We start from the raw sequence: 113,912 nt of genomic DNA, 5'->3' as shown, positions 1-113,912 counted from the left end.
GGGGCCTGGTGGACAGTTTCCGTCACTTGAACCCGGACGTGGCCGATCGTTTCAGCTGGTTCGACTACCGCAGTCGCGGGTTTGAAGACGAGCCAAAACGCGGGCTGCGGATTGACGTGATCATGGCCTCCCACGGCTTGATGCCACGGGTGAAGGACGCCGGGGTGGATTACGATTTGCGTGCGATGGAAAAACCGTCGGATCATGCGCCGATCTGGCTTGAATTGAGCTGATCCGGTTCGACTGATCGTTCCCATGCTCTGCGTGGGAATGCCGCCAGGGACGCTCCGCGTTCCGCTGTTGGATGTGACGCAGAGCGTCACGGGATGCATTCCCACGCGGAGCGTGGGAACGATCGGCGTCATCTTTCTGAAACCTTACTGACTTATTCTCCCGGCACTTTCCATGTCCTCATAAGGTGCCGGCATGACCCTGCGCGTGTTGTTCCTGTCGATGCTCTGCGCAGTGTTGCCATTCACGGCGTTGGCCGTCGATTTGCCGACACCCGACCACGGGACGGTGCTGCGCATCCAGGGCTCCAACACCATTGGCGCGGATCTCGGCCCGGCGCTGGTCGAAGGGTTGATGCGCGAACAAGGCCTGCTCAAGGTCCACAGCGAAACCCCGGACAAAGCCAACGAACAAAGGATCGTCGGGCAAACAGCCGAGGGTCGGCGGGTGGTGATCGAAGTCGCGGCCCACGGTTCCAGCACTGGTTTTACCGCACTGAAAAACGCTTCCGCTGACTTGGCCGCCTCTTCGCGGCCGATCAAGGACAGCGAACTGGCGGACCTCAAATCCCTGGGTGACCTGAAAAGCCCCACTGCCGAGCAAGTCATCGCCATCGATGGCCTGGCAATCATCCTCCATCCGCAAAATCCGCTGAACCAGCTCAATACCGAACAACTGGCGCGGATCTTCAGCGGCGAGGCCAGCACGTGGGAAGAACTCGGCGGGGTCGGTGGGACGATTCATCTGTATGCGCGGGACGATCAGTCGGGCACTTACGATACGTTTAAGGAATTGGTCCTCAGCCGGCGTGGGAAAAGTCTGAGCAGCGCGGCAAAACGTTTCGAATCCAGCGAGCAATTGTCCGATGCGGTCAGCCTCGATCCGCAAGGTATCGGTTTTATCGGCCTGCCCTACGTGCGCCAGGCCAAAGCTGTGGCCATCGTCGACGGGCAATCCCAGGCGATGTTGCCGCTCAACAGTTTGATTGCCACCGAAGACTATCCGCTGTCCCGACGACTGTTCTTTTACCTGCCGCCCAACAGCAAAAATCCCTGGGCCGAGGCGTTGGTGGCATTCGCCCAAAGCAACAAGGGCCAGGCGATTGTCGCGGCCAACGGCTTTATCGCACAGACCGTACAGGCGATGGCCGTCACGCCGAATGCGCTGATGCCCGAGGGTTATCAGGCCCTGAGCCGGCATGCCCAGCGCTTGACCGTGAATTTTCGCTTCGAAGAAGGCAGCGCAAGCCTGGATAACAAGGCCCGGCAGGATCTCTCGCGGGTGCTCGACTATATAAAGCAGCACGACAAGAGCAACCGCGAGGTAACGCTGGTGGGATTTGGCGATGCCAAGAGCGATCCGGCGCGGGCCGACCTGCTGTCGAAACTGCGGGCGATGGCGGTGCGGCGGGAATTGGTGAAAAGCGGCGTGGTGTTTCGCGAGATTCGCGGCTTTGGCGCCGAGATGCCGGTGGCGGCGAATAGTGCGGATGAGGGGCGGATCAAAAATCGGCGGGTTGAGGTTTGGGTGTATTAACCAGGCTCGGACGCACATCTGCGCCCCTGGCTCTCAAAGTCACAAAAATGGCCCACAAAGAATTTAAAACTGTCAATTTTTACAGATGCTGCTTTCCTCGCTGCGACCCGATACTCAGTTTCAATACTGACCTGTCAACTCCGGCCTAAAGCAGGTGAATTCGGTGACGCGGCCACTAGCGTAGGAAAACCACCATGAGCAGCCACATTCCCCTGATAGCAGGCGATATTGACAGAAACTTCGGTTTTCGCGGTTTCGTCGAAGGACCTGAAAATGCGGTCACCCACTCCGTCGTCTCGACCGCAAATGGCATGCTGATTTACGCCATTCACAATGACAGCCACTTTGAAATTTATCGTGTTCACCCAGACGGCTCACCGGACACCTCCTTTGGAGAAGGCGGCGTTTTTAGATGGCAGTTTCAGGAGGGAAGGAATTCCATTCCCCGCAGACTGATACTGAGCGGTAACAATATTCTGGTTATCGGCGACATTACCTTTGCCGATGAGGGAATTCCCGCTGTAACGCTACTGAATGAAAACGGCACACCCAACCTTGCTTTCGGGCGTGTCTCATTACCCCTGCCAGCGTTTTCGAACAACGCCTATCCTTCCGATGGGTGCATTCAACTGGATCGAAAAATACTGATTCTCAGCCAGCGCACGGAAGATGCAGGGATGTCAGCGCGCAACGGTCAATTGACGCGATTAACGACGGCAGGTGCTATAGATAAAGACTTTGGAGAGCAAGGGCACATCAAAATCAGCTACGGCGAAGGCTACAGCAATATGCACAGCGTGGCCGTTCAGCCAAATGGGAAGATAGTCGTCGGCGGTAGCTATTGGTTAGACATTGAACGAATTGTGCTTTCACGCTATGAAACGACTGGGTCTCTCGATACAAGTTTTGGTACTGACGGTTATGTGTATTTTGATTCGCAACCAGGTCGCTATTGGCTTGAACAAATGATTGTCCAGCCCGACGGCAAATTGGTATGTGCAGGCTTCAGCAATGGGAAAGCGTTAATAATGAGGTTCGATATTGACGGCGCACCCGATCTGACTTTCAACAATGGGAGCGAGGTATTGATTGATCTCGGCCATGCAAATGGCTCTTGGAGAACAGTGACGGTGCAGCCGGATGACGGAAAGATAGTTGCCGCTGGCTGGACCCCAGGCTTCCCTTCCCAAATGGCTTGGGGACGACTGAATGCCGATGGCTCTCTTGATTCCGGGTTCGGTAATAATGGCTGGATCAAAGGATTGCTAGCCGGTATTCCATATGACCTGACTCTTCAAGCTAATCGAATCATCATTGTTGGTAACAGGAACAATTCGGGGAATGCAGTGCTATGCGGTGTGCAACGCTAAGGTTCTGAAACAACCTTCCTGGGTCACCGGCAAATGGGCTGTGATGACTACATTGAACGTGTAGAAATCACAGCCTTTGCACGCTTAATGCCCGCTACGCATCATCTCTTTCGGCACATATTTACCAATCTCAAACTTGCCAATCGCCGCGCGGTGCACTTCGTCCGGGCCGTCGGCCAGGCGCAGGGTGCGTTGCATGGCGTACATGTAGGCCAACGGGAAATCATTGGATACCCCGGCCCCGCCATGGATCTGGATCGCCCGATCAATCACGCGCAAGGCCACGTTCGGTGCGACGACTTTGATCTGCGCGATTTCGCTTTTCGCAATCTTGTTGCCCACGGTGTCCATCATGTACGCCGCTTTCAACGTCAGCAGCCGCGCCATGTCGATTTCCATCCGCGAGTCGGCAATCTTGTCGATATTGCCGCCGAGTCGCGCCAACGGTTTGCCGAATGCGGTTCGGCTGACTGCACGCTTGCACATCAATTCCAGCGCACGCTCGGCCATGCCGATCGAGCGCATGCAGTGGTGAATCCGGCCTGGGCCAAGGCGACCTTGAGCGATTTCGAAGCCGCGTCCTTCGCCCAACAGAACGTTTTCGTACGGCACCCGGACATTTTCAAACAACACTTCGGCGTGACCGTGGGGTGCATCGTCATAACCGAACACCGGCAGCGGACGGACGATTTTCACGCCGGGGGTATCCACCGGCACCAGAATCATCGAGTGCTGGGCGTGGCGCGGTGCATCGGGATCGCTCAGGCCCATAAAGATCAGGATCTTGCAGCGTGGGTCGCAAGCGCCTGAGGTCCACCATTTCTTGCCGTTGATCACCCACTCGTTGCCATCACGCACGGCGCGGGCGGCCATGTTGGTGGCGTCGGACGAAGCCACATCCGGCTCGGTCATGGCGAACGCCGAGCGAATCTCGCCGCGCAACAGCGGTTCGAGGTAACGCTGCTTCTGTTCTTCGTTGGCGTAACGCACCAGCACTTCCATGTTGCCGGTGTCCGGCGCCGAGCAGTTGAACGGCTCGGGACCGAGCAGCGAGCGGCCCATGATTTCGGCCAGGGGTGCGTATTCGAGGTTGGTCAGGCCGGCGCCGAGTTCGGACTCGGGCAGAAACAGGTTCCACAAACCTTCGGCCTTGGCCTTGAGTTTGAGCTCTTCCATGATCGCCGTCGGCTGCCAGCGATCGCCTTCGGCGACCTGACGCTCGAACACGGCTTCAGCGGGATAAACGTAGCTGTCCATGAACGCGGTCACGCGCTCACGCAGTTCCTGAACCTTGGGCGAATAAGCGAAATCCATGAGCAATTACCTTCTTGGGCAGAGGTTGTTTAGGTCATGCGATCGATGCTAGAACAGCTACGAAAATTTACCTAGCCTATTCTCAGCGTGTATTAACATTCATCACCGATATATGATCGGCTGATCATCAAGGCCAAAAACGCCCCTACAACAAGAGAGCCGCGTAATGAATCTGAGCAAGGTCGACCTCAACCTTTTCATCGTCTTCGACGCGATCTACACCGAAGCCAACCTGACCCGCGCCGGGCAGATTGTCGGCATTACCCAGCCTGCGGTCTCGAACGCTCTGGCCCGCCTGCGCGAGACCTTCAACGACCCTTTGTTCGTACGCACCGCCCAGGGCATGGTGCCGACGCCGATGGCCCAGAACATCATCGGCCCGGTGCGCAACGCTCTTTCCTTGCTGCGGGTGTCGGTGCAGGAAAGCCGCATCTTCAACCCGTTGCAAGCGGTCAAGACCTACCGCATCAGCATGACCGACCTCACCGAGGCGGTGATCCTGCCGCCGCTGTTCCAGCGCCTGCGCCGCCTCGCGCCGGCGGTGATTATCGAAAGTTTCCTGTCCAAGCGCCGCGAAACCACCAAGGAACTGGCGGCCGGGCGCCTGGATTTTGCCGTGGATGCGCCGCTCAACACCGACCCGCAAGTGCGCCACGTCAAGTTGATGGAAGACCGTTACGTGTGCGCCATGCGCAAGGGCCATCCGCTGGCGGGCAAGGAGAAATTCAGCCTCGATGATTACCTGTCCCTGACCCATATCCATATTTCCAGCCGCCGCAGTGGCCTGGGGCATGTTGACCTCGCGTTGGGGAAAATGGGGATTCAGCGCAAGATCGCCCTGCGTTCCCAGCATTACTTGATGGCGTCCCAGGTGTTGCAGCAGACCGACATGGTCATGACCGTGCCGGAGCGTTTTGCCCGTCGGCATGACCTGCACGCGTTCAACCTGCCGGTCAACGACGTGCCGCCGGTGGAAACCCACCTCTACTGGCACGAAAGCACCGACCAGGACCCGGCCAACCGCTGGATGCGCGAGCAGATGATCGAGTTGTGCCAGCAGGTAACGGCGCATGAGAAGAAGCTCGATAAAGCGTAGGCGCGCTCGCGATGGAATGGACGCGGTGTACCCGGAAGACCGCGTTATCGTTCTTCGCGGGCAAGCCTCGCTCCTACAGGATGTGGGTTGCGCCGAAATTCCGGGTACGACACCAGACCTGTAGGAGCGAGGCTTGCCCGCGAATAGGCCATCAGCCACACCAAAAACCCCTGCCCCTTGACGTAAACGTCAACCTGCCATTAGCTTAGCGCCATGACCTTTTTCGAGCGCGCCCATGAGCAGCCAGACCTACAGCATTTCCGACCTCGCCCGCGAGCTCGACATCACCACCCGGGCCATCCGCTTTTATGAAGAGCAAGGCCTGCTCAGCCCCGAGCGCCGAGGCCAGGAACGCATCTATTCGCCCCGGGACAAGGTCAGCCTGAAACTGATCCTGCGGGGCAAGCGCATCGGTTTTTCCCTGGCCGAATGCCGCGAGCTGATCGAACTCTACGACCCCACCGGCGGTAATCAAAAACAGCTGCAAACCATGCTGACCAAAATCGCCGAACGTCGTGATCAGTTGGAGCAGCAGATGCTCGACATCGAACAGATGAAGCTGGAACTGGACACCGCGCAAGAGCGCTGCACCCAGGCGCTGGAACAGACGATCAAAAGCCAGCAACCGGTTCAATAAAGCCTCACGCAATTGATCGTTCCCACGCTCCGCGTGGGAATGCAGCCCGGGACGCTCCGCGTCCCTACCGAAGCGGACGCAGAGCGTCCATTGAGGCATTCCCACGCAGAGCGTGGGAACGATCTCTAACAGACAGGTGAATTGTTATGTCCCTCCCCACCCACGTACGCTTGATCGAAGTCGGCCCCCGCGACGGTCTGCAAAACGAAGCCCAGCCCATCAGCGTCGCGGACAAGGTGCGGCTGGTCGATGCCTTGAGCGCCGCCGGCCTGGGCTATATAGAAGTCGGCAGTTTCGTCTCGCCCAAGTGGGTGCCGCAAATGGCGGGTTCCGCCGAGGTCTTCGCGCAGATCCAGCGCAAGCCCGGCGTGACTTACGGCGCCCTGGCGCCGAACCTGCGTGGGTTCGAGGACGCGATCGCCGCCGGGGTCAAGGAAGTCGCGGTGTTCGCCGCCGCCTCCGAAGCGTTTTCCCAGCGCAACATCAACTGCTCGATCAGCGAAAGCCTGGCGCGGTTCGTGCCGATCATGGACGCGGCCAAGCAACATGGCGTGAGCGTGCGCGGTTACGTGTCGTGCGTGTTGGGTTGCCCTTACGAAGGTCACGTCGCGCCGGAGCAAGTCGCCCTGGTCGCCCGAGAGTTGTATGCGATGGGCTGCTACGAGGTGTCCCTGGGCGACACCATCGGCACCGGCACTGCTGGCGCGACCCGCACGATGTTTGAAGTGGTTTCAAAAGAGGTGCCGCGAGACAAACTGGCCGGGCATTTCCACGACACCTACGGCCAGGCCATGGCCAATATCTACGCCAGCCTGCTGGAAGGCATCGCGGTGTTCGACAGCTCTATCGCCGGCCTCGGCGGCTGCCCATACGCCAAGGGCGCCAGCGGTAACGTTGCCACCGAAGACGTGGTGTACCTGCTCAATGGCCTGGGTATCCAGACCGGAATCGACCTGGACGCCTTGATTCTCGCGGGCCAACAGATTTGCACGGTACTGGGGCGCCCGACCGGTTCGCGCGTGGCCAAGGCGCGCAGCGCCCAGTAACAGCGTCGATGTGTCCGGGTGTTACCGCTGTGTCTGGAGTGCGGGTACAAAACGAGTAACACGGAAACAAATTGTCGAGTTTGAGCTGAGGGAAAAATACTGCAAAATCTCAAATCATTGATTTTAAAGGTGTTTTTAAAGTTGGCACGGCTCCTGCTATCTCTATGGCATAACAAGAATAAAAAGCAGCAAACCAATAAAAATAAGACGTAACGACTCTGACATAACAAGAACAACACGGCAGAGACGCAGCTAACAGATTTTTTTGGAGAAGGTGTGCTTTTCAGGGTGCTTTTCGGAGTAACCCGCAACCGGGCAGAGAACAATAAAACTACCTTCAGGTAGCTCCCGAACTGGTTGGATCGCTTGGCGAAAAAGTAGATCAGCGCTCAAAAAAATACGTTTGCTCTTGATCCCGGATGGGGATCGACAAAAACAGCGGTAAAGGGCCACGGTTGCCAAAAACAACAATAGACCGCCCCTCAATAATAAAAAAAGAGCACGCGCAACGAAAATTAAAGGGGAGCTTCGGCTCCCCTTTGTGCTTTCTGGCATTCAGCAAAACCGGCTCCTGTCAGAGCGAAGCTTGCCCGCGAAGGGAACGCCCCGATCTAACAGGAAAACCGCGTCATCGTTCTTTGCGGGCCAAGCCTCGCTCCTACGGTATCGCTTTGAGCTCCTCGATACTGATCTCGCGCATCCGAAACTTCTGAATCTTGCCCGTCACCGTCATCGGAAACTCTTCGACGAACTTGAAATACCGCGGTGTCTTGAAGTGCGCGATACGCGACTTGCACCAGGTTTTCAGCTCGTCTTCGGTGGCGCTGTGGCCGGGGTGGAATTTGATCCAGGCGACGATCTCTTCGCCGTAGCGCGAGCACGGAATGCCGATCACCTGCACATCCGCCACCGCCGGGTGGGTAAAGAAGAACTCTTCCAGCTCCCGCGGGTAAACGTTCTCGCCGCCGCGGATGATCATGTCCTTGTTGCGCCCGGCGATGCACACGTAACCCTCTTCATCCATGCTCGCCAGGTCGCCGGTGTGCATCCATCCGGCCTGATCGATCGCCTCGGCCGTGCCTTGCGGGTTGTTCCAGTAGCCGAGCATCACGCTGTAGCCCCGAGTACACAGTTCGCCAATCGTGCCGCGCGGCACCAGGTTGCCGGCCTCGTCGATTATTTTGCTTTCCAGTTGCGGCTGGGTGCGGCCGACGGTGGTCACGCGCAATTCCAGTTCGTCTGACGGACCGGTCTGCAAAGACACCGGACTGGTTTCCGTCATGCCGTAGGCAATCTGCACTTCGCTCATGTGCATTTCATTGATCACCCGGCGCATCACCTCGATCGGGCAGGTCGCGCCCGCCATGATCCCGGTGCGCAGGGTCGACAGATCGAACTGCGCGCGTTGCGGCTGATCGAGCATGGCGATAAACATGGTCGGCACGCCGTAGAGCGCGGTGGCTTTTTCTTCGGCGACGGTGGTCAGGGTCAGCAGCGGATCGAAGGCATCGTTGGGGTAAATCATGGTGCTGCCGTGGGTGATGCAGCCGAGGTTGCCCATGACCATGCCGAAGCAGTGGTACAGCGGCACCGGGATCACCAGCCGATCATCGGCGCCCAGGCCCAGGCTTCCGCCGACCATGTAACCGTTGTTGAGAATGTTGTAGTGACTGAGGGTCGCGCCCTTGGGGAAACCGGTGGTGCCGGAGGTGTACTGGATGTTTACCGGCTGGTCGAAATGCAGGCTGTGCTGGCGTTCGTCCAGCTGTTCGACCGAGACGCTGGCCGCCAGATCGGCCAGTTGCGACCACGGCAGGAAACCCGATGGCGGCTGTGCGTCGAGGCTGATGACGCCACGCAGGTCCGGCAGGCGTTCGCTTTGCAGTTGGCCGATGGATTGTTCGGCCAATTCAGGCGCCAGGCCTTGCAGCATTCCGTGGTAATCGGAGGTTTTGAAGGCCCCGGCGCAGACCAGCCATTGGCAGCCGGACTGCTTCAGTACGTATTCGAGTTCGGAGCTGCGATAGGCCGGGTTGATGTTGACCAGGATCACGCCGATCTTCGCGCTGGCGAACTGGCTGATGCACCACTGCGCGCAGTTCGGTGCCCAGATGCCGAGGCGGTCGCCGGCCTGCAAGCCCAGCGCCAGCAATGCCCGGGCGTGCAGGTCCACGGCGTCGGCCAGTTGCTGCCAGGTGTAGCGCAGCTGTTGATGGCGCACGACCAGCGCTTCTCCGTCCGGGTATTGCGCGACCGTCTGATCGAACTTCTCGCCGATGGTCATCGCCAGTAAGGCTTTGTCCTGGGAACCGCGGGTATAGCTGCGCTGCGGGTTTGCACTGGGTTGATCCATGACGACCCCTATTGTCTTTATTAGTGGGTTGATACAGAAAATGTGGCCCTACTCTCGCTCAAGTTGACGTTAACGTAAAGGGTGATTGACAGCCATTCGTCACAGGCTTACGTTAACGTAAAGGTGAGAGCCGAATCACTGCCCTCCCTACCCTACAAAAAAGCCAAAAGGTGACCCATGAGCTACCCATCCCTGAACTTCGCCCTCGGTGAAACCATCGACATGCTACGCGATCAGGTTCAGTCCTTCGTCGCCAAGGAGATCGCCCCGCGCGCGGCCCAGATCGACATCGACAACCTGTTCCCCGCGGACCTGTGGCGCAAATTCGGTGACATGGGCCTGCTTGGCGTCACCGTGCCGGAAGAGTACGGCGGCGCTGGCCTGGGTTACCTGGCGCACGTAGTGATCATGGAAGAAATCAGCCGTGGCTCGGCCTCGGTGGCGTTGTCCTACGGCGCGCATTCCAACCTTTGCGTCAACCAGATCAACCGCAACGGCAATCACGAACAGAAAAGCAAATACCTGCCGAAACTGATCAGCGGCGAGCACATCGGCGCCTTGGCCATGAGCGAGCCGAATGCCGGTTCCGACGTGGTCTCGATGAAATTGCGCGCCGACAAGCGCGGCGATCACTACGTTCTTAACGGCAGCAAAACCTGGATCACCAACGGCCCCGACGCCAACACCTACGTGATCTACGCCAAGACCGACCTGGAAAAAGGCCCCCACGGCATCACCGCATTTATCGTCGAACGCGACTCCAAAGGCTTCAGCCGCAGCAACAAGTTCGACAAGCTCGGCATGCGCGGTTCCAACACTTGCGAGCTGTTCTTCGATGACGTCGAAGTGCCGGAAGAAAACATCCTCGGCGTGCTCAACGGCGGCGTGAAAGTGCTGATGAGCGGCCTCGATTACGAGCGTGTCGTGCTCTCGGGCGGCCCTACCGGGATCATGCAGTCGTGCATGGACCTGATCGTGCCGTACATCCACGACCGCAAACAGTTCGGCCAAAGCATCGGCGAATTCCAGCTGATCCAGGGCAAAGTCGCTGACATGTACACCCAGCTCAACGCCAGTCGCGCCTATCTCTACGCGGTGGCCCAGGCCTGCGAGCGCGGCGAAACCACGCGCAAGGATGCGGCGGGCGTGATCCTCTACAGCGCCGAACGCGCCACGCAAATGGCCCTCGACGCGATCCAGATTCTCGGCGGCAACGGCTACATCAACGAATTCCCGGCCGGTCGTCTGCTGCGTGACGCCAAGCTGTACGAAATCGGCGCTGGCACCAGTGAGATTCGTCGCATGTTGATCGGTCGCGAACTGTTCAACGAAACCCGCTAAACGGAGCTGTCCATGGCTATCCTGCATACCCAGCTCAACCCCCGTTCGGCGGAGTTCGCCGCCAACAGCGCGGCGATGCTCACCCAGGTCGACGCCCTGCACACCTTGCTCGCCCAAGTGCAGCAAGGTGGCGGTCCGAAGGCGCAAGAACGCCACACGTCGCGGGGCAAACTGTTGCCTCGCGAGCGGATCAATCGTTTGCTCGATCCGGGCTCGCCATTCCTGGAAATCAGCCAACTCGCGGCTTACGCGGTGTACGGCGAAGACGTGCCTGCGGCGGGCGTGATTGCCGGGATCGGCCGCGTGGAAGGCGTCGAATGCATGATCGTCGCCAACGATGCCACAGTGAAAGGTGGCTCGTACTACCCGCTGACCGTGAAAAAACACCTGCGCGCCCAAACTATCGCCCAGCAGAACCGCTTGCCCTGCATCTACCTGGTGGACTCCGGCGGCGCCAACTTGCCGCGTCAGGATGAAGTGTTCCCGGACCGCGAGCACTTCGGGCGGATCTTCTTCAACCAGGCCAACATGAGCGCCATGGGCATTCCGCAGATTGCCGTGGTCATGGGCTCGTGCACCGCTGGCGGCGCTTACGTACCGGCGATGGCCGATGAAGCGATTATGGTGCGCAATCAAGCGACGATTTTCCTCGCCGGCCCACCGCTGGTGAAAGCCGCCACCGGTGAAGTGGTCAGCGCCGAAGACCTTGGCGGGGCCGATGTGCACTGCAAGATTTCCGGAGTCGCCGACCATTACGCCGAGAGCGATGAACACGCCCTGGCCATTGCCCGACGCAGCATCGCCAACCTCAACTGGCGCAAGCTCGGCGAACTGCAACAACGTGCGCCGATTGCGCCGCTGTACGGCAGCGACGAGTTATATGGCGTGGTTTCGGCCGACGCCAAGCAGCCGTTTGATGTGCGCGAAGTGATTGCGCGATTGGTCGACGGTTCGGTGTTCGACGAATTCAAAGCGTTATTCGGGACCACGCTGGTCTGCGGCTTTGCCCACCTGCACGGTTACCCGATCGCGATCCTTGCCAACAACGGCATCCTGTTCGCCGAAGCCGCGCAGAAAGGCGCGCACTTTATCGAACTAGCCTGCCAGCGCGGCATCCCGTTGCTGTTCCTGCAGAACATCACCGGCTTCATGGTCGGCCAGAAATACGAGGCCGGCGGCATCGCCAAGCACGGCGCCAAACTGGTAACCGCCGTGGCGTGCGCCAAGGTGCCAAAATTCACCGTAATCATCGGTGGCAGCTTCGGTGCCGGTAACTATGGGATGTGCGGGCGGGCCTACGATCCGCGTTTCCTGTGGATGTGGCCGAATGCGCGCATCGGCGTGATGGGCGCCGAACAGGCCGCCGGCGTACTGGTGCAGGTCAAGCGCGAACAGGCTGAACGCAGTGGCCAGGCCTTCAGCGCCGAACAGGAAGCCGAGATCAAGCAGCCGATCCTCGATCAATACGAAGAGCAGGGTCACCCCTACTACTCCAGCGCGCGACTGTGGGACGACGGCGTCATCGACCCGGCGCAGACCCGGGATGTCCTGGCCCTGGCTTTGTCCGCGTCGCTGAACGCACCAATCGAACCGAGCCGCTTCGGCGTGTTCCGGATGTGATCGGGAGAAAATGATGAGTGACTTCAACACCCTCGAACTGCTGACCGACCCGCGGGGTTTCGCGACCCTGTGGCTCAGCCGTGAAGCGAAGAACAATGCGTTCAACGCCGAAATGATCCGCGAACTGATCCTCGCTCTGGACAAAGTCTCGGGCGACGCCAGCCTGAGATTCCTGTTGGTGCGCGGACGCGGCAAGCATTTCAGCGCCGGCGCCGACCTGGCCTGGATGCAGCAATCGGCCGAGCTCGATTACCACACCAACCTCGACGACGCCCGGGAACTGGCGGAGCTGATGTACAACCTCGCCAAGCTGAAAATCCCGACCCTGGCCGTGGTGCAAGGCGCGGCGTATGGCGGCGCGTTGGGCCTGATCAGTTGCTGCGACATGGCGATTGGCGCCGATGACGCGCAGTTCTGTATGTCGGAAGTGCGCATCGGCCTGGCGCCAGCGGTGATCAGCCCGTTCGTGGTGCAAGCCATCGGCGAGCGTGCGGCACGGCGCTATGCGCTGACCGCTGAGCGATTTGGCGGACAACGGGCGCGGGAAATCGGTTTGTTGTCGGAGAGTTATCCGATTGCGGAACTGGAGCAGAAGGTCGAGCAGTGGATCGACAACCTGCTGCTCAACAGCCCGGCCGCGATGCGCGCCAGCAAGGACTTGCTGCGTGAAGTCGGCCACGGTGCACTGACCCCGGCGTTGCGGCGCTACACCGAAAACGCTATCGCGCGCATTCGGGTCAGCCCTGAAGGCCAGGAAGGCCTGCGCGCTTTCCTGCAAAAACGTCCGCCGAACTGGCAAGCCGAAACCACCAAGGAGCCGCGTTGATGAGCGCACCTGTTCTCACCACCCTGCTGGTGGCCAACCGCGGCGAGATTGCCTGTCGCGTGATGCGCACCGCCAAAGCCTTGGGCCTGACCACCGTCGCCGTGCACAGCGCCACCGACCGTGACGCCCGGCATAGCCGTGAAGCGGATATCCGCGTGGACCTCGGTGGCAGCAAAGCCGCCGACAGTTACCTGCAAATCGACAAACTGATCGCTGCCGCCCAAGCCAGTGGCGCCCAGGCGATCCATCCGGGTTACGGTTTTCTCTCGGAGAACGCCGGGTTCGCCCGCGCGATTGAAGCCGCCGGCCTGATCTTCCTAGGCCCGCCCGCCTCGGCCATCGACGCCATGGGCAGTAAATCTGCGGCCAAGGCTTTGATGGAAACCGCTGGCGTGCCGCTGGTGCCGGGCTATCACGGCGAAGCCCAGGACCTCGACACCTTCCGCGACGCCTGCGAACGCATCGGGTATCCGGTGCTGCTCAAGGCCACGGCCGGTGGCGGCGGTAAAGGCATGAAAGTGGTCGAGGACGTCAGCCAACTGGCCGAAGCCCTGGCCTCAGCCCAGCGGGAGGCGCAATCCTCGTTCGGCGATTCGCGGATGCTGGTGGAAAAATACCTGCTCAAGCCGCGCCATGTGGAAATCCAGGTGTTCGCCGATCAACACGGCAACTGCCTGTACCTGAATGAACGGGATTGTTCGATCCAGCGCCGACACCAGAAAGTCGTCGAAGAAGCGCCAGCTCCAGGTTTGAGCGCAGAACTGCGGCGGGCCATGGGCGAAGCGGCGGTGCGTTCGGCACAGGCCATTGGTTACGTCGGTGCCGGCACGGTGGAGTTTCTGCTGGATTCGCGCGGCGAGTTCTTCTTTATGGAGATGAATACGCGCCTGCAAGTTGAGCACCCAGTCACCGAAGCCATTACTGGCCTGGACCTGGTGGCCTGGCAGATTCGTGTGGCGCGGGGTGAAGTGCTGCCGATGACACAGGAACAGGTGCCGCTGATGGGTCACGCCATCGAAGTGCGCTTGTACGCCGAAGACCCGGGCAATGATTTCCTGCCGGCTACAGGGCGGCTGGAGTTGTATCGCGAATCGGCGGAAGGGCCGGGGCGCCGGGTGGACAGCGGCGTCGAGGAAGGTGATGAGATTTCGCCGTTCTATGACCCGATGCTCGGTAAGCTGATTGCCTGGGGCGAGGATCGTGAACAGGCGCGTTTGCGGTTGTTGAGCATGCTCGATGAATTTGCCATCGGCGGGCTCAAGACCAATATCAACTTCCTGCGGCGGATCGTCGGTCATCCGGCTTTTGCCGCGGCGGAGCTGGATACCGGGTTCATTCCTCGTTATCAGGAGCAGTTGCTGCCAGCGCCTGCCGAGCTCAGTGATGAGTTCTGGCAAGCGGCGGCACAGGCGTTTGCGCAGGGTCAACCGTCGCAGTCGCGTGCGGATGATCCCAGTTCGCCGTGGGCTATTAACAGTGGTTTCCGCGCCGGATTGCCGAAAGAAATCACCCTGCATTTAAGTTGCGAAGGCCAGGATCGCGCATTGACCTTGGGCGAAGTGACCACCGCGCAACTCAAGGGCGAACAGTTGCTGACCGAGCACAATGGCTTGCGTCGTCAGCATCGGGCTATCCGCCGTGGCGACAGCCTGTACCTGCAATGGGAAGGTGAATTGCGCCGGGTAGAGACTTACGACCCGATTACAGCCGTCGAATCCAGTCACAGCCATCAGGGCGGCCTGACCGCGCCCATGAATGGCAGCATCGTGCGGGTGCTGGTGGAGGCCGGGCAAACGGTCGAAGCCGGGGCGCAACTGGTGGTGCTGGAAGCGATGAAGATGGAGCACAGCATTCGTGCGCCCCATGCAGGGGTGATCAAGGCGCTGTATTGCCAGGAAGGCGAAATGGTCAGCGAAGGCAGTGCGTTGGTGGAGTTGGAAGAAGCGTGAAATGACGATCGGTCCTACGCATTGCGAGGACCGATCTGATTAGAATTTGGCGGTTGCCTGCACCACTACGCCGATAATTCGGCACTCGTCGGTGAACAGAGCCTTCGGATAGGTCGGATTGAGCGGGACCAGGTAACGCTGCCCGCCCTCTTCGATCAGTTTGCGAAAGGTCGCCTCGGCGCTGTCCGGCCATTGGGCGATCACCAGTTTTCCGGGCTCCGGCACAATGGCCGGGTCCACCAGGATCATCATGCCCTCGGCAATGCTGATGCCAGTCGGCGCGGTCATCGCATCGCCCACCACACTCAGCCAGAAAGCCGGGCCCTGGGCGTGGTAGTCGGTCAGCTCGAAGCGTTCCTCCTTGCGATACACCGTCAGCTCACCATCGCGCACCTGCGCCGGCTCCTTCCAGTCACTGACCGGGTAGCGGAAGTACGGGTTGTACTTCAACGCCAGAGGCATCTCCTCCTCTTCGAGAATGAGTGGTTCGCGGATCACCAGCGCCACTTCGAGAAAGTCCATGCCCAGCGCCTTCAACACACGGTTCATGTTGACGACGCCGGGGTCGCGGCGTTTGTTCAGCCAGTGGCCGACGCCGCCCTGGGACATCCCGAGGCGATCTGCGAGTTCGTCTTGAGTGACTTTGAGTTCACTCATTTTGGCCTTGACCAATTCAATCCATTTATCCATGTGCGGCACGATACGTGGGGGACTCCGACCCTCAAAACACAAATTGTAGTATTTAAATTCTCGTCACAAATACAGTACGTACTAGGATGGATTCACGGATCTGAATCTATCACGGAGTTCACCTTCATCATGACCATGCCCAGCCACGACACGCCCGACATGCAGTTCGACACCACCTTCACCTCGCCAAAAGGCACTGCCGCCGCCCAACGGGCACTGGACTATTACTTGAAACCAGCTGTTTCAGAAGTGGCAGTCCCGGCACGTTTTTTCGACGTCAACCGCAACGTCAGCAGTGAAGAGGCGCTGGTTCATGCGTCCGATCTGCTGCGCTGCGCCGCCGCGACCGCACAGGAATCGGCCGACAACCTGCAAGGCGCAAACCGGGCACTGGCGTTTTCGGTGGTGCACATGATTGATATGGCGCAGGCGATGGTCGACCGATCCTTGGATGGCGATCAGAACGACTGAGACGGATTGGTTTTCAAGGAGGACAGGAAAGATTTTCCCCATCGCACAGATAAAATCATTTGACTTGCAAACGAGAATGATTATTATTGCATGCAGCTGGTCGCGAGATCAGTCGATGGACCAGAGGACCTTAGGTCGGTCTCCTGGACTATCTCCTCATCAGGCTAATCACGGTTTTTGACCCGGCTTTTTGCCGGGTCTTTTTTTGCCAGTTATTCTGGCTTTGGCTTCAGGCTAATGAAGACTGTAGGTGCTGCGAATTCGATTGGCCGGCATGATATCAAAAGAATGTCTGTTGGCAAGAGAACCCCGCCAGCATTGGGCCAAACTAATCCAAATTAGCACTTGAGAATCAATCATACAGTCTCTAAGCTGCTTCGGCGTCAAGGAGGACGCCCCCCTTCTTTAGCCTGAAACCCCCTTCTTTCCGGTCTTCACCACACCGCAATATGTGAGTCCGTACGCGGCTCGGTCCCGCCGCATAACACCCCGGTTTCCGGATCGCGCAAGATGATCTGCCCACGTCCATAACTGGTCAAATCGCACACCACTTGTACCTCATGCCCGCGACGCGCGAGGGCGGCAGCCATGTCTCGCGAAGCGTCTTGCTCGATGCCGACCTTCAGCCCGCCCAGCCATTGCCAGCGCGGAGCATCCAGCGCCGCTTGCGGATTGAGTCCGAAATCCACCAGGTTCATGACCATTTGCACATGCCCCTGGGGTTGCATGTAGCCCCCCATCACGCCGAACGGCCCCATTGCCACACCGTCCTTGCTGAGAAATCCCGGGATGATGGTGTGAAAAGTCTTCTTGCCGGGTGCCAGGCAGTTGGCATGCGTCGGATCGAGGCTGAACTCTTCGCCACGATTCTGCAGGGCGATGCCGCTGTCGGGCAGCACCACGCCCGAGCCGAAACCGTGATAGTTGCTCTGGATAAACGAAACCATGTTGCCATCGGCATCGGCAGTGGCCAGGTACACCGTGCCACTGGCGTGAGGCTCGCCCGGTTGCGGCGCCACGGCCTGCTCGCCGATCTGCTCCCGACGGCGGGCGGCGTAAGACTCACTCAACAAATCCGCGACCGCGACCCGCATATGTTCCGGGTCGGTGATGTAATGCAGGCCATCACTGTAGGCCAGCTTCATGGCTTCAAGTTGACGGTGCCAGGTCTGCTGACTGTCGCGGTGGTCAAACTCGAAACCTTCGAGAATCTTCAACGCCATCAACGCGACCAATCCTTGGCCGCTGGGCGGAATCTCCCAGACATCGACGCCGCGATAATTGACCGTGATCGGGTCGACCCATTGCGCGCGGTAATCCTGCAAATCACTGGCGCGCAGGTAGCCGCCCGTGGCCCGGGAATGGGCGTCCAGCCGCTGCGCCAATGCGCCGCGATAGAAGCTCTCGCATTCGGTGGCGGCCAATTCCGTTAACGTTCGTGCTTGCGCCGGGTTGCGAAACAACTCACCGGCGCGCGGCGCCCGGCCGTCAATCAGGAACGTCTTGAACCAGGCATCGAGCACTTCGTCGCGGCTCGGGGTGAAGTCTTCCAGCGCGGCTTGCCATTGCAGGGCAACCACGGGCGATACCGGAAAGCCGTCCCGCGCCAGGCTGATGGCCGGTTGCAGCAAATCGACAAAGGGCAAGCGTCCGAAACGCCGGGACAGTTCCGCCCACGCCGACGGGCAACCCGGCACCGTCACCGGCGTCCAGCCATGCAACGGCATCTGTTCATGACCGGCCGCTTTCACCGCCTCGACGCTCAAAGCCTGAGGGGCGCCGCCGTTGGCGTTCAAACCGTGCAGCTTGTTTTGCGTCCAGACCAGTGCAAAAGCATCGCCGCCGATACCGCAACCGGTGGGCTCGACCACCGTCAGCGCCGCCGCCGTGGCAATTGCTGCATCAATCGCATTGCCGCCCCGGCGCAGGATCTCAATCCCCGCTTCAGCGGCCAACGGTTGGGACGCGGCGACCATGCCGCGTTTGGCAAACACGCTCTGACGCTGGGACGCGTAAGGGTACTCATGGGCAGAAAATTCGAACATGGCAGGACTCACACAAAGAAGGTTTGCGGGCTCACAGGACCCGACTGAGGAAGGCGCGGGTGCGCGCATGACTGGGCTGGCTGAAGATCTGTTCGGGCGGCCCTTGTTCGATCAATTCGCCTTGATCGAGCACCACCACCCGGTCGGCCACTTCGCGAGCAAAACCCATTTCATGGGTGACCACGACCATGGTCATGCCCTCCTCGGCCAACTCCTTCATCACTTGCAACACTTCGCCGACAGTTTCCGGGTCCAGGGCACTGGTGGGTTCGTCGAAGAGCATGGCCTGGGGCTTCATCGCCAGCGCCCGGGCGATCGCCACCCGCTGCTGCTGGCCACCGGACAACATCGACGGGTAGTGATCGGCCTTTTCCGCCAGCCCAACTCGCTTGAGCAGCGCCTGTGCCTGTTCCACTGCGGCTTTGCGCGTCACGCCCAATACGTGGACCGGCGCTTCGATGATGTTTTCCAGCGCGGTCATGTGCGGGAACAGATTGAAACGCTGGAACACCATGCCGATGTCCCGGCGTTGCCGCGCGATATTGCGCTCCGAGTCCTTCACCAGACTGCCGTCGGCCCGAGTGCGGTAACCCATGGGCTGGCCGCTGACGCGGATCTGCCCCGACTGAATGTCTTCGAGCAAATTGATGCAGCGAATAAACGTGGTCTTGCCAGAACCGGACGCGCCGATCAGCACCACCACTTCGCCACGGCGGACTTGCAGGGAAATGCCCTTGAGAATCTCCAGGTCGCCGAAGGACTTGTGAATATCCAGCGCTTCGATGACCAACTCTTCACTCATGTGCGCCATGTTCAACGCCCTCTCAGCAGTTTCAGGGTGCTGCGACCGAACATGCGACTGGCCGCCGGTGCCGGCCGGTCAGACTGCCCGAACCGCGTTTCGAGCCAGCGCTGGAAAAAGCCCCACAGCGTGGTCAGGAACAGGAAATAAATGGCGACCACCAGGTACAACTCGAACACCCGGAAGGTCGCCGAGGTGACCATTTGCGTGCTGAGCAGCAGTTCCTGCACGCCGATGACACTAACCAGCGTGGTGTTTTTCAGCATCACGTTGAACTCGTTGCCCAGCGGCGGCACGATCACCCGGAAAGCCTGGGGCAGGACGATGCGCCGCATCAGTTTGGCAAAGGTCATGCCCAGGGAACGCCCGGCTTCGTACTGGCCCTTGTCCACGGCACCGATGCCGGCGCGGATGATTTCGGCCATGTACGCGCCTTCGTTGAGGCCCAGGGCAATGATCGCCGCCTGGATATTGCCCGGCACAATGAACCAGCCCAGGTCCAGGTCTTCGAAGCGGAAAATCCCCCCGGCCGCCAGCGCCGTGTAGAGGAACACGATCTGCACCAACAGCGGCGTTCCGCGCATCAGCCACACATAAAAGCGCACCGGGTACTGCAACAGCGGATTGCGCGACAGTTTCATCAGCGCCGCCACCAGCCCCAGCACACACCCCAGCAACATCGCCGAGACGCTGATCAGGCACGTCAGCCAGAGCCCCGTCAGGTAGACGTCGCTGGGCTGCAACAGGTACTGCCAAAACACATCCCAATTGAAGTTCATCAGTGGCGCCCTCAGTCCAGTTTGTCACCGTCGACATGCCATTTACCGAGCAGCGCGGCATAGCTGCCGTCGGCGCGCATGCCTTGCAGGACTTCGGTCAGGGCAGCGCTCAACTGCGGGTCACCCTTGCGCACGCCGAACCCGGTGAGAATCCGGTTGAACGCGGGCACGGCAGACTGGAACAGGTCCGGGGCGAGTTGCTGGTAGTGCCCGGCGGATTCAACGGTGGTGCCGAAGGCGTCCACCTGATTGATGCGCAACGCCTGGAAGGCATCGGCGTCGACGTTGTAGATCACCAGTTTCATCGGGGCCTTGCCGGCGGCCACCAACTTGTCGTTCTCAGCCCCAAGCAGAACACGGATCGTCGAACCGTTGCTGACCGCGACCTTGAGCCCGGACAGGTCTTCAAGGGTCTGCACCGATTTCGGGTTGCCCTTGGGCACCACGATCGACTGGCTGGAATACATGAAGTTGACGATGTCGATCACTTCACGGCGCTCGGGCTTGTCGAACAGCTGATCGACAATCATGTCGCACTGCTGCGCCAGCAACGCCGGGATCAGGCCGGCAAACGGCGAGATCCGCCATTCGACTTTCTTGTTCCCCAGGCGCTGGGCAATCGCTTCGCCCATGTCCACCTGCAGGCCGACCGGCTTCTGCTTCACATCAAAAGACACCAGCGGCGGCGAATCCATGCCCGAGCAATAGACGATCTTGTCGCTCTTGCTCAATCGCTCCGGCAAGGCGGGGGCGGCCAACGCCCACTGGGAACACAGACTCAACGTGACAACGGCTACAAACGCGCAACGCTTGTGCATGGCAAGGCTCCAGGTGTCAGGGGCTTTCTTTTTATGGGTGGATTATTTTTGGTGGGCTTCAAGAAACTGGATCAATCGCGGGATGGTGCCTTCTATGTGCTCGCACACCACCGCCGCCGCCTTGTCCGGATCGCCGGAGCGCAACGCGGCCACGATCGAGGCGTGCTCGTCCCGGGCGCTGCGGGGTTTGTCGGCGTGTTGCAACCACAGGCGCATGTGCGGCTCGATCACTGAATACAACGCCGAAATCTGCCGCATCAGGCGCGGGCGTTCGCTCAAGCTGCACAGGTATTCGTGGAAGGCACGATGACGGCTGACCCACTCGGCGCCGTCTTCGCGGTAGTCGTCCATTTCATCGAGCAGACGCTCCAGATGACTGAAATGGCGTTCGGTGATGTTCGCCACCGCGACGCGAATCGCGAGGCCTTCCAGAGCGCTGCGCATTTCGAAGACTTCGCGCATTTCATCGATATTCAAGCCACGCACGATGGCACCGCGGTTGGGCCGCAGGATGACCAGGCCGTCGGCATCGAGCCGGCGAAACGCTTCGCGAACCGGCATCCGGCTCATGCCGATTTCACCGGCAATGTCCTCGGCAATCAGCCGTTCACCAGTGCGATAGCGTCCCTTGCAAATCGCCTCAAGCAGAAAGTTGTAGGCCTCCTCTTCGGCGGTGATCGGCTGACGCTCGGTATAGACAGGAGCAAATTTCATCGCGTGCACCTTTTGTATTTTTGTATCCAATTATCCATAAAGCCAAAAAAGCACATTGCGTGCCAGATCGCGTCCTCGGCGTTCATGTCATTGATTGGAATGCTTTATTGGGAAAACCGAGTCGCAGGGCAACTGTTTGGCAGGCGCGGGGAACGAGTTGAAATGACTCAGCAGGCGCCTGGTCTGGCGCAAAAAGGTGCACGGGGTAACACGCGCTTGCGTGTAAAGTAGCAGCCATAAAATCATAATCAGGAACCGACTATGACCGTGGCTAAATCCTCTTTCGACATCAGCGCCAACTTCGACAGCGGCAACATCGAAGTGCTGGACATCAGTAATCCACTGCAAGCCCTGCTGGCGATCAAGCCGGACACCCGCAGCCAGCATTTCCAGTGGTTCCACTTCAAGGCCAGCGGCCTGCATGTCGGTCAAGAGCATTGGTTTCGCCTGAACAACGCCAGCAAATCCTCGTACCACAAAGCCTGGGACGGTTATCAGGCCGTGGCGTCCTACGACCACGTCAACTGGTTCCGGGTACCGACCATCTTCGAAGGCGACTGCCTGCGTTTCAGCCTCGAAGCCACGGCCACCCACGCCTGGTTTGCCTACTTCGAACCTTATAGCCGCGGTCGCCATGACTGGCTGATCGAGCAGGCGCTGACCAAGGCTGGCACCGAGTTGCTGGCCACCGGCAAAAGCGCCGAAGGTCGCGACATTCAGTTGTTGCGCAAAGGCACGGGCGCCGAAGGCCAGCGCAAGGTCTGGATCATCGCGCAACAGCATCCCGGCGAGCACATGGCCGAGTGGTTCATGGAAGGCGTGATCGAACGCCTGGAAAAACACGACGACCCGGTACTGAACAAACTCCTGGCCAGTGCCGACCTGTATCTGGTGCCGAACATGAACCCGGACGGCGCCTTCCACGGTCACCTGCGCACCAACGCCATGGGCCAGGACCTCAATCGTGCCTGGCAGAGCGCCAGTCAGGACGTCAGCCCGGAAGTGTTTTTCGTACAGCAGCAGATGGAAAAGTACGGCGTCGATCTGTTCCTCGACATCCATGGCGATGAGGAAATCCCCTACGTGTTCACCGCCGGTTGCGAAGGCAACCCTGGTTACACGCCGCGGCTCGAGAAGCTCGAAACGCACTTCCGCGATCATTTGAAGCACCTGACCAAGGACTTCCAGACCAAGCATGGTTACACCCGCGATTTGCCGGGCAAAGCCAACATGACGTTGGCCTGTAACAGCGTTGGCGAGAAGTTTGATTGCCTGTCGCTGACCCTGGAGATGCCGTTCAAGGACAACAACGATGCGCCGAATGCGCTGACGGGTTGGTCGGGCAAGCGTTCCAAGCAGTTGGGTAAAGACGTGCTGACCACCATTGCTGAGATGGTGGGTACGTTGCGCTAAGATCAAAAGATCGCAGCCTTCGGCAGTTCCTGCGAAGGCGCGATCTTTATTCGGCTGCCACCCGCACACAATCCTCCGGCCCCAACAACCGCCCATCCTCGGCACGCAATTCCAACGCTCGCACCGGCCGCCCCTGTTCACGATCAACCACCCGTGAATGCGCTTCCCCCGCCTCAAAGAAAAACGCCTCGCCCCACTGCCGCAAGCCGATGATCAACGGGAACAGGCCTTGGCCCTTCTCCGTCAGCACGTATTCCTGATACGCACTGCCATCCGACGCCGGCACCAGATCGAAAATCCCGTGGGCCACCAACGTGCGCAATCGCGCCGAGAGGATGTTCTTGGCCATGCCCAAATTGCGCTGAAACTCGCCAAACCGGCGAATGCCATCAAACGCATCGCGCACGATCAGCAACGACCACCAATCGCCAATGGCATCCAGTGAACGGGCGACCGGGCATTCGGCGCCTTGCATGCTTGTTCGTTTGACCATGATCGCGCTCGCTGACAACAAATGTGGTTGCAATATAAAACCAGCCTCTCTACCGTACAAGTGGTTTTATTTTGAAACCACATCAGGAGTCTGGCATGAAGCCCAATCAACCCTTGAACAGCGGCGTGGTGCTGCTGTTCGCTGTCGCTTGCGGCCTGGCCGTCGGCAACGTGTATTACGCCCAACCGCTGCTCGATGCCATGGCCGAGGCCTTTGCCATGAACCCGGCGACCATCGGCATCGTCGTCACCCTGACTCAGGTCGGTTATGGCGTGGGGTTGTTGTTGCTGGTGCCGCTCGGCGACCTGCTCAACCGGCGGCGCTTGATCGTCACGCAAACGCTGTTGTCGGCGCTGGCGTTGTTGATGATCGCGTTCGCGCAGAACAGCATTTGGCTGCTGATCGGCATGGCGTTGACCGGGTTGTTGGCGGTGGTGACGCAGGTACTGGTGGCGTACGCGGCGACCCTGGCGATTCCAGCCCAGCGCGGACGTGTGGTGGGCGTGGTCACCAGCGGCATCGTTGTCGGCATTTTGCTTGCGCGCACCGTGGCGGGTGGCATGGCCGATTTGGCCGGTTGGCGTTCGATTTATCTGCTTTCGGCGGGGTTGACCCTGGTGATGGCGCTGCTGTTGTTTCGCGTGCTGCCCAAACAGGAAGCTCCGCAACCTTCCCACACTTACTCAGCACTGATCGGCTCGGTCTTCACCTTGTTCAAGGAAGAACCGGTGCTGCGTCAACGGGCGATCCTCGCCCTGCTGACCTTTGCCAGCGCCATGGTGTTGTGGACGCCCATGGTCTTGCCGCTGAGCGCCCCGCCGCTGTCGTTGTCCCACACGCAAATCGGATTATTCGGACTGGCCGGTGCGGCAGGCGCACTCGCGGCGGCACGCGCCGGGCATCTGGCTGATCGGGGTCTGGGGCAATGGACCAGCGGTCTGTCGCTGTTGTTGATGCTGGGTTCGTGGCTGCCCATCGCCTTCACCCAGTCCTCGTTGTGGGCGTTGTTGCTTGGGGTCATCACGCTGGACTTGGGGTTACAAGCGGTGCACGTCACCAGCCAGAGCATGATCTACAGCGTGCGGCCCGAAGCGCAAAGTCGACTGACCGCCGGATACATGCTGTTTTATTCGATTGGCAGTGCGTTGGGCTCGATTGGCTCGACGGCGATGTTTGCGTGGGGTGGGTGGATGGGTGTGTGCGTATTGGGGGCCGGGATCAACGCCGTGGCGTTGATTTATTGGTGGCGGACCCTGGCCACCAAGACCCAACGCCTCACACAACCTGTGTAGCAGCTGCCGAGCTGCGCGAGGCTGCGTTCGGCGGCGAAGCCGTCGTCAATCCTGCCACCGTGGTACACCTGAAAAACCGCAGTGGCTGATTTGCGACGGCTTCGCCGCCGAACGCTGCCTCGCGGTGCTCGGCAGCTGCTACAGGGAGTCATCGGAGGAGGATCAACCGCGATCCTTACCGCGCAACATGCTATCGAGCACATCATCACGCCGCACCCAGCCATGAAACAACGCCGCCGCCAGATGCAGCAGCACTGTCAGGAACAGCAGATACGCCAGATACCCATGGGCCTTGCGCAACACGGCAAACACCTGCGCATTCGCCGGCACAATCGACGGCAACTGCAGGGAATTGCTGAGCATCACCGGGTCGCCGGCAGCGGAAATCATCGCCCAACCCAGCAGCGGCAAAATCAGCATCAAGGCGTAAAGCAACACATGCGATGCCTTGGCCGCCAGCGCCTGCCAGCCCGGCAGGTCCGCCGGCAGCGGTGGCTGTTCAGTGGAAAAGCGCACGACCAAACGCACAATCACCAGCAGCAGAATCGCAATGCCCAAGGGTTTGTGCAGGTGAATCAGCCACTCATGACGCTCGGACACCGAGGCCACCATGCCCGCGCCGATAAACAGCATCGCAATGACCATCAACGCCATCAGCCAGTGCAGCAGGCGCGCCAGCGGGACGAAATGCTTGGGTTGGGCGCTCATTGTTGAGCCTCCTGTTTGGCGGCGGGCAACTGATTCACTTCGCTGGTGCGACGCAGGTAGGAACTGGCGTAACCGGCGGAACGCGCGGCGAGCAGCGGGTCGTCGGAGCCTTCGATCCCGGCCGGCAGCACCAGCGGGTCGTAGTTGATGTCACGGCACTCGCCATTGAGTTGCGGCTGGGTCGCATCGAGCACCAGGGTCCCGGCGTTAATCACTTTGCGGCCCTCGGGCCAGGTCTTGCTGGCGTCATTCACCGGATCACCAGGGTTGGCCAGGGTGATGTTCAACTTAAAGCGCAGTGGTCCTGCGGCAATTTTCTGCACCAGGTCTTTCTCCAGGAAATCCGCGCCTTCAGGCGCCGTGGCACCCGCCGCGTCCTGCGCCACCGGGATCATGCTCCAACGCACCGCCTGCTTCTGCCCGGACGCATTCACCAGGTAAAACGCATTGATGCTGTTGTAGGTTTCCGTCACGTAACTGGCGGACGGCTTGGCGGTTTTGATCCAGGCCAGGAATGGCCCTGCTTCCGGGTGCGAACCAAAGAACGCCGGCACCGCCGCCGGATCAGGTTTACCGGTGGCCGGATCCGGTGATTGCGCCTGTTGCAACTGATAGAACGCCTCGGGCGTGCCCACCGGGAACACCGGCATGCTGTTCATCCCGGTGCGCCACTGTTGGCCGTTGGCCTGGGTGAAACGCAGCGCCAGGCTGCGAATCGGCACAGCACTGTCCGGCGCATACGGGTTACCGGCCGGCAAGGCGAATCGTCCGACCACCGGAGTCCGCGCGTCATTGAACACTTGCGCACTGGAATAGCTGCGCGCTTCGCCACTGCTCTCGAAGTGCCCGATCACGCACACGCCTTTGGAGTGGTTACGCCGGAACCCCGGGTGCACACCGTTGTTGGTTTCCAGCACATTGATCAGCTTTTTCGGCGTCAGGCGTTGTGGGTCGAAGGTGCCGTTGACGTAGGCAAAAGCCCCGGCGATGGCCGCGACGACAACGCCGATGCCGGCCAGACGTGCGACCAGACTGGCGGTACTCAGCGGCGGCCGATTGGGCGGTGTTGAGCGATCTACCATGAAAGACTCCAGGGCCATCGGCCACAAGTGAGAAGAACCAAGCAGACGCACCCCGTGCAGGTTTATTCCATCGGCCGGTATTTATTTTTTCGGGCGTGGAATAACCTTCAGTACCGGGCGTCTTCCTAGTCCAAAGCGTAGTGACTAGTCAGAAACTCATGAACGATATCGACGAACAGCTCAGAGAAATCATTCCCAGATTGCGCCGGTTTGCCGTGTCGTTGACGCGCAACCCCAGCAGCGCCGACGATCTGGTCCAGGCCAGCCTCGAGCGGGCGCTGTCGAGCTGGAGCGACAAACGCCCCGAGGGCGATTTGCGGGCCTGGTTGTTTTCGATCCTCTATCGGCAGTTTCTCGACGCGCACCGGCGCTCTCGACGTTATGCGCGGATGCTCGAGTTCTTTACCGGACGCGACGATGCGCAACCCTCGGCCGAGCGCACCGTGATCGCCCAAACCACCCTGCAAGCCTTCGACCAGCTCAACACCGAACAGCGCGCCTTGCTGCTGTGGGTGTCGGTGGAAGGCCTGACGTATAAAGAGGTCGCCGAGATTCTCGGCGTCCCGACTGGCACCGTGATGTCCCGCCTGTCCCGCGCCCGCCAGGCCTTGCGCGAACTCAGCGATGGCGAAATCAGCCGCCCTTCCCTGCGGAGACTCAAATGATCAGCATGCCCCCAAGCGAGCGTGACCTGCACGCCTACATCGATCACCAACTCAACGATGCCGACCGACGTCTGGTGGAGACTTTTCTGGCCAGCAATGCGGAAGTTTCCGAACAAGTGCGGGCCTGGCAGCAGGATGCCCAGCAATTGCGCGCGGCGTTAAGTGGTGCGTTGCAGCAAGCGGCCAATCCGGACCTCGATCCCGTGGTGATTCGCCAGCGCCTCAAGCGTCAGTCCCGGCGCCATCTGGCCAGCGCCGCGGTGTTGTTGATCGCGGTCAGCGTCGGTGGCATCAGTGGCTGGCAGGCGCGGGAAATGACCCTGCTCAGCACCCAGGCGCCGATGGCCGATGCCATGCAGGCCTACCGTTTGTTTGCCCAGCAAGGCATGTTGCCGGCGGATTACAAGGTCAGTGATGACGGCGACATGCAGCGCTGGCTCGACCGCTATTTCACCCAGGCCAACCGCTTGCCGGACCTGGCGGGTGCCGGGTTCAAACCGGTCAGCGGACGCTTGCTCAGCACCGAGCAAGGGCCGGCGGCGATGGTGGTTTATGAAGATGCGGGCGGGCACAAGATCAGCTTCTACGTCCGCCCGCCGGGGCCGAAAAATTACCTGCTGCCACGGGGCAGTCGCAGCGATGGCGAGTTGCAGGCCGAGTATTGGTCGGGGGCCGGGTACAACTACGCGATGGTCAGCCCGAGCGATACGGCGGCGGCGCGGATGCTCAAGCAAACCGTGAACTTCTGACCCTGATCGTTCCCACGCTCCGCGTGGGAATGCAGCCCGGGACGCTCCGCGTCCCTTCCCGGCGCTGGAACGCGGAGCGTCCCTTGAGGCATTCCCACGCGGAGCGTGGGAACGATCATCAGGCCTGCCCAAACACTTGCGAGGGCCTGCGCAACAACGGATCAAACGGATTAATCCGCGGCCCGATCAGCGCCGCCTCACGCTTCAACATCTCCACCACCGTCGGCAACCGATCCGGCCCCAACCGATCACTGACCGTGGCCACACTCAACGCCGCCACCGCCCGCCCATCACGATCCAGAATCGGCACCGCGACCCCGGCCATGCCTTGCAACACGCCAGTGTTACGCCCGGCATACCCCAACGCGCGCACGCTCTCCACTTCCGAACGCAGGAACACCTCGTCATACAGGTGAAAGTCCTTGAGTCGCGGCAAGTTGTAATGAATCACCGTGTCCCGCTCTTCTTCAGGCAGAAACGCCAGGATCGCCAGACTTCCCTGCCCAACCCCCAGCGCCACGCGCCCGCCGATGTCGCCGGTAAAAGTGCGAATCGGAAACGGCCCTTCACTGCGATCCAGACAGATCGCATCAAAACCACTGCGCGCCAGCAAAAACAACGAATCCCCCAGCGATGCCGACAACCGCAGCAACGCCGGGCGCGCCAGTTCGCGCAGGTTGCCGGTGTTGCCCGCACGGGCGGCCAGGGCGAAGAAATCCAGGCTCAGGCGATAGCGTTTACTGCGCGCATCCTGCTCGACCATGCCCTCGTCCATCAGGCTGCGCAGCAAGCGGTGCGTAGTCGGTTGCGACAACCCGATGCGCTGGGCCAATTGCGTCACACGCTCGCCACCCTCGACCGTATCGCCGAGGCTGCGCAGCACCGCAAACAGTCGGGAGACGGCGCCGACACCGACTTCATTTTTGATTTCATTCCGCTCAGTGGAATCAGGCATGGGTTTTCTCGACAATAAATTTACTCACCGAATGAAACTGAAAATAGTCATCGCTTCAGTGAAATAGGCCATTGAGCGCATCCTATTCTTCGTCCTACTCTGCGTCCATACAGGGGCGATTCGAACAACAGCGGCAGCCGACCCAAGTCGAGCGCCAACGCACCCCGCATCATCCTTTCGTATCTGCCCATACAAAAAAAAGCGCGACCCCAAGGCCGCGCATAACAATCTCAGGTGGAGCGCAGCTATGGCCTTCGTGCAACTTGAAAACCTCGGTAAACGCTACGGCGCAATCGACGCAGTCGTCGCCACCAACCTCTCGGTGGAAAAAGGCGAATTCGTGTCCCTGCTCGGCCCTTCCGGCTGCGGCAAAACCACCACGTTGCAAATGATCGCCGGCTTCGTCGACGTCAGCAGCGGCCGCATCGTGCTCGACGGTCGCGACATCACCCACGCCAAACCCGCCAGCCGTGGCCTGGGCGTGGTGTTCCAGAGCTATGCGTTGTTTCCGCACATGAGTGTGCAGGACAACGTCGCCTTCGGCCTGCGGATGCGCAAAGTGCCCAACGCCGAGTTGCAGCAACGGGTGGCTCGGGTGCTGAAACTGGTGCGCCTCAATCAACACGCCGAGCGCTATCCACGGGAATTGTCCGGTGGCCAGCGCCAACGCGTTGCACTGGCCCGGGCCTTGGTGATCGAGCCGCCAGTGCTGCTGCTCGATGAGCCGCTGTCCAACCTCGACGCCAACCTGCGCGAAGAGATGCAATTCGAGATCCGCCGCATCCAGCGCGAAGTCGGCATTACCACGCTGATGGTCACCCACGACCAATCCGAAGCGTTGTCGATCAGCGACCGCGTGGTGGTAATGCAGGCCGGGCGCATCACCCAGATCGACGCGCCGTACACCCTTTATGAACACCCGCGTACCGAGTTCATTTCCGGGTTTGTCGGCAAGGCTAATCTGTTGCCCGGCAAACGCGATGACGCGGGTGTTGTGCAAGTCAGCAGTGGCGGCGATCTGACCCTCAGCCTGCGCCCGGAAAAAATCGATCTGCGGGATAAAGATCACGGTCGGCTGCAAGGCAATATCGTCAGCCGCTTCTTCCTCGGCAGCCAATGGTTGTACGGCGTCTCCACGACCCTGGGCGAACTCAGCGTGGTGCGTCGCAACGACGGCTCGGCGCCACTGGCCGAAGGCACGGCGGTCGGCCTGGACTGGGACGCGGCGCTGCTGCGGGTACTGAGTGTCGACGAGGTGTCGGCATGAGTCTGCTCGCCAACCTCCGTCAGGGACGCCAAGGCTATCTATTGTCGGCACCGGCGCTGGCGTTGTATGTGTGCCTGCTGGTCATTCCTTTAGCGCTGACGCTGGTGCTGTCGTTCAACGTCTTCGACTACAGCTCGGGGATCAACAGCAACGCCTACACCCTCGATCACTACAGCAGCCTGCTGGGCGATCCGTACTTCTACGAAATCTTCCTGCGTACGTTCTGGATCAGCGGTTTGACCACGCTGCTATGTGTGGTGATCGGCGTGCCTGAGGCTTACATCCTCAGCCGTATGGGCGCGCCGTGGCGCTCGATTTTCCTGATTCTGATCCTCACCCCGCTGCTGATTTCGGTGGTGGTGCGCGCTTTCGGCTGGAGCCTGTTGCTCGGTGCCGATGGCCTGGTCAACCAGACCCTGCAAGCCTTCGGCGGTTCGCCGATGAAGCTGCTGTACACGCCGTTTGCGGTGGTGATTGCGCTGGTCCACGTGATGCTGCCGTTCATGATTATTCCGGTCTGGACCTCGCTGCAGAAACTCGACCCGGCCGCTGAACAAGCCGCGTTGTCCCTCGGTGCCAGCCACCTCACGGTGATGCGCAAAGTGGTGCTGCCGCAAATCATGCCCGGCGTGTTGTCCGGCACCTTGATCGTGTTCGGCCTCGCTGCCAGCTCCTTCGCCATTCCCGGTTTGCTCGGCGGACGACGCTTGAAAATGGTCGCGACGCTGATCTACGACCAGTACCTGTCGGAGCTGAACTGGCCGATGGGCGCGGCGATTGCCGTGGCCCTGCTGTTGCTCAACCTGCTGATCATGCTGTCGTGGAACCGGATGATCGAAGGCCGCTACAAGAAGTCATTGGGATAACTCGACATGTCCAAGAACGGTCCTTTCGCCCTGCTGTTTCATGCCCTGGTGGTGCTGTTCATGCTGGCGCCGCTGGTGGTGGTGTGCCTGGTGGCTTTCACTCCGGAAAACACCCTGAGCCTGCCGACGACGAACTTCTCGTTGCGTTGGTTTCGTGCGGTTTTTGAACGCGCCGATTTTGTCGATGCGTTCTACAACAGCCTGATCCTGGCGTTCTGCGCCGCGACCTTGGCGACGCTGATTGCGGTGCCGGCGGCGCTGGCCATCACCCGCTATGAGTTTCCCGGACGCGGCTTTTTCAATGGCCTGTTCCTGTCGCCGATCATCATTCCGCACTTGGTTTTAGGCGTCGCACTGCTGCGCCTGTTTGCGCTGATGGGCGTGAATGGCAGCTTCGGCTGGCTGATCTTCGCCCATGTGCTGGTGATCACGCCGTATGTGCTGCGACTGGTATTGGCGTCGGCGATTGGCCTGGACCGCAGCGCCGAACACGCCGCGCAATCCTTGGGCGCCGGGCGCTTCACGCTGTTCAAGCAAATCACCTTGCCGATGATCTTGCCCGGTGTCGCCGGTGGCTGGCTGTTGGCGTTTATCAACAGCTTCGACGAGGTGACGTTGTCGATTTTCGTCACCTCGCCGGCCACGCAAACCTTGCCGGTGCGGATGTACGTGTACGCCACCGAATCCATCGATCCGATGATGGCGGCGGTGTCGGCTCTGGTGATCGGCCTGACCGCATTGACGATGATTCTGCTCGACCGGGTCTATGGCCTGGATCGGGTTTTGGTGGGCAAACAATGAGGGCGCCATGGCTCTGCTGAAACGACTGGCCGAAGGCGACCGCCCGGCCCTGGACTTTGTCCTCGACGGCCAACCGGCCACCGCCCTGCTCGGCGACACCGTGCTGACGGCGGTGCTGACCTGCAGCGACCACCTGCGCGGCAGCGACTTCAGCGCCGAGCCTCGCGCCGGGTTCTGTCTGATGGGCGCGTGCCAGGACTGCTGGGTGCGTTTGGGTGATGGCCGCCGGGTGCGCGCCTGCTCGACATTGCTTGAGGCCGGGCACCAGATCAACCGTGAACCGGGGCGCTTGATATGAATCCCGTGATCATCATCGGCGCCGGCCCCGCAGGTATCCGTGCCGCACAAACCCTGGTCGCTCATGGCGTGCGCCCGATCCTGCTGGACGAAGCCGCGCGCGGCGGCGGGCAGATTTATCGGCGGCAACCGGCGAACTTCAAGCGTTCGGCGGTCAAGCTGTATGGCTTCGAAGCGCACAAAGCCAATGCGATCCATCAAACCCTCGACGCCCTGCGCGAGCAACTCGACTACCGCCCCGAAACCCTGGTGTGGAACGCCGAGGCCGGTGCGCTCGACACGTTGCAGGATGGCCGCGCCACACGCCTGGCGTTCTCCCGGGTGATCGTCGCCACCGGCGCCACTGACCGGATTCTGCCGGTGCCGGGCTGGACCTTGCCGGGGGTCTACAGCCTCGGCGCGGCGCAGATTGCGCTGAAGTTTCAGGGCTGCGCCATCGGTGAACGGGTGGTGTTCGCTGGCAGCGGACCGTTGCTGTACCTGGTGGCGTATCAGTACGCCAAGGCCGGGGCGAAGGTCGTCGCGGTGCTCGACAGTTCGCCCTTCAGCCAACAGGCCCGCGCCCTGCCCGGCCTGCTGGCACAACCGGCAACCCTGGCCAAAGGCATTTATTACCGCAGTTGGCTGACCGCCCATGGCATCCCGGTGCATCAGGGGGCCAGCCTGGTTCAGGTCAACGGCGAACAACGGGTGCAATCGCTGAACTGGCGCAACGCAAAGGGCTCCCAGCAAATCGACTGCGACGCCGTCGCCTTCGCCCATGGCCTGCGCAGCGAAACCCAGCTCGCCGACCTGCTTGGCTGTGAATTCGCCTGGAACCCGCTCAACCGCGCTTGGCTACCAGAGCGCGACAGCGCCGGACGCAGCAGTGTCGCCGAGGTGTACCTGGCCGGTGATGGCGCCGGGATCATGGGCGCCGACGCGGCGGAAATGGCCGGCGAGCGTGCGGCGTTGGCGTTGCTTGAAGACAGCGGTTACCTGATCCCGCCGCAACGCAGCCATCAATTGGAACACTCCCTCAAACGCATCGGCGATTTTCGCCAAGGACTGGAGCAAGCCTTCGTCTTCCCCGAAGACTGGGCCGCCCACACCGCCGACCACCTGATTGTCTGCCGCTGCGAAGAAGTCCGCGCCGGCGAGATCCGCCAGGTGGTGCGCGAAGGCCACTGGGAGATCAATCGGGTCAAGGCCCATTGCCGGGTCGGCATGGGTCGCTGCCAGGGCCGAATGTGCGGCGCGGCGGCGGCAGAAATCATTGCCTGCGAAAGTCAGCGCAAGGTGTCGGAGATTGGCCGGTTGCGCGCGCAGTCGCCGGTCAAACCGTTGCCGTTTGGCCTGGAGGTCGAGCCATGATTGAAGTCGATGCCATCATCATTGGCGGCGGTATCGTCGGCGCCTCGGCCGCACTGTTTCTGAGCAAGGCCGGGCGCCGCGTGGCGCTTTTGGAACGGGACTTTTGCGGCTCCCACTCCAGCGGTGTGAACTACGGTGGCGTGCGCCGTCAGGGTCGCCCGCTGTCGCAACTGCCGCTGTCGCAACAGGCTCACGAACTCTGGGCGCAACTGCCGCAGTTGATCGGCATCGACGGCGAATACCAGCGCAGCGGTCACTTGAAACTGGCGCGCAGCCTCAACGATCTGCGCGCGTTGCAGGACTACGCCGCCAGCAGCCAGGGGTTCGGCCTCGACTTGCAAATCCTCGAACGCAATGAGTTGCGCGCGCGGTTTCCGTGGGTTGGCGATGTCGCGGCCGGCGCGTCGTTTTGCCCGGACGATGGCCACGCCAACCCGCGATTGGTGTCCCCGGCGTTTGCCCAAACGGCGCGGCGCCATGGTGCGCAAGTCCATGAACAATGCGCGGTGACTCGCGTCGAACACGACGGCCAGCGCTTTCACGTCAACACCGCGAGCGGCCTCGAATTCCGCGCACCGTGGCTGATGAATTGCGCCGGAGCCTGGGCCGGCAAACTCGCCGAACAGTTTGGCGAAGCGGTGCCGATGCACGCCGGGCACCCGGCGATGCTGGTCACCGAACCGTTGCCGCTGGTGATGAACGCCAGCACCGGAGTCGAGGGCGGTGGCATCTATGCCCGCCAGGTCGCGCGCGGCAACTGTGTGTTGGGCGGCGGCCAGGGTTTTGCCCTCGACGACGCCCGCGCCCGTCCCGGCCAGAACGCCGTGCTTGAGATCCTGCGGCAAGCGGTCGAGCTCTACCCGTTTCTCGAAGGCGCCCAGGCGATTCGCACCTGGAGCGGCACCGAAGGTTACTTGCCCGACCGCCAACCGGTGATCGGGCACAGCGGCACCCAGCCCGGCCTGTTGCACGGGTTTGGCTTTGCCGGCGCCGGTTTCCAGATCGGCCCGGCGGTGGGCCAGGCGCTCACCGAGATCATTTGCAGCGGCGCTTCAAAAACGTCGCTGGATGCGTTTTCCATCACCCGGTTTCACTCCATCCCAGTTGCTTGATAGAGGAAGGTCGCGCCAATGAATAACGTCAAACGCACTGCACTGCTCGGGTTGTCCTGCATGGGCGCCCTGCTCACGGTCACTCAGGCCCAGGCCGAACCGACGCTTTACCTGGGCATGAACGGTGGGACCATGGAGCGGCTCTACGCCGACAAGGTGCTGCCGGTGTTCGAGAAAGCCAACAACGTCAAAGTGGTGATCGTGCCGGGGACGTCCGCCGACATCCTGGCCAAGGTCCAGGCCAGCAAGGGCAACCCGCAACTGCACGTGATGTTCCTTGACGACGGCATCATGTACCGCGCCATCTCCATGGGCTTGTGCGACAAACTCCAGGACAGTCCGACCCTGGCGCAGATTCCGGCCAAGGGCCGGATCAAGGATGAAGCCGTGGCGGTCAGCCTCGGCGTCACCGGGCTGGCCTACAACACGCGGCTGTTCAAGGAAAAAGGCTGGGCTGCGCCGACCTCGTGGATGGACCTGGCCGACCCGCGTTTCAAGGACAAAGTGGTGTTCCAGTCCATGGCCTCCTCGACCTTCGGCCTGCATGGTTTCCTGATGTTCAACCGGATTCAGGGCGGCAGCGAAACCGATGTTGAACCGGGCTTCAAGGCCTGGCCGAACACCGTGGGGCGCAACGTGCTGGAGTACATCCCGAGCTCGGCGAAGATCTCGGAAATGCTGCAAACCGACGAAGCCGCGCTGTTTCCGCTGACGCCAACCCAAGTCACCGCGCTGAAGCTCAAGGGCATGCCGGTGGAATACGCGCAGCCGAAAGAAGGCGCCGTGGTGCTCAACGTCGCCGAATGTGCGATCGCCAACAACACCCAACCGGAACTGGCGCAAAAACTCGCGGCATTCCTGCTGACACCGGACGCGCAAGCCGCTGCGCTGGAAGATGGCGACCAGATCCCGTCCAATCCCAACACCCCGACCACCGACAAGACCCGTGGCCAGGTTGAGGCGATGAAACAGTATCTGCAAACGGCGATTGCGGTGGATTGGGATCAGGTGAACGAACAGCGCCCGGCGTGGAATGCGCGGTGGAATCGGAGTATTGAGCGGTAGTCGGTAACAGCCGAAAATCCATGGTTTCACACCGTCCCTGTAGGAGCTGCCGAAGGCTGCGATCTTTTGACTTTGATCTTCTACAAGCCTCGTCGCACTGAAGATCAAGATCAAAAGATCGCAGGCTTCGCCAGCTCCTACAGGTATATGCCGTTTTCTGTTGCGCGGGGGGCATGCCCCAACTGTATCGACACAAGTGGCAGGACAATTCCCCATCTGGTTAAACTACGCCGCCGCAGCTCGGTGAGCCGGCCTGAAGAACCCGGGGGTGACTATCGTGGCCGTTCGACCGCCAATCCGCTCGCGAAGCACACCACGCTGGCCCGCACTGCGCCGCTTGTTCGGCAAGGCTGCTGCGCCAACGGCCAGCCACCGGGTCATCCACGATTACTTCCAGCACAAGGCCCTCGCCCAGGGTTATACCCTCAGCCACAGCCAGCAGCGGGTAATCGACTGCATGGCGCAACACGCGACGACCCTGCTCGGTGCGTCGGCGAAAACCCTGCCCGGCCTGTACCTGCACGGCGCGGTCGGGCGTGGCAAAAGCTGGTTGCTGGACGGTTTTTTCCAGGCCATCCCCCTCGCGCAAAAACAGCGCCTGCACTTTCATGAGTTTTTCGCGCAACTGCATCAGGGCATGTTCAGCCATCGCGAACAACCCGATGCCTTGGCGACCACACTGGATGAGCTGCTGCAGGATTGCCGGGTGTTGTGTTTCGATGAGTTTCACGTCTACGACATCAGCGACGCGATGCTCATCTCCCGGCTGTTCAAGGCGTTGTTCCGCCGGGGCATCTTGCTGCTGGTCACCTCCAACTACCCGCCGGAAGGCTTGCTGCCCAACCCGCTCTACCACGCGCGTTTCAAACCGGTGATCGACCTGATCAACACGCGCATGCAAGTCATGGAAGTCGGCGGCCCGCATGACTACAGAAGCCAGGCCCGAACCCACGCCCAGCAAGTGTTTACCCAGGGCCACTACGTCTGGCCAGCGACGCGGGCCCAGCGCCAGGCACTGAACCTGCCGCAAAGCATTGCCCCGCTGGCGTTACCCGTCGGCACACGGCATCTGCCCGCGCGGCACTGCGACGGGCGAACCGTCGGTTTTACTTTCAGTGATCTGTGCGACCACCCGACGGCGGTCATGGATTATCTGGAACTGTGTCGGCGTTTCGATCACTGGATCATCGATGAACTGCCCACCCTGGGCGATTGTTCGATGGCGGCGCAGCAGCGGTTTATCAACCTGATCGACGTTTTGTACGATCAGGACAAGCATCTGGTGTTGCTGGGCCGGCATTCGTTGCGCGAAAGCCTGGGCGGCGATGCCATTGACCTGGCGCGCACGCGGAGTCGGCTGGGGCAGTTAGTTGAAGTTCGAGAGTCGTAGCCCGCGATCTTTTCAGCGCCGATACAGCCTTCTATCGTTATCATGTCGCCCGCGTTCTTCTTCACCCTTAATAGCGAATCCGTTCATGAATACCCTCGCACAACTGCGGGCCGGCGAGCTGGCCGGCATCACTCGTCTGGATCTTTCCTGCGGCCTCACCGAGTTTCCCCGGGAAATCTTCGACCTGGCGGATTCGCTGGAGGTGCTCAACCTCAGCGGCAACGCCTTGAGCAGCCTGCCGGAGGACCTGCATCGCCTGACCCGTCTGCGGATTGTGTTTTGCTCCGACAACCAGTTCACCGAACTGCCGGCCTGCCTGGGTCAGTGCGCTGCGCTGAGCATGATCGGCTTCCGGGCCAACCGCATCGAGCGTGTACCGGCCGCGGCCCTGCCGCCGCTGTTGCGCTGGCTGATCCTGACCGACAACTGCATCAGCGAACTGCCCAGCGAGCTGGGTGAACGTGCGCTCATGCAAAAACTGATGTTGTCCGGCAACCGCTTGCAGCAACTGCCCCAGAGCCTGGTGCAACTCCATCGCTTGGAATTGCTGCGTCTTTCGGCCAACCGTTTTACCGAACTGCCCGAGTGGCTGCTGACCCTGCCGGCCCTGACCTGGCTGGCCTACGCCGGTAACCCGCTGGAAACCGAAGCCGACGCCACCGCCCTCGACGCCACACCGAGCATCCCTTGGTCAGCGCTGCACCTGGAGCAAAAACTCGGTGAAGGCGCGTCCGGCGTGATCCATCGCGCCACGTGGGAACGTGCGCAGCAACCGGCCGCCGAGGTTGCGGTAAAACTCTATAAAGGCGAAATGACCAGCGATGGCTCGCCGCTGCATGAAATGAACGCCTGCATCACCGCCGGCCTGCACCCCAACCTGATCCGCGTCGAAGGGCGCATCGTCGAGCATCCACAAGCCCAGGCCGGGCTGGTCATGCAACTGATCGACCCGAGTTATCGCAACCTGGCCGGGTTGCCGAGCCTGGCGTCCTGTTCGCGCGATGTCTACGCCGATGACACCCGCTTCACCGCGGCGGTGGCGTTGCGCATTGCCCGTGGCATCGCCTCGGCGGCGGAACATTTGCACCAACAGGGCATCACCCACGGCGACCTCTACGCCCACAACATTTTGTGGAACGAGCACGGTGATTGCCTGCTGGGCGACTTCGGCGGTGCGTCGTTTCACGCGACCACGGATAACCTGGAAACCCGCGCGCTGCAACGGATCGAAGTGCGGGCGTTCGGGGTGCTGTTGGAGGAATTGCTGGAGCGGATCGACTCAGGTCTGGGCGATGCCGATCGGCAGGTGCTGGAAGATTTGCAGCGGCGCTGCTGCCAGGCGGATGTGCTGGCGCGACCGGGGTTTGGCGAGGTTGTTGGTGTATTGCAGGGAATTTTTGCGGCGAGTTGAAGAAAAAGACTGCAGCCTTCGGCGGCGCCCACAGGCGCGTAGGAACTGCCGGAGGCTGCGATCTTTTGCTTTTACTGAAAGAACTTAACCCGCCAACCCGACAAACATATCCTGCACGTCATCGTGGTTATCAAGGCCTTCGAGGAAGGCTTCGACTTCAGCCATCTGCTCATCGCTCAAACCCGTGACCGGGTTCTTCGGCTGGTAGCCCAACTTGGCCGCCAACACCGTAAAACCTTGCTCAGGCAGGGCCTTTTGTACCGAATCCAGGTCCGCAGGCTCGGTCAGGAACAGGGTCGTGCCCTCTTCTTCGCCCGGCTCGAAATCCTGGGCGCCGGCTTCGATGGCGGCCATTTCCGGGTCAGCGTCGGGGCTGTCCGGGGACGCCTCGATCATGCCGACGTGGTTGAAGTCCCAGGCTACCGAACCGGAAGCGCCCAACTGGCCCTTGCGAAACGCGACGCGGATTTCAGCCACGGTACGGTTGATGTTGTCGGTCACGCATTCAACGATCAGCGGCACCTGATGCGGGGCGAAGCCTTCGTAGGTCACGCGATGGTATTGCACGGTTTCACCCAACAGGCCCGCGCCTTTCTTGATCGCGCGATCCAGGGTTTCCTTGGGCATCGAGGCTTTCTTGGCCTGCTCGACCACCAGACGCAAGTGTGCGTTGGTGGCAGTATCGGCGCCGTTGCGCGCAGCAATGGTGATTTCCTTCACCAGTTTGCCGAAGATCTTGCCCTTGGCGTTGGATGCCGCTTCTTTGTGTTTAACCTTCCACTGTGCGCCCATTACTCACTCTCTTGATCTGTGGCGTCGAGACATCTGTTGGCCGACGCATGGCCGCAAGTTTATACGGCCTAAAGTCGGCAATCGACCAAAAATTCCATCCTGTTTACCGACATGCCGTCGACATCTTCAACAGCCGTTGTAGGGCAAATCTGAAAAGTCGATTTGCAATGACTATTCAGGCCCGTGGTTTCGTACCCTCTGCGCCCCGTATTTCATGGCAGAAGCTCACGCGATGCACAATGACAAGGAAAGTCCCTTCACCCTGACCCTCGTCGAGGCTGATCTGAGTTTGCAGGTGTTGCAGTTCAACGGCTGTGAAGGCCTCAACCAGCCCTATCGGTTCGACATCGAAGTGATAGGCCTGGCGCCGGCGATGAACCTCGACCGACTGTTGCAACAACCGGCCTTTCTGAGCCTGGGTGACGGCCAGGGCTTTCACGGCGTACTGCGCAGCGCCAGTCGCGAGCATCGTGGCACGCACCGGATCGGCTATCGACTGGTGCTGGTACCGCACCTGCAAAGTCTCGAACAACAGCGCCGCCGCCGGGTCTTTCATCGACTCAGCGTCCCGGCCATCCTGCGCCAATTATTGGAGGAGCATGACCTGCCCGAGCACAGTTACCGTTTTGAACTGGGCACCGGGCACTACCCGGTGCGGCCCTTTTGCATTCAATACGAAGAAAGTGACCTGGACTTGCTGCAACGGCTTTGCGAAGAAGAAGGCATCCACTATCACTTCGAACACCGCCGCGACGGGCATGTGCTGGTGCTGGCCGACGACAGTTTGAGCTTCCCCCAGGAGCCGGTCATCACGCCTTTTCATGGTGATCCTTTCGACGAACCGGACTTCGCGGCGATCCGCGAAATGTTCCAGCGCCACGATTCGCCGCTGATCCAGCCGCAACCGCAAGCCCGCGACAGAAGCACCGCTGCCGTCAGTTTTGGCGCGGCCAATCATCCATTGATCGGCACTGCGGCGATCAATCAGCGCCCCGCTTCCGCGCAACTGCACCGCGATCAGCGCAGCCGTCGGTCGTTGGAACGGCTGCGCTGCCAGCACCGACAGGTACACGGTCAAAGCGACCAGACCGGTTTGCTCAGCGGACGGATCGTGCAGGTGGAACAACACCCAGTGTCGAGTTTCAACGACCAATGGTTGCTCACCGAAATCCGGCATCAGGGGCAACAACCTTCGATCCTCGCGGATGGCCCGTCCGGGTCTGCCGGTTACTGCAACCGATTCAGCGCCATTCCCTGGTCAACGGTGTTCCGGCCGGCGCTTAAACAACCCAGGCCAAGCATTCCCGGCTTTCAGCCCGCGCGCGTGTCAGGTGTATCCGGAGCACCTGCGGCGCTCGATGAACAGGGCCGGGTTCAAGTCAGTCTGTGGCCTGAGCCTGCCGCCCGGGACCCGGTGGGGCTTTGGCTGCCAGTGGCCGTGGGCGTGTCCGGGCTGCCCGTTGCCGGCAGTGACGTGTTCATCTGCTTTCTCGACAGCGATCCGGATCGGCCGGTTATTTGCGCCGGGGCAAACGCTCAGAATCCACGCCCCCCCAACACCCCGCCAGCGCGCGGCGATACGCGGTTGTTGCTTGATTGGCTGGTCAATCGCCCCGATACGCCCTGACCCGATTGAGCGAACAAAAAACAACTGTGGCGAGGGGGCTTGTGTTGCATTTAACCCTTGTCAGCCTTCCCCGCCGCCGCCGCGAACTTCGCCAGCCGCACATCCAGATGCCGCGGCCGGTGTCCGTGATCCTCAGCACGCTCCTTGCGACGGATCGCATTGCGCACCATCAACGAACCCAGGTACCGAATCGGCTCCGGCGGGAAGTAACCCAACGGCCCGTTAACCAGCGGCGAGCGGGTCCACGGGTTGTCCAGGCCTTGCACCATCGAGGCCAGAATCTGCCCGCCCATGTGACACGGCCCGACGCCGCTGCCGGAGTAGCCGAAGCCATAAAACACATTGCCGCTGGCGCTCATCTGGCCAAAGAACGGCAACCCGGTGACCGAGCGATCCGAAGGACCGTTCCAGGTCGCCTCGACCTTGACCTCGGCAAACGCCGGGAAGAAATCCGCCAGACTGCTGCGCAACAGCCCGGCATAAGGCGACGGCTGATCGAACACCGGCAACATCCGCCCGCCATAGGCGAAGGTGTTGCCGCCCTTGCCGAGCATGATCCGGCCGTCCGGAGTGTTGTGGTAGTAGTGCACGAAAATCCGCGAATCGAGCACCGTCACGCCGCTGGTCAAGCCGATGTCATTGAGCAAATCCGGGCGTGGTTCGGTAATCAGCATGTCGCTGGAGACAATCGCCACGCTGCGTTCGAACTGTGGGAACGCCCGGGCCATCCACGCATTCATCGCCAGCACCACCCGATCCGCGCGGACCGTGCCGTTCGGCGTTTGAATCCCCGCAGGCTTGCCCTCCTCCAGTCCGGTCATGGCGGTGTTTTCATGAATCCGCACGCCCAGTTGCAACGCCACCCGGCGCAAACCGCGCACCAGTTTGCCCGGCTGCACACTCGCCGCCGCCGGGGAAAACCAGCCTTCCAGGTGCTTGCTGGAACCGGCCATGCGCTGCACATCCGCCACCGGTCGCTGGGTAAAGGAGTTGATCCCGTTGCGCTCCAGCGCCGCGATCACTGCGTCGGTCGAGCCGCATTGCGCGCGGTTGGTCGCGGTGTAGAGCGTGCCGTCGAGGCGGTAATCGGCGTCGACCCCGTACTGCTCGCAGAAGGTGCCGATCGCATAAATGCTGCGCTCCGATTCCTTGACCAGTCGCACCGCTTCTTCAACGCCGAACAAGCGTTCCAGGGTGAAATACTTGGCCGACCACGACAGTGCACAACCGCCGTTGCGGCCACTGGCGCCGGCGCCGCAGATGTCGGCCTCGATCAGCAACACATCGAGCTCGGGGTTTTGCTCCTTGAGCATGATCGCGGTCCACAACCCGGTGTAGCCGCCACCGACGATGCACACGTCGGCGCGGGTGTCGCCCGCCAGTGGCTCGCACGGCGCGCAGGGCTCCGCCGCCAGCGCTTGGTCCAGCCAGAAAGGTCTCATGGGGGTTTCCTCAGGTACGCAGGGGTTTGATGGTCATGGGTTGGTTGGGCACGAACGCGCAGTCGAGACTCAGGCCGGCCGGGCGGCTGTTCCAGTGCGGGATCAGGACGAAGGCCGAGAACATCGCGCAACCGGCGAAGATGATGAACACCGTGACCGAGTCGAAATACCCCGGCAGCAAGCCGCCGAGAATCGCCCCTACCGAGCCGCAACCATTCACAAAACCCGCCGCCGTGGCGCCGGCCTTGGCGGTGCCGAAATCAATCGCCGCCGCGCCGCTGATCATCGAGTCCGGTCCGTAAAGGGTCAGGCCCATGACGAACAACAACGCCACCACCAGCATCACGCTGCCGGTGTGCAAGGCACCCATGAACAGCGCCAGGGAAACGGTGAGCGCCAGCAGGCTGATCACACAGGCCGGCATCCGCCGGGCGCCGAACAGTTTGTCCGAGGCCAGGCCAATCATGATCGGCCCGAGCAGCCCGGCCAGTTCGAACGAAGTCGGAATGATCGCCGCGCCGACCTTGCCCACCGAAGGCATCTGTTCGAAGACGATCACCGGGCCCCATAACAGGATCGCGTAGCGCGCTGGCTTCAGCAGGAAGTACGAGAGCCCGAGCACCAGCACCGTGCGGTTGCGCAGGATCTCCTTCAGGGGTTCCAGAACGCTGATCTTGCTTTGTGCGTAAGCCTCTTCGGCGCTCAACTCCGGTTCCGGCTCCACAGCGGGCAAGCCGACGTCTTCGGGTTTATTGCGTTGGAAAATAAAAAACAGCACGGCGACCAGCCCAACCACCGCCGCACTGGAAATGAACGCGGCGTGCCAAGTGCCCATCAGCGTGTAGGCCCACCAACCGGCGAACGGTGACGCCACCAATCCACCGAAGGCGTAACAGGAACTCCATAACCCCAGCACCCGTCCGCGCTGCTCGGAGGGAAAGAAACTGCCGAGGTTCTTGCACAGCCCCGACCAGCCGGTGGACTGGGCCAGGCCCTGGATCAGCATGCAGGTGGCGAAGATCGGCAACGTGGCGAAACTGCCCATCACCAGCGCCGCTGCCGCGGAAATCAGCAAGCCGCCGAGCACCACCACCCGTGGGCCGAAACGGTCGGCAAGGATGCCCCAGGTGAATTGGCCGATGGCGTAGGCCGTCAGGTAGATTGCGTCGAGGTTGGCCATGGCCATTTTGTCGAGCATGAAGGTGGGGTCTTCGGCGATCCCCAGTTTGGCCACCGAAAAGGCTTTGCGGGTGAAATAGAAAGCGGCGTAAGCGAGCCAGGTGATGGCGAAGATCTGCACGCGCCAACGCTTGATGGTGCCGATGTGCTTGTTCATGGTGGTTCTGACCTCAGGGTGTGAGTGTGCCGGCAGAAATTGAGAAATAACGCCTGTTTTTTTATTGTTGAGCACTTCGATATCGCGGCGTCCCTGAAGCGATATCGGTCAGATGAGTCCTGCTGTTGCACCCGCAGGCTCATGGCCACCGACGCTGTTCGACTGACCAGTCACCGGGGCTGAGGCCGATAAAAACAATTACTGATTAATAAGTGAAATCGATTTATCGTATTTCCAATATAAGCTCAGCTTGTTACTGGAGGTTTCGATGTCGGTTTCCCACGCCCAACTCAAAGCCTTCCACGCCGTGGCGGTTCACGGAAGCTTCACCAAGGCCGCCGAGCGGCTTTTCCTCACGCAACCGGCGATTTCCGACCAAGTGCGCAAACTGGAAGAGCGTTTCGGTGTGTTGCTGTTTCACCGCAACAAACGCTCGGTACGCCTGACGGATCTGGGCGAGCGCTTGCTGAGCATCACCCAGCGCCTGTTCGTCATCGAGGCCGAAGCCCAGGAGCTGTTGCAGGATTCCCAGGCGTTGCAAACCGGGAGCCTGATCCTCGCGGTCGATGCGCCCGTCCATGTGTTGCCGCAGATCGCCCGGTTCTGCGAGCGCTACCCCGGCATCAGCGTGAAGATCGAAACCGGCAACACCGATGAATCGCTGTTTCGGTTGTTCAACTATCAGGCGGATTTGGCGTTGCTCGGTCGGGACGTCAGCGATGAACGTTTGATTTCGTTGCCGTTGCGCAATGACCCGATGGTGGCGTTCGTGTCGCGCAATCATCCGTGGGCGGATCGCGAGTCGATTTGCCTGGCGGACCTGGATGACACGCCATTGGTGCTGCGGGAAATCGGCTCGGTCACGCGGCAAACACTGGAAGAAGAAATGGCCGGCGCCGGGTTTCGCATTCGCCCGGCGATTCAGGTCGAAGGCCGGGAGGCGGCGCGAGAGGCGGTGGTGGTGGGGATTGGCGTGGGCGTGGTTTCGGCCGCCGAGTTTGGTGCCGATTCGCGGGTTTGCGCGTTGCCGATTACCGACTGCAAGCGGCGGTTGACGGAGACGCTGGTGTGCCTGCGCGAGCAGAGTTCGCGGCGGGTGGTGGCGACGTTTCTGGAGATGGTGCGCGAGAGCCTGCTCAAATGATCGTTCCCACGCTCCGCGTGGGAATGCAGCCCGGGACGCTCCGCGTCCCAAAGCGGACGCGGAGCGTCCATTGAGGCATTCCCACGCTCCGCGTGGGAACGATCAGGTCAGGTAGAAGGCGCTAAATCGAAAAACGCCTGAATCAAACGCAACTCCCGCCGCCGCTCCATGCAGCCGATCATGTGTCGATTGATCAGCCCTTCGCCAATAATCGGCACCGCCACCACCCTTGGGTCATGGCTCACTTCGACTGACGACACCACGCCAACCCCCAACTCCGCAGCCACGGCCTCAGTCACCGCCTCACGACTGTCCAGCTCCAGCAGCACCCGCGGATTAATCTTCGCCTGGCTGCACGCGTCATCAAACGTACGCCGGGTAATTGAGCTCGGCTCGCGCAGTACCATGATCACCTGATCCAGTTCCTTGAGCGGCACACCCTTCGCGCGTTGCGCCCACGGATGCCCGGCCGGTACCAATGCGCAAATCCGTGATTCGCTCAACGCTTGCAGATGCAGGCCCTTGCGCGGCTCGACTTCTGTCAGCACCGCCACGTCAGCATGCTCGGACAACAACGCCGCCAGGGTTTCCTGGGCATTGCCCAAGCGCAGGTTCACCGTGATCCCCGGATAACGCGCACGCAAACTGGCGAGCATCGGCATGACCATGTGTGGCCCGTCCGCGGCCACTTCCAGGCGTCCGGTGAGCAATTGTCGATTGGCTTCCAGCATCACTTGCGCCTCTTCCGCCAGGCCGAACATGGCCCGGGTGATCGCCGCCAGTTTGGTGCCCTCCTCCGTCAGTTCCACCCGTCGTGCGGTGCGGCGCAACAGGGTGATCTGGTAGTGCTCCTCCAGCGCCTTGATGTGCCCGGTGACCGCCGGTTGGCTGATAAACAGCCGCGCGGCAGCCCGGGTGAAGCTGCCTTCCCGGGCCACGGCATCGAACGCGCGGAGCTGGAACAGGTTCATGAATAACCCTCACTGATGGTTGGCATAACAACAAACAATTTGATTGATGCGACGGCAAATTGCAATTTAAGCCCCGTAGCGTCATCCCATCGATTGCGAGGACATGAGAATGAGTACTGCCGAACCCATCCTGCTCACCCCCGGCCCATTGACCACATCGGCCCGCACCCGCCAGGCGATGATGGTCGACTGGGGTTCATGGGATGACCGCTTCAATCAACTGACCGCGAGCCTTTGCGAACAGCTGCTGACCATCATTAACGGCACCGACACTCACCACTGTGTGCCGTTGCAAGGCAGCGGCACCTTCGCCGTCGAAGCCGCGATCGGCACGTTGGTGCCCCGTGACGGCAAAGTCCTGGTGCTGATCAACGGCGCCTACGGCAAACGCCTGGCGAAGATTTGCGAAGTGCTCGGCCGTCCGTTCAGCACCTTCGAAACCGCCGAAGATGAACCGACCACCGCTGCCGATGTGGATCGCCTGCTGCGGGCTGACCCGAGCATTACCCACATCGCGCTGATTCACTGCGAAACCAGCACCGGCATTCTCAACCCGTTGCCGGAGATCGCCCAGGTCATCGCCCAACACGGCAAACGCCTGATCATCGACGCCATGAGTTCTTTCGGCGCGCTGCCAATCGATGCGCAACAAGTGCCGTTCGACGCACTGATCGCCGCCTCGGGCAAGTGCCTGGAAGGTGTGCCGGGAATGGGCTTCGTCTTCGCTCGCAAGGAATCGCTGGCGAATGCCGGCGGCAACTCGCATTCGCTGGCGATGGACTTGTTCGACCAGCACACCTACATGGCCAAGACCGGTCAATGGCGCTTCACCCCGCCGACCCATGTGGTCGCGGCCCTGCACGAAGCCCTGCTGCAATACAACGAAGAAGGCGGTTTGCCGGCGCGGCATCAGCGCTACGCCAACAACTGCCAGGTGTTGCTCGATGACATGGCCCAACTCGGCTTGCGCAGCTTCCTGCCCGCCGCGATCCAGGCGCCGATCATCGTCACCTTCCACGCACCGAAAGACCCGCGTTACCAGTTCAAGGAGTTCTACGAACGGGTCAAGGCCAAGGGTTTCATCCTCTACCCCGGCAAATTGACCCAGGTCGAAACCTTCCGCGTCGGCTGCATCGGCCACGTCAACCCGCCCGAAATGCACGCGGCGGTGGCGGCGATTGCCGAGGTGTTGCGCGAGATGGAAGTAATCGAAATCTGAATCAGCAGACGCCGCCGAACCTGTAGGAGCGAGGCTTGCCCGCGAACACAGGCGACGCGGTCCTCCATGCACACCGAGTTATCGTTCTTCGCGGGCAAGCCTCGCTTACAAGGGATCAACGACATGAACTACGCAAACCCAAGCAAACTCCAAGCCGCCATCCTCGACTGGGCCGGCACCGTGGTCGATTTCGGCTCGTTCGCGCCGACGCAGATTTTTGTCGAAGCCTTCGCCGAGTTCGACGTCCAGGTCTCCATCGAAGAAGCCCGCGGGCCGATGGGCATGGGCAAGTGGGACCACATCCGTACCCTGTGCGATCAGCCGCAGGTTGCCGAGCGTTATCGCAAGGCGTTCGGCCGTACGCCAACCGACGATGACGTCACCGCCATCTACAAACGCTTCATGCCGCTGCAAATCGAGAAAATCGCCGAGCACTCGGCGCTGATCCCCGGCGCTTTGGAAACCATCGCCAACCTGCGTCAGCAAGGGATCAAGATCGGCTCCTGCTCCGGCTACCCGAAACAGGTGATGGACAAAGTGGTGGAACTGGCCGCCACCAACGGTTACGTCGCTGACCATGTGGTCGCCACTGACGAAGTGCCCAACGGCCGCCCATGGCCGGCTCAGGCGCTAGCCAACGTTATCGCCCTGGGCATCGACGATGTCGCGGCCTGCGTGAAGATCGACGACACGGTGCCGGGCATTCTGGAAGGTCGCCGCGCCGGCATGTGGACCGTGGCGCTGATCTGCTCCGGCAATGCGCTGGGTCTGGATTACGCGGGTTATCAGGCCCTCGGCAGCGAAGAACTGGCCAGCGAGCGCAAGCGCATTCACGGGATGTTCGAAGGTTCGCGGCCGCACTACATGATCGACACCATCACCGATCTGCCGCAGGTGATCGCCGATATCAACAAGCGCCTGGCCAACGGTGAGATGCCGCAAAGCAGCTGATCCCCCGGGAACCCTGTAGGAGCGAGGCTTGCCCGCGAAGGCGGCGTGTCAGTCGACAAAGATGTTGGCTGATACGACGCCTTCGCGGGCAAGCCTCGCTCCTACACAGGGTTAATACCTGATCCAGAGCACTACGAAGGCAAATCGCCTCAGGCAAATACGGCAAAACAGGCTTACAGTTAAAGCACAGCGCCGCACAAGAACGGCACTTTGAGCATTGACCTGTGGAGAGCCCCGTATGCCCTGGAAGAACTCCGATTCACGTTACAGCACGGTGTCGATCACGTTGCACTGGCTGATGCTGGTGCTGCTGGCACTGGTTTACGCCTGCATCGAATTTCGCGGGGTCTTTCCCAAAGGCAGTGGTGGCCGGACGCTGATCACCGAATCGCACTTCATGCTCGGCCTGACGGTGTTTGTGCTGGTGTGGTTGCGGCTGTTCGCCCGCAGCCTGGGCCCGGCGCCGCAGATCTTCCCCGCGTCGCCGCGCTGGCAAACCACGTTGGCCAAATTGATGCATTGGGCGTTGTACCTGTTCATGATCGCCATGCCGATCCTCGGCTGGCTGGTCACGAGCGCCAAGGGCCATCAGGTGATGTTCTACGGGTTTGACCTGCCGTTGCTGGTCTCCGAAGACAAAGCGCTGGCCAAGCGGATTCAGGGTTGGCATGAACTGGGCGGGACTATCGGCTACTGGCTGATCGGCCTGCACGCCGTGGCCGGGCTGTATCACCACTATGTGGTGGGGGATAACACGTTGTTGCGGATGATGCCCAAGCGGGGGTGATTCGCAAAACTGGCACAACTCCTACGGGATATTGAAACCCCGTCGCCCTTGCAAGCCACCGGTATGGATGAAGATCAGCCGCGTGCCGTGGGCGAATCTTCCCGCTTCAACGTGTTGTTTGAGTGCCAGCAGTGCTTTGCCGGTGTACAGCGGCTCCAGGGGAATGCCACTGACCTGTTCCGTCTGTTCGATGAATTCCGTCAACAGCGAGTCCACTTTGGCAAACCCACCGCGACTGGCCTCGAACAGCGCATAAGCCGGCTCCGCCCCTCCCACAATCGCCTCAACCTGCTGCGCCACGCCATGATCGTCGGGCACCGCCAACGCGCCATAGACAAGATGCTCGCCCGCCTCGGCCAGCACCAGGCCGGCCAGGGTGGTGCCGGTTCCGCAGGCCAGCCACCAGCCGTCGTAGTCGTCCCAGCCCAGACCGTTCAATTGCTCTCGCACTTGATCCCTGAGCTGCATGCAGCCCTGCGCCCCACGCAAACCGCCGCCCCCTTCCGGCACCGGGTGCAGAGTCGGGTATTGCGCCTGCCACGGCAGCCAGAAACCCGCCTCGTGCCGCGCGCGATAACCGCCGTAACCCAACCAGTGCAGCTGCATGCCGAAGTCCTGTAGGTCCTTTACGGTCGGCGTGTCGTGTGGATGACCGCGCAGTAATCCCACGGTGTTGAAACCGAAGCGTTTTCCTGCTGCGGCCAAGGCATGCAGATGATTGGAGTGAGCGCCACCAAGGCTGATGATGCCGTCGGCACCGGCCTGGTCAGCGGCGTGAAGGTGTTCGATGAGTTTGAACCACTTGTTGCCGCTGATCAGCGGGTCGATTTGGTCCAGGCGCAGGATGGCGACTTCGATGCCGGCTGCGGTGAGCCAGTCGAGGTGCAGGGGGCTGAGCGGGGCTTGGGGTAGCCAGAAGTTGGGAGGAGAAAGCATTGGCGTTACGCATTGGGTCAAAAGACAGCAGTCTACAGTGAGCCCTCCCCTGTAACAGCTGTCGAGCTGTAGCAGCTGTCGAGCCCCGGCGAGGCTGCGTTCGGCTGCGAAGCAGTCGTCAATCCATTCACCGTGGTTTATCTGTAACACCGCGGTGGTTGTTTTTACGACTGCTTCGCAGCCGAACGCAGCCTCGCTGGGGCTCGACAGCTGCTACGCTCGACAGCTGCTACGCTCGATTGCGGCTACGGATTAGAGCTCGGCAGCGAGGCGCGATCCTTGGTTGATCGCCCGCTTCGCATCCAGCTCGGCCGCGACGTCCGCACCGCCGATCAGATGCACGTTCTGCCCGGCCGCGACCAGACCGTCCTGCAATTCACGCAGCGGATCCTGCCCGGCGCAGATCACGATGTTGTCCACCGCCAGCACTTGCGGCTCGCCGGTTTCGCCGATGCGGATGTGCAGGCCTTCGTCGTCAATCTTCAGGTATTCGACGCTGTTGAGCATCTGCACCTGCTTGTTCTTCAACCCGGTGCGGTGAATCCAGCCGGTGGTCTTGCCCAGGCCGTCGCCGACCTTGGAGGTCTTGCGTTGCAGCAGGAACACCTCACGGGCCGGGGCATGGGGCTGGGCCTTGATCCCGGCCACGCCGCCGCGCGCTTCGAGGTGCGTATCGATGCCCCACTCTTTCCAGAACGCGGCGCGGTCGAGGCTGGTGGCCACACCTTCGTGCACCAGGAACTCCGAAACGTCGAAACCGATACCACCGGCACCGATCACCGCCACACGCTTACCCACCGGTTTGCGCTCGAGGATCACGTCCAGGTAACTCAAGACCTTGGCGTTCTCAACGCCCGGAATCGCCGGGGTACGCGGCGCGATGCCGGTGGCAAGAATGATCTCGTCGTAACCGCCCGCCACCAATTGCGCCACATCGACGCGGGTGTTCAAGCACACCTCGACGTTGGTGGTCTGCAATTTGCGGTTGAAATAGCGCAGGGTTTCGAAGAATTCTTCCTTGCCCGGCACGCGCTTGGCGATGTTGAACTGGCCACCGATTTCGCTGGCCGAATCGAACAGCGTCACCTGATGGCCACGCTCGGCGGCCACGGTGGCGGCGGAAAGACCGGCAGGACCGGCACCGACCACGGCGATTTTCTTGATCTGCTGCACTGGCAAATAATTGAGCTCGGTCTCATGACAGGCACGCGGATTGACCAGGCAACTGGTCAATTTGCCACCGAAGGTGTGGTCGAGGCACGCCTGGTTGCAACCGATGCAGGTGTTGATTTCATCCGCGCGGCCAGCAGCAGCCTTGTTGACGAAATCGGCGTCGGCGAGGAACGGCCGGGCCATCGAGACCATGTCGGCATCGCCTTCCGCCAGGATCTGCTCGGCGACTTCCGGGGTGTTGATACGGTTGGTAGTGATCAGCGGAATACTCACCGAACCGCGCAGTTTGGCCGTGACCTTGCTGAACGCACCGCGCGGCACTTTGGTGGCGATGGTCGGAATCCGCGCTTCGTGCCAGCCGATGCCGGTGTTGATGATCGTGGCGCCCGCCTGCTCGATGGCCTTGGCCAGGGTGACGATTTCTTCCCAACTGCTGCCGCCTTCCACCAGGTCGAGCATCGACAGGCGAAAGATAATGATGAAATTCGGACCGACCGCTTCACGCACGCGGCGGACGATTTCCACCGGCAGGCGCATGCGGTTTTCGTAGCTGCCGCCCCAACGGTCGGTGCGGTGGTTGGTGTGGGCCGCGAGGAACTGGTTAATGAAATAACCTTCGGAACCCATGATTTCGACGCCGTCGTACTCGGCGACTTGCGCCAGTTTCGAACAGGTGACGAAATCGCTGATCTGCTTCTCGATGCCTTCCTCGTCCAGCTCTTTAGGCTTGAACGGGTTGATCGGCGCCTGGATTGCGCTCGGCGCAACCTGTTTCGGGCTGTAGGCATAACGCCCGGCGTGGAGGATCTGCATACAGATCTTGCCGCCCGCCTCGTGCACCGCGCGGGTGACGATCTGGTGCTTGAGCGCTTCTTCCTCGGTGGTCAACTTGGCCGCGCCGGAATACACCCCGCCCTCATCGTTCGGGCCGATACCGCCAGTGACCATCAGGCCAACACCACCCCGGGCACGTTCGGCAAAATACGCCGCCATGCGTTCGAAACCGCCGGGCTTTTCTTCCAGGCCAGTGTGCATCGAGCCCATCAGGGTGCGGTTGCGCAGCGTGGTAAAACCCAGGTCCAGCGGGGCCAACAGGTGCGGGTAATGAGCGGCGGCCATCGGTAACTCCACATCGAGCGATCACGGAAAAAGTGCAGGAGCTCTTCGGCCCCTGTCAGTCATGTGGCACAGACTAAGAGTCGCATCGTTGTCACTCAATGACCCAAACTCACAACTTATTGATCCAAATGCGCAGCGCCCCTTGGCAAGCGCCGACCGTGGCCCTACCCTAGTCGACGAATCCTGCACACGGCCGTTGACTGCTTTCCCATGCGCAAACTTCTGTACCTGACCTTTTCCATGGCGTTGATCGCCGCCCTCACGACCTACGCCATGTGGGCCGCGGACCGTCCGGTGGGTCATTACCTGTCAGACCTGCGGATCAATCTGGCGGTCGATCAAGGCACCCCGGCCGATCGCGGCAATCTGCTGGGCATCCAGCCCGAGCTGTTCCCCACCGACTACCAAAGCCCCGAGCGCTTGCACCGCAAACTCGCGGCTTATCTGCAAAAAGCCCAGGACCAGGGCCTGCTGAACGACAAAACCATCGTGGTGCTGCCGGAACATGTCGGCACCTGGCTGATGGTCAGCGGCGAGAAAGATGAGCTGTACCAGGCCAGCACCCTGAAGGAAGCCATGAACTGGCTGGCGGCGAGCAATCCGTTGCAATTCGTCCGCGCGCTGATCAGCGCCAAGGGCGCCAGTCGCCTCGACGACGCTCATCTGCGCATGAAGGCCAAAAGCATGGCCAAGGATTACCAGGCGCTGTTCGGTGGCCTGGCGAAAGAATTCCACGTGACCCTGGTGGCCGGCTCCATCGTGCTGCCGGAGCCAAGTGTGCGTGATGGCAGCCTGAAAATCGGTCACGGCGCGCTGTTCAACAGCACCGTGGTGTTCGGTCGAGACGGTGTGCCGATCGGACAACCGCAACGGCAGATGCACCCGATCTTCGCGGAACAGGACACCCTCGCCGCCAACACCGATCACACGGTCAACGTAATTGACACCCCGGCCGGACGCTTGGGCATCTTGATCGGCAGCGACAGCTGGTACCCGGACAACTACCGCAAACTCGACGACCAAGGCGCGCAACTGGTGGCGGTCCCGGCGTTCGTCGTCGGGCGCGGCACCTGGGACAAACCGTGGCGCGGTTACAAAGGCCTGTCGACACCCGGCTCGGTCAGCCTCAAGGCCGGTGAACTCAGCGAAGGCCAGGCCTGGCATCGCCTGACCCTGATCGCCCAGCCACCCAGCAGCCAGGCCATCGCCGGCATGAGCGTATTCCTGCGCGGGCAGTTCTGGGACAAGGGCAGCGCCGGTCAGAGCTTCCTCAGCAACAATGGTCAACACTCCGCCGACGGCAATGAGCGTGGCGCGCGCATGCTGAACCTCTGGTTGTAAACCATGAAGCCGCTGCCGATGCGCCTCGGGGATCTGTCGGTGGGCTTCGTTCATAGCCTGGCCGATGCCGTGCACAGCCACGGCGCCGACCCACAGCCCTTGCTCGAACAGTACGGCCTCGACGCGGCGCGCCTGGGCGAAGCCGGTGCGCGACTGTCGATCCCGCGCTACATGCGCCTGGGCCACGGGGCGATTCAACTGACCGGCGACCCGGCGCTGGGCTTGCGCATGGGCCAGCTCAGTCGCTTGAGTCAGGCCGGCCTGGCTGGCGTCACCGCCGCCCAGGCGCCGACCGTGCGAGAAGCGGCGCGTTGCCTGATTCGTTTCGAAGCCTTGTACGGTTCCAACTATCGCGGCCAGTCGAGCTTTCACGAAGACGTTCGGGGCGCCTGGCTGCGCTTCTATTCCATCAGCCCCTACAACGCCTACAACCGCTTCGTGGTGGACTCGATCATCGCCGGCTGGTTGCAGCAGTTGTCCAGCGTGAGCCCTGCCCCGCTGCGTGCCGAGCGCATCGAGATCGAATTCGAAGAACCGCTGTATCGAGAAGCCTACAGCGTGTTTGATTGCCCGATCCAGTTCGGCGCCGAGCACAACCAACTGCGCCTGAGCCTGAACGCCCTCGCCCAGCGCAACCCGCAACACTGCCCGAGCACCTGGCGGCACCTGCTGCAATTGTGTGAAAGGGAACTGGAACAGTTGACACGCACCCGCAGCCTGCGTGAACGCATCACTCAGTTGCTGGGGCCGTTACTCAATGGTGGCCGGGAACCCGACCTGGAAGAAGTGGCGGCACGCCTGAAGCTGCCGACCTGGACCTTGCGTCGCAAACTCGCCGAGGAAGGCACGCAATTTCGCGCAATTCTCAACGACACTCGCCGCGACCTGGCCATGACCTACATCCGCGATACCGAACTGGCATTCGGGGAAATCGCCTATCTGCTCGGCTTTGCCTCAGCCGAAGCCTTTCAACGGGCCTTCAAACGCTGGAACGGCCAGACACCCGGCGAGTTTCGCCGCAGTCATCGCCAATCCGCGTAAAGCCTTACAGCTCGGTGGCGTCTTCGGCCGGTTCCAGTGGATCCAGTTCAAACGCCGAGTACTCGAGCAACTCTTCTTGATAATCGTCCAATGTGGTGTCCCCCATCGCTCATTAAAAATGGCCTGATCAACTAACCAGCGCCTTGAGCATAAAGTGCCCGCGTGAAAGAAAAATGACGTTCACACGACACTCTGCCGCTACTGAATAAAACGTAGCAGGTGGTCAGGAATTTATCACAGGATTTTTTCGATACAGGCCGTAGGACAACGGCCTGGTTTGACGTGGGTCAAGCTTGATGGCCATTACGGGAGCGTGTCGTTCGACACGCTCCCGTAACGCCTGGATCGCTTACTGGGCCGGAATAGGTTCGCTTGGGGGCGGCATGTTGTCCGGATGCGACGGTGGCGTGATGGTCTCGGCCGGCGCGGGCTCGGACGATTCAACGGGAGTGATCGGGGCCGATTCTGCTGGCGGAGTGACCGGTTCTGAGGCCGCAGGGGCCGCCTCGACAGGTGCTGGCGCCGCTACAGGCTCTGCGGCAGGTGCGGGCGCTGGCGTGGGCACCAGTGGTGCTGGTGCAGCCTTGGCTTCAGGTACGCCCAGGTCGGTTTTCGGTTTTTCGACAATGTGCGCGGCTTTCTTCGCTTCCGGCGGCAGGAACAATTCCACCAGGGTAAAGAAACGCTCGTAGAACTTGGCCGAGGATACGGTTTCGCTGGCCACCTTGACCATCGAATCATCGGACGAACCGATCGGCATCGACACCGAGCCCAACACACCGACGCCGAGGCTGGCGGAGTTGTTGGTTTTCTTCAGGGCATAGCGGTCCTGCAGGGCGTTGGCGAACATGGTCGCGTGGTGGCCTTCAGAGCCATCATCGGCACACACCACACTGAAGCTGATCTCCATGTGGGTCTCGCCGGTCTGCTGGAAGCTCTTGTGGCCGCTGACCAGTTTCGGGTCGCTGCTGGTGATGATGTAGCCCTGGCTGAGCAAGGCGCGACGAGCAGCTTCGCAGGTCTGCGCATCGGTCACCGGATAGCTGCGTGAAAACGTTCCGGAATCGTCGAAGTTCTCATGCTCATAGATGGCGGCTTTCTTCGACGAACAACCGGCAGCAACGGCCAGCACCAGTGCCAGCCCGACGATACGCATGGGAATTGATCTAAACATTGAACATCCTGAGAGAAAACGGTCCGGGGCGTATTGTGCAACAGAACGATGCATAGCGTCGCATCGATTAGTGTCTTAAAACGGTTACAGGTGTGTTGACCGTTATATGGGGGAAAAGTCGCATACGGTGATGGATTCCCGATGGGCAGAGCGATCTTTTGCTCCACCCATAAAAAACCCCGGCCTTTCGGCCGGGGTTCTTGTATCGCGCAAAACTCAGTCAGTCATCAAAAACGCTTGATGTCCGCTTCGCTTTCCAGTTGCTTGCGGTAGGCCGCAAAGTCTTGCTGGCCGATGCGCGAAGCGAGGAAGCGACGGTATTGAGCCTTCTCTTCATCGGTCGGCGCTGCGGCTTCGTTCACGCCGTTCAAGCGCACGATCACCAGGCTACCATCGGCCAGGGTCACGCTGCTGAAGGTCGGCTTGTCCTTGGCGGCAGGCTTGGGCATGCGGAACAGCGCTTGCAGCACAGTTGGGTCAACCCCTTCCTGTGCGCGAGTAGCGGCTGCGGTGACCTTCCAGTTCTGGCCGTCGATGGCCTTGTCCAGTGGGGTCTTGCCGTCACGCAGGCTGGCGATCAACTGATCAGCCTGGGTCTTGGCGGCAGCACTGGCGTGCTCCTTGGCCAATTGCGTACGGATGCTCGCGGCCACGCTTTCGAGCGGCAACTGTGCAGGCTTCAGGTGTTCCTTGGCGCGCAGCACGATCACGGTTTCCGGATCGAGTTCGATGGCGGTGCTGTTGGCACCCTCATCCAGCACTTCAGGGCTGAACGCTGCAGTGACCACGGCACGGTTGGCCGCAACACCTTCGCCACCTTCACGGCCGAACGGCGCGGAGGTGTGGACGGTCAGCTTCAAGTCTTGCGCCGGCTGGGCCAGGTCAGAGGCTTCGAACGACGAATCTTCCAGTTGCTTGGTCGCCTCGACGAAACGCTGCTCGACCTGCTGGGTTTTCAGCTCACGGGTCAGCTTGCCTTTGAGACTGGCAAACGTCGGAACTTCCGGCGCTTCAACGCCCAGCAGCTTGATCAGGTGGAAACCGAAGTCAGTACGGATTGGCTCGGACACCTGGTCCTTGTTCAACGAGTACAGCGCTTTTTCGAACGCTGGATCGTAGACGCCAGGACCGGCGTAACCGAGGTCACCGCCGTTGTTCGCCGAACCCGGATCCTGGGAGAATTCCTTGGCCAACGCCTCGAATTTCTCGCCTTTGGCCAAGCGCGCCTGCACTTCCTCGATCTTGGCCTTGGCTTGCGCCTCGGTCACTTTGTCGTTCACTTCGATCAGAATGTGCGCAGCCCGGCGTTGTTCGGCCAGGTTGGCGGTTTCTTTCTGATACGCCGCTTGCAGGTCTTCGTCCTTGACGCTGACCTCATCAAAGAAGGAAGCCTTCTTCAATTCCAGGTAATCGATGACCACCTGATCCGGCGTCATGAATTCCTTGGCGTGTTCGTCGTAGTACGCCTTGACTTCGTCGTCGGTCAGCTTGACCGCTGACGGATCAACCTTGATGGGCAGGGAAGCGAAATCGCGGGTCTGTTTTTCCAGACGGGCGAACGCCAGCACCTGTGCATCAGTGACGAAACCACTGCCGGCCAAGCCTGCGCGCAGCTGACCGATCAGCATTTCCTGAGCCAGCATCTGGCGGAATTGCATACGGCTGTAACCCAGCTGACGGATCACCTGGTCGAAACGCTCAGGGCTGAACTTGCCGTCGGCCTGGAATTCAGGCGTCTGCAGGATCACCTGGTCCAAAGCGGCTTCGGAGAAAGCGAACTTCGACTTTTCTGCGCCTTGCAGCAGCAGTTTGCGATCGATCAAGCCCTTGAGGGCCGATTCGCGCAGCATTTTTTCGTCGAGCAACGACGCATCGAAATCCTTGCCCAGCTGTTGCATCAGCTGACGGCGTTGCATATCGACGGCCTGGCTCAGCTCGTTTTGGCTGATTTCTTCGCCGTTGACCTTGGCCGCATCATTGCTGTGCGTCGTGGCCTGGAAAATGGCGTCGAAACCGGTCAAAGCCATCAGTGCAACGATGACCCCGATAATGGTCTTGGCAATCCAGCCTTGTGAATTGTCCCTGATATTCTGCAGCATGCGTCCCCCAGAAACGGTTGAACTTCAAAATTAGGCAACCGTGGAGCGTGGGTAGAATCCGGATAGAAGAAAGGCGCATCCGGGGATGCGCCTTCTCGTAACTGGCGGAACGGACCGAGGGTTCGAACTTGCGACCCTCGGTGTCTCAGATCAACGACTTGTTGGCTGGACTACCGCTCCGCTGCCAGGTCAGGCATGACCCCGACCCGGATAGGCAAAAACCTGAATCGAACTTAGTTGACAGCTTCTTTCAGTGCTTTACCGGCTTTGAAACCTGGTTTTTTGGCTGCAGCGATTTCCAGCGTCTTACCGGTCTGTGGGTTACGACCGATGCGAGCAGGACGATCGGTGACGGAGAACGTACCGAAACCAACCAGAACAACGGAGTCGCCAGCCTTGAGAGCGCCAGTGACGGATTCGATTACAGCGTCCAGCGCACGGCCAGCAGCAGCTTTCGGGATATCAGCGGATGCAGCGATAGCATCAATCAGTTCCGACTTGTTCACTCTAAGTCCCCTTATATCTATTTGAGTATGATTCTAAGTTTTTTGGTGAAAGCAAAAACGAGTGCTGAATGGCCTACAGACACTTAAGAGCCGCTTTATAACAAGGGCTCTAAAAAGCTGTCAAGGAAGCCCCCCAGGCAAATGCGTACTAATGCGTGCTAATTCTTTCCTTAGAGTCAGACTCGCGTTTTTCATCCTTTGCAACTATCTCCGGAGCCACATCCGGCAAGGGCTCCGGCGCGTATTGCAGCGCAATTTGCAGGACCTCGTCAATCCATTTAACCGGTTTAATCTGCAGATCTTGCTTAATATTGTCAGGAATTTCCTTCAAATCGCGTACGTTCTCTTCAGGAATGATCACCGTCTTGATCCCGCCGCGGTGTGCCGCCAGCAGTTTTTCCTTCAAACCGCCGATCGCCAGCACCTGGCCACGCAGGGTAATTTCGCCTGTCATGGCGACGTCCGCGCGCACAGGAATGCCAGTCAATGCCGACACCAGGGCCGTGCACATGCCTACACCGGCGCTAGGGCCGTCCTTCGGGGTCGCCCCTTCTGGCATGTGGATGTGCGTGTCGCGCTTCTCGTGGAAGTCCAGGGGGATCCCCAGGCTCTTGGCACGGCTGCGAACAACGGTCAGTGCGGCGGTGATCGATTCGACCATCACATCACCCAGGGAACCGGTCTTGATCAACTGGCCCTTGCCCGGTACGACAGCGGCTTCGATGGTCAGTAATTCGCCACCCACTTGAGTCCACGCCAGGCCGGTCACTTGACCGATCTGGTCCTGGGATTCAGCCAGACCGTAGCGGAATTTGCGCACGCCCAGGAAGTGTTCCAGCATCTCGGCAGTGACCTTCACCGAGAAGCGTTTTTCCAGTGCGTGCTCTTTGACCGTCTTGCGGCAAACCTTGGCAATCTGGCGCTCCAGCCCCCGCACACCGGCTTCGCGGGTGTAGTAGCGGATGATGTCGCGGATCGCTTCGGCGTCGAATTCCAGCTCGCCTTTCTTCAAGCCGTTGGCCTGAATCTGCTTGGGCGAAAGGTATTTGACGGCGATGTTGATCTTCTCGTCTTCGGTGTAGCCCGGCAGACGAATCACTTCCATCCGGTCCAGCAGCGCCGGTGGAATGTTCATGGAGTTGGAGGTGCAAAGGAACATCACATCGGACAGGTCGTAGTCGACTTCCAGATAGTGATCGTTGAAGTTGTGGTTCTGCTCCGGATCGAGCACTTCCAGCAACGCCGACGCTGGGTCACCACGCATATCGCTGCCCATTTTGTCGATTTCATCGAGCAGGAACAGCGGGTTGCGAACCCCGACCTTTGTCATCTTTTGAATCAATCTTCCGGGCATCGAACCGATATAAGTCCGGCGATGACCACGAATTTCCGCTTCATCGCGTACGCCACCGAGGGCCATACGGACGAATTTGCGGTTGGTGGCGTGTGCAATCGACTCCGCCAGAGAGGTTTTACCCACCCCTGGAGGACCGACGAGGCACAACACCGGTCCACGAATTTTCTTCACGCGCTTTTGCACGGCGAGGTATTCGAGGATGCGTTCTTTGACTTCGTCCAGACCGTAGTGGTCTGCATCGAGAATGTCTTCGGCACGAGCCAGGTCCAGACGCACCTTGCTCTGAGCCTTCCACGGCACCTGAACCAGCCAGTCGATATACGAACGCACCACGGTCGCTTCCGCGGACATTGGCGACATTTGCTTGAGCTTGTTCAGTTCGCCCTGGGCCTTGGCCAAGGCATCTTTCGGCAGGCCGGCGGCATCGATGCGCTTTTTCAGCTCTTCGATTTCGTTGTGGCCTTCCTCGCTGTCGCCGAGCTCCTTCTGAATGGCCTTCATCTGCTCATTCAGGTAGTACTCGCGCTGACTGCGCTCCATTTGTTTTTTGACGCGACCGCGAATGCGTTTTTCGACTTGCAGCAGGTCGATCTCGGCATCCAGCAACGCCAGGACGTGCTCGACCCGGGCCGACAAATCGATGATTTCGAGAATTTCCTGCTTCTGCTCGATCTTCAGGGCCATGTGCGCGGCCATGGTGTCGACCAGGCGGCCTGGCTCGTCGATGCTGTTGAGCGACGACAGGACTTCAGCCGGGACTTTCTTGCCCAACTGTACATATTGTTCGAACTGAGCCAGCAGGCTACGGACAAACACTTCCGACTCGCGCTCAGGCGCGTCGACTTCGTCGATCAGCGAGACTTCGGCGCGGCAGTGGCCGTCGACTTCGCTGAAGCGCTCCACGGCGCCCCGCTGCTCGCCTTCGACCAGAACCTTGACGGTGCCGTCAGGCAGCTTGAGCAGTTGCAGAACAGTGGCGATGGTACCTACGCGATAAAGTGCTTCTTCACCGGGATCGTCGTCAGCAGGGTTCCGCTGAGCCAGCAGAAGGATCTGCTTGTCGCCCGTCATCGCAGCCTCGAGGGCTTCGATGGATTTCTCGCGCCCCACGAACAGCGGGATAACCATGTGCGGATAAACCACGACATCACGCAATGGCAAGAGAGGCAATTCGATGGTTGTCTTCATGATTTCGCCTCTACGGCGGCCATTAGGCCGTAAACAGATGGATGTAAGCTTGAAACCAAGATGGGGGCTGCTTTCAAAAAAAACAAGCGCAAAGAGGGTGTTAAAACGCTTTAAAAGAAAAGGGGCCCGAAGGCCCCTTCTTTATTCCAGCTGCGTGACGCTTAAGCGTCTGGCGCGGCCTTGGCAGTCGGCTCACTGTTTTCGTAGATATACAGTGGCTTGGATTTGCCTTCGATAACGCTTTCATCGATCACTACTTTGCTCACCTCGGACTGCGAGGGGATTTCATACATAGTGTCGAGCAATACACCTTCGAGAATCGAACGCAGGCCACGGGCACCGGTCTTGCGTTCCAGGGCACGTTTGGCGACCGATTTCAGTGCGTCGGCCCGGAATTCCAGGTCCACGCCTTCCATCTCGAACAGCTTGGCATACTGCTTGGTCAGAGCATTTTTCGGCTCGGTAAGGATCTGCATCAACGCAGCCTCATCAAGCTCGTCCAGCGTGGCGAGGACCGGCAGACGACCGACGAATTCCGGGATCAGACCGAACTTGACCAGATCGTCAGGCTCGACTTCACGCAGGGACTCACCGACTTTCTTGCCTTCTTCCTTGCTGCGCACCTCGGCGTTGAAGCCGATGCCGCCACGGGTGGAGCGCTGTTGAATAACCTTCTCCAGACCGGAGAACGCACCACCGCAGATGAACAGGATGTTACGGGTATCGACCTGAAGGAATTCCTGCTGCGGATGCTTGCGACCACCTTGCGGCGGAACGGAAGCGACCGTGCCTTCGATCAACTTGAGCAAGGCCTGCTGTACGCCTTCACCGGAAACGTCCCGGGTGATCGACGGGTTGTCAGACTTGCGCGAAATCTTGTCGATTTCATCGATGTAGACAATGCCCATCTGGGCTTTTTCCACATCGTAATCGCACTTCTGCAGCAGCTTCTGAATGATGTTCTCGACATCTTCACCTACGTAACCGGCCTCGGTGAGGGTGGTTGCGTCGGCGATGGTGAACGGAACGTTCAGCAAACGGGCCAGTGTTTCGGCAAGCAGGGTTTTACCCGAGCCTGTCGGGCCGATCAGCAAGATGTTGCTCTTGCCGAGTTCGACGTCGTCATTCTTTTTGTCACGCTGGTTCAGACGCTTGTAGTGGTTGTACACCGCTACGGCCAGAACCTTTTTCGCACGCTCCTGACCAATCACATACTGATCAAGGATGCCGCTGATTTCTTTAGGCGAAGGCAATTTATGCGCGCTGCTCTCGGCCTGGGCTTCCTGCACCTCCTCACGGATGATGTCATTGCACAGGTCGACGCACTCGTCGCAGATAAAGACCGAGGGGCCGGCAATCAATTTGCGCACTTCATGCTGGCTTTTGCCACAGAAGGAGCAATAGAGCAGCTTGCCGTTGTCCTCGCCGTTGCGGGTGTCAGTCATTCGTTCGATCCAAATCCGATAGGCTTGCAACACAAGATGAAGGCTATTGCGGGCTTTTTCAAGCCCGCTAGTGATCGGAGCGGCCGACCAAGCCTATTTTGAGCTGCTTATTTAAGCGGGGCGCTGGCTGATCACTTCATCGATCAACCCGTACTCACGCGCGGCTTCTGCGCTCATGAAATTATCGCGGTTGGTGTCGCGCTCGATTTCTTCCAGCGTGTGCCCGCTGTGCTTGGCCATCAGCGTGTTGAGACGCTCACGAATGAAGAGGATTTCCTTGGCATGGATTTCGATATCCGATGCCTGACCCTGGAAACCGCCCAATGGCTGGTGAATCATCACACGCGAGTTCGGCAGGCAGAAACGCTTGCCAGCGGCACCGGCCGTCAACAGGAACGCGCCCATGCTGCAGGCCTGGCCAATACAAGTGGTGGACACGTTGGGTTTGATGAACTGCATGGTGTCGTAGATCGACATGCCTGCTGTCACCGAACCGCCCGGGGAGTTGATATAGAGATGGATGTCCTTGTCCGGGTTTTCCGCTTCAAGGAACAGCAGTTGCGCACAGATCAGGTTGGCCATGTAGTCCTCTACCGGACCAACCAGAAAGATTACTCGCTCCTTGAGCAGACGCGAGTAAATGTCGTAAGCGCGCTCGCCACGAGCAGACTGCTCGACAACCATCGGGACCAGGCCGCCTGCGGCCTGGATATCAGAGTTCTGCTGAATATACGAATTACGGAACATGCTCTGCAGTCACTCCCAAATAGTTATGTCTTGAATACGCATAAGCCAGCGCGAAGGCTGGCTTATGGTGATTACTTCTTAGCGCAGAAACGATCAGTCGGCTTGTGGAGCTTCTACCGGCTTGACTGCTTCTTCGTAAGAGACCGCTTTGTCGGTCACGTTAGCCTTCTGCAGAACAGTATCCACAACTTGTTCTTCCAGCACAACCGAACGGACTTCGTTCAGTTGCTGGTCGTTCTTGTAGTACCAGGACACAACCTGCTCAGGCTCTTGGTAGGCCGAAGCCATTTCCTGAATCATTTCGCGAACGCGGGCTTCGTCTGGCTTGAGGTCGAATTGCTTGACCACTTCAGCCACGATCAGACCCAGCACAACGCGGCGCTTGGCTTGTTCTTCGAACAGCTCGGCCGGCAGTTGATCAGGCTTGATGTTGCCGCCGAACTGCTGAACAGCCTGCACGCGCAGACGGTCAACTTCGTTGGACAGCAGAGCCTTTGGCACTTCGATCGGGTTGGTGGTCAGCAGACCGTCCATGACCTGATTCTTGACCTTGGATTTGATCGCCTGACGCAGCTCGCGCTCCATGTTCTTGCGAACTTCGGTGCGGAAGCCTTCCAGACCGGTTTCCTTGATGCCGAATTGAGCGAAGAATTCTTCGGTCAGCTCTGGCAGTTTTGGCTCGGAAACAGTGTTCACGGTCACGGTGAACTCAGCAGTCTTACCTGCCAGGTCGAGGTTCTGGTAGTCCTCTGGGAAGGTCAGGTTCAGAACGCGCTCTTCGCCAGCTTTAGCGCCAACCAGACCGTCTTCGAAACCAGGGATCATGCGGCCGGAACCCAGCACCAGCTGAGTACCTTTGGCGGAACCGCCAGCGAACACTTCACCGTCAACCTTGCCAACGAAATCGATGTTCAGTTGGTCTTCGTTCTGGGCAGCACGTTCGGCCACTTCGAAACGGGTGTTCTGCTTGCGCAGGATGTCGAGCATCTTGTCCAGGTCAGCGTCAGCCACGTCAGCGCTCAGGCGCTCAACGGTGATACCGTCGAAACCGGCTACAGTGAACTCTGGGAACACTTCGAAAATCGCGACGTATTCCAGATCTTTGCCAGCTTCGATCGATTTAGGCTCGATCGAAGGAGCGCCAGCCGGGTTCAGCTTCTGCTCAACGACAGCTTCGTAGAAGGAGGACTGGATCACATCGCCTACAGCTTCCTGGCGCGCATCAGCACCGAAACGGCGCTTGATTTCACTCATTGGCACTTTGCCTGGACGGAAGCCAGCAATCTTGGCCTTTTGGGCGGTCTGCTGCAGACGCTTGTTGACCTGAGTCTCGATGCGCTCAGCCGGCACGGTGATGCTCATGCGGCGCTCAAGAGCAGAAGTATTTTCAACAGAAACTTGCATGGATATTCCTCGTTGCACAGACGTTAGCCGGCCGTTTCCGACCCCAGAATCAAGGGCATGCATTCTAGTGGGTCAAACTCAAGAAGTCACCCTACTGAAAACGGGTAAAAAAACAGCAGGCAATTTATAGGCGAGGGACAAACGGTTGTGCCTCGCCCTGTTAGCAAATACAGCCAGTCAAGCCAGGGCTCTGCACCACCTCTTCTATATATAGAAGAAGTAGCAGGCATCTCCCTGACAGCCGACCTTGCGAGCAAGGCCGGCGCGCGGCGCGGCATCATCGAGAAACAAAAATACGACGAAACACCCCACCCCTGCGACTCAGGACATGCAGTCGCTGAAAACTCGAACCGCTAAAACAAAAAAGGCGCCAGACTGTAAAATCTGGCGCCTCTCGAAATATGGGGTGGACGAAGGGGATCGAACCCTCGACAACGGGAGTCACAATCCCGTGCTCTACCAACTGAGCTACGCCCACCATATTGCATTGCAAAGAAACCAAACTACTTCCTTGCTTTGCCCCAGCCAGGCCAAACGGCCTGGGCGAAGCTTTATTTGGTGCGGATGAAGAGACTCGAACTCTTACGCCTCGCGGCGCTGGAACCTAAATCCAGTGTGTCTACCAATTCCACCACATCCGCGGCTTGAAGCTGTTAAAGCAAAGGCGCCAGACTGTTAATCTGGCGCCTTTCGAAATATGGGGTGGACGAAGGGGATCGAACCCTCGACAACGGGAGTCACAATCCCGTGCTCTACCAACTGAGCTACGCCCACCATATTGCGCTACTTGTGCCAAAGCTGCCTAATGGCGCACCCGGCAGGACTCGAACCTGCGACCATCCGCTTAGAAGGCGGATGCTCTATCCAGCTGAGCTACGGGCGCCTTATTAATCTGTACTCTTGGAGGACTACAAACTAAGTGCTTCCAGTCTCGCAGAACCGTAATCCCGCTCGACCTTCTCATCCAGTGCTAGGCTGTGCCCGACAAGTGCGACGAATAGTATAGAGCGCCCCAAAGGCCGTCAAATCCTTTTTAAAAAAAATTCATTTAATTAAAGGGCTTAGAGGAATTTGCAGACCAAGCGCCTTTGCCCTTGCCGCCTGACATGCGAGAATGCGCCCTCTTTTTTTCCCCTCTCGATGGTTAATCACGCGCAATGACTGCACAACTTATCGACGGCAAGTCAATCGCCGCCAGCCTGCGCCAGCAGATCGCCAAACGAGTTGCCGAGCGTCGCCAGCAAGGCCTGCGCACGCCCGGCCTCGCGGTGATCCTGGTCGGCAGCGATCCTGCCTCTCAGGTTTATGTCTCGCACAAGCGTAAAGACTGTGAAGAGGTCGGCTTCCTGTCCCAGGCCTACGACCTGCCTTCTGAAACCACTCAAGAAGCGCTGACCGAGCTGATCGATCGCCTGAACGACGACCCGGCAATCGACGGCGTTCTGCTTCAGCTTCCTCTACCTGCCCACCTGGACGCCTCCAAATTGCTGGAGCGCATTCGTCCGGACAAGGATGTCGACGGTTTCCACCCGTATAACGTCGGCCGTCTGGCCCAGCGCATTCCGCTGCTGCGCCCGTGCACACCCAAAGGCATCATGACCCTGCTGGAAAGCACCGGGGCGGATCTGTACGGGATGGACGCCGTGATTGTCGGGGCATCCAACATTGTTGGCCGCCCGATGGCGATGGAATTGCTGTTGGCCGGTTGCACCGTTACCGTTACTCACCGCTTCACCAAGGATCTGGCCGGCCACGTCGGCCGCGCCGATCTGGTGGTGGTCGCCGCCGGCAAGCCGGGCCTGGTCAAGGGTGAGTGGATCAAGGAAGGTGCAATCGTGATCGACGTCGGCATCAACCGTCAGGAAGACGGCAAGCTGGTCGGCGACGTGATCTACGAAACTGCCCTGCCTCGCGCTGGCTGGATTACGCCAGTGCCTGGCGGTGTCGGCCCGATGACCCGCGCCTGCCTGCTGGAAAATACGTTGTACGCAGCAGAAACACTGCACGGCTGATTCCAGTCGCTACACCGAACAAACACGAAACCCCGCCATTGGCGGGGTTTTCTGTTTTCAGGCCTGCCTCCGAACGACAGCCGGACGGCCAACGCTCGAAAACCTCAAACCGTCCTAGACTTCTTATCGAAACATCCCCTAAACCGTAGACGCGAATCAGGAAGTACGCGCATAGCTTAAAAGGCGTCACTTTATGAATCCTCGTAACCCGACTCACCATCGCTTTTTCGTTTTCTCTGGAAAACTCGCCGGCCTGCTTTACAGCCTCTTCTGCTACCTGTGCTTCCTGCTCACCACGCTTTACCTGATCGGTTTTCTATCAGGCATCGGAGTCCCCAAAGACATCAACGCTGGCGCCAGCCTCAGCGGTCCCCTGGCAGCCCTGGTCGACAGCTTGCTGATTACGCTGTTTGCCGTACAGCACAGCGGCATGGCACGACAGGGTTTCAAGCGCTGGTGGACGCACTTCGTCCCGGCGCCCATCGAGCGCGCGACCTACGTGTTGTCGACCTGCCTGGTGCTCGTGCTGCTGTTCTGGTTGTGGCAACCCATGGAAACGCCCATCTGGCGCGTAACCTCTGCATGGGGCCACGCATTGCTCATGGCGTTGTTCTGGCTGGGCTGTTTCGTGGCGGTGTTCGCGACGTTCCTGATCAGCCATTTCGAACTGTTCGGCATCAAGCAGGCGATCAACGCCTGGCGCTCTACCGGGCCCGCGCCACTCACGTTCAAAACGCCTTTGCTCTACAAGCTGGTCCGCCACCCTTTGTACCTGGGGTTTGTGATGGTGTTCTGGGCGACGCCCGAGATGACGGCCGGACATCTTCTGTTTGCACTGCTCAGCACGTTCTACATCCTGATCGGTGCGCATTTTGAAGAGAAAGATCTAGTGAATCTGTTTGGTGAGCGATACCAACGCTATCAACAGAACGTTGCCATGCTCGTCCCCCTGACCAAACGTAAACCGGGCTCGCGGCACCACGATCAAAACTGAGTGAATCCGACGCCTGCTCACCACGGGCAGGCGCCAAAAAACATTAAATTTTCTTCATATAAAGCGCTCGTCGGACAGGCGCCTAGCACTTTCGTAGCTCATACTCCTAGAATGCGTCGTTTTTAAGAAACAGCCCGTAACAAAACGGCATATCCACCCTTATGAGTTCGCCCGCGTGAAAATCCCTCTTTCCATCCTGAGCCTATTTTTTGCGTTGACAGGGACTGTTATCACGCCAATGACCCACGCTGCGGAAACCACCGCAGCACCACGCGACGCCTCGCAACTCAAGATTGCTTCTGGCAGCGCTCTGCTGATGGATCTGCAGACCAACAAAATCATTTATGCCAACAACCCTGACGTGGTGGTGCCCATCGCCTCGGTCAGCAAACTGATGACGGGCCTGGTGGTGGTTGAAGCCCACCAGAACATGGACGAGTACATCAACGTCGACATCAGCCGCACGCCGGAAATGAAAGGTGTGTTCTCCCGGGTCAAGCTCAATAGCGAGTTGCCACGCAAGAAGATGTTGCTGATTGCACTGATGTCCTCGGAAAACCGCGCGGCCGCCACCCTCGCCCACCATTACCCAGGCGGTTATGTCGCGTTCATTGCCGCAATGAACGCCAAAGCCAAGGCGCTGGGTATGTCCAGCACCCACTTCGTCGAACCTACCGGGCTTTCGCCGCGCAACGTCTCGACGGCTCGCGACCTGAGCAAATTACTGATCGCGGCGCATAAGTACCCGCTGCTGACCGAACTGACTACCACCAAAGAAACCACGGTTGCGTTCCGCAAACCTAATTACACCCTGGGCTTTCGCAACACCGACCATTTGGTGAACAAGCCCAATTGGGACATCAAAATCACCAAGACCGGTTTTACCAACGAGGCCGGTCACTGCCTGGTGCTGGTAACGAGCATGGGCAATCGGCCTGTGGCACTGGTGATTCTCGATGCATTCGGCAAGTACACGCACTTTGCCGACGCCAGCCGGATCCGCAGTTGGGTCGAAACCGGCCGCAGCACCGAAGCCCCCTCCGTGGCCTTGCAGTACAAAGCGGCGAAGAATCTGAAGCATCGTCAGAGTGGCGTGGTTGAGGCCTCCAAGTAGATCCGTGACCTCAACAAAAAGCCCCGATTGATCGGGGCTTTTTTTATCCAAAGGCTAGTCATTGGGCAACGGCATCTGGTCGTCATCCGGAATGCCATCCCCGGCACTCGGGTCTTTGTGGCCCAGCGGATGCTCCGTCGGCACCACCATGGGGCGCGCCAACGGATCCCTCATTGGGCTGTCCGGATCCAGCACAGGGTCGATGTCATCTTCGGGGGTGGTCGGGACGCTGTCCGGACGTTTGTCGTCGAAACTCGAATCGGTAGACATAAACACCTCACTGCACGTCAGGGTTTGAGATCAGCCAGCGGGTCGTAAGGCTTGGCCGGCTTCTTGTCGTCCTCGCCCGGTTTGATATCCCTGGGCGCCTTGGCAGGGCCGACGGGATCGACCTGAGGGTCAGCAAGGTCCGGTGAATCGGGATCGAAATCCAGCTCATGGCCAGACGAATGCTCGGAAGAATGCGGACCGTCTGGGGTAGTTGAATGTGCCATGGACGCCTCCTTGAGTCTGGCCCGGAGAAATCCGGGCTCTACTCATAAGAGGCCGAGGCCACGCGACGGTGCCCTGGAGATGACGAACGGAGCTGCTATTGAGCCTGCAACGCCTTGGTCGCCCGTGCGGCGGCCTGTTCCTGCCCCGCCTGCCCCAGGTCGCTCGCGGCCTTGAGCCAGCGTTGCTCATCGACCCTGGCCGGAATCTGGTTCGGCTTCTGGATCAGCACGGCCCAGCCGCCCGCATCCTTGAAAGAGGACTCAAACGAATTGAAACCCATCAACAAGCGACGGTTCATTCCGGAGCGCAACAGCACCGTCTGCTTCTGCCGGTTGTAGCCGGCGAGGATGGCGTAGCGCGGTTCGGCCCAGAACGCCGAGCCTTCGGTGAAACGCACCATCACCGGATAACCGGCGGCAACCTGGGTCAACAACGCCGGCAAATTACTGTCGAGGGGATACACCACCATGCCGTACTCGCGGGCCAGATTCTGCATGTTCTGCTGCAACTGCGCTTCGGCGCCCGGCAAATGCAGGGGTTTTTCCAGCAGCCCCGGCGTAATCACCACGCCCTGCTGGGACAACATGCTGGCAAGGACTTGTGGCCCGCTTTGATTGGCCTCGCCACGGTAGAACGTACCGCTGAGTTCAACACGCTCCGGCAGCCGCTTGACCTCCGGAGCCACGCTACCGGCGCAGCCCGCCAACACGCCGACGCAACCCATCACCAGCACCGCAGAACGAATCCGAGAAAATACCCGCACCATCATTACTCTCTTGTTCAGACGCCAGGCAATCGCGCCCCCGGCTTGGCCATTGATCATAGGTCGCCACGGGACAGCGGTATAGCCTTAACCGGCAGTTGTTTGCATTCGATAGAGCGAAGTGGTTGGTGACAGGCGACCTTTGGTCAATAGCCTGAAACACAGCAGCGACTAGACTGTCACTTGCATAGCGTGTGTATGCCCGAAGCAGGGCAAAGAGGAGGCACGATGAGCCTGACAATGACAATCGTAATGCTGATTTCCGGCTGGCTGGCCGTGGCCGCCGCCATGTTATGGGGAGTCCTGCGCATCACCCGCCGGCACCATCATCATCCGGTGCAATCGGTCCCCGCCAAACCCGATCAACCGGCGGCACGCCCCGCCACTGCGCACTGACCGACACCTTTCAGCCCGCCAAACAAAAACGGCCGCCTGGACTCTTGCGAGTGCAGGCGGCCGTTCTGTTTAACGCCGACTTTTACGCTTCGGCAGACAAGCGCTTCTGCTTGGCCCGCCGGGACATCATGTTCAACCCCTCGATCGTGGCCGAGAACGCCATCGCCGCATAAACGTAGCCTTTCGGTACGTGAGCGCCAAAGCCTTCGGCGATCAGCGTCATGCCGATCATGATCAGGAAGCCCAGGGCCAGCATCACCACGGTCGGGTTGTCGTTGATGAACCTGGCCAGCGGGTCAGCGGCCAGCAACATCACCAGTACCGACACCACCACCGCGATGATCATGATCGGCAAATGCTCGGTCATGCCGACGGCGGTAATGATGCTGTCGATGGAGAACACCATGTCGAGCATCAGGATCTGCCCGATCGCCGCAGCAAAGCCGAGGCTGACGCCGGAGGTGGCCGACTTCGGATCGTCCGGCGCCGGATCCATGCTGTGATGGATCTCGGTTGTCGCCTTCCACAACAGGAACAGGCCACCGGCGATCAGGATCATGTCCTTCCAGGAGAACGTCTGGCCGAGGATATCGATCACCGGCTCGGTCAACTGCACGATGAAGGCGATGGTGCTCAACAGCGCCAGGCGCAGGATCAGCGCCATGCCGATACCGATGCGGCGGGCTTTCTGCCGGTGTTGCTCGGGCAGTTTATTGGTCAGGATCGAAATGAAGATCAGGTTATCGATGCCGAGCACGATTTCCATGACGATCAACGTGGCCAGGGCGACCCAGGCGGTGGGGCTGGCGGCTAGTTCTACAAGATATTCCATGGGTCAGTCCTGACTCGCTTAAGACGATTTAGATTTCCTGGGACGAAGATTCGGTTTTCTCTTTCTCTTCGGCCGGTTGTTCTTTCTTGCTGATCAGGCCGCCAGTGGCATCACTGAGCGCCTGTTCGGCGGCTTTATGGGTGTCGTCGATCGCCTGTTTGGCGCTCTCGGTGGCCTTGCCCATCAGTTGTTGCGCACTCTTTTCGGCCTGGTCACAACCGGCCAATACCAGTAAAGACGTGATCAGCAGCGCCGTAGCGGTAAGTTTCATGGGATCTCCTCGTTAGAACGGACAGGCGCGAAAAGCCGCCCCGTCGATAGCGAGGCATTCTATGGAGGCAAACACTTCAGGAAAATTCGTATTTTTAACGGTTATACTTCGGGTTTAACGAAGTGTAGGTCGCCATGCTGAATTATCGACAGCTGCATTACTTCTGGGTGGTGGCCAAGACCGGCAGCATCGTGCGCGCCTGCGAGCAGTTGAACCTGACGCCGCAAACCATCAGCGGGCAGATTTCCCTGTTCGAACAAACCTACGGCATCGAGTTGTTTCGCCGGGTCGGGCGCAATCTGGAACTCACCGAAGCCGGGCGCCAGACGTTGCCCTACGCCGAGCAGATGTTCCAGCTCGGTGGCGAACTGGAACTGATGCTGCGCGCCCAGCCCAACGAGCAGCAGATTCTGTTTCGGGTCGGCGTGGCGGATGTGGTGCCCAAATCCATCGTCTATCGACTGATCGCACCGACCATGGAATTGAGCGAACCGCTGCGCATCACCTGTCGCGAGGACAAACTGGAACGCTTGCTCGCCGACCTGGCGATCCAGCGCCTGGACCTGGTGATTTCCGACAGCCCGATGCCGTCGCACCTGGACATCAAGGGCTACAGCCAGAAGCTCGGGGAATGCGGGATCAGTTTCTTTGCGACACAAGAACTGGCGGCGCAGTACGGACAGGACTTCCCGCGCAGCCTGCACGGCGCACCGCTGTTGATTCCCGGGCCGGAAACCGTGGTGCGCAGTCGTTTGCAGCGCTGGTTTGCCGAGCAGCAGATCCAGCCGCGCATCGTCGGTGAGTTTGATGACAGCGCGTTGATGCAGGCGTTCGGTCAATCCGGCAGCGGGATTTTCATCGGCCCGAGCGTGATTGCCGACGAGGTGAGACGCCAATATGGCGTGGAGTTGATCGGCCAGACCGACGCGGTGACCGAGTCGTTCTATGCCATCTCGGTGGAACGCAAGGTCAAGCACCCCGGCATTGTCGCCATTACCGAAGGTGCCCGACGCGAGTTGTTTACTGAGCTATGAGCGGCTCACGGGGCGCCATGGTCATCAGCGCCATGGCCAGCAGGATCGAAGCGAGGATGAAAGCAGCCGCCGCGAAACCCAGGCCACCCAGGCCAAAGGCATTGATCACCCGACCGCCAACCATCGCGCCCAGGCCAATTCCGAGGTTGGCCCCGGCGATGTTCAGCGACGCGGCAAAGGCCGGTGCCTCGGGAGCGGCTTTCATCAAACGCACATGGCTGACCAAAAACAGGGCTGCCTGAGTGATCCCCCAAATGCCCATCGCCGCCGCCAGACCGAGCGGCGACTGAATGTTCGGCACCAATGCAATCAGGCCGGCAATCAGGAACGCGCAGAACATCATCGACGCGATCAGCGGATGACGGTCCACCGCGCGGCCGCCCCACCAGTTGCCGATCAGCCCGACCGCACCGAAGCCCATCAGGCACCAGCCGACCAGCGTGCCGTTGAAACCGGCCAGGCGTTCGAGAATGTCCGCCAGGTAGGTATAAGCGGTGAACATGCCGGTAAACACCAGGATCGACAGCAGCACATGGCCGATCATCAACGGGCTGCGCAGGATTTTGAACTGTGAACGAAAGCTCACCTGGTTCTGATGCAGGAGGGTGCGCGGCAAGTAGATATACAGCAGCAAAGCCTTGGCAATCGCGATCACCGCCAGGATGCCAAAGGCGCTGCGCCAGCCGAATGCATCGGAAATCAGCGTGCCGACCGGAATGCCGAACACCATGGCGCAAACAATGCCAAAGCCGATTTTGGAAATGGCCCGCCCCGCGTGATCCGGCCCGACGATGTCCACTGCGGTCTCACTGGCCAGGGCCCAGAACACCGGCAGGCCCAGCGCCGGAATCAACCGGGCAAAGGCCATCACCCAGATATTCGGCGCGAACGCCGCAACCGTGTTGGCCACGCCGAACATGATCAATATCGAGATAAACAGCTTACGACGCTCGAAGCGGGCGAAGTATGCGGTCAGGAACGGACCAAACGCGGCCACGGTAAAGGCGAACAGCGTCACCAGCAGACCGGCCTGGGGAATGCTGACTTCCAGGTCTCGGGCAATCGCCGGCAACAGGCCAACGATGATGAATTCCGTGGTCAGCACCGTGAAACCGGCGGCCGACAACAGAAGAATGGGCAGCAGCATGTGGAACTCCAGAAAACGACGACAGCAGCGATAGCCCGAAGGCCCGCTGGCAGAACTTGAAAATGAGGAGGGCGAATCTTAACAGAGTGTTTCCCGGCCGGGTTGCACGAACCTGCCGATTGCGTTGAAACCCGAGTGGCAGATCGTCACAGGTCTGAAGGATCGGGACGACCCTGTGATAAAGTCCGCGCCCTGCGATTCGTACACCCTGTTCATCGGCCAGTTGCTGGCATTGATGGCGCGATACTCCCTCGGTTCCTCCATGTGGCCTGCCCCGCTTATTGCTGCGTGACCTGCGGAACCCTGCACCCAAAAAAATCAGAGATACCGTTATGAGCGCTTCATCCCCTTCCCTATTGCACCGTTTGAAACGCACCAGCCTGGTCACGCAAATCATCATCGGCCTGATCGCCGGCATCGCCCTGGCCCTGTTCGCGCCGGAACTGGCGAAGTCCACCGCGTTCATCGGCAAAGTGTTTGTCGCGGCGCTGAAAGCCGTCGCGCCGATTCTGGTATTCGTGCTGGTCATGGCCTCGATTGCCAACCATAAACACGGCCAGGAAACCCACATCCGGCCGATTTTGTTTCTTTATCTATTGGGCACGTTTGCCGCCGCGGTTGTCGCCGTGGTGGCCAGCACGCTGTTCCCGTCGAGCCTGGTGTTAGCCACGCACGATGTCGCGGTGACGGCCCCGGGCGGTATCGGTGAAGTGCTGCAAAGTCTGTTGCTGAGTGTGGTCGACAACCCGGTCAGCGCGCTGATGAACGCCAACTTCATCGGCATTCTGGCGTGGGCGATCGGCATGGGCGTTGCGATTCGCCATGCCGGTGACACCACCCGCGAAGTGCTCGGTGACCTGTCCAACGGCGTGACCTTGATCGTGCGCCTGGTGATCCGTTTTGCGCCGCTGGGGATTTTCGGCCTGGTGGCTTCGACCCTGGCCACCTCAGGCTTCGGTGCGTTGATCGGCTACGTGCACCTGCTGGCCGTGTTGCTCGGCTGCATGCTGTTCGTGGCGCTGGTGATGAACCCGGCCATCGTGTTCTGGAAGCTGCGACGCAACCCGTATCCGCTGGTGCTGATATGCCTGCGGGAAAGCGGCATTACCGCATTCTTCACCCGCAGTTCGGCGGCGAACATTCCGGTGAATCTGGAATTGAGCAAGCGCCTGGGATTGCATGAAGACACCTACTCGGTGTCGATCCCGCTCGGTGCGACCATCAACATGGCTGGCGCGGCGATCACGATTACCGTGCTGACCCTGGCGGCCGTGCATACCCTGGGGATTGCCGTGGACATTCCAACGGCGATTTTGCTCAGCGTTGTCGCGGCGATTTGTGCCTGTGGTGCTTCGGGTGTGGCGGGTGGTTCGTTGTTGCTGATTCCACTGGCGTGCAGTCTGTTTGGCATTCCGAGTGAGATTGCCATGCAGGTGGTGGCGGTGGGTTTCATCATTGGTGTGTTGCAGGATTCGGCGGAGACGGCGTTGAATTCGTCTACCGATGTGTTGTTCACAGCCGCAGCGTGTTTGGGTGAAGACGAAAAAGCCCAACGTCTGGCCTGATACCCCACCTCTGTAGGAGCCAGGCTTGCCGGCGAAGGCGATCTTGAGTACGCCTTCGCCGGCAAGCCTGGCTCCTACAAAGGCAAAGGAAAACGAAAAAGCCCGCCAAGGCGCAAACCTTGGCGGGCTTTTTTGTAGCCGGGTGGTTTAGAACGCGCCCATGTAATCGCGCTTGCCCACTTCCACACCGTTGTGACGCAGCAAGGCGTAGGCAGTGGTGACGTGGAAGAAGAACTGCGGCAGGCCGTAGCTCAACAGGTAAGCCTGGCCGCTGAAGCGCTTCTCTTTCGGCGTGCCTGGACGGGTGATGATCTCGATGCCTTCCTTGCCATCGATCTGCTCGGGCTTGATCTCGCCGATGTAGGCCAGCACCTTGCTGATCAGTGCTTGCAGCTCGGCGAAGGTGGTTTCGGTGTCTTCGTACTTCGGCACTTCGACTTCGGCCAGACGCGAAGAAACGCCCTTGGCGAAATCAACGGCGATCTGCACCTGACGCACCAGCGGGAACATGTCCGGGTACAGGCGGGCTTGCAGGAACGCGTTCGGGTCGATGTTTTTCGCGGTGGCGTGGGCTTCAGCCTTGTTCAGAACGTCGCTCAGGGCGGTGAGCATTTGTTTGAAAACCGGGACGGAAGCGGCGTACAGGGAAATGGTCATGGCAGTCTCGTGTTGTGGCGGGTGTGAAAACGTGGAGCGATTATAGCCATGCTTGATGACCGGGCGGCTTGCCTTTTGTTCGGCAAGGATTAGGCTAGGCGGCTTCGACTGCATGCTTCGACAGCAAAGGGAAAAGCGCGAATGAGCACTGAGCAAGAGACGACCTTCGACGAGCCGCGCCTCAACAGCACGGAAATCCGCATTCTGGGCGCCTTGATCGAGAAACAGGCCACCAGCCCGGAAACCTATCCGCTGACCCTCAATGCGCTGGTGATTGCCTGTAACCAGAAAACCAGCCGCGAACCGGTGATGAACCTGACCCAGGGCCAGGTCGGCCAGAGCCTGCGCGCCCTCGAAGGTCGCGGGTTTACCCGACTGGTGATGGGCAGCCGTGCCGACCGCTGGGAACACAAGGTGGACAAGGCGCTGGAGCTGGTGCCGGCCCAGGTGATCCTGACCGGGCTGTTGTTTCTGCGCGGCCCGCAAACCGTGAATGAACTGCTGACCCGCAGCGGCCGCATGCATGAGTTTGAAGATGCCGAGCAAGTGGTGCATCAGCTGGAGCGCTTGATCGCTCGCGGTCTGGCGCTGTTGATTCCGCGTCAGGCGGGGCAGCGTGAAGACCGCTATATGCATGCACTGGGCGATCCGGCGGACATCGAAGTGATTCTGGCGGCACGGCAGAACCCGACGGAACGTGGCGCTGGCGGCGGCGTGTCGGTGGAGCGGATCGAAGAGCTGGAGGCGCGGATTGCGGCGCTGGAAGAGCGCCTGGCGCGTCTCGAATAATGAGGCTGTCCGTAGCAGCTGCCGAGCCTGCGAGGCTGCGTTCGAGGACGAAGTCCTCGCAAATCCTGCGCTCGCGGTTTAGCTGAAATGACCGTGGAGCCCGTTTTACGACTGCTTCGCAGTCGGACGCAGCCTCGCAGGCTCGGCAGCTACTACACAAATCGGATTAATCCGGGAATGTTATTCGCCGTCCCAGTAGTCGATGCCGTCGGCCTGCCTGGCTACGGCGACGAAACCTGAAGTGTTGCCTTCGGCGTCCACTTTGAAATCATCCATGACCACGTACTTGCCGGAATCCGGGTACTCGCAAATCTCCGGCGATTGCTGAGTACTGACCACCAGATAACGCAATTCGGCATTGCTGCTGTTGATGATCTGATGCGCCGCTTCCGGACCACCCGGCGGGCAAGCGATCACGTCGCCGGCGCGGATCGGAAAGCGCTCGGCGCCGAGGCGCACCTCGCCTTCCCCGGCCACGACGTAAAACATCTCCTCGTTGACCCGATGGCTATGAAACGGACTGCCGCGCATCCCCGGTTCCAGCGCATACAAGCGATAACCGAGCTTCTGCGCGCCCAGTTGCTGGCCGATGCGGGCCATGCGCTGTTGATAACGGTCGGCGGTGTCGCCGGTCGGGGCCACCGCTTCAGGCAGCGGCAACAGTTCGGCCTGATCCAGATTGAGAATGGCGGGATGCATGGAGACCTCGATCACGGTTTTTTAGTGTTGGAGGCAAGTCTTGGCTTGCTGGCGAGCAGTATAGGCTGGGGTGTGGGTTTGTCTGCGGGACCGAGGCGCGGCCGTTCGCGGGCACGCCTCGCTCCCACAGGGGCCGGTGATAACCCGTAGGAGCGAGGCTTGCCCGCGAAGGGGCCAGCAAAGCCAAGCCATTAACTGAAATCAGCTCCGGGCAAACGCCACCGCAGCCTGGAACTGCTCATCCGTCGGCCGGACACCGGTATAAAGCACAAACTGCTCCAACGCCTGGATCGCGATCACTTCCAGCCCGGTGATCACCCGCTTGCCTTCGGCTCGACCACGCACAATCAGCGGTGTTTCCGAGGGGATCGCTACCACATCGAACACGGTCTCTGCAGACTTGATCACTTCAGCGTCGAACGCCAGTTGATCAGCCTCTGGCCCGCCGGTCATGCCGATGGGCGTGACGTTGATCAGCATCTGCGGGCGCTTGGCTCCGAGTTCCGCTTGCCATTCATAGCCCAGCGACTCGGCTAAAGCCTGCCCGGCGCGCTCATTGCGGGCCACGATCAGGCCGTTGGCGTAACCGCCATCGCGCAAGGCACTGGCCACCGCTTTCGCCATGCCACCGCTGCCGCGCAAGGCAAAGGTCGAGTCCTTGGGCACCTGGTGAGTTTCAAGCAACTGGGCGATGGCGATGTAATCGGTGTTGTAGGCCTTTAGATGGCCGTCGGTGTTGACGATGGTGTTGATCGACTGAATGGCGGCCGCTGAGGCGTCCAGTTCATCGACCAGCGCGATGCAGGCTTCCTTGAATGGCATCGACACGCCGCACCCGCGAATGCCCAGGGCGCGAATGCCACCGACCGCGCCGGTCAGGTCTTTGCTGCTGAAGGCCTTGTAGTAAAAATTCAGCCCCAACTGTTCGTACAGATGATTGTGAAATCGCAGGCCAAAGTTCCCGGGGCGCCCTGAGAGCGACATGCACAGCTGGGTGTCTTTGTTGGGGTTCATCTGCATGAAACTTCTCCTTTCAATGCACTTTCGGATAGACGGGATTAGCCATTCCATCCTGTTCTGTTCGATCATAAGGCCTGTCTGCACGGGGCTTTGCAGGACCGTAAGGAAGCCGGTACAGACCTTACACAAAATTTACCAAACGGCTGTGCAGTTTTTCAAAAAAGCGCTGTCTTAGAAGTATCCCCGCGACAATCCTTGGGTCTATTGCAGATTCAAGCGCCGGGTCGAAGAACCGAGGAATTATCATGATCCGTAAAATCCCCACAGTAGCCTTGTTGATCGGTGTACTGGCTGTCGCAGGGCAGGCAGAAGCCCATGGCGGTGGCGGCTGGCAAGGTCCAGCGGTGTTTGGTGCGATCGTTGGCTCGGCCATCGTCGGCTCGGCCCTTATTAACGCCAATCGGCCAGTCTATGTAGAGCAGGCGCCGGTTTACGTTCAGCCACAACCGGTTTACGTACAACAACCGCCACCACCGGTTTATTACCAGCCGGCCCCGGTTTATGTGCAGCAGCCGGTGTACTACCGCCCGGCGCCGGTTTATTACGGCCCGCCCCGCGGCTATTACGGCCGCCCCCACGGTTACTATGGTGGCCCACGCTACTAACTGACTTATCAGGCCCCGCCTTAAAAGCGGGGCCTTTTTTATGCCCGCCAGTCGGGCGAGGTCTGAATAAATCTCGTCAAGGTCGCTGTCGGGACAGTGTCGGCAGGTAAAGTAGGCAAGATTGACTCGACCGCCCTTCCCTTGCTTTAGGAAAAACGGTCATATTTATGTCATGACAGGTCCGCACAGTTGGAGCTGTCCGTAAACAACAGGTTGATAAAAACAAGGACGACCTCATGCCCACGCAAAACCCGCATCGCAATGTCGGCTTGTGCACTTCCAGCAAGGTGTACAACGCACTGACCGAACTCAAGCACCTGGAAGGCCATCGCAGCGCCAAGTTTCTTTCGCTGCTGGCCGAAAACCTGGTGCGCAAAGGCCTGCTCAATGAGCAGGAAGTGGTGCATATGCTCGATCTGGTCGTGGATTGACCGCCACACTCGCTGGCATCAATGACCACTATCGAGAACGTTGATTATCCGTTGAACCGCCTGGACCGTAAGGTAGCCCCATAGATTGATGGAGGTACTTATGTCTCAGGTTCAGATCATGTCCGTTATCGGCAGCGCCGTTCCCGCATCACTCAGAGAGCTGGGATTGCTCGCCTGTTGGTATGTGATGCGCGACGGCGAACCGATCAGCGGCCCGCTCACCTCGCTTCCCGCCGCCCAAGCCCTGTCGCAACGCATCGGCACGGTTCAGCTCATTGCCTAAGGCAACTGCACCCGCGGTTTGGTTTCGATGAAGATCGCCCAGCTCGACATGAAGAGCGCGGCGATCAGCGGCCCGATGACAAACCCGTTCAGACCGAACACGGCCATGCCGCCCAGGGTCGAGATCAGGATCATGTAGTCGGGCATCTTCGTGTCCTTGCCCACCAGGATCGGCCGTAGCACGTTATCCACCAGGCCAATCACGAACACCCCGAACAGCCCCAGCACCACGCCCTGCCAGATCGCGCCGCTGAGCAGGAAGTACAACGCCACCGGCGCCCAGACAATCCCCGCCCCCACCGCTGGCAACAGCGACAGAAACGCCATCAATACCGCCCAGAGCAACGCACTGGAAATGTCCAGGAACCAGAAAATCAAACCACCCAACGCGCCCTGTGTGATCGCCACCAGCAGGTTGCCTTTGACGGTGGCCCGCACCACGCGATTGAACTTGAGCTGCAAACGGCGTTTCTGGTGTTCTTGCAACGGTACGGCGGTACGGACTTTACGCGCCAGTTCGGCGCCGTCCCGCAGAAAGAAGAACAACAGGTACAGCATGATGAAAAAGCTGACGATGAACTCGAACGTGCCTTGGCCAAACGTGACCACCTGCGCGGCCACAAACTGACTGCCCTGCATCGCGCCCTTGACGACTTTGTCCTGCAAGCCTTTCAACTCACCGACACCGAACCGATCGAGCAAATGCTGGAAATACGGCGGCAAGCCATGCTTGAACTGCGACACATAGGCGGCAATGTCCAGCTCTCCGCTTTCAATGCGGCTGTACAGCGACGCCCCCTCCTGAACCAGCAAAACGCTGATGATGATCACCGGCAGAATCGCGATCACCAGGCATATACCCAACGTGCACAGCGACGTCAGGTTGCGCTGCCAGCCGAATTTCAATTGCAGGCGCCGTTGCAACGGCGCGAACACGATGCCGAGGATGACGGCCCAGAACACCGCGCCGTAAAACGGCAGCAGGATCCCGATAAACGCCAGGGTGACCACCAGCAGCAAGACGAGCAGCGATCTGTTTTGTAGCGCGGTTTCTTTCATGTCCGATCCATGTCAGTGCAAAGGACGCAGGTGCGCGTCTGATGCTTAGTCCGCCACGGTTCGCGCGAGTGCCATCCGTTTGTTCAACAAGCATAGATCCAGTTCGATAAACCCACGGTGATCAGGCTGAAGGTGACCAGAAGTTGGGCTAGCAGCTGGTTATTTGGCCCGTTTCAATCCTGTTGACACGCCCTTTGTCCGACCGGGTCCACAGCCAGTTATAGACGTCATAGCCGCCTTCGCACTTACCTTTCTTTGTGCCTTGGAAGTCGAAAGTCCGCCATGCGCCAGCCTGATGTGAAGGCATCCCAAGCACGCTTTGAATTTCCAGGTCCATGGTGCCCAGCCATAGCTGATTGGCGAGTGACGGCGGCTGCAGCTGTACCGGTAACGCAGGACAATCTTTGCTCGACCGTACAGTCTTGAGTTGCTCGGCAACAACACCCGTCACAGCGTGTTCATCACCCCCCATCTCACCGTTCGAGATGATCCAGATCCGCACTCCGGCACTGGGTTGGCTGTAGCACAACCAGTACTCACTACCACCTGCATCGCCTCGATGCGCGATGGTGCCAATGGACGCTTCGCTCATCACCTGCGCCAGCGTTGTTTTCTCGAATTGAATAACGAACGTCCCAAGCATTAGGTTTTCTGAAGGCGCTTCCTTCAGAGAGGCCGGCCATCCGACCGCATCGAATGCTTCCTTGGGCGGGGGAACAGCGGCTGTCGCACCGAAGGCGACACTGAAGAGTCCAAAAAATAACGTTGACCGATTCATAGCGCTCCTTTGTTTGCTGGCGACACAACTTCAACCACGTGCACTGTCAGTCATCGCTCACTTGAAATCTGCTGTAGCCGAACTGATCTGCAACACTTGCCAAAAGTGCCTCAGACGCTTGCAGTTCTTCAAATAATATTGCCTGTGCCCTCTCCATTGCTTGTGCGGCAGATCGCTTTAGTTCGACCTCTCGATTAAATGCGGACTCGACTTTCACCTTTCGTACCCACTCAGAGGAACTCATATTCGCACTGTCCGTGACGGCTGATGGCTTCGATGTTCATTGAACCTTTCGGTAGTGTATGTAGGAAATTTCCCAAACCATCATCCGCGGCGATTTGACACCTTTATTGAAGCCGCAAACTTGTTCCGCTCCTGGATATATCTAAGGTATTTATGCCGGTAGCCGTCGACTTTTATGCCGACGGCTACGGTGATCACGCTGAAGTTTTATGTCTTGCTCAACTGTTCCCACAAGAAGCCATAGGTCAGCGCGTCCATGTGCGCCGACTGCGCATTACTGGCAGCACCGCCGTGGCCGCCTTCGATGTTCTCGTAGTACGTCACGTTCTTGCCGGCCTCGATCATCTTCGCGGCCATCTTGCGTGCATGGCCCGGATGCACGCGGTCATCGCGGGTCGATGTCAGGAACAACACCGGCGGGTAGGACCTGGCCGAATCGAACAGGTGGTAGGGCGAGAAAGTCTGGATGTAGGCCCACTCTTGCGGCACGTCCGGATTGCCGTACTCAGCCATCCACGAAGCCCCGGCCAATAGCTGGTTGTAACGCTGCATATCGAGCAGCGGCACCTGCACCACCACCGCACCGAACAGTTCCGGGTACTGCGTCAGCATATTGCCCGTCAGCAGGCCGCCGTTACTCCCGCCCTGCACGCCCAGGTGTTGCGCCGAGGTGATCCTGCGAGTGATCAGGTCTTGGGCCACGGCCGAGAAATCCTCATAGGCGCGCGGACGATTTTCCTTCAGCGCCGCCTGATGCCAGCGCGGGCCATACTCGCCACCACCGCGGATGTTGGCGACCACATAGACGCCGCCCTTCGACAGCCAGGCGCGTCCCAGGCCTCCGGAATAATCAGGCGTCAACGAGACCTCAAAACCGCCGTAGCCGTACAAGAGCGTCGGCGCGGTGCCGTCCAGTTTCAGGTCTTTCGGGCGCACCAGGAAGTACGGCACGCGGGTGCCATCCCTGGACACGGCGAAGTGCTGTTCGACCACCTGATGGCTGGAATCAAAAAACGCCGGCATGGTCTTCAGCGCTTCCGGCGCCTGGCCGATCTCGGCCAGAAACAAGGTAGTCGGCGTCAGGTAGTCGGCCGAGGTCAGCCAAACCGCGTCGCTGTCGTCGCTGTCCACGGCGCGGGCGTCCACGGTGCCGAAGTTCGGCGCTCCCGTGAACTCACTGCGCTGCCAGCCGTTCTCGCCGGGTGTCAGCACACTCAGGCGATTCTTGACGTCATTGAGTTCGTTCAGGACCAGATGATTTCGGGTGCAGATGACCCCAGCCAGGGAACTGGAAGGGGTGGGTGCGAACAGCACGTCAACGTTGCGCTGGCCAGCCATGAAATCGTCAAACCTGATCGCCAACAGCGAACCGGACGCGTATCCCTCGCCCATTTCCCAGTCATCGCGCAATTCCAGCAGCAGCCAGTCCCGGTGCACCCACTTGCTCGCCGAGTTCGGCGCATCGATCTTCGTCAGCGTGTTGTCCTTGCTACGCAGGTACATCTCGTCGTTGTAGAACGCCAGCGTGCGGCAGACAAAATCGCGCTCGAAGCCCGGCGTATCATCGTGCATGGCCGAGATGTACAGGTCGTCCGGCTGGCCTTCGTAGACCACGCTGGCGGCGCTGAGCGGGGTACCGCGCGCCCACTGTTTGACCACTCGCGGATAACCGGAACTGGTCAACGTGCCGTCACCGAAATCGGTGTAGACATAAACAGTGTCCAGGTCGATCCAGCCCAGGCCACCCTTGGCCTCGGGCAGCTGGAAGCCGTTGTCGACCCAGCACTTGGTGCTCAAGTCGAATTCACGGGTGACGCTGGCATCGGCACCACCGCGTGACAGCGCGATCAGGCAGCGTTGGTAGTCTGGATGCAAGCAGTCGGCGCCTTGCCAAACCCAGTTCTCGCCTTCGGCCTCGTTCAGTGCGTCGATGTCGAGTACCGTCTCCCACTCCGGCTGCGGCGTGCGGTATTCCTCCAGCGTGGTGCGACGCCAGAGCCCCCGAGGGTGGGCCGCGTCCGTCCAGAAGTTGTAATAGCAGGGACCGATTTTCTGTACGCCGGGAATCCGCGTATCCGAGTCGAGCACCGCCAGCAGCTCGGCTTCCATCTGCTTGAAGCTGTCGGACTGGGCGAGCCGGGCCTGGGTCCTGGCGTTCTGAATGTGCACCCATTCAAGCGACCGGGTGCCCTCGACGTCTTCAAGCCAAAGGTAAGGATCGCTGCCGCTGGCAGGCTCCAGGGCAGAGACCGCATCGGCGGCGATGAGGTCGGATTGGATGAGTTTTGACATCAGTGGCCTTCATTGGGACAAAGTCAGAGGCCACGAATGCTAACACTCTATACAAACTCATATGGGTGCAGCCCCCCGCACGACGTCCTGTCAGTGATCGATCCTCAACGCCTCGGTCAGCCGGTTGGCCGGGTAATTTTCATCGTAGATGATATCGGTGATGCGCCAGCCTTCCGGCGTCTTGCGCAACAGCACTTTGGTGTCATAGAAGGTCTTGTCGCCCAGCGCGGCCCAGGCCAGTTCTGAATGGGCGATCTCCCCCCACTGACGGGTTTCTAAAATCCGATATTGATCAACCCGATCCTGGAAACCGGTGATGAGCGTGTTGTCGACAAAAGCAGGCTTGTCTCCGGGATGCGCCTTGATTTGCCTGTCGCGTTCGACTTTCGCTTCAGCCAACAGACGAATAACGGCCGGGTCAAACAGTGGCTTGGCATCCTCGACCTTCAACAAAGCGCTATAGCCCTCCTTGAAGCCGTTCTTGAGATACCAGTCCGCCAGTTTTTTTACAGTGGCCTCGGGCGTATTGGCTTCAACTGAGCATCCCAGCAAGACCAGTCCCATAACGACCAGGCTGAGAGCTTGATAGAACTTCTTCGGTAATGGCATGGGGTCTCTCTTTCTTTCGATATTGTTCATGGAAATGACCGGATGACGCCGCATCAATAGCTGTCGGGCGTCCCCTCAGCGGGCGATACGCCGTGCATCCAGCCAACTCAATAAATCCTCGCGACCCATGGGCCGTGCGCACAGATAGCCTTGCCCTTGGGTACACCCGAGCGCCAACAGCTCCTGACGCTGTTCTTCGGTCTCAATGCCTTCGATGACCACCGACATGCCCAGGGCTTCACCCAGGGCCAGCGTGCTGCTGATGACGGCTCGACAACGTGGTCTGTGTTTGAGGCTGCGGACAAATTCGCCATCGAGTTTTATCTCGTTGAAAGGCAACTGACACAGGCGTTGCAACGACGAAAATCCTGCGCCGAAGTCATCGATGGAGAGCTGGCAGCCCATCATCCGCAAGCGCACCAGGCTTTCCATGGCCGTTGCCGGCTCTTCCAGCAAACCCGTTTCGGTCAGCTCGAACGTCAGGTCGCAACCCGATGCACCGTGGGCGTCCAGAATCGTTTTGATGCTTGAAACAAGCCCAGGACTGGTCAGTTGTGCGGGCTGCAAATTGAACGCGACGTTGAGGTGATGGCCTCGCTCCCGAGCGTGTTGTTGCAGGTTCAGTCCTTGATGCAACAGCAGGAACAACAGTTCATCCATCAACCCGCCCTGCTCCATCACGGGCATGAATACCGAGGGCGGCAGCACGCCTTTGACGGGGTGATGCCATCGCGCCAGAACCTCGACACCTTGAACCCCGTCGGTCAGCAGATCGAATTTCGGCTGGAAATAAGCGTGCAGTTGCTGATCGTCAAGCGCCCGACGCATAGCCTCCTGACTGGCCAGCGTCGTCACCGAAGGAAAAGGTCGCGCGTGCCTTGCCAACAACTCCTGCAACGCATCAAGCCGCAAGGGTTTGCCGATGTCGCCGAGCATCACCAGTCCCGACAACGCAATGATCTTCCGCACGCTACGACGCAAATCCGCCGACAGCGCGCTGCTGATTATGATCGACCCCACCAGCCCGGACAGACCTGCGCTACGCAAGAATTCCAGGCCGCCCATGCCTTGCATTCGCAGGTCGCACAACGCGATATCGACCGGCCCCACTCGCTCGAGAATGGCCAGCGCTTGCGCACCGTCGGCGGCGACAAAAACTTCCCGGCAGCCCAATTGCCGAAGCATGTCGAGCGCAGCCGAACGCTGGAAGGAATGATCCTCAAGGACCAGAACGCGTAGCGGGAGCATGGGCATCTTGGGTGGCTCGCAGGGTGATGGAGTAATCAGGCACGAGGATTACGATTGGGGCGGTGTCAGCAGCCCTTTGATCAGCGGCGAAAAGTACGCCACTTGAAGGGGATAATCGCGCCCCAGCAATTTGCCTTCGCCATACCAGGTGATACCGCTCTGGTTGAGGATCAGACCGTTGCTGCCAAACTCGAATACGCTGCCCAGGGAACTGCTGAACACGAAGCGGCTGTCATCCATTTCCACCAGCTTGTACTGCGTGCCCGCAGGCGGCAGTTGATCCTTGATCCGTTGCAGGTAAGTCGGTGCCAGCCGATCAAACAACTGCCTGGCGCGCTCACGATATTGGGGAACGGTTAAACCGGGACTGCGTTGCAACTCGGCGGCGATCACTGCAAACACATCGGCATTGGCCCGCGCCTCCGCCAGCTTGATCGACAGCGCCGCGGCCAACAGCGCGTTATCGACCTGCAGCGAAGATTTCTCCGGCTGCCCATTGGCCGCCGGTGTCGTGACCGGGCGCATGAACTCCGCCGCATCGACCGTCGACAACACGGTGGTCGCCAGATACGCCGCACACGCCGTGGTCTGCCCCGCCTGATCACCGTTGACCAACAGCGAGAACTGGCTGCCGTGGGTGGGCAACGTTTGTGCATCGACCCCTTGTTGCTTGAGGAAGGCGTTGACCTGCTCCTGTTTCACCTCGCCCCGGGCCAGCGCGCAAAGCTGCTCCATCACCGGCGTATTACGCTGACCGTTGAACTTCGGTGACAGCTCGAATATCGCATCATGAATCACCGGCAACGCGGGAACGTCGATCCAGTTGCCAGGGACATCCGTCGGCTTGTTGGCCAGGAACTTGTCGTAACCGGCCAACGCCAGCAGGGTGATCAGCGTGGTGACGAAAATCGATTTCATGTTCATAGTTTTTGCCTGAGAAAAAGTCGGATAGAGAAGTATCAAAAACAGCCATCACCACTGGTAACCAACGCCCACGGCTACGCCGACATTGCGTTGAGTGTCGGTACTGCCCTGCACCTTGGTCAGCCACCGGCCATTGCCGGACAAATGTGAAACACCGAAAGCCAACGCCGCTTGACCGCGATAGGTACTGGCGGCCGCCGTCGTCATGCTGGCGCCCGGCGAGTAAGACTGCGGCAAGCTGGCCATCGCCATGGCACCGGCAATCCCCGCGCTGAGCGTTTCATCCTGCTTCTTGATGTCATTTTTCAGCTCCGAATAACGCTGGTCGGTGTAGGCATTCGCGTTGTCGGTGATGCCCGCCACGCTCTTGGTCAACTGGTCGACGTTCACCGCGTCCGTGCCGCTGGTACCTGCCGCGATGTTGGTAAGCTGCCGCTCGTTGCCCACGCTGCCGACCGATACGCTGTTCTCGCGATCAGCCACCGCATTGGCGCCCAGTGCCGTGGCGTTTTTGGCGCTCGCCTTGGCACCGTTGCCCAGGGCGACCGAGTTTTCCCCGCTGGCCTGCGACTGGGTGCCCACCGCCGCACTGTTTTTGCCCGACGCCATCGCCCCCGCACCACCGGCTATCGAATCGACACCGGTGGCTTTCGGCTTGGCGGCCGCGCTGCCGTTGCTCACCTGGAACATGCCGTCGGTGCCGTTCTTGATGTTGGAGACATCGCCCTCGACAGTGCTGATGCGGGCGCCCTGCTGAACCGCAGCGCCATTGAGATTGGCGATCGAGTCATCCGTGTACTGCTTCGATTCGGCGACCGCACCATCGAGCTGCCGCACGTTGACCGCATCGGTGGCGTCCTTGCCGTCGGCAACGTTGCTGACAGTGCGAGTTGTGCCGGTCGCCGCATCGCCCACCGACACCGTGCCCGAGCTCACGTTGTTCACCCCGGAATACTGGCCGGTGTAAGTCTCCGCCCCTCGCCCCCCATCGCTGGAATCGCTGCCCAGTGCAACGCTGCCGTCAGCGGAAGCCTTGGCACCGTTGCCTATCGCCACCGAGTGGCTACCCGATGCTTGCGCGTTGGGGCCCAAGGCCATCGAGTTGGAGCCGCTGGCCGCCGAGTCGGCGCTGCTGGAATTGACGTGCAGATACTTGATCCCGCCGCCCGAGCCAATGACGCTCTCAAGGCCGCCGACCCGACCATCGAGGTTGGTGATGTTCGTGGTGTTTTGATCCACTTGATCGCCGACCGATTTCAGTTGCGCCACATTGACCGCGTCGTTGTCCTGCGTACCCGCCGACAGCCCGGTCAGCTTGCGATTGCCCGCCGCAGTACCGATGCCGATTTCACCGACCGATGTCTGCGGAGCCGCCAAGTGATAGGCGCTGTAACCCGATTCGGCGCCGACTGAGGTCAGCGAATCCGATCCCAACGCCACGCTCATGGCCTGGCTCGCATTGGCCCCTGCGCCCAAGGCAACGCTGCCTGTAGCGGAAGCGCTGGCGCCGCTGCCTATCGCCTCCGAGGCATTACCCGACGCCTGAGCATTGGGGCCCAAGGCCATCGAGTCGATACCGGTGGCCGCCGAGTCGACGCCGGTCGAGTTGACGTGCAAATACTTGATGCCACCACCGGAGCCAACAAGACTCTCGAGGCCGCCGACCCGACCGTCCAGGTTGGTAATGCTCGTGGTGTTTTGATCCACCTGATCACCCACCGATTTCAGTTGCGCCACGTTGACCCCGTCATTGTCCTGGGTGCCTGCCGCCAGCCCGGTCAACTTGCGATTGCCCAGCGCCGTACCGACGCCGATCTCGCCGACCGATGTCTGCGGAGTCGCCAAGCGATAGGCGCTGTAATTCGTCTCGGCCCCAACCGTGTTCACCGAACTTGAGCCCAACGCCACGCTCATGGCCTGACTCGCATTGGCCCCGGCGCCCAACGCCACTGATTGCTCTGCACCTGCTTGGGCCGCGCTGCCCATGGCGATACCGGAGGCGAGCAACACCTGGGTATTGCGGCCGATGGCAATGCCACCAGCACCGGCCAGACCGACAGTGGCTTGGTTGCCGATACCAATGCCGTTGTCGCCGTTGACCACGGTGGCCGGACCGACCGCAACCGACTCTGCACCGGTGGACAGTGAGTCCGCAGGGTTCGTCGAATTGGTGTGAAAATAACGGGTGCCGGTCGAACTCAAGGAGCCCATCGCCCCGGTCAATTGACGCAGGGTCACGGCGTCGTGATCCTGGGTGGCGTCCGCCACGTTGGTGATCTGCCGGTAGCTGCCGGCCTTGCCCACCGAAACCGAGCCGAGCAAGGTAGCGTCCGAGGTGTCATAAACGATCGCGCCACTACCGACCGGGATAGTGCCGGTGGCGGGTGCCAGGGCACGGTCGGCGACCGAACCTTCACCCAGAGCGATACCGCCCAAGACCTGAACCTGACTCAGATGCCCAAGCGCCAGACCACCATCAGCGGTGGCGTTGGAACCCGAGCCGGCGGCAAACGAATTGGCGCCTGCGGCGATGGACACCGGCCCGATTGCCACGCTGTCCACGCCGGTTGCGGTGCTGTCGGCGAGCGTCGAGTTGCTGTGGAAATACTTGATACCGGTGCCGTTGTTGAGAAGGCTGTCGACCTGAGTCCCCAACCCATTGACCGCGGTGTTGGTGGAGAACAACTGACTGCCGTTGACCGCGTCCGTGCTAGTCGCAGAGACCTGACCGGCGGCCACGTTGGTGATTTGTCGTTCGTTGCCAGCGCTGCCGACGCTCAATACGCCGGTCGGTGCAGCGCCGGCGTAATTGTAGGTGGTGCCATTGATCACACCCGAGGCGGTAGCGACAGCAGCGGCCGTGGTGGCGCCGTTGCCCAGGGCGACCGAATTGGCGGTGCCCGCCACGGCACCATTGCCGATGGCCACCGCGTTAGTTGCAGATGCATTGGCCGTCGGACCGACAGACACGCTGTCCAGACCGGTCGCAGTGCTGTCGGCGAGCGTCGAGTTGCTGTGGAAATACTTGATACCGGTGCCGTTGTTGAGAAGGCTGTCGACCTGAGTCCCCAAGCCATTGACCGCGGTGTTGGTGGAGAACAATTGGCTGCCGTTGACCGCATCGGTACTGGCCGCAGACACCTGCCCGGCTGCCACGTTGGTGATCTGCCGTTCATTGCCAGCGCTGCCGACGCTCAGTACGCCAGTCGGTGCAGCACCGGCGTAATTGAAGTTGGCGCCGTTGATCACACCCGAGGCGGTAGCGACCGCGGCAGCCGTGGTGGCGCCGTTGCCCAAGGCGATGGAGTTGGCGGTGCTAGCGATGGCGCCGTTGCCGATCGCGACCGCATTCGCTGCAGTCGAACTCGAAGCGGGGCCGACGGCCACGCTGTCCACACCGGTTGCGGTGCTGTCGGCGAGCGTCGAGTTGCTGTGGAAATACTTGATGCCGGTGCCATTGTTGAGGAGGTTGTTTACCTGAGTCCCCAAGCCGTTGACCGCAGTGTTGGTGGAGAACAACTGGCTACCGTTGACCGCATCGGTGCTGGCCGCAGACACCTGCCCTGCTGCCACGTTGGTGATCTGCCGTTCATTGCCGGCGCTGCCCACGCTCAGTACGCCAGTCGGTGCAGCACCGGCGTAATTGAAGTTGGCGCCGTTGATCACACCCGAGGCGGTAGCGACCGCGGCAGCCGTGGTGGCGCCGTTGCCCAAGGCGATGGAGTTGGCGGTGCTAGCGATGGCGCCGTTGCCGATCGCGACCGCATTCGCTGCAGTCGAACTCGAAGCGGGGCCGACGGCCACGCTGTCCACACCGGTTGCGGTGCTGTCGGCGAGCGTCGAGTTGCTGTGGAAATACTTGATGCCGGTGCCATTGTTGAGGAGGTTGTTTACCTGAGTCCCCAAGCCGTTGACCGCGGTGTTGGTGGAGAACAATTGGCTGCCGTTGACCGCATCGGTACTGGCCGCAGACACCTGCCCGGCTGCCACGTTGGTGATCTGCCGTTCATTGCCAGCGCTGCCGACGCTCAGTACGCCAGTCGGTGCAGCACCGGCGTAATTGAAGGTGGTGCCGTTGATCACACCCGAGGCGGTAGCGACAGCGGCAGCCGTGGTGGCGCCGTTGCCCAAGGCGATGGAGTTGGCGGTGCTAGCGATGGCGCCGTTGCCGATCGCGACCGCATTCGCTGCAGTCGAACTCGAAGCGGGGCCGACGGCCACGCTGTCCACACCGGTTGCGGTGCTGTCGGCGAGCGTCGAGTTGCTGTGGAAATACTTGATTCCGGTGCCATTGTTGAGGAGGTTGTTTACCTGAGTCCCCAAGCCGTTGACCGCAGTGTTGGTGGAGAACAACTGGCTACCGTTGACCGCATCGGTGCTGGCCGCAGACACCTGCCCTGCTGCCACGTTGGTGATCTGCCGTTCATTGCCGGCGCTGCCGACGCTCAGTACGCCGATCGGTGCCGTCCCCGCATAGTTGTAGGTTGTGCCGTTGATCACGCTGGAGGCGGTGGCGACAGCGGCAGCCGTGGTGGCGCCGTTGCCCAGGGCGACGGAATTGGCGTCGCCCGCCACCGCGCCATTGCCGATAGCCACCGCGTTCGTCGCGGTGGAACTGGCCGCCGGACCGACAGCCACGCTGTCCTGACCGGTCGCGCTGCTGTCGGCCAGCGTTGAATTGGTGTGGAAATACTTGATCCCGCCGCCGTTGCTGAGGCTATTGACGGTTTGGTTGGTCGCGAACAATTGCGCGCCGTTCACGGCATCGGTGCTGGTGCCGTTCAACGTGCCGGCGGCGACGTTGGTCAACTTGACCGCCGTACCTGCCGGGTTGAAGGTCACTTGAGTCTTGGTGGTGGCGTCGTCGTATTTCACCGCCACGGCAGCGGTGTTGGTCACGCTGGTATTGAGGTTGGTCAATGCCGCGCCGACGTTGTTGCTGACTAACGGACCGGTGTTGGTGCCGTTCACGCTGATGCTGTTGGTGGAATAACTAGGCGCCGTCCATGTCCCCGCAGTCCCATTCAGTGCCGCGCCGCCGCCCAGGGCTGTCGCCGTGTCCTGCCCCACTTTATTCAGTTGGCTGACATTGACCGCATCAGTGGCCTGACTGCCAGCAGCAAGACCGGTAAGGCGACGGCCGTCGGCACCGTTGCCGATGTTCACTTCGCCGCCTGCCGTCGCCGTGCCGCCAACGCCATAAGCCGCGTTAGCCAGCGTAGTGCCAGTGGCGGATGAGTTAGCACCGAGCGCGACGCCGTTTGCCACGGTCGCACTCGCGAGCGGGCCGATGGCCACGCTGTCCAGGCCGGTCGCGGTGCTGTCGGCCTGCGTCGAATTGGCATGGAAATACTTGATGCCCGCGCCATTGTTGATGCTGTTAAGGGTTTGGTTGGTTGCGAACAATTGCGAGCCGTTCACCGCTTCGGTGCTGGTGCCGCTCAAGGCACCGGCCGCGACATTGGTCAACTTGACCGAAGTCCCTGCCGGGTTGAAGGTCACCTGAGTCTTGGTAGTGGCGTCGTCGTATTTCACCGCCACGGCGGCAGTGTTGGTCAGGCTGGTATTGAGGTTGATCAGCGCCGCGCCGACGTTAGTGCTGACTAGCGGACCGGTATTGGTCCCGACAGCGTTGATGCTGTTGGTGGAGTAGCTCGGCGCCGTCCACGCCCCGGTGGCGGCATTGACTGCCGCACCGCCACCCAGCGCAGTCGCCGTGTTTTGACTGTCTGTAAACAATTGGCTGCCATTCACAGCATCGGTACTGGTGGCGTTCAAGACACCGACCGCGATATTGGTCAGCTTGACCGCCGTACCCGCCGGGTTGAAGGTCACCTGGGTTTTGGTAGCGGCGTTGTCGTATTTCACCGCGACGGCGGCCGTGTTGGTCAGGCTGGTGTTGAGGTTGGTCAGTGCCGCGCCGACATTGTTGCTGATTAACGGGCCGGTGCTGGTGCCGACAGCGTTGATGCTGTTGGTGGAGTAACTGGGAGCGGTCCATGCCCCGGTGGTCGCATTAAGTGCCGCGCCGCCGCCCAGGGCTGTCGCCGTACTCTGGCCTAATTGATTGAGTTGACTGACGTTGACGGCGTCCGTCGCACTGGCACCGGCGGCAAGACCGGTAATACGGCGGCCGTTGACGCCGTTGGCGATGTTCACTTCACCGCCCGCCGTTGCTGTGCCGCCGACACCATAAGCCGCGGTAGTCAGCTTGGTACCGTCGGCTAATGAGTTCGAGCCCAGCGCCACGCTGTTGGCAGAGGTCACGGATGCCGATGCACCAATCGCAACACCGGAACTGGATGTCACCGATGTATCCGTCCCCAAGGCAACACTGTTATCTCCAGCAGCCGTAGCAGCCAATGCTGCAGTTGAGCCGCCGCCCAGAGCGATCGCATTTAATCCAGCGGCGCTGGCGAACGAACCTAACGCCGTGGCGTTTTCGCCGGAAACCGCAGTCTTTTCACCTACCGCCGTTGCGTTCTTGCTCGACGCACTGACGGCCCAACCTACGCCGGTCGCATTCTCACCAGTCACGTTTATCTGGCGACCCAGGCCAATAGAGTTAGCTCCCGTTGCGGTAGCAAAGTCGCCTATCGCGATACTGATGTTTTTAGCAGTGGCTCCTGCACCACCGGCGATAGCAATGGAACTATCAGTCGCCACCGCTGGAATTGATGAAGTATCGGTAGTGTTTTGCAGGGAAGTTGCAGCCAGCACCGGGCTCATTGCTCCCAAAGATAAAACGGCCATCGCAGCAGCACACGCACCAGACGTTTTCAAAACCCGCTTACGCTGCCCCGCCGGCCCGCTCTTGGTCTTTTTACAGGCCAGTTCCGAAGCAACTACCCAGCAACCCAGCGATGTATTCCAGACAACCGAAAATATTTTATTCATCTATGAATTGGCGTCGAGCCAACCTCCGAATCACGTGTCATCCATGGCGTGATGACGTCCGCTTTTTCAATCAATACTTGATATAAAAACCCTGCTCACAAACGACACTCCGCCTCTGAAACGACAAGTGTTCAATCTTCGTTTTATGCAAGTAACAGCAACTACCAAGGAATTAAGAGATCGTATTGTCTCGACTTGCCAACATGATTAAGTTAGGAAATTTCCTGCTGTTTGTAGGAAATTTCCCGAGCAACTAACCGCCGCCATCCGCTGAAGATCCAACCAGTTCAATAAACCCGCCGCCGTCATCGGTCGGGAACACAAGTAGCCCTGCCCTTGCGTACAGCCAAGTTCCAGCAATACCTGACGTTGCTCTTCGGTTTCGATCCCTTCGACGACGACCGTCATGCCCAATGCTTCGCCCAGCGCCAGGGTGCTTTTTATAACGGCGCGGCAGCGCGGCTCTTGTTTGAGCCCGCGAACGAACTCGGCGTCGAGTTTGATTTCGTTGAACGGCAACTGACACAGGCGCTGCAACGACGAAAACCCCGCGCCGAAATCATCGATCGACAGGTTGCAACCCATCATTCGCAAGCGCACCAGGCTTTCCAGACTGGCCGCAGGGGCTTCGAGCAGACCCGTTTCCGTCAACTCGAACGTCAGCCCTGAACCGGGCAGATCATGCGCGATCAGCATCGCCTTGATCCGGCACGTGAGTTCGGCATTCACCAATTGCACAGCGTGCAGATTGAAGGCGATATTCAGCGCCAATCCCTGCCTGAGTACCTGCCGCTGTAGCCTCAAGCCTTGTTCCATTTGCAGGATCAGCAAGTCATCCATCAACCCGCAACGCTCGATAATCGGCATGAACACCGAGGGCGGCAGCACACCTTTGGAGGGATGGTGCCAACGGGCCAAGGCTTCGACGCTGCTGACTTCGCCGGTCATCAGGTCGAATTTTGGCTGGAAGTACGTCTGCAACTGCTGATCAGCCAGTGCCCGGCGCACCTCCTCTTCCGAGGCCTGCACCGTCACTGCCGGGACGACCCGTTCGCCAATGGGTTCGTGCATGTGTTTTGCCAGCAATCGTTGCAGCGCTCCGAACTGCAAAGGCTTGCTGACATCGCCCAGCAACACCATCCCCAACATCGAAACCAGTTGCCCCACCGCCCGACGCACATCGGCCGACAGCGAACTGCTGATGATGATCGCCCCCGCCAGACGCGATCGCCCCACGCTCTGCAGAAGCTCAAGGCTGTCGACACCGTCCATGCGCAGGTCACACAGGGTGATATCCACCGCACCGACCTGCCCCAGGATCGCCAGGGCTTGTGCGGCATCGCTGGCTACGAAGACTTCCTGGCATCCGGATTGCCACAGCATGTTCACCGCCATCGAGCGATGGAAGGCGTTGTCGCCAAGAACCAGGATGCGCAACGGGAGCATGGGCATGGACGCGGCTCACAATGAAAGGAATGAGCCAATTGTCCGGCGTAGGCCGGTGGGTATCGTTAGGAAATTTCTCCCTGAATGTAGGAAATTTCCGAGCGTCACGCCCCTCCCGGTAATGCGGCATATCGTCAGCGGAATGCTGGTTCTTTGAGAAATTTCCTACATACACAACGTTGTATCCATCACTAATGTTTAGCGCTCGTTGTATGCAGTTATTAGCCAACTTTCCCAAGACAGAGTCCGAGATGACTAAAGAGCGAAATCAACTACGGGTATTAATCAGGCGCCACGAAGACAACCTGAAGTTGCTGACTGCACATAGTGAATCGTGGCGCGGCGAAGATCGCGATAGAGGCGCCGCGACCCTGCAGAACCTGACAGTGCAAATGGAAAGACTGTTGCAGCAGTTGAACAAGCGCAGGGGCCGCAAACTAGAGGACTGATCTTGTGCACTAAAGTGAACTCAAGTCAGGGTCGGGAGTTTTAGCCCGACACCGGGGTCTACAACACCGGATCAGCCATGCGCTGCTCCAGCGTTTGCGCCAATCGCTCCATCGCTTGCTGCAACGCATCCACCGCCTCGGTCAACAGGATCGAGTCCGACCCCATACAGATGACCTCTAATTGCTCGCAGCACAGGATCAGGCTCTGCGCCTTGATGATGCGGGCGCCGCCCTTGACTCGATGGGCCAGATCGGAAAGACCTGACAAGTCATGCTCGCCGAACAGTTTGATCAGCCGCAACATGTCTTCTTCATTACTGGACGCCAGATCACCGAGCAGGTTTTTGATCGCGTTGCGATCTCCACGGGTCAGTTGCTGCAAGCTGCTCAAATTGATGTCGCCATCAATCTCTGGCATCGGCGCGCCAAGGGGTAATGACTTGGTACCGGGTTGTACTGAGGCCAGTCTGGCGCTCAACTCCAGGAGGCTGATGGGTTTGAACAGGCAATCGTCCATTCCCTCGGCCAGGCAGCGTTCTTTTTCCTCTGGCTGGGCGTTGGCGGTGAATCCCAGGATCAGGCACGGCTCGGCGCCCGAAGCCTTTTCTTCATCACGAATGGCCCGCGTCAGCTCGTAACCGTTCATCACGGGCATGTTGCAGTCGGTAATGACCACATCGAAGTTGCCGTTGCGCCAGGCGCGCAGGCCATGGGCGCCATCCTCGGCGTCGCAGACGCCGTGACCGAGATAGGACAATTGCTGGGAAAGCAGCAAGCGGTTGGCCGGGTAGTCGTCAATCACCAGGATATTGAGCACCCACGCCTGAGACGCCAGCTCGACCGCCGGCAATTCGGCAGCGGGCACAGGTTGCAAGATCAGCAGATCGAGACGGATATCAATCTGCGTGCCCTTGCCCGGCACGCTGCTCAGGTGCAATTGGCCGTGCATCATTTCACACAGGGTCCGGCTGATGACCAGGCCCAGCCCCGAACCACCCCGCGCCGACTGATTATTATTGCTGGCCTGGCCGAAAGGGTTGAACAGCCGCTCCTGATCCGAGGTGGAAATGCCAATGCCGGAATCCTTGACTTGCACATGAAGCGCCAATCGCTCGCCGCACACGCCAGGCGCCGCCTGCACGCTCAAGCGCACCTCGCCTTCGTCGGTAAACTTGATCGCGTTGCTCAGCAGGTTGGACAGAATCTGTTTGAAACGCAGCGGATCGATCAGCACATCGCGACTGGCCTTGAGATCAAAATCCAGCAACAACCGCAGGCCTTTTTGCCGGGCCACCCCTTCGAACATGCGCACCACCGACTCGACCAACTCGCGCAAACTGGCCCGTTCCGGGGTCAGGGACAGGCGACCGGATTCAATGCGGGCGATATCGAGAATGTCACCGATCAGGTCCAAAAGGCCCCGCGCCGCGCCAGAAGCCACTTCGATGGCGAAGCGGTCCATGACGCCTTGATCGGCTTTCTTCATCGCCAGTTCGAGCATGCCGATCACGGCATTCATCGGGGTGCGGATTTCATGGCTCATGGTGGCCAGGAACGTGGTTTTCGCCCGGTTGGCGTCATCGGCGCTTTTCTTGGCACTCTGCAATTGATCCAACAGGCGCTGGCGGTCGCTGATATCGATCCAGCCGGCGATGATCCCGGCCACCACGCCATCACTGGTGTGATACGGCAGCATCCAGTGGTATACCGTATGCACCACGCCGTCCTTGTGGGTGTACGTCCGATCCTGGATCCAGCGCGTCCCGTCCTCCATCACCTTGATGTACTCGGCCTGAAAGGTCTGCGCATCGGAGTTGCCGATCAATATGCTATCGGTAATCTTCTGGCCCATCACCGCCTCGCGCGGGACACCCAGCACATCGAGGTAAGCCGAGTTACAACTCACCAACCGCCCCTGACGGTCACGGACATAAATCGGGTGCGGCGTGCCGTCGATCAAGACGCGCATGAACTCCATCTGGTCGTTGAGCGCCAACTCGGCCTTTTCGCGAGTGGACACCAACCGGCGCAGGTAAATGATCCAAACCACGGCCATCAACAACAATAGCGCAAACAGGACAAAACCCTGGATGACCGCCGAGCGATGGTGCAGCCAGTTGTCGTTATCGATCACCACATCGTGGCGCCAACGGCCGGTCAGCTCATCCAGTTCTTCCGGGGGAATGCTTTGCAGGGCTTTGTCCAGGATCGAGTACAACTCCAGCGCCCCACGGTCGGTGGCGAAACTCGCCTGGGCCGACTGCAAACCGACGACATTGGCAATGTGCAGGAGGTCGCGGAACTGGCGCAAAATCAAGTAACGCCCATTGATCAGCGAGTTGATGGCGCCATCCGCCTCCCCCTTGGCCACCAACACCATGGCATCGGCTGCAGTCTTGGTCTGGATCAACTCAATGCCGGGGAATTTATCTCTAATGAAGTCGTACAGCGCATTGCCGCGCCGCAGTGCCAGTTTTTTACCGACCATGCCGTCCAGTGTTTGCGCACTGCCCGACTCGTCCCGCGTGATCAGGACAAACGGGTTAGTCAAATAAGGACGGGTGAACCGCAGCTCGCCTTCGCGTTCGGTAGTGGGCGTGAACGCCGCGATCAGATCAGCATTGCCGACCCGGATCTGCTCGATCAACTTGTCCATCGAGTTGCCGCGCAGCACATCGAATTTCAAACCGGTGCGCTGGCTGATCTTGGCCAGCACCTCGGCACTGATGCCGCGGAACTCACCCTGATCATCGAAGAAGGACATGGGGGCCAGGCTGTCATTGACCGCCACGGTCAGGCGAGGATGTTTTTTCAGCCAGCGCTCTTCGGCCGCACTGAACTGCAATGGATGAAGCCCGGAAAGGCTCATGTCACCGGCACTCCAACGGCGCAGAATCGTCATGCGCTCAGTGATGGGGATCACCGCCAGCGCGGCATTGACGATGTGCAGCAGACGCCGATTGTCCTGGGGCGTGGCAAAGGAAAAATGCGTGGTGTACACCCCGGACAATGCCGTCAGGTGGACGTCATTGAGGAAGTGTTTGTTGACCAGATAATGGGTGCTGATGGCATCACCCACGTAAGCATCCGCGTGTCCGAACGCCACGGCACCGATCGCGCCCTGGGCCGAAGGGTAAAACTGCAGTTGCGCCTTGGGGTAGGCGGCACGGACTGCGTCTGTCGGCTGATAGTGGTCAAGCATGGCCAGGCGACTGTCGGCCAGGTCAGGCGCCAATACCTGATCCGCGCCACTGTGGGTCACCAGTGCCGACGGCGCGTCGGCATAGGCACTGCTCAGCGCCAGCTCTGGATCGGCCCCATCGAAACTGTTGGCAGTGCCCACCAGATCCAGCTCACCGAGTTTGAGTGCCTGGATCACCTCGGCTCGTGAGTCATAACGCCGAACCTCGACCTTGATGTGCAGCATGGTGGCCAACAGCTCGGCATAATCGGCGGTGATACCCTCGTAATCCTGGCCGTTGGTAACCATATCGAAGGGCGCATAATCCGACGCCGACACGCCCAGGCGCAGCGAGCTTTTGTTGCGTAACCATCGCCAATCCGCCTCCTCCAGAACGACAGCAGCGTTCGCGCCATTTGAACGGCCGAAGAGGTTCAGGGATTGCGCCTCGGCTTGTGCTGTCGAGGCACTTCCTAACGGTCCCAGCAGACAGACGGCAAGCAAATAGTTGCGCAGATGAATTTTCATTTAGATCAGATTATTACGCTTGGCGAAGTCGGCCAGATACACCACCGACTTCACGTTGAGTTTTTCGATCAAACGGGTTTTATAGGTACTGACGGTCTTGTTGCTCAGCAACATGGCATCGCCAATTTCCTTGTTGCTCAGGCCCCGGGCCAGTTGCTGCAAAATCACCAGTTCACGATCGGACAAGCCGCGGATCATCTCCAGCTCAGTGGAATCGATATCGCTTCGGCGTACGGAATTGCCCGCCAGGTTGGGAAAGAAGGTATAGCCCGCCATAAGCGCCTTGATCGCTTTGCTCAATTCACTCAATTCATCGGTTTTCGAGATATAACCGGCAGCGCCTGCTTTCATGCAGCGCATGGCATAAAAGGCGGCGGACTGGGAGGTCAATACCAGGATCTTGCTCGACAGTTTCAGCGCGCTGATCCGGTTGATGACTTCCAATCCATCCAGGCTCGGCATGGCGATATCCAGCAGGATCAGTTCCGGGTCGTGCTTGCGAGCCAGTTGCACCGCATCCACGCCATTATCAGCCTCGGCGACGACTTCGAATTGCTCGCGTTCCAGCAACACTTTTACAGTTGCCCGAATGAACGGATGATCGTCTACAACCAATGCTTTATGCATTTGAACCTCACGGTAATACGCACAGGAGATACCAGTGACGGGAAGAGCCATGCATCAAAAGAGTATGGAACAATTCACCGGCCTATGTAGCTCACCTCACTACGTAATCGGCAGCCCTATCGAAATCTTTCCGACGTTGCGCCGACATTTTCAAGCGGGTAATTTCGGGTTCCGCAACCATTGCACGAACCGCTGGGCATCCATGGGCCGCGCCAGGTGGTAACCCTGGCCGAATGAACAGCCCATCTCCACCAGCCCATCCCGGATCAACTGGCTGCCGACTCCCTCGATCACCAGGCTCATGTTCAGCACCCGGGCCAACGCCACGGTGCTGGTGACCATTGCCCTGGTGCGCGGATCGGCAATGGAACGCACGAGTTGTCCGTCAAGTTTGAGTTGGTTGAATGGCAGGTGGCAGAGCAGTGTCAGCGAGGAAAAACCCATGCCGAAATCGTCGATCGACAGGCTGCACCCCATCATGCGCAGGCGCAGCAGGTTTTCCCGGGTCGCCCTGGGGATGTCGAGCAAGCCGTTTTCGGCCACTTCGAACAACAACGTCGACCCCGGGAAGTCGTTGGACTTCAAGACCTGGTGAATGTGGTCAGTCAGGTCATCGCGGGCCAGTTGCGAGGCGTGAAGGTTGAAGGCCAATTCCACGCCCAGGCCGGACTGGCGCAAGGCGTGCAGCAGACTCATCCCTTGCTCCAGCATTTGCTTGAGCATTTCATCGATCAGGTCATAGGCCAGCACCGCGGCCAGAAAGTCCTTGGGCAATAGCAGCCCCCTGACCGGGTGCTCCCAACGCGCCAATGCTTCAGCCCCGGCCAATACCGTGCCGTTCATCTCGAACTTGGGTTGGAACCAGGCTTTGAACTCCCCCAACGCCAGGCCCCGGCGAACATCCTCTTCGCTGGGCAGCTTGTATGGCGGTGCGGGATCGACGTCCGGTAGCAGGCGCCGGTGGCCATAACGCTGCAAGATTTGCTGCAACGAATACAACTGCGTGGGTTTGCTCAGGACGCCCAGCAACTGCAATCCGGCAAAGTTGGTCATCTGTTCGACGGCGCGACGCAGCTCCGGCCGGAACTCACTGCACAGGGCAACCGCGCGAACCATTCCGTTCTGCCCGACAGAATGCAGAAAGTCCTGACAATTGAGGGCCGTATTCCCCAGGTCACAGAGCACAATATCCACGCCCCCCGCGCGGCGGATCTGCGCCATCGCCCCTTCGTTGTTATCGGCCTGCAAAATATCGATGACGCCCAGATGCTGCAGCGCCGTGACCAACACACCACGCCGAAACGAGTGATTTTCTAATACGAGAACGCTAGGGGAATCCATCTCGCTGCTTACCCTGCAATACATGGAAGCAAAATTGTGGCTATTTCATGACACAGCGAGCGAAGGATTTATCTCCCTGATCTGTAGGAAATTTCCTAGGCGCAATATCAGCCAAGCACGGTTCTGTAGCAGCTGGCGAAGCCTGCGTTCGGCTGCGCAGCAGTCGTGAGTTCAGGCAACGCAGTGCATCAGTAAGACCTTGTGCCCAGGTTTTACGACTGCTTCGCAGCCGAACGCAGGCTTCGCCAGCTGCTACAAAGGTCGTGATATGACTCATTTGATTGGTATCGGGAGCTCAGGCGGCGCGGAATTCATGGCACGACATGAAGGGGTAACCGGGTGCGAGGCCGCTTCCGGTTAGTCCGAATCAGCAGTGGCTTCGATCTTCTCCAGTGTCTGATTAGCTCCGAGCACCTCACGAATCAAAGCCAGTCTGATTTCATCATGACCCGGTTTGCCCCTGTCCAGGGCCGCGAACGATTGCTCCATTCGAATGACGATTTCAGCGTTCAGGCTTCGCCTGTTCTCTTTCGCAATACGTTTTAACGTGAGGCGCAAACCCTCAGGTAATCGAAGAACAAACCTATTGAGTGCTTTTTCCACCACCAACCCCTGAAAACCGTGAGAGTTCGGTAGTTTGGTCTCCAGCAATGTGAATTTTATGTAGGGCTTTTCTTGCATGAAGGCGAGAAATTTCCCACAAACGCCACTCGCCTCCCAGCGCAAGACCTGTGGCGAGGGAGCAAGCTCCCTCGCCACAGTGGTCATTGCCAACGTTACAAAGAGTCACGCGAACTCCTCGCGCAACATCCCCACAAACGCCTCCCGCGCCGGGTGAACGCCGGCGTTTTCATGCCAGTAGAATAAATTCTCCACCGCCGTCAGCTCCGGGAACTCGTACCCCGCGCAACCTGCGCCTTTGGCGAACTGATCGAACACCCCTTTGGGCACCAGCGCCACGCCGGCACCGGCACTGACGCAACCGACAATCGCGCCGTAACTGGCCAGGCTGACAATCGGCAACGCCTGCCCCTGGCGCAGCAACCAATGCTCCAGCGCCGCGCGATAGGGACAGCCCTGGGGCCACATGAACACGGTTTTGTCCTGCAAATCGGTGATGTCGCGCACCGGCCCCAGGGACGTCGAGGCAATCAGCAGCAGCTCTTCGCGGTACATCGGCGTGCGCTTGAGTTGTGAGCGCTCGACATCCACCGCGACGATGGCACCGTCGAGGCGGTGATTGGCGGTGTCGTCGAGCAGTTGACTCCAGGTGCCGGTGGTCAGCTCCAGCGCGACGCCGGGATAGCGTTTGTGGAATTTGGCCAACAAGCGCGGTAAGCGCCCGGTGGCCGAGGATTCGATGGCGCCGATGCGCAGCGGCCCGGACGGCTCGGCGCACGGGTCCAGTGCGCGCTTGGCTTCAGCGGTCAGCGCGAGGATCTTCGAGGCATAGGCCAGGAACGTTTGCCCCGACGGACTGATCCGCAACCCCCTGCCCTCGCGCAGGAACAGCGCCACCCCCAACTCGGCTTCCAGCGCCTTGATCCGCGCCGTGATATTCGACGGCACGCAGTGCAACAGCTGCGCCGCCCGGGCAATGCTGCCGACGTCGGCGACGGTCTTGAACATGCGAATCTGAGCCAATTCCATACATCACCAAAAGTGAAGAGTTGGCGCAGTATAAGTCAGTTGTGGCGAATGATCCGAATTCTGATACTGAGTGCATCAGCCCACAGGTGCACGACCATGCCGCGACTCTCACCCACTCTGAAAATCATTCTGGCCATGACGTTTGTCGTCGCGTGCTGGGGGTATTCACCCACTGGCATCCACATCGGCTTGCAGGCTTACGACCCCGGTCATCTGGCGCTGCTGCGGTTTCTGCTGGCGTCAGTGTTCATGGCGATTGTCGCGGTCTGGCGCGGCATCAGCTTGCCGAAAATCCGTGACCTGCCCTTCCTGATTGCCCTCGGTTTCTTTGCCGTGAGCCTGCACCATGTGTTGCTGAATTTCGGTCAGCAAGGCGTCAGTGCCGGAGCCTCCAGCGTGTTGGCGCAATCGACGCCGTTGTTCAGCACATTGCTGGCGCGATTTGTGTTCAAGGATCGGGTCAGCGTCTGGCGTTGGGGCTGTGTGTTGTTGGGGCTGATCGGCGTGGTGATCGTGGTGGCCGGCGATAAAGGGCTGGGCAGCATTGACGCCCACGGCTTGCTGATTTTGCTGGCGGCGGTGTCGTGGAGTGTTTACTTCGCCCTGCAAAAACATCACACCGGGCGCTATGACGGATTGACCCTGACCTGTTATTCGGTGTGGTCCGGCACCGTGCTGTTGCTGGTGTATCTGCCGGGGTTGGCGGATCAGGTGGCGAAGGCACCGGTTGATGTGCAAATGGCAGTGATTGGCCTGGGCATTTTTCCGAGTGCCTTGGCGTACCTGGCTTGGGCGTTTGTGCTGGCCCATGTCGATCTGAGTCGTGCGGCGATGACGCTGTACCTGGTGCCGCCGACGGCGATGGCCATTGCATCAGTGGCGTTGGGAGAACGGCCGGCGATGATGGTGATTGTCGGGGCGGTGGTGGTGTTGATCAGCGTGCTGGCGTTGAATCTTGAGCGCCGGCCGGCGGTGGTTCGCACGGTAGGGGTTTAAAGAAACCCGGCGCCATGGCCGGGTTCTGTTTACCGCAGGTCATCAGACAGCGGCGTCTCTTCATCCGCCGCCGGTACATCTTCATCGGCGGCCGGGTCCTTCCAGTCTTCAGGACGATCCTCGTCACTCAAGGCCGGGTCCCGTGAAGGGTCCATCCCTGCCGGTGCATCTGAGTCCAGCGTTGGCTCGTCCGTGCCGGGCATGGGTCTGGTCGGGTCGGTATTGGGGGTTGCGCCCTGGAACATCGAATCGTTAGCCATGATGCACCTCACTGATGTGGCCCGGTTAATCCGGGCCATATCAGTTGGAAGCGACGGCAGGAACAGCGTGCTATCGACTAGACCAACGGTTGTCAGCCCTGGGCCAGAAAGCGGTCGCGACTGTTGGTCAGGTGCAGCCACATCGCCGCGCGCGCCGCGTCCGGGTCCTGGCGCTTGATGGCGTTGAGGATTGCCTCGTGTTCCTGATTGGCCAGTTGTCCGAGCTTGCTCAAATCCGTGGCGCCACGTTCGGCGGCATTCACGCGGGTGCGGGGGATCATCGCACTGCCCAGGTGCTGCATGATCTCGGTGAAGCACACATTGCCGGTGGCCTCGGCGATTAACAGGTGGAAGCGCTTGTCGGCTTCCACGCAGCTGTCGTTGTTGGCCAGCAGGCGTTGATAGTCATCCAGTGCCTCGCGCATCTGCGCCAGTTGCTGCTCGGTGCGACGGGTTGCGGCCAGCGCGGCGGCCTGGGTTTCCAGGCCCATGCGCAACTCCAGAATGCTGCGCACGCCCAGCGCGGTGTCGACGTTCAACCGCAACCCCTGCTCCGCCGCGCGCTCGATGACAAAAGTGCCGATGCCGTGACGGGTTTCCACCAGCCCTGAAGCCTGCAGCTTGGAGATCGCCTCGCGGACCACCGTGCGGCTGACGCCGTGCTCCTGAACAATCGTGTTCTCGGACGGCAGCTTGTCCCCCGGCAGCATCTGCCCGAGCAGGATGGTCTGGGTCAGCTTGGCCACCAGGTCATGGGCGAGGTTGTGGCTGCGCTTGCGGGCAGGTGCGTCGAGGTCTTCTTGCATGGCGATCTTCCGAAAAGCAGGGCAGTCGAGATCGTAGCACTCGCCCCTGAAGAAAACAGCGCCTAACTTGTATGACAACACTCAACAAAAACGCTTCCAGCGCTTTTAAAATCGCCTACTCCAATCAAATAAAGAATAACGAATCGGCAAATAAGCGCCATTTTGTTGGACAACAGCCCTTGCACGACGAAAAAATGCAGTTGTATGATGTCTATCAACATCGCAGCACCCAGCCGCACCCCGCATAAAAATAATCAGTGGGAGAAACGCAAGTGAATACAGCCATATCCGGGACGAACGACAGCACCGATTCGGTCCTCAAGTCCGCCGTCGCCAAAGTCAAACGTCATGTCCTGCCGCTGTTCGTGATCATGTTCATCGTCAATTACATCGACCGGGTGAACATCGGTTTCGTCCGCGCCCACATGGAACAGGACCTGGGCATCGGCGCTGCCGCCTACGGCCTCGGGGCCGGCCTGTTCTTCATCGGTTACGCCCTGTTCGAAGTCCCCTCCAACATGCTCCTGCAAAAAGTCGGCGCGCGTATCTGGCTCACCCGGATCATGCTGACCTGGGGCCTGGTCGCCGCGGGCATGGCCTTCATCCAGAACGAAACCCACTTCTACATCCTGCGCTTTCTGTTGGGCGTGGCCGAAGCCGGGTTTTTCCCGGGGGTGATCTACTACTTCACTCGCTGGTTGCCCGGAGTTGAACGTGGCAAAGCGATTGCGATTTTCCTCAGCGGTTCGGCGGTTGCCTCGCTGATCTCGGGGCCGCTGTCCGGGCTGCTCCTGCAAATCAACGGTCTGGGCCTGCATGGCTGGCAATGGATGTACTTCATTGAAGGCATGTTCTCGGTGGGCCTGTGCGTATTCGTCTGGTTCTGGCTCGACTCCAAGCCCCACGACGCCAAATGGCTGAGCCGCGAAGAACAGGACGCGCTGGTCAAGGCCATCGACGATGAACAACTGGCTCGCGAAGCCGCCACGCCGATCAAACCGTCCCTGGGCAAACTGCTCAAGGACCGCCAGATCATTCTGTTCTGCCTGATCTACTTCTTTATCCAGCTGACCATTTACGCCGCAACCTTCTGGCTGCCGAGCATCATCAAGAAGATGGGCGATCTCAGCGACATTCAGGTCGGGTTGTTCAACTCGATCCCGTGGTTGCTGTCGATTGTCGGCATGTACGCCTTCGCCGCGTTTTCCGCCAAATGGAAACACCAGCAAGCCTGGGTCGCTGCTGCGCTGTTGATTGCGGCTGCCGGGATGTTCATGTCCACCACTGGCGGACCGATCTTTGCCTTCGTCGCGATCTGCTTCGCGGCACTGGGTTTCAAATCGGCGTCGTCGTTGTTCTGGCCAATTCCCCAGGCGTACCTGGACGCGCGGATCGCTGCCGGGGTGATCGCGCTGATCAACTCGGTGGGCAACCTTGGCGGTTTCGTTGCACCGACCACCTTCGGCCTGCTGGAAGAGCACACCGGTTCGATCCAGGGCGGGCTCTACGGTCTGGCGGCAACCTCGATCATCGCCGCGATCATCGTTTTCGCTGCGCGCAACACGCCCAAACCAGCACCCGCCGTCGTCGGCCAAGCCACTTCCAGCCACGCCTGAATCTCCGTTGTTAAGGACAATAAAAATGAACGCACACGACACTGCAAAAGCACCGATCATCACCAACATGCAGGTGGTTCCGGTGGCCGGTCACGACGGCATGCTGCTCAACCTAAGCGGCGCCCACGGGCCATTTTTCACCCGCAACATCGTGATCCTCACCGACAACGCCGGGCACACCGGCGTCGGCGAAGTACCGGGCGGCGAGCGTATTCGCCAGACCCTGGAAGACGCGCGTTCGCTGGTGGTCGGCAGCCCGATTGGCACTTACCAGAAGATCCTCAATCAGGTGCGCCAGACCTTCGCCGACCGCGATGCCGGCGGCCGGGGCCTGCAAACCTTCGACCTGCGCATCACCATTCACGCCGTCACGGGCCTCGAAGCCGCCCTGCTCGATTTGCTCGGCCAGCATCTGGACGTACCGGTCGCCGCCCTGCTCGGCGAGGGCCAGCAACGCGATGAAGTGAAAATGCTCGGCTATCTGTTTTATGTCGGTGACCGCAACCAGACCGACCTCGCCTACCGCAGCGAAGCGGATGCCGACAACGACTGGTTCCGTGTGCGTCACGAAAAAGCCATGACTGCCGACGCCGTGGTCCGCCTGGCCGAGGCCGCGCACGCGCGTTATGGTTTCAAGGACTTCAAGGTCAAGGGCGGTGTGCTCAGTGGCGATGACGAAATCGAAGCGGTCACCGCCCTGGCCGAACGCTTCCCCGATGCGCGGATTACCCTCGATCCGAATGGCGCCTGGTCACTGAAAGAAGCGATCCGCCTGTGCCGCGATCAACATCATGTACTGGCCTACGCCGAAGACCCGTGCGGCGCGGAAAACGGTTACTCCGGTCGTGAGGTCATGGCTGAATTCCGCCGCGCCACCGGGCTGAAAACCGCGACCAACATGATCGCCACCGACTGGCGGGAAATGGGTCACGCGATCCAGCTGCAATCGGTGGACATTCCCCTGGCCGACCCGCACTTCTGGACCATGCAGGGCTCGGTGCGCGTGGCGCAGATGTGCCATGAATGGGGCCTGACCTGGGGCTCGCACTCCAACAACCATTTCGACATTTCCCTGGCCATGTTCACCCACGTCGCGGCGGCCGCGCCGGGTGAGATTACGGCTATCGACACCCACTGGATCTGGCAGGACGGCCAGCGGTTGACCAAGGCCCCGCTGCAAATCGTCGGCGGCTGCGTGCAAGTGCCGAAGAAGCCCGGGCTGGGTGTGGAACTGGATCTGGATCAGTTGGCCAAGGCCCATGAATTGTATAAAGGCATGGGCCTGGGTGCGCGGGATGACAGCGTGGCGATGCAGTATCTGATCCCAGGCTGGAAATTCGATAACAAGCGGCCGTGCCTGATGCGCTGACATCCACCGAGCCCTGTAGGAACAAAGCTTGCTCGCGATTGCGGTCTGTCAGGCACATTGATGTTGAATGTGCCGCCGTCATCGCGAGCAAGCTCTGCTCCTACAAGTTCGCGGCGTGTAGAAGCCATTGCCTGAACGCCGCCATCGCCGAGGTTTCCGGCCGCGACTGCAAGCGGGTCAACCAGTAGCTGCCCGTGGTGATGTGAATGGCGAACGGTTGCTCGATGGCACCCGCAGCCAGTTGCCGGGCGAACATCAGCGGCGGTGCCAACGCCACCCCGGCTCCTTGCAACGCTGCCTCCATCATCGCCAACGACGAGTCGAAGACGATGCTCCGGGGCGCCGCAGCGAGGGTCGAGAGGCCGGACGCGGCGAACCAGTCCGGCCATTCGTCGGTGCGATAAGAACGCAGCAGGGTTTGCCCTGACACATCGGCCGGCTCGCGCAATTGCCGGGCAATCTCGGGCACACACAACACCGACAGCGGCGCCTCGATCAGCCGCACCGCTTCAATCCCATGCCACGCCCCCGCGCCGAAACGGATCGCGTAATCCAGCCCTTCAGCCGCCACGTCCACCCGGTTGTTATTGGTCGACAGGCGCAAATCTATGAACGGATGTTTCGCCTGGAAGTCCGCCAGGCGCGGCAACAACCACCCCACCGCAAACGTCCCCACCGCGCCCACCGTCAACACGTCCCGGTAATGCCCGCCTTCCAGACGTTCGAGGGTTTCGGCAATCCGGTCGAAGGATTCGCGCAGCACCGGCAACAGCGTTTCGCCCTCGCTGGTCAGCATCAGGCCACGGGGCAAGCGTTTGAACAGGGTGACGTTAAGCTGCGCCTCAAGGCTCTTGACCTGATGACTCACCGCCGCCTGGGTGACGCACAGCTCCACCGCAGCCCGGGTGAAACTCAAATGGCGGGCCGAGGCTTCGAAGGCGCGCAGTGCGTTCAACGGTAACTGAGGCCGGATCATGCCTATTCCCTAATTTTTCTAATGGCTCGTGCGAATTATCATCGGTTGTCGATCAGCGGCAGGTTGCCTAGATTTGCCACGCCGTTGACCGGGAAGTCTACCGGTCAGCGCCTCAATTCGCAGGGATCAGAAGCAATGACAAACCTAATCAACACCACCAGACTGACTGTTTTCGGGGCTTGCGTCGCCTTGCTCAGCGCCGGCCCGTGCCTGGCGCAGGGTCAGACCGATCAGCAGGTCCAAAGCGTTGTCGATGCCGCCATTAAGCCCGTGATGCAAGCCCAAGGCGTTGCCGGCATGGCCGTGGCTGTCACCGTCAACGGCAAGGCACATTACTTTAACTACGGCGTCGCCGACAAAGAAAACGCCAAGGCGGTTACGGAAAACACCCTGTTCGAGATCGGCTCGGTGAGCAAAACCTTCACCGCCACCCTCGGCGGCTACGCCCACGCCACGGGCAAACTGTCCCTGTCGGACAAGGCCAGCAAGGTCCTGCCGGAGTTGCGCGGCAGTGCGTTCGACAACGTCAGCGTGCTGCAACTGGGCACCTACACCGCCGGTGGTTTGCCGTTGCAGTTTCCTGACGCAGCGGATCACGCAGACAAGATGCTCGGCTATTTCAAGCAGTGGAAACCGGTGTATGCGGCGGGCACGCATCGGCAATATTCGAACCCCAGCATCGGCTTGTTCGGTTACTTGGCCGCTCATCAGCTGGGCCTGTCGTTTGATGAAGCGATGGAGAGAACCTTGCTGCCCAAACTGGGTTTGACGCACACCTTCCTGCGGGTGCCGCAGGATCAGATGAGCGTTTACGCCCAAGGCTACGACAAGAATGACAAAGCCGTGCGGGTCGGTCCGGGGGCGCTGGATTCCGAGGCCTATGGCGTGAAAACCAGCGCCGTGGACATGATTCGCTTTGTTCAGGCGAACCTGAAACCGGCGTCGCTGGAAAAACCGTTGCAGCAAGCCATCGCCACGACGCACACCGGTTATTACACCGTTGGCGACATGACCCAGGGCCTGGGTTGGGAGCGCTACACCTACCCGATCAGCCTCGACAAATTGCTCGAGGGCAACTCGACGCCGATGGCGATGCAAGCGCATAAAGTGCAATGGCTGAACCCGCCGCAACCCGAGCCGAACAGCGTGCTGCTCAACAAAACCGGTTCGACCGGTGGCTTCGGTACTTACGTGGCGTTTGTGCCGGCCAAAGACATCGGCATCGTGATCATGGCCAACAAAAACTTTCCGATTCCGGAGCGGGTCAAGGCGGCTCACCAGATTCTGAGCGCGCTGAGCGAGTAATCGCGCCTGGCTACAGGTGAACAACCGGCATAAAAAATGGGCGACCTCTTAAGGTCGCCCATTTTTTTCAGGGTCTTTGCACCGCGCCCTTTTTGCGCTCCAGGCAAGCCAGCGCACTGGCCGCCAGACACAACGCGGCCGCCGTATACACCCACTCCGATGGCGCCACCGGCAAGACAAACCCGGCCAATAACGGCCCCACGCCCGCCCCGATATCCCGCCACACCGCATTCCCCGCCAGCGCTCGCACCCGTCCGCTGTCGGGATGACGTTGGGCGATGACGGTCACCACCAACGGCAGTTGCAACGCGCGCAATACCAGCACCAACGCCCCGCCGACCACCAGCCAGTGAAAGCCAAAGCCGATAAGCGCCATCGACGTCAGCAACGAGAAGACGATCAGCATCCGCGTCGCCCCCCAGCGCTGGGCCGCCATCCCGCCCAAGGGGCTGAGCAACAATTCCGAGACATACCGCAACGCCAGCAATGTCCCGGCGACCACCACGGCGTTGCCTTCCAGCAGGTGTTGCGCCAGTAACGAGAGGCCGATGATGAACAGCCCGTCGAGGGTCAGCCCTTCGATAAACGACCACATCGCGACACTGTCGGGGCGCTTGAAACGGCGGGTCGACGCCGACATCGGATGCGGCGTCGACGGCAACCCCAATGCCAGCCACATCGCGATCAACGACGTCGCAAACATCAGGAAAAAAATCACCCGCGGCCCGTATTCCACACTGAGCAACGCCCCCAACGGCAACGCCAACATCGGCCCCGCTGCAATCACTGCCCGCGAACGCCCGGTGCGACGCGCAGCGCCCAAGGGCTCGGCGGTGGCCATGACTTGGGTGGACAAATTCAGCGCGGCATAGGACAAGCCCCAGCCCAGGCGCAACAGCAACAGCCACCAGAATCCCGACAAGGTCGCATAACCCAACGCGCACAATGCGGCAGTCCCGGTGGCCAGCAACAACGCCGGGCGATCGCCCTGACGGGTATAAAACTCCATGACGTAGCGATAACCGAAAATCCGCACCAAGCGATTGGCCGCCAGCAAAATGCCCGCTTCGGCCAGGCTGATGCCAAATGCCTGCGGCTGCATCGGCAACAGCAGGTACAACAAGACGTCGCCGGGTAGACACAGGGCCAATACGGATGCGGCTCGGGCTGAGTGTTTGTCGGCGGTTTTTTCGGACATGGGGCAAAAGGCCTTGGTAGAAATCAGCAGCCCCTCAGACTGGCGTGAAGCGTTGCTGCTGACAAACTTTTTTACAAGAAAACAGCCCCACAGGGTGGGTGCAGGGCACACATCAGGGATTTTTCTCTTGAACTAGGCTAAGAGGCTCGCAGTCCTCCCTCTTACCTCCCCTTCAAGAGCGCGATCCCCATGAACATCGATCTATCCAACAAAACAGCCCTCGTTACCGGTTCCACCCAAGGCATCGGTTTCTCCATCGCCAAGGGCCTGGCCCAGTCGGGTGCCGAGGTGGTGATCAACGGGCGCAAGCAGGACGCCGTGGACGCTGCTGTCACTGAACTCAAGCACTTGCTACCCTCCGCCAAGGTGCGGGGTGTCGCGGCCGATGTCGGCAGCGCCGAGGGTTGCAAGGCGATGGTCGCGGCCCTGCCCCGGGTCGATATCCTGGTGAATAACGTCGGGATCTACGGCCCGCAGGATTTCTTCGAGACCGAGGATGACGTCTGGGAAAAATTCTTTGAAGTGAATGTGATGTCCGGCGTGAGGCTGTCCCGTGCGTATCTGCAAGACATGGCGAAGAACGGCTGGGGTCGGGTGGTGTTCATTTCTTCGGAGTCGGCGTTGAACATCCCGGCGGACATGATCCATTACGGGTTCACCAAGACGTCCAACCTGTCGATTTCCCGAGGCCTGGCCAAGCGCATGGCCGGCACCGGGGTGACGGTGAACGCGATTCTGCCGGGGCCGACGTTGTCCGAGGGCTTGCAGGAGATGCTCAAGGATGAACAAAAGAAGTCCGGCGAGCCTATGGAAAAAGTAGCCGCCGACTTTGTCATGGCCAACCGTCCGACCTCGATTATTCAACGGGCGGCGAGCATGGAGGAAGTGGCTAACCTGGTGGTTTATGTGGCGTCGCCGCAGGCATCGGCCACCACCGGCGCGGCGTTGCGGGTGGATGGCGGCGTCGTCGACACCATCGCCTGACCGGCCCCACACAATACCTGTGGTGTAGGGGTTGTCTGAGGGGGCAAGCCCCCTCGCCACAGCAAGCCCCCTCGCCACAGGTATTCTCAGTCCCCGGATTGCGTGTCACACCAGGTTTTTGTCATCAATCATCCGGTTGCTCAGGCGGTTTGGCTGGCTTGGCCGGTTTGCCTGGTTTGGCGCCCTTGGCCCCTTTGGTCGTGGCCGGTTCGGCCGCCACCGGTGGCGGGGTCGGTGCAGCCGCTTCCTTCTCCTCGGCCGGCAGGGCATCAATGGTGGCGAAGACTTTCTTCAGGTCGACCGACTTCGATTCATCCCCCGAACTTTCCAGTTTCTTCTCGCCGTCCTTGCCCAACAGGATGACTTTTGGCAAGGCCCCGGCACCGAGTTTCAGCGAGCGGATCAGGGCCATGGTGTCCTGCTGGCCCATGTCCTTGCCGTCGAGCTGACCGGACATGTTCAGCACGCTGTACACCTTGATGTTGCGCTCGGCGACCCCTTGTTTGTTGGCCGGATCCTCAAGCGACTTTTTCAGCCCCAGCCAGACCGGGTCGATGGTACTGGATGTGATCACGATCAACGGTCGGGCCCTGCCCTTATCGACATCCAGAGGGGAATCGCCATCAGCGGCGAGCAAGGGGCCGGCAAGCGCCAGCAAGGTTGTCAGGGTCAAAGACCTGATGAGCATGCGCATCTCCTTTTGATATCCACGCTCTAATGATTGCGCATTGCCGCGATCGTTCCGGATGACGATCCGCAAATGTGTTTCGCTTAGCCCCAAGCTTAGGTCAGGGCCGACATTGCGCAACAAACTGTGAAGGATTGTGAGCGCGGTTTGATTCGCTTTTATGATCGTTTAGGGTGGGGCGTGATGTCCGCGAGCGAATTGCCAGGGGCCGCAAAAAAGGAGCTTCAATCCACCATGGAAATCGTCTACCTCTGTGACCATCCCGAGCTGATCAACGAATTGGCCGAACTGAATTTCAAGGAATGGGGCCACTTCCGGGCCGACGACACCGTCGAGGGGCGGATCGAACATTTGCAGGCCAACGCCGGCAAGGGCTCGGTGCCCACGGTGATGGTGGCGATCGAGGGTTCACAACTGCTCGGCGGCGCCATGCTGCTGACCCGCGACATGGCCGCGCGCGCGGAACTGACGCCATGGCTGGCGGGGGTCTACGTCAAGGAAGAACACCGAGGCCGGGGGATCGCCTCGCAACTGGTGGCGCGCATCGTCCAGGAAGCCGCCACGCTGGGCGTGCCGGAACTCTATTTGTACACCGACACGTCACAGACGCTGTATGCGCGGCAAGGCTGGGAAGTGCTGGAGCAACGGGTTTACCAAGGGTTGGACGTGACGGTGATGAAGCGTGGGACTGCTGCCCCGTAACACCCGCAGCCCTCGCAGCCCTCGTAGCAGCTGTCGAGCACCGCGAGGCAGCGTCCGGCGGCGCAGCCGTCGTCAAACCATGCACTGCGGTGTATCAGGCAAACCGCGTGCACAGGGTTTGCGACGGCTTCGCCGCCGGACGCTGCCTCGCGGTGCTCGACAGCTGCTACGAAGAATCCGTGTCTAGAATGCGAGTTTGTAGCCGATCAATACCAGCATCGTCGCCAGACACGGACGCAGCAGCTCATCAGAAATGCGCCCGGTCAGGTGGCTGCCCA

The 113,912-nt window shown here is 60.0% G+C and carries 99 protein-coding genes, 4 tRNA genes and 2 pseudogenes (2 of these 105 running past the window's edge); 47 read left to right on the top strand and 58 right to left on the bottom strand.

Going from position 1 to position 113,912, the window contains the following annotated elements; genetic code table 11:
* From xthA to HKK53_RS31605, 3 genes are all read left to right on the top strand, one after another.
* A protein-coding gene (gene xthA, locus HKK53_RS31615; protein WP_169374010.1) for an exodeoxyribonuclease III crosses the window boundary here: on the top strand, nt 1-233 show its end. Its footprint begins 580 nt before the window's first position; the window shows 233 of its 813 coding nt (coding positions 581-813); its start codon lies beyond the left edge, outside the window; its stop codon occupies nt 231-233.
* Between the two features lie 193 nt (nt 234-426).
* Nucleotides 427-1,767 (top strand): substrate-binding domain-containing protein, encoded by a 1,341-nt coding sequence (locus tag HKK53_RS31610; RefSeq protein ID WP_169374009.1) that lies wholly within the window; start codon nt 427-429, stop codon nt 1,765-1,767.
* A 194-nt stretch (nt 1,768-1,961) separates the two neighbouring features.
* Entirely contained in the window at nt 1,962-3,137 is a 1,176-nt protein-coding gene (locus HKK53_RS31605; protein WP_169374008.1) for a hypothetical protein, read from the top strand.
* A gap of 84 nt (nt 3,138-3,221) precedes the next feature.
* On the opposite strand, the gene HKK53_RS31600 is transcribed toward HKK53_RS31605, so the two are convergent.
* Nucleotides 3,222-4,451 carry an acyl-CoA dehydrogenase gene (locus tag HKK53_RS31600; RefSeq protein WP_169374007.1) on the bottom strand — a complete coding sequence of 410 codons (1,230 nt, stop codon included), beginning with the start codon at nt 4,449-4,451 and terminating at the stop codon, nt 3,222-3,224.
* 166 nt (nt 4,452-4,617) lie between these two features.
* On the opposite strand from HKK53_RS31600, the gene HKK53_RS31595 reads away from it, so the two are divergent.
* The 3 genes from HKK53_RS31595 (at nt 4,618) to HKK53_RS31585 (ending at nt 7,230) form a co-directional block, all read left to right on the top strand.
* Entirely contained in the window at nt 4,618-5,547 is a 930-nt protein-coding gene (locus HKK53_RS31595; RefSeq protein ID WP_133838709.1) for a LysR family transcriptional regulator, read from the top strand.
* A gap of 235 nt (nt 5,548-5,782) precedes the next feature.
* Nucleotides 5,783-6,184 carry a MerR family transcriptional regulator gene (locus tag HKK53_RS31590; protein WP_133838710.1) on the top strand — a complete coding sequence of 134 codons (402 nt, stop codon included), beginning with the start codon at nt 5,783-5,785 and terminating at the stop codon, nt 6,182-6,184.
* A gap of 146 nt (nt 6,185-6,330) precedes the next feature.
* On the top strand, nt 6,331-7,230 hold the full coding sequence (locus HKK53_RS31585) for a hydroxymethylglutaryl-CoA lyase (protein ID WP_169374006.1): 900 nt from the start codon (nt 6,331-6,333) through the stop codon (nt 7,228-7,230).
* Nucleotides 7,231-7,888: 658 nt separating this feature from the next.
* Here the strand turns inward: HKK53_RS31585 and HKK53_RS31580 are convergent.
* A complete protein-coding gene (locus HKK53_RS31580; protein ID WP_169374005.1) occupies nt 7,889-9,583 on the bottom strand; it encodes an AMP-binding protein in 1,695 nt (564 codons plus the stop codon).
* A gap of 177 nt (nt 9,584-9,760) precedes the next feature.
* Between HKK53_RS31580 and HKK53_RS31575 the strand changes: the two genes are divergently transcribed.
* Genes HKK53_RS31575 through HKK53_RS31560 form a run of 4 tightly spaced genes read left to right on the top strand, consistent with a single transcriptional unit; the run spans nt 9,761 to nt 15,319 of the window.
* Entirely contained in the window at nt 9,761-10,924 is a 1,164-nt protein-coding gene (locus HKK53_RS31575) for an isovaleryl-CoA dehydrogenase (RefSeq protein ID WP_169374004.1), read from the top strand.
* A gap of 12 nt (nt 10,925-10,936) precedes the next feature.
* Nucleotides 10,937-12,544 (top strand): carboxyl transferase domain-containing protein, encoded by a 1,608-nt coding sequence (locus HKK53_RS31570; protein ID WP_169374003.1) that lies wholly within the window; start codon nt 10,937-10,939, stop codon nt 12,542-12,544.
* Between the two features lie 13 nt (nt 12,545-12,557).
* Nucleotides 12,558-13,370 carry a gamma-carboxygeranoyl-CoA hydratase gene (locus HKK53_RS31565; protein ID WP_169374002.1) on the top strand — a complete coding sequence of 271 codons (813 nt, stop codon included), beginning with the start codon at nt 12,558-12,560 and terminating at the stop codon, nt 13,368-13,370.
* Nucleotides 13,370-15,319, top strand: coding sequence for an acetyl/propionyl/methylcrotonyl-CoA carboxylase subunit alpha (locus HKK53_RS31560; RefSeq protein ID WP_169374001.1), 1,950 nt, complete (start codon nt 13,370-13,372; stop codon nt 15,317-15,319). The genes HKK53_RS31565 and HKK53_RS31560 overlap by 1 nt, the downstream gene beginning before the upstream one ends.
* A 39-nt stretch (nt 15,320-15,358) precedes the next feature.
* Here HKK53_RS31560 and HKK53_RS31555 read toward each other — a convergent pair whose 3' ends face one another.
* Complete coding sequence (locus HKK53_RS31555) at nt 15,359-16,009, bottom strand: LexA family protein (protein WP_169374000.1); 651 nt, start codon at nt 16,007-16,009, stop codon at nt 15,359-15,361.
* 129 nt (nt 16,010-16,138) lie between these two features.
* Between HKK53_RS31555 and HKK53_RS31550 the strand changes: the two genes are divergently transcribed.
* Nucleotides 16,139-16,480, top strand: coding sequence for a DUF6124 family protein (locus tag HKK53_RS31550; protein WP_169373999.1), 342 nt, complete (start codon nt 16,139-16,141; stop codon nt 16,478-16,480).
* Nucleotides 16,481-16,914: 434 nt separating this feature from the next.
* On the opposite strand, the gene HKK53_RS31545 is transcribed toward HKK53_RS31550, so the two are convergent.
* The 5 genes from HKK53_RS31545 to HKK53_RS31525 are packed head-to-tail and all read right to left on the bottom strand — an operon-like array spanning nt 16,915 to nt 21,638.
* Complete coding sequence (locus tag HKK53_RS31545) at nt 16,915-18,525, bottom strand: gamma-glutamyltransferase family protein (protein ID WP_169373998.1); 1,611 nt, start codon at nt 18,523-18,525, stop codon at nt 16,915-16,917.
* A gap of 31 nt (nt 18,526-18,556) precedes the next feature.
* On the bottom strand, nt 18,557-19,336 hold the full coding sequence (locus HKK53_RS31540) for an amino acid ABC transporter ATP-binding protein (RefSeq protein WP_169373997.1): 780 nt from the start codon (nt 19,334-19,336) through the stop codon (nt 18,557-18,559).
* Nucleotides 19,337-19,338: 2 nt separating this feature from the next.
* On the bottom strand, nt 19,339-20,106 hold the full coding sequence (locus HKK53_RS31535; RefSeq protein ID WP_169373996.1) for an amino acid ABC transporter permease: 768 nt from the start codon (nt 20,104-20,106) through the stop codon (nt 19,339-19,341).
* An 11-nt stretch (nt 20,107-20,117) separates the two neighbouring features.
* The gene (locus HKK53_RS31530) at nt 20,118-20,924 is read right to left on the bottom strand and encodes an ABC transporter substrate-binding protein (RefSeq protein WP_169373995.1); all 807 of its coding nucleotides are present in this window, start codon (nt 20,922-20,924) and stop codon (nt 20,118-20,120) included.
* Nucleotides 20,925-20,966: 42 nt separating this feature from the next.
* The gene (locus tag HKK53_RS31525) at nt 20,967-21,638 is read right to left on the bottom strand and encodes a GntR family transcriptional regulator (protein WP_169373994.1); all 672 of its coding nucleotides are present in this window, start codon (nt 21,636-21,638) and stop codon (nt 20,967-20,969) included.
* A gap of 261 nt (nt 21,639-21,899) precedes the next feature.
* Between HKK53_RS31525 and HKK53_RS31520 the strand changes: the two genes are divergently transcribed.
* Nucleotides 21,900-23,051, top strand: a complete 1,152-nt coding sequence (locus HKK53_RS31520) for a M14 family metallopeptidase (protein WP_169373993.1) — start codon at nt 21,900-21,902, stop codon at nt 23,049-23,051.
* Nucleotides 23,052-23,097: 46 nt separating this feature from the next.
* On the opposite strand, the gene HKK53_RS31515 is transcribed toward HKK53_RS31520, so the two are convergent.
* Nucleotides 23,098-23,544, bottom strand: a complete 447-nt coding sequence (locus tag HKK53_RS31515; RefSeq protein ID WP_169373992.1) for a winged helix-turn-helix transcriptional regulator — start codon at nt 23,542-23,544, stop codon at nt 23,098-23,100.
* A 95-nt stretch (nt 23,545-23,639) separates the two neighbouring features.
* Between HKK53_RS31515 and HKK53_RS31510 the strand changes: the two genes are divergently transcribed.
* Entirely contained in the window at nt 23,640-24,836 is a 1,197-nt protein-coding gene (locus HKK53_RS31510; RefSeq protein WP_169373991.1) for an MFS transporter, read from the top strand.
* A 162-nt stretch (nt 24,837-24,998) separates the two neighbouring features.
* Here HKK53_RS31510 and HKK53_RS31505 read toward each other — a convergent pair whose 3' ends face one another.
* Nucleotides 24,999-25,544: a cytochrome b gene (locus tag HKK53_RS31505; protein WP_169373990.1), complete on the bottom strand. Its 546-nt coding sequence runs from the start codon at nt 25,542-25,544 to the stop codon at nt 24,999-25,001.
* Nucleotides 25,541-26,626 carry a catalase family peroxidase gene (locus HKK53_RS31500; protein ID WP_169373989.1) on the bottom strand — a complete coding sequence of 362 codons (1,086 nt, stop codon included), beginning with the start codon at nt 26,624-26,626 and terminating at the stop codon, nt 25,541-25,543. Before HKK53_RS31500 ends, HKK53_RS31505 begins: the two co-directional genes overlap by 4 nt.
* 158 nt (nt 26,627-26,784) lie before the next feature.
* On the opposite strand from HKK53_RS31500, the gene HKK53_RS31495 reads away from it, so the two are divergent.
* The gene (locus HKK53_RS31495; RefSeq protein ID WP_169373988.1) at nt 26,785-27,291 is read left to right on the top strand and encodes an RNA polymerase sigma factor; all 507 of its coding nucleotides are present in this window, start codon (nt 26,785-26,787) and stop codon (nt 27,289-27,291) included.
* Nucleotides 27,288-28,040: an anti-sigma factor family protein gene (locus HKK53_RS31490; RefSeq protein ID WP_169373987.1), complete on the top strand. Its 753-nt coding sequence runs from the start codon at nt 27,288-27,290 to the stop codon at nt 28,038-28,040. The genes HKK53_RS31495 and HKK53_RS31490 overlap by 4 nt, the downstream gene beginning before the upstream one ends.
* Nucleotides 28,041-28,158: 118 nt before the next feature.
* Here HKK53_RS31490 and HKK53_RS31485 read toward each other — a convergent pair whose 3' ends face one another.
* Nucleotides 28,159-28,995, bottom strand: a complete 837-nt coding sequence (locus HKK53_RS31485) for an IclR family transcriptional regulator (RefSeq protein ID WP_169373986.1) — start codon at nt 28,993-28,995, stop codon at nt 28,159-28,161.
* Between the two features lie 247 nt (nt 28,996-29,242).
* On the opposite strand from HKK53_RS31485, the gene HKK53_RS31480 reads away from it, so the two are divergent.
* From HKK53_RS31480 to HKK53_RS31440, 9 genes are all read left to right on the top strand, one after another.
* Nucleotides 29,243-30,262 (top strand): ABC transporter ATP-binding protein, encoded by a 1,020-nt coding sequence (locus HKK53_RS31480; protein ID WP_169373985.1) that lies wholly within the window; start codon nt 29,243-29,245, stop codon nt 30,260-30,262.
* Nucleotides 30,259-31,128, top strand: a complete 870-nt coding sequence (locus tag HKK53_RS31475) for an ABC transporter permease (protein ID WP_169373984.1) — start codon at nt 30,259-30,261, stop codon at nt 31,126-31,128. The genes HKK53_RS31480 and HKK53_RS31475 overlap by 4 nt, the downstream gene beginning before the upstream one ends.
* 6 nt (nt 31,129-31,134) lie before the next feature.
* A complete protein-coding gene (locus HKK53_RS31470) occupies nt 31,135-31,929 on the top strand; it encodes an ABC transporter permease (RefSeq protein WP_054053788.1) in 795 nt (264 codons plus the stop codon).
* A 7-nt stretch (nt 31,930-31,936) separates the two neighbouring features.
* On the top strand, nt 31,937-32,227 hold the full coding sequence (locus tag HKK53_RS31465; protein ID WP_169373983.1) for a (2Fe-2S)-binding protein: 291 nt from the start codon (nt 31,937-31,939) through the stop codon (nt 32,225-32,227).
* On the top strand, nt 32,224-33,579 hold the full coding sequence (locus tag HKK53_RS31460; protein WP_169373982.1) for an FAD/NAD(P)-dependent oxidoreductase: 1,356 nt from the start codon (nt 32,224-32,226) through the stop codon (nt 33,577-33,579). Before HKK53_RS31465 ends, HKK53_RS31460 begins: the two co-directional genes overlap by 4 nt.
* Nucleotides 33,576-34,691 (top strand): NAD(P)/FAD-dependent oxidoreductase, encoded by a 1,116-nt coding sequence (locus HKK53_RS31455; RefSeq protein WP_169373981.1) that lies wholly within the window; start codon nt 33,576-33,578, stop codon nt 34,689-34,691. Before HKK53_RS31460 ends, HKK53_RS31455 begins: the two co-directional genes overlap by 4 nt.
* Before the next feature lie 18 nt (nt 34,692-34,709).
* Nucleotides 34,710-35,756: an ABC transporter substrate-binding protein gene (locus HKK53_RS31450; protein ID WP_169373980.1), complete on the top strand. Its 1,047-nt coding sequence runs from the start codon at nt 34,710-34,712 to the stop codon at nt 35,754-35,756.
* 277 nt (nt 35,757-36,033) lie between these two features.
* Complete coding sequence (gene zapE, locus HKK53_RS31445; RefSeq protein ID WP_169373979.1) at nt 36,034-37,146, top strand: cell division protein ZapE; 1,113 nt, start codon at nt 36,034-36,036, stop codon at nt 37,144-37,146.
* A gap of 85 nt (nt 37,147-37,231) precedes the next feature.
* A complete protein-coding gene (locus HKK53_RS31440; RefSeq protein WP_169373978.1) occupies nt 37,232-38,557 on the top strand; it encodes a leucine-rich repeat-containing protein kinase family protein in 1,326 nt (441 codons plus the stop codon).
* 84 nt (nt 38,558-38,641) lie between these two features.
* Here HKK53_RS31440 and HKK53_RS31435 read toward each other — a convergent pair whose 3' ends face one another.
* The gene (locus tag HKK53_RS31435) at nt 38,642-39,349 is read right to left on the bottom strand and encodes a YebC/PmpR family DNA-binding transcriptional regulator (RefSeq protein ID WP_169373977.1); all 708 of its coding nucleotides are present in this window, start codon (nt 39,347-39,349) and stop codon (nt 38,642-38,644) included.
* Nucleotides 39,350-39,581: 232 nt separating this feature from the next.
* Here HKK53_RS31435 and HKK53_RS31430 point away from each other — a divergent pair, with 232 nt between their 5' ends.
* Nucleotides 39,582-40,976 (top strand): type VI secretion system Vgr family protein, encoded by a 1,395-nt coding sequence (locus tag HKK53_RS31430; RefSeq protein ID WP_169373976.1) that lies wholly within the window; start codon nt 39,582-39,584, stop codon nt 40,974-40,976.
* A gap of 50 nt (nt 40,977-41,026) precedes the next feature.
* Here the strand turns inward: HKK53_RS31430 and HKK53_RS31425 are convergent, their stop codons facing one another.
* Both HKK53_RS31425 and HKK53_RS31420 read right to left on the bottom strand, forming a co-directional pair.
* Nucleotides 41,027-42,418, bottom strand: coding sequence for an FAD-dependent oxidoreductase (locus tag HKK53_RS31425; protein WP_169373975.1), 1,392 nt, complete (start codon nt 42,416-42,418; stop codon nt 41,027-41,029).
* A 10-nt stretch (nt 42,419-42,428) separates the two neighbouring features.
* Nucleotides 42,429-43,754 carry an MFS transporter gene (locus HKK53_RS31420; RefSeq protein WP_169373974.1) on the bottom strand — a complete coding sequence of 442 codons (1,326 nt, stop codon included), beginning with the start codon at nt 43,752-43,754 and terminating at the stop codon, nt 42,429-42,431.
* Nucleotides 43,755-44,022: 268 nt separating this feature from the next.
* Between HKK53_RS31420 and HKK53_RS31415 the strand changes: the two genes are divergently transcribed.
* Complete coding sequence (locus HKK53_RS31415; RefSeq protein ID WP_169373973.1) at nt 44,023-44,898, top strand: LysR family transcriptional regulator; 876 nt, start codon at nt 44,023-44,025, stop codon at nt 44,896-44,898.
* A gap of 107 nt (nt 44,899-45,005) precedes the next feature.
* On the opposite strand, the gene HKK53_RS31410 is transcribed toward HKK53_RS31415, so the two are convergent.
* Nucleotides 45,006-45,869: a LysR substrate-binding domain-containing protein gene (locus HKK53_RS31410; RefSeq protein ID WP_169373972.1), complete on the bottom strand. Its 864-nt coding sequence runs from the start codon at nt 45,867-45,869 to the stop codon at nt 45,006-45,008.
* Between the two features lie 109 nt (nt 45,870-45,978).
* On the opposite strand from HKK53_RS31410, the gene HKK53_RS31405 reads away from it, so the two are divergent.
* The 3 genes from HKK53_RS31405 to HKK53_RS31395 all read left to right on the top strand — a co-directional run bounded on the left by HKK53_RS31405 (nt 45,979) and on the right by HKK53_RS31395 (nt 48,826).
* A complete protein-coding gene (locus HKK53_RS31405; protein ID WP_169373971.1) occupies nt 45,979-47,088 on the top strand; it encodes a 2-aminoethylphosphonate--pyruvate transaminase in 1,110 nt (369 codons plus the stop codon).
* A 123-nt stretch (nt 47,089-47,211) separates the two neighbouring features.
* Complete coding sequence (gene phnX / locus HKK53_RS31400; protein WP_169373970.1) at nt 47,212-48,039, top strand: phosphonoacetaldehyde hydrolase; 828 nt, start codon at nt 47,212-47,214, stop codon at nt 48,037-48,039.
* Between the two features lie 238 nt (nt 48,040-48,277).
* A complete protein-coding gene (locus HKK53_RS31395) occupies nt 48,278-48,826 on the top strand; it encodes a cytochrome b (protein ID WP_169373969.1) in 549 nt (182 codons plus the stop codon).
* Between the two features lie 21 nt (nt 48,827-48,847).
* Here HKK53_RS31395 and HKK53_RS31390 read toward each other — a convergent pair whose 3' ends face one another.
* Together HKK53_RS31390 and HKK53_RS31385 are read right to left on the bottom strand one after the other, a co-directional pair.
* Nucleotides 48,848-49,762, bottom strand: coding sequence for a 1-aminocyclopropane-1-carboxylate deaminase/D-cysteine desulfhydrase (locus HKK53_RS31390; RefSeq protein ID WP_169373968.1), 915 nt, complete (start codon nt 49,760-49,762; stop codon nt 48,848-48,850).
* A 252-nt stretch (nt 49,763-50,014) separates the two neighbouring features.
* On the bottom strand, nt 50,015-52,054 hold the full coding sequence (locus tag HKK53_RS31385; RefSeq protein WP_169373967.1) for an oxidoreductase: 2,040 nt from the start codon (nt 52,052-52,054) through the stop codon (nt 50,015-50,017).
* A 210-nt stretch (nt 52,055-52,264) separates the two neighbouring features.
* On the opposite strand from HKK53_RS31385, the gene HKK53_RS31380 reads away from it, so the two are divergent.
* Nucleotides 52,265-53,395: a carbon-nitrogen hydrolase family protein gene (locus HKK53_RS31380; RefSeq protein ID WP_169373966.1), complete on the top strand. Its 1,131-nt coding sequence runs from the start codon at nt 52,265-52,267 to the stop codon at nt 53,393-53,395.
* Between the two features lie 3 nt (nt 53,396-53,398).
* Nucleotides 53,399-54,436: an AraC family transcriptional regulator gene (locus HKK53_RS31375; protein WP_169373965.1), complete on the top strand. Its 1,038-nt coding sequence runs from the start codon at nt 53,399-53,401 to the stop codon at nt 54,434-54,436.
* A 349-nt stretch (nt 54,437-54,785) separates the two neighbouring features.
* On the opposite strand, the gene HKK53_RS31370 is transcribed toward HKK53_RS31375, so the two are convergent.
* The 11 genes from HKK53_RS31370 to HKK53_RS31320 all read right to left on the bottom strand — a co-directional run bounded on the left by HKK53_RS31370 (nt 54,786) and on the right by HKK53_RS31320 (nt 65,239).
* Nucleotides 54,786-55,610: a DUF2242 domain-containing protein gene (locus tag HKK53_RS31370; protein WP_169373964.1), complete on the bottom strand. Its 825-nt coding sequence runs from the start codon at nt 55,608-55,610 to the stop codon at nt 54,786-54,788.
* A gap of 227 nt (nt 55,611-55,837) precedes the next feature.
* Nucleotides 55,838-57,709 (bottom strand): SurA N-terminal domain-containing protein, encoded by a 1,872-nt coding sequence (locus tag HKK53_RS31365; protein WP_169373963.1) that lies wholly within the window; start codon nt 57,707-57,709, stop codon nt 55,838-55,840.
* A 233-nt stretch (nt 57,710-57,942) separates the two neighbouring features.
* Nucleotides 57,943-58,215 carry an HU family DNA-binding protein gene (locus HKK53_RS31360; protein ID WP_002552737.1) on the bottom strand — a complete coding sequence of 91 codons (273 nt, stop codon included), beginning with the start codon at nt 58,213-58,215 and terminating at the stop codon, nt 57,943-57,945.
* A 148-nt stretch (nt 58,216-58,363) separates the two neighbouring features.
* Nucleotides 58,364-60,760 (bottom strand): endopeptidase La, encoded by a 2,397-nt coding sequence (gene lon, locus HKK53_RS31355; protein ID WP_169373962.1) that lies wholly within the window; start codon nt 60,758-60,760, stop codon nt 58,364-58,366.
* A gap of 161 nt (nt 60,761-60,921) precedes the next feature.
* A complete protein-coding gene (gene clpX / locus HKK53_RS31350; RefSeq protein ID WP_133838758.1) occupies nt 60,922-62,205 on the bottom strand; it encodes an ATP-dependent Clp protease ATP-binding subunit ClpX in 1,284 nt (427 codons plus the stop codon).
* A 111-nt stretch (nt 62,206-62,316) separates the two neighbouring features.
* Nucleotides 62,317-62,952: an ATP-dependent Clp endopeptidase proteolytic subunit ClpP gene (gene clpP, locus HKK53_RS31345; protein WP_008148423.1), complete on the bottom strand. Its 636-nt coding sequence runs from the start codon at nt 62,950-62,952 to the stop codon at nt 62,317-62,319.
* Between the two features lie 93 nt (nt 62,953-63,045).
* Complete coding sequence (gene tig / locus HKK53_RS31340; protein WP_169373961.1) at nt 63,046-64,356, bottom strand: trigger factor; 1,311 nt, start codon at nt 64,354-64,356, stop codon at nt 63,046-63,048.
* A 402-nt stretch (nt 64,357-64,758) separates the two neighbouring features.
* Nucleotides 64,759-64,834: transfer RNA gene (locus HKK53_RS31335), tRNA-His, on the bottom strand.
* Between the two features lie 78 nt (nt 64,835-64,912).
* Nucleotides 64,913-64,997: transfer RNA gene (locus tag HKK53_RS31330), tRNA-Leu, on the bottom strand.
* 57 nt (nt 64,998-65,054) lie between these two features.
* Nucleotides 65,055-65,130 (bottom strand) — tRNA-His (locus tag HKK53_RS31325).
* Nucleotides 65,131-65,162: 32 nt separating this feature from the next.
* Nucleotides 65,163-65,239, bottom strand: a tRNA-Arg gene (locus tag HKK53_RS31320).
* Between the two features lie 274 nt (nt 65,240-65,513).
* Between HKK53_RS31320 and folD the strand changes: the two genes are divergently transcribed.
* From folD to pbpG, 3 genes are all read left to right on the top strand, one after another.
* Complete coding sequence (folD, locus tag HKK53_RS31315) at nt 65,514-66,368, top strand: bifunctional methylenetetrahydrofolate dehydrogenase/methenyltetrahydrofolate cyclohydrolase FolD (RefSeq protein WP_169373960.1); 855 nt, start codon at nt 65,514-65,516, stop codon at nt 66,366-66,368.
* 193 nt (nt 66,369-66,561) lie between these two features.
* A complete protein-coding gene (gene mddA, locus HKK53_RS31310) occupies nt 66,562-67,362 on the top strand; it encodes a methanethiol S-methyltransferase (RefSeq protein ID WP_169373959.1) in 801 nt (266 codons plus the stop codon).
* 175 nt (nt 67,363-67,537) lie between these two features.
* On the top strand, nt 67,538-68,476 hold the full coding sequence (gene pbpG / locus HKK53_RS31305) for a D-alanyl-D-alanine endopeptidase (RefSeq protein WP_169373958.1): 939 nt from the start codon (nt 67,538-67,540) through the stop codon (nt 68,474-68,476).
* A gap of 54 nt (nt 68,477-68,530) precedes the next feature.
* Here pbpG and HKK53_RS31300 read toward each other — a convergent pair whose 3' ends face one another.
* The 3 genes from HKK53_RS31300 to HKK53_RS31290 form a co-directional block, all read right to left on the bottom strand.
* On the bottom strand, nt 68,531-68,746 hold the full coding sequence (locus HKK53_RS31300; protein ID WP_169373957.1) for a hypothetical protein: 216 nt from the start codon (nt 68,744-68,746) through the stop codon (nt 68,531-68,533).
* Between the two features lie 17 nt (nt 68,747-68,763).
* The gene (locus HKK53_RS31295) at nt 68,764-68,970 is read right to left on the bottom strand and encodes a DUF6021 family protein (protein WP_133838817.1); all 207 of its coding nucleotides are present in this window, start codon (nt 68,968-68,970) and stop codon (nt 68,764-68,766) included.
* Between the two features lie 95 nt (nt 68,971-69,065).
* Nucleotides 69,066-69,794: a peptidase C39 family protein gene (locus HKK53_RS31290; protein ID WP_169373956.1), complete on the bottom strand. Its 729-nt coding sequence runs from the start codon at nt 69,792-69,794 to the stop codon at nt 69,066-69,068.
* A 180-nt stretch (nt 69,795-69,974) separates the two neighbouring features.
* Between HKK53_RS31290 and HKK53_RS31285 the strand changes: the two genes are divergently transcribed.
* Nucleotides 69,975-70,130: a hypothetical protein gene (locus HKK53_RS31285; protein WP_169368747.1), complete on the top strand. Its 156-nt coding sequence runs from the start codon at nt 69,975-69,977 to the stop codon at nt 70,128-70,130.
* A gap of 82 nt (nt 70,131-70,212) precedes the next feature.
* Here HKK53_RS31285 and HKK53_RS31280 read toward each other — a convergent pair whose 3' ends face one another.
* Nucleotides 70,213-70,962, bottom strand: coding sequence for a TerC family protein (locus tag HKK53_RS31280; protein ID WP_169373955.1), 750 nt, complete (start codon nt 70,960-70,962; stop codon nt 70,213-70,215).
* Nucleotides 70,963-70,990: 28 nt separating this feature from the next.
* A complete protein-coding gene (locus HKK53_RS31275; protein ID WP_169373954.1) occupies nt 70,991-71,233 on the bottom strand; it encodes a hypothetical protein in 243 nt (80 codons plus the stop codon).
* Between the two features lie 134 nt (nt 71,234-71,367).
* On the opposite strand from HKK53_RS31275, the gene nhaR reads away from it, so the two are divergent.
* Nucleotides 71,368-72,267 carry a transcriptional activator NhaR gene (gene nhaR / locus HKK53_RS31270; RefSeq protein WP_169373953.1) on the top strand — a complete coding sequence of 300 codons (900 nt, stop codon included), beginning with the start codon at nt 71,368-71,370 and terminating at the stop codon, nt 72,265-72,267.
* Here nhaR and HKK53_RS31265 read toward each other — a convergent pair.
* Nucleotides 72,254-73,414 (bottom strand): MFS transporter, encoded by a 1,161-nt coding sequence (locus HKK53_RS31265; RefSeq protein ID WP_169373952.1) that lies wholly within the window; start codon nt 73,412-73,414, stop codon nt 72,254-72,256. The two genes, nhaR and HKK53_RS31265, sit on opposite strands and share 14 nt — an antisense overlap.
* A gap of 332 nt (nt 73,415-73,746) precedes the next feature.
* Here HKK53_RS31265 and sstT point away from each other — a divergent pair, with 332 nt between their 5' ends.
* On the top strand, nt 73,747-74,979 hold the full coding sequence (gene sstT, locus HKK53_RS31260; RefSeq protein WP_169373951.1) for a serine/threonine transporter SstT: 1,233 nt from the start codon (nt 73,747-73,749) through the stop codon (nt 74,977-74,979).
* A 147-nt stretch (nt 74,980-75,126) separates the two neighbouring features.
* On the opposite strand, the gene HKK53_RS31255 is transcribed toward sstT, so the two are convergent.
* Complete coding sequence (locus HKK53_RS31255; protein ID WP_169373950.1) at nt 75,127-75,636, bottom strand: DUF1993 domain-containing protein; 510 nt, start codon at nt 75,634-75,636, stop codon at nt 75,127-75,129.
* 141 nt (nt 75,637-75,777) lie between these two features.
* On the opposite strand from HKK53_RS31255, the gene HKK53_RS31250 reads away from it, so the two are divergent.
* Nucleotides 75,778-76,425 carry a YceH family protein gene (locus HKK53_RS31250; RefSeq protein ID WP_133838825.1) on the top strand — a complete coding sequence of 216 codons (648 nt, stop codon included), beginning with the start codon at nt 75,778-75,780 and terminating at the stop codon, nt 76,423-76,425.
* Between the two features lie 180 nt (nt 76,426-76,605).
* On the opposite strand, the gene HKK53_RS31245 is transcribed toward HKK53_RS31250, so the two are convergent.
* Both HKK53_RS31245 and HKK53_RS31240 read right to left on the bottom strand, forming a co-directional pair.
* The gene (locus HKK53_RS31245; protein ID WP_169373949.1) at nt 76,606-77,124 is read right to left on the bottom strand and encodes a cupin domain-containing protein; all 519 of its coding nucleotides are present in this window, start codon (nt 77,122-77,124) and stop codon (nt 76,606-76,608) included.
* Nucleotides 77,125-77,325: 201 nt separating this feature from the next.
* Complete coding sequence (locus HKK53_RS31240; RefSeq protein ID WP_169373948.1) at nt 77,326-78,144, bottom strand: shikimate 5-dehydrogenase; 819 nt, start codon at nt 78,142-78,144, stop codon at nt 77,326-77,328.
* Between the two features lie 245 nt (nt 78,145-78,389).
* On the opposite strand from HKK53_RS31240, the gene HKK53_RS31235 reads away from it, so the two are divergent.
* The 3 genes from HKK53_RS31235 (at nt 78,390) to HKK53_RS31225 (ending at nt 79,463) form a co-directional block, all read left to right on the top strand.
* Nucleotides 78,390-78,749: a hypothetical protein gene (locus HKK53_RS31235; RefSeq protein WP_149662255.1), complete on the top strand. Its 360-nt coding sequence runs from the start codon at nt 78,390-78,392 to the stop codon at nt 78,747-78,749.
* Nucleotides 78,750-78,985: 236 nt separating this feature from the next.
* Nucleotides 78,986-79,180 (top strand): hypothetical protein, encoded by a 195-nt coding sequence (locus HKK53_RS31230; protein WP_123409983.1) that lies wholly within the window; start codon nt 78,986-78,988, stop codon nt 79,178-79,180.
* A 100-nt stretch (nt 79,181-79,280) separates the two neighbouring features.
* The gene (locus tag HKK53_RS31225) at nt 79,281-79,463 is read left to right on the top strand and encodes a hypothetical protein (RefSeq protein WP_169373947.1); all 183 of its coding nucleotides are present in this window, start codon (nt 79,281-79,283) and stop codon (nt 79,461-79,463) included.
* Here HKK53_RS31225 and HKK53_RS31220 read toward each other — a convergent pair.
* The 14 genes and pseudogenes from HKK53_RS31220 to HKK53_RS31160 form a co-directional block, all read right to left on the bottom strand.
* Nucleotides 79,460-80,521 carry an AI-2E family transporter gene (locus tag HKK53_RS31220; RefSeq protein WP_169373946.1) on the bottom strand — a complete coding sequence of 354 codons (1,062 nt, stop codon included), beginning with the start codon at nt 80,519-80,521 and terminating at the stop codon, nt 79,460-79,462. The genes HKK53_RS31225 and HKK53_RS31220 overlap by 4 nt on opposite strands.
* A gap of 148 nt (nt 80,522-80,669) precedes the next feature.
* Nucleotides 80,670-81,299 carry a hypothetical protein gene (locus HKK53_RS31215; protein ID WP_169373945.1) on the bottom strand — a complete coding sequence of 210 codons (630 nt, stop codon included), beginning with the start codon at nt 81,297-81,299 and terminating at the stop codon, nt 80,670-80,672.
* Between the two features lie 450 nt (nt 81,300-81,749).
* Complete coding sequence (locus tag HKK53_RS31210) at nt 81,750-83,834, bottom strand: prolyl oligopeptidase family serine peptidase (protein ID WP_169373944.1); 2,085 nt, start codon at nt 83,832-83,834, stop codon at nt 81,750-81,752.
* Nucleotides 83,835-83,924: 90 nt separating this feature from the next.
* Nucleotides 83,925-84,473 (bottom strand): hypothetical protein, encoded by a 549-nt coding sequence (locus HKK53_RS31205; RefSeq protein ID WP_169373943.1) that lies wholly within the window; start codon nt 84,471-84,473, stop codon nt 83,925-83,927.
* Between the two features lie 45 nt (nt 84,474-84,518).
* Nucleotides 84,519-85,691 carry an EAL domain-containing response regulator gene (locus tag HKK53_RS31200; RefSeq protein WP_336604949.1) on the bottom strand — a complete coding sequence of 391 codons (1,173 nt, stop codon included), beginning with the start codon at nt 85,689-85,691 and terminating at the stop codon, nt 84,519-84,521.
* A 48-nt stretch (nt 85,692-85,739) separates the two neighbouring features.
* Nucleotides 85,740-86,615, bottom strand: a complete 876-nt coding sequence (locus HKK53_RS31195) for a hypothetical protein (RefSeq protein ID WP_169373941.1) — start codon at nt 86,613-86,615, stop codon at nt 85,740-85,742.
* A 48-nt stretch (nt 86,616-86,663) separates the two neighbouring features.
* Nucleotides 86,664-92,732 (bottom strand): annotated as a pseudogene (locus HKK53_RS32830) (YadA-like family protein); the annotation flags it as partial.
* 291 nt (nt 92,733-93,023) lie between these two features.
* Nucleotides 93,024-93,512: pseudogene (locus HKK53_RS33150) on the bottom strand (ESPR-type extended signal peptide-containing protein); the annotation flags it as partial.
* A gap of 207 nt (nt 93,513-93,719) precedes the next feature.
* Nucleotides 93,720-94,964, bottom strand: a complete 1,245-nt coding sequence (locus HKK53_RS31185) for an EAL domain-containing response regulator (protein WP_169373939.1) — start codon at nt 94,962-94,964, stop codon at nt 93,720-93,722.
* 501 nt (nt 94,965-95,465) lie between these two features.
* A complete protein-coding gene (locus tag HKK53_RS31180; RefSeq protein ID WP_169373938.1) occupies nt 95,466-99,116 on the bottom strand; it encodes a transporter substrate-binding domain-containing protein in 3,651 nt (1,216 codons plus the stop codon).
* Nucleotides 99,117-99,743, bottom strand: a complete 627-nt coding sequence (locus tag HKK53_RS31175; protein ID WP_149661875.1) for a response regulator transcription factor — start codon at nt 99,741-99,743, stop codon at nt 99,117-99,119. It lies immediately after the preceding gene.
* Between the two features lie 150 nt (nt 99,744-99,893).
* A complete protein-coding gene (locus tag HKK53_RS31170) occupies nt 99,894-101,033 on the bottom strand; it encodes an EAL domain-containing response regulator (protein ID WP_237150817.1) in 1,140 nt (379 codons plus the stop codon).
* A 408-nt stretch (nt 101,034-101,441) separates the two neighbouring features.
* Nucleotides 101,442-101,852 (bottom strand): Arc family DNA-binding protein, encoded by a 411-nt coding sequence (locus HKK53_RS31165; protein WP_169373936.1) that lies wholly within the window; start codon nt 101,850-101,852, stop codon nt 101,442-101,444.
* An 18-nt stretch (nt 101,853-101,870) separates the two neighbouring features.
* On the bottom strand, nt 101,871-102,734 hold the full coding sequence (locus tag HKK53_RS31160; protein ID WP_149661863.1) for a LysR substrate-binding domain-containing protein: 864 nt from the start codon (nt 102,732-102,734) through the stop codon (nt 101,871-101,873).
* A 96-nt stretch (nt 102,735-102,830) separates the two neighbouring features.
* On the opposite strand from HKK53_RS31160, the gene HKK53_RS31155 reads away from it, so the two are divergent.
* A complete protein-coding gene (locus tag HKK53_RS31155; protein ID WP_169373935.1) occupies nt 102,831-103,730 on the top strand; it encodes a DMT family transporter in 900 nt (299 codons plus the stop codon).
* Nucleotides 103,731-103,759: 29 nt separating this feature from the next.
* On the opposite strand, the gene HKK53_RS31150 is transcribed toward HKK53_RS31155, so the two are convergent.
* Together HKK53_RS31150 and HKK53_RS31145 are read right to left on the bottom strand one after the other, a co-directional pair.
* The gene (locus tag HKK53_RS31150; protein ID WP_169373934.1) at nt 103,760-103,990 is read right to left on the bottom strand and encodes a hypothetical protein; all 231 of its coding nucleotides are present in this window, start codon (nt 103,988-103,990) and stop codon (nt 103,760-103,762) included.
* A 92-nt stretch (nt 103,991-104,082) separates the two neighbouring features.
* Nucleotides 104,083-104,796, bottom strand: coding sequence for a FadR/GntR family transcriptional regulator (locus HKK53_RS31145; protein ID WP_169373933.1), 714 nt, complete (start codon nt 104,794-104,796; stop codon nt 104,083-104,085).
* A 272-nt stretch (nt 104,797-105,068) separates the two neighbouring features.
* On the opposite strand from HKK53_RS31145, the gene HKK53_RS31140 reads away from it, so the two are divergent.
* Together HKK53_RS31140 and gudD are read left to right on the top strand one after the other, a co-directional pair.
* Nucleotides 105,069-106,412 carry an MFS transporter gene (locus tag HKK53_RS31140; RefSeq protein ID WP_169373932.1) on the top strand — a complete coding sequence of 448 codons (1,344 nt, stop codon included), beginning with the start codon at nt 105,069-105,071 and terminating at the stop codon, nt 106,410-106,412.
* A 25-nt stretch (nt 106,413-106,437) separates the two neighbouring features.
* Nucleotides 106,438-107,781 carry a glucarate dehydratase gene (gene gudD / locus HKK53_RS31135; protein ID WP_169373931.1) on the top strand — a complete coding sequence of 448 codons (1,344 nt, stop codon included), beginning with the start codon at nt 106,438-106,440 and terminating at the stop codon, nt 107,779-107,781.
* A gap of 100 nt (nt 107,782-107,881) precedes the next feature.
* Here gudD and HKK53_RS31130 read toward each other — a convergent pair whose 3' ends face one another.
* On the bottom strand, nt 107,882-108,757 hold the full coding sequence (locus tag HKK53_RS31130) for a LysR family transcriptional regulator (RefSeq protein ID WP_169373930.1): 876 nt from the start codon (nt 108,755-108,757) through the stop codon (nt 107,882-107,884).
* A gap of 135 nt (nt 108,758-108,892) precedes the next feature.
* Between HKK53_RS31130 and ampC the strand changes: the two genes are divergently transcribed.
* A complete protein-coding gene (gene ampC, locus HKK53_RS31125) occupies nt 108,893-110,062 on the top strand; it encodes a class C beta-lactamase (protein WP_169373929.1) in 1,170 nt (389 codons plus the stop codon).
* Nucleotides 110,063-110,129: 67 nt separating this feature from the next.
* Here ampC and HKK53_RS31120 read toward each other — a convergent pair whose 3' ends face one another.
* The gene (locus tag HKK53_RS31120; RefSeq protein WP_169373928.1) at nt 110,130-111,260 is read right to left on the bottom strand and encodes an MFS transporter; all 1,131 of its coding nucleotides are present in this window, start codon (nt 111,258-111,260) and stop codon (nt 110,130-110,132) included.
* 189 nt (nt 111,261-111,449) lie between these two features.
* On the opposite strand from HKK53_RS31120, the gene HKK53_RS31115 reads away from it, so the two are divergent.
* On the top strand, nt 111,450-112,244 hold the full coding sequence (locus HKK53_RS31115; RefSeq protein ID WP_169373927.1) for an SDR family NAD(P)-dependent oxidoreductase: 795 nt from the start codon (nt 111,450-111,452) through the stop codon (nt 112,242-112,244).
* A 124-nt stretch (nt 112,245-112,368) separates the two neighbouring features.
* Here the strand turns inward: HKK53_RS31115 and HKK53_RS31110 are convergent, their stop codons facing one another.
* Nucleotides 112,369-112,932, bottom strand: a complete 564-nt coding sequence (locus HKK53_RS31110; protein ID WP_169373926.1) for a DUF4174 domain-containing protein — start codon at nt 112,930-112,932, stop codon at nt 112,369-112,371.
* A 234-nt stretch (nt 112,933-113,166) separates the two neighbouring features.
* Here HKK53_RS31110 and HKK53_RS31105 point away from each other — a divergent pair, with 234 nt between their 5' ends.
* Nucleotides 113,167-113,634: a GNAT family N-acetyltransferase gene (locus HKK53_RS31105; protein WP_169373925.1), complete on the top strand. Its 468-nt coding sequence runs from the start codon at nt 113,167-113,169 to the stop codon at nt 113,632-113,634.
* Nucleotides 113,635-113,817: 183 nt separating this feature from the next.
* Here the strand turns inward: HKK53_RS31105 and HKK53_RS31100 are convergent, their stop codons facing one another.
* Nucleotides 113,818-113,912 carry the 3' end of a sulfite exporter TauE/SafE family protein gene (locus HKK53_RS31100; protein WP_169373924.1) on the bottom strand. The gene runs 691 nt beyond the window's last position, so the window shows 95 of its 786 coding nt (coding positions 692-786); its start codon lies beyond the right edge, outside the window — the gene reads right to left on this strand; its stop codon occupies nt 113,818-113,820.

Origin of the sequence: Pseudomonas sp. ADAK7, from assembly GCF_012935675.1 — a bacterium.
Classification (GTDB): Bacteria; Pseudomonadota; Gammaproteobacteria; order Pseudomonadales; family Pseudomonadaceae; genus Aquipseudomonas.
This window is presented reverse-complemented; position numbering and strand designations above follow the sequence as displayed.

What these genes read in the sequence shown, in the direction of transcription:
- HKK53_RS31390 (WP_169373968.1), bottom strand. Translation starts at nt 49,762, where the DNA reads ATGCTTTCTCCTCCCAACTTCTGGCTACCCCAAGCCCCGCTCAGCCCC.
- ampC (WP_169373929.1), top strand. Translation starts at nt 108,893, where the DNA reads ATGACAAACCTAATCAACACCACCAGACTGACTGTTTTCGGGGCTTGC.
- HKK53_RS31210 (WP_169373944.1), bottom strand. Translation starts at nt 83,834, where the DNA reads ATGTCAAAACTCATCCAATCCGACCTCATCGCCGCCGATGCGGTCTCT.
- HKK53_RS31505 (WP_169373990.1), bottom strand. Translation starts at nt 25,544, where the DNA reads ATGAGCGCCCAACCCAAGCATTTCGTCCCGCTGGCGCGCCTGCTGCAC.
- HKK53_RS31300 (WP_169373957.1), bottom strand. Translation starts at nt 68,746, where the DNA reads ATGTCTACCGATTCGAGTTTCGACGACAAACGTCCGGACAGCGTCCCG.
- lon (WP_169373962.1), bottom strand. Translation starts at nt 60,760, where the DNA reads ATGAAGACAACCATCGAATTGCCTCTCTTGCCATTGCGTGATGTCGTG.
- HKK53_RS31145 (WP_169373933.1), bottom strand. Translation starts at nt 104,796, where the DNA reads ATGCAAGAAGACCTCGACGCACCTGCCCGCAAGCGCAGCCACAACCTC.
- HKK53_RS31200 (WP_336604949.1), bottom strand. Translation starts at nt 85,691, where the DNA reads ATGCTCCCGCTACGCGTTCTGGTCCTTGAGGATCATTCCTTCCAGCGT.
- HKK53_RS31540 (WP_169373997.1), bottom strand. Translation starts at nt 19,336, where the DNA reads ATGGCGCACATGAGTGAAGAGTTGGTCATCGAAGCGCTGGATATTCAC.
- HKK53_RS31605 (WP_169374008.1), top strand. Translation starts at nt 1,962, where the DNA reads ATGAGCAGCCACATTCCCCTGATAGCAGGCGATATTGACAGAAACTTC.
- HKK53_RS31180 (WP_169373938.1), bottom strand. Translation starts at nt 99,116, where the DNA reads ATGAAAATTCATCTGCGCAACTATTTGCTTGCCGTCTGTCTGCTGGGA.
- HKK53_RS31475 (WP_169373984.1), top strand. Translation starts at nt 30,259, where the DNA reads ATGAGTCTGCTCGCCAACCTCCGTCAGGGACGCCAAGGCTATCTATTG.
- HKK53_RS31460 (WP_169373982.1), top strand. Translation starts at nt 32,224, where the DNA reads ATGAATCCCGTGATCATCATCGGCGCCGGCCCCGCAGGTATCCGTGCC.
- HKK53_RS31575 (WP_169374004.1), top strand. Translation starts at nt 9,761, where the DNA reads ATGAGCTACCCATCCCTGAACTTCGCCCTCGGTGAAACCATCGACATG.
- HKK53_RS31455 (WP_169373981.1), top strand. Translation starts at nt 33,576, where the DNA reads ATGATTGAAGTCGATGCCATCATCATTGGCGGCGGTATCGTCGGCGCC.
- HKK53_RS31110 (WP_169373926.1), bottom strand. Translation starts at nt 112,932, where the DNA reads ATGCTCATCAGGTCTTTGACCCTGACAACCTTGCTGGCGCTTGCCGGC.
- HKK53_RS31240 (WP_169373948.1), bottom strand. Translation starts at nt 78,144, where the DNA reads ATGCAGATGAACCCCAACAAAGACACCCAGCTGTGCATGTCGCTCTCA.
- HKK53_RS31380 (WP_169373966.1), top strand. Translation starts at nt 52,265, where the DNA reads ATGCGCAAACTTCTGTACCTGACCTTTTCCATGGCGTTGATCGCCGCC.
- HKK53_RS31250 (WP_133838825.1), top strand. Translation starts at nt 75,778, where the DNA reads ATGAGCACTGAGCAAGAGACGACCTTCGACGAGCCGCGCCTCAACAGC.
- HKK53_RS31510 (WP_169373991.1), top strand. Translation starts at nt 23,640, where the DNA reads ATGAAGCCCAATCAACCCTTGAACAGCGGCGTGGTGCTGCTGTTCGCT.
- HKK53_RS31545 (WP_169373998.1), bottom strand. Translation starts at nt 18,525, where the DNA reads ATGTTCGAATTTTCTGCCCATGAGTACCCTTACGCGTCCCAGCGTCAG.
- clpX (WP_133838758.1), bottom strand. Translation starts at nt 62,205, where the DNA reads ATGACTGACACCCGCAACGGCGAGGACAACGGCAAGCTGCTCTATTGC.
- HKK53_RS31265 (WP_169373952.1), bottom strand. Translation starts at nt 73,414, where the DNA reads ATGCTGCTGCCCATTCTTCTGTTGTCGGCCGCCGGTTTCACGGTGCTG.
- HKK53_RS31580 (WP_169374005.1), bottom strand. Translation starts at nt 9,583, where the DNA reads ATGGATCAACCCAGTGCAAACCCGCAGCGCAGCTATACCCGCGGTTCC.
- HKK53_RS31525 (WP_169373994.1), bottom strand. Translation starts at nt 21,638, where the DNA reads ATGAAATTTGCTCCTGTCTATACCGAGCGTCAGCCGATCACCGCCGAA.
- HKK53_RS31155 (WP_169373935.1), top strand. Translation starts at nt 102,831, where the DNA reads ATGCCGCGACTCTCACCCACTCTGAAAATCATTCTGGCCATGACGTTT.
- HKK53_RS31165 (WP_169373936.1), bottom strand. Translation starts at nt 101,852, where the DNA reads ATGACCACTGTGGCGAGGGAGCTTGCTCCCTCGCCACAGGTCTTGCGC.
- HKK53_RS31480 (WP_169373985.1), top strand. Translation starts at nt 29,243, where the DNA reads ATGGCCTTCGTGCAACTTGAAAACCTCGGTAAACGCTACGGCGCAATC.
- HKK53_RS31550 (WP_169373999.1), top strand. Translation starts at nt 16,139, where the DNA reads ATGACCATGCCCAGCCACGACACGCCCGACATGCAGTTCGACACCACC.
- HKK53_RS31500 (WP_169373989.1), bottom strand. Translation starts at nt 26,626, where the DNA reads ATGGTAGATCGCTCAACACCGCCCAATCGGCCGCCGCTGAGTACCGCC.
- HKK53_RS31410 (WP_169373972.1), bottom strand. Translation starts at nt 45,869, where the DNA reads ATGAACCTGTTCCAGCTCCGCGCGTTCGATGCCGTGGCCCGGGAAGGC.
- HKK53_RS31415 (WP_169373973.1), top strand. Translation starts at nt 44,023, where the DNA reads ATGTCGGTTTCCCACGCCCAACTCAAAGCCTTCCACGCCGTGGCGGTT.
- HKK53_RS31450 (WP_169373980.1), top strand. Translation starts at nt 34,710, where the DNA reads ATGAATAACGTCAAACGCACTGCACTGCTCGGGTTGTCCTGCATGGGC.
- HKK53_RS31130 (WP_169373930.1), bottom strand. Translation starts at nt 108,757, where the DNA reads ATGATCCGGCCTCAGTTACCGTTGAACGCACTGCGCGCCTTCGAAGCC.
- mddA (WP_169373959.1), top strand. Translation starts at nt 66,562, where the DNA reads ATGAATCCTCGTAACCCGACTCACCATCGCTTTTTCGTTTTCTCTGGA.
- HKK53_RS31245 (WP_169373949.1), bottom strand. Translation starts at nt 77,124, where the DNA reads ATGCATCCCGCCATTCTCAATCTGGATCAGGCCGAACTGTTGCCGCTG.
- HKK53_RS31555 (WP_169374000.1), bottom strand. Translation starts at nt 16,009, where the DNA reads ATGGATAAATGGATTGAATTGGTCAAGGCCAAAATGAGTGAACTCAAA.
- HKK53_RS31120 (WP_169373928.1), bottom strand. Translation starts at nt 111,260, where the DNA reads ATGTCCGAAAAAACCGCCGACAAACACTCAGCCCGAGCCGCATCCGTA.
- HKK53_RS31370 (WP_169373964.1), bottom strand. Translation starts at nt 55,610, where the DNA reads ATGTTTAGATCAATTCCCATGCGTATCGTCGGGCTGGCACTGGTGCTG.
- clpP (WP_008148423.1), bottom strand. Translation starts at nt 62,952, where the DNA reads ATGTTCCGTAATTCGTATATTCAGCAGAACTCTGATATCCAGGCCGCA.
- HKK53_RS31515 (WP_169373992.1), bottom strand. Translation starts at nt 23,544, where the DNA reads ATGGTCAAACGAACAAGCATGCAAGGCGCCGAATGCCCGGTCGCCCGT.
- HKK53_RS31185 (WP_169373939.1), bottom strand. Translation starts at nt 94,964, where the DNA reads ATGCCCATGCTCCCGTTGCGCATCCTGGTTCTTGGCGACAACGCCTTC.
- HKK53_RS31105 (WP_169373925.1), top strand. Translation starts at nt 113,167, where the DNA reads ATGGAAATCGTCTACCTCTGTGACCATCCCGAGCTGATCAACGAATTG.
- HKK53_RS31150 (WP_169373934.1), bottom strand. Translation starts at nt 103,990, where the DNA reads ATGGCTAACGATTCGATGTTCCAGGGCGCAACCCCCAATACCGACCCG.
- HKK53_RS31595 (WP_133838709.1), top strand. Translation starts at nt 4,618, where the DNA reads ATGAATCTGAGCAAGGTCGACCTCAACCTTTTCATCGTCTTCGACGCG.
- HKK53_RS31560 (WP_169374001.1), top strand. Translation starts at nt 13,370, where the DNA reads ATGAGCGCACCTGTTCTCACCACCCTGCTGGTGGCCAACCGCGGCGAG.
- gudD (WP_169373931.1), top strand. Translation starts at nt 106,438, where the DNA reads ATGAACGCACACGACACTGCAAAAGCACCGATCATCACCAACATGCAG.
- HKK53_RS31235 (WP_149662255.1), top strand. Translation starts at nt 78,390, where the DNA reads ATGATCCGTAAAATCCCCACAGTAGCCTTGTTGATCGGTGTACTGGCT.
- HKK53_RS31610 (WP_169374009.1), top strand. Translation starts at nt 427, where the DNA reads ATGACCCTGCGCGTGTTGTTCCTGTCGATGCTCTGCGCAGTGTTGCCA.
- nhaR (WP_169373953.1), top strand. Translation starts at nt 71,368, where the DNA reads ATGCTGAATTATCGACAGCTGCATTACTTCTGGGTGGTGGCCAAGACC.
- HKK53_RS31420 (WP_169373974.1), bottom strand. Translation starts at nt 43,754, where the DNA reads ATGAACAAGCACATCGGCACCATCAAGCGTTGGCGCGTGCAGATCTTC.
- HKK53_RS31205 (WP_169373943.1), bottom strand. Translation starts at nt 84,473, where the DNA reads ATGAACAATATCGAAAGAAAGAGAGACCCCATGCCATTACCGAAGAAG.
- HKK53_RS31160 (WP_149661863.1), bottom strand. Translation starts at nt 102,734, where the DNA reads ATGGAATTGGCTCAGATTCGCATGTTCAAGACCGTCGCCGACGTCGGC.
- HKK53_RS31430 (WP_169373976.1), top strand. Translation starts at nt 39,582, where the DNA reads ATGCACAATGACAAGGAAAGTCCCTTCACCCTGACCCTCGTCGAGGCT.
- HKK53_RS31440 (WP_169373978.1), top strand. Translation starts at nt 37,232, where the DNA reads ATGAATACCCTCGCACAACTGCGGGCCGGCGAGCTGGCCGGCATCACT.
- tig (WP_169373961.1), bottom strand. Translation starts at nt 64,356, where the DNA reads ATGCAAGTTTCTGTTGAAAATACTTCTGCTCTTGAGCGCCGCATGAGC.
- HKK53_RS31495 (WP_169373988.1), top strand. Translation starts at nt 26,785, where the DNA reads ATGAACGATATCGACGAACAGCTCAGAGAAATCATTCCCAGATTGCGC.
- HKK53_RS31530 (WP_169373995.1), bottom strand. Translation starts at nt 20,924, where the DNA reads ATGCACAAGCGTTGCGCGTTTGTAGCCGTTGTCACGTTGAGTCTGTGT.
- HKK53_RS31175 (WP_149661875.1), bottom strand. Translation starts at nt 99,743, where the DNA reads ATGCATAAAGCATTGGTTGTAGACGATCATCCGTTCATTCGGGCAACT.
- HKK53_RS31365 (WP_169373963.1), bottom strand. Translation starts at nt 57,709, where the DNA reads ATGCTGCAGAATATCAGGGACAATTCACAAGGCTGGATTGCCAAGACC.
- HKK53_RS31585 (WP_169374006.1), top strand. Translation starts at nt 6,331, where the DNA reads ATGTCCCTCCCCACCCACGTACGCTTGATCGAAGTCGGCCCCCGCGAC.
- HKK53_RS31600 (WP_169374007.1), bottom strand. Translation starts at nt 4,451, where the DNA reads ATGGATTTCGCTTATTCGCCCAAGGTTCAGGAACTGCGTGAGCGCGTG.
- HKK53_RS31405 (WP_169373971.1), top strand. Translation starts at nt 45,979, where the DNA reads ATGAGTACTGCCGAACCCATCCTGCTCACCCCCGGCCCATTGACCACA.
- HKK53_RS31565 (WP_169374002.1), top strand. Translation starts at nt 12,558, where the DNA reads ATGAGTGACTTCAACACCCTCGAACTGCTGACCGACCCGCGGGGTTTC.
- HKK53_RS31195 (WP_169373941.1), bottom strand. Translation starts at nt 86,615, where the DNA reads ATGAACATGAAATCGATTTTCGTCACCACGCTGATCACCCTGCTGGCG.
- HKK53_RS31435 (WP_169373977.1), bottom strand. Translation starts at nt 39,349, where the DNA reads ATGGGCGCACAGTGGAAGGTTAAACACAAAGAAGCGGCATCCAACGCC.
- HKK53_RS31115 (WP_169373927.1), top strand. Translation starts at nt 111,450, where the DNA reads ATGAACATCGATCTATCCAACAAAACAGCCCTCGTTACCGGTTCCACC.
- HKK53_RS31590 (WP_133838710.1), top strand. Translation starts at nt 5,783, where the DNA reads ATGAGCAGCCAGACCTACAGCATTTCCGACCTCGCCCGCGAGCTCGAC.
- folD (WP_169373960.1), top strand. Translation starts at nt 65,514, where the DNA reads ATGACTGCACAACTTATCGACGGCAAGTCAATCGCCGCCAGCCTGCGC.
- HKK53_RS31285 (WP_169368747.1), top strand. Translation starts at nt 69,975, where the DNA reads ATGACAATCGTAATGCTGATTTCCGGCTGGCTGGCCGTGGCCGCCGCC.
- HKK53_RS31385 (WP_169373967.1), bottom strand. Translation starts at nt 52,054, where the DNA reads ATGGCCGCCGCTCATTACCCGCACCTGTTGGCCCCGCTGGACCTGGGT.
- HKK53_RS31230 (WP_123409983.1), top strand. Translation starts at nt 78,986, where the DNA reads ATGCCCACGCAAAACCCGCATCGCAATGTCGGCTTGTGCACTTCCAGC.
- HKK53_RS31470 (WP_054053788.1), top strand. Translation starts at nt 31,135, where the DNA reads ATGTCCAAGAACGGTCCTTTCGCCCTGCTGTTTCATGCCCTGGTGGTG.
- HKK53_RS31295 (WP_133838817.1), bottom strand. Translation starts at nt 68,970, where the DNA reads ATGGCACATTCAACTACCCCAGACGGTCCGCATTCTTCCGAGCATTCG.
- HKK53_RS31520 (WP_169373993.1), top strand. Translation starts at nt 21,900, where the DNA reads ATGACCGTGGCTAAATCCTCTTTCGACATCAGCGCCAACTTCGACAGC.
- phnX (WP_169373970.1), top strand. Translation starts at nt 47,212, where the DNA reads ATGAACTACGCAAACCCAAGCAAACTCCAAGCCGCCATCCTCGACTGG.
- HKK53_RS31280 (WP_169373955.1), bottom strand. Translation starts at nt 70,962, where the DNA reads ATGGAATATCTTGTAGAACTAGCCGCCAGCCCCACCGCCTGGGTCGCC.
- HKK53_RS31220 (WP_169373946.1), bottom strand. Translation starts at nt 80,521, where the DNA reads ATGAAAGAAACCGCGCTACAAAACAGATCGCTGCTCGTCTTGCTGCTG.
- HKK53_RS31215 (WP_169373945.1), bottom strand. Translation starts at nt 81,299, where the DNA reads ATGAATCGGTCAACGTTATTTTTTGGACTCTTCAGTGTCGCCTTCGGT.
- HKK53_RS31375 (WP_169373965.1), top strand. Translation starts at nt 53,399, where the DNA reads ATGAAGCCGCTGCCGATGCGCCTCGGGGATCTGTCGGTGGGCTTCGTT.
- HKK53_RS31490 (WP_169373987.1), top strand. Translation starts at nt 27,288, where the DNA reads ATGATCAGCATGCCCCCAAGCGAGCGTGACCTGCACGCCTACATCGAT.
- HKK53_RS31275 (WP_169373954.1), bottom strand. Translation starts at nt 71,233, where the DNA reads ATGAAACTTACCGCTACGGCGCTGCTGATCACGTCTTTACTGGTATTG.
- HKK53_RS31395 (WP_169373969.1), top strand. Translation starts at nt 48,278, where the DNA reads ATGCCCTGGAAGAACTCCGATTCACGTTACAGCACGGTGTCGATCACG.
- HKK53_RS31290 (WP_169373956.1), bottom strand. Translation starts at nt 69,794, where the DNA reads ATGATCAATGGCCAAGCCGGGGGCGCGATTGCCTGGCGTCTGAACAAG.
- HKK53_RS31425 (WP_169373975.1), bottom strand. Translation starts at nt 42,418, where the DNA reads ATGAGACCTTTCTGGCTGGACCAAGCGCTGGCGGCGGAGCCCTGCGCG.
- HKK53_RS31570 (WP_169374003.1), top strand. Translation starts at nt 10,937, where the DNA reads ATGGCTATCCTGCATACCCAGCTCAACCCCCGTTCGGCGGAGTTCGCC.
- HKK53_RS31255 (WP_169373950.1), bottom strand. Translation starts at nt 75,636, where the DNA reads ATGACCATTTCCCTGTACGCCGCTTCCGTCCCGGTTTTCAAACAAATG.
- sstT (WP_169373951.1), top strand. Translation starts at nt 73,747, where the DNA reads ATGAGCGCTTCATCCCCTTCCCTATTGCACCGTTTGAAACGCACCAGC.
- HKK53_RS31535 (WP_169373996.1), bottom strand. Translation starts at nt 20,106, where the DNA reads ATGAACTTCAATTGGGATGTGTTTTGGCAGTACCTGTTGCAGCCCAGC.
- HKK53_RS31465 (WP_169373983.1), top strand. Translation starts at nt 31,937, where the DNA reads ATGGCTCTGCTGAAACGACTGGCCGAAGGCGACCGCCCGGCCCTGGAC.
- HKK53_RS31225 (WP_169373947.1), top strand. Translation starts at nt 79,281, where the DNA reads ATGTCTCAGGTTCAGATCATGTCCGTTATCGGCAGCGCCGTTCCCGCA.
- HKK53_RS31485 (WP_169373986.1), bottom strand. Translation starts at nt 28,995, where the DNA reads ATGCCTGATTCCACTGAGCGGAATGAAATCAAAAATGAAGTCGGTGTC.